The sequence below is a fragment of the Hymenobacter cheonanensis genome (genome assembly GCF_030581075.1).
Taxonomy (GTDB): domain Bacteria; phylum Bacteroidota; class Bacteroidia; order Cytophagales; family Hymenobacteraceae; genus Hymenobacter.
Genome location: NZ_JAUQSW010000004.1, coordinates 54,782 through 170,124 on the forward strand (window position 1 = coordinate 54,782; position 115,343 = coordinate 170,124).

The following is a 115,343-nucleotide window of genomic DNA, read 5'->3' on the forward strand; positions in this document are numbered from 1 at the left end:
CAGCCGTAATTCCAGCCAAAGTACTCGCCCGAAATAACCAGTCCCACGGCAATGGCCCAGAGCTGCCAGGGGCCTAGCGTGGGCGTGAGGGTGGCGGGCGAAGCAGTGGGGGTGTGCATGGGGCCGGGGCGTGGGTAGGCCCTCAAGATAAGCGACTTGAGGCCGCCCGGCACCCGGCGCTAGGCCAGCCGGGGCAGCACGTCGCGGGCGCGGGCCTGCACCTGGTCGCGGTCGTAGGCGGCGGGCAGGGCCCGGGCAGCGGCCTCGGCCACGCGGGTGGCGTGGGCGCGCAGCACCGCCCGGCGAGCCGGCACCCGGGTGCGGCTGGCGGCCGTGTCCAGGGCCGTGAGCAGGCGCAGGTACACGGCCGGGTCGCCCTCGCCGGCGGTCAGAATCTGGTCGAAGGCGGTGTTGACGAGCACCTCAAACGAGGGCTGCCGGGTGATAACGCGCACCGGGCCGCCGTCGTCGGTGCGCAGCGGGTCGGCAAAGCGGCGGCCCGCCAGGCTGGCCACCAGCGCGCCCAGGTAGTCGATGCACATCACGGCCGTGGACGTATCGTTGATGCCCGGCGACAGCGCCTTGAGGGCAATATCGACGAGCTGGCGCACGCCAAAGCCGGCGTCTTGCTCGGTGGTGCGCTGGCGGCCGATGCTGAACTGCGCATTCAGCTCGGTGCACAGCTCGTCGGTGAGCGCGAAGGCCCGGCCGGGCTGGTAAGAAGCCACTGCGGCCAGCGCCGACCCCTGCGCCACGAAGCTGCCCACGCCGCGCTCCATGCGCACCACGCCGCCCAAGCGGCGCGCCAGGGCTAGCAGTCCTTCTTCATCAAGAGTTTGCAGGTAGCCGGTGGCGGCCGCCGGCACGGGCACCCAGGTTAGCTCGGCGGCCTTTTCCAGGAGCGCCTGCTGGGCAGGCTCGGTGGCGGCGGTGCCCAGCTCCTGCGGAAACAGGCGCCGGATGGCCGCCTCCGTTTCGGCGGCCACGCCCCCGATAATTACCCCGGCCTGCATAATGGAGGCAATGTGGTGGATAAAAAACACCAGCACCCCGATGCTCATAATGGCCAGAACCAGCCCGCCCGTCACGGCCAGCGGCGGAATAAAGCCGCCCTCGTCGCCGTCGCGAATGGTGCGCAGCACCAGCAGGCAATACACGAAAATGCTCACGAAGGAGCCCAGCACCAGCTGGTTGACGCGGCTGCTCATAAAATTGCGCAGCACCCGCGACGTGTACTGGCTCGACACCTGCCCCAAGGTACTCAGCGTGAGCGAGAAGCCTAGCGAGGCCACCGTCATCATCGACCCCGCAATAGCCGTGAGCACGCCCCGCGCCCCCGCCGCGCCGGCCCCAAACAGCAGCGGGTAGTCCTTGACCCAGCCGTGGTCGATGCGCATATCCAGCTTCACCAGGCCGTAGGCCAGGCCCATGGCCGCGGCCACCATCAGGGCGGGCACAAACCAGAGGCTGTCGTTGATGTCGCGCCACAGCGTGCGTAGTTTATTCATAGCCTGAGCATACTGCCGGGCTAAGGCCGGGGTTGTGGCGGGCGGTTGGCGCAGGCGCGGCTACCTTGCAGGCAGCCCGGTTATCAGGGGCTGTGCCATGAAAAAAAACCTGCTATTACTCGCCCTGCCGGGGGCCGCGCTGCTGGCTGCCGCTGCCCACCGCCCCGCCGCCCCGGCCGAAACCTACGACCTGGTTATCGACCACGTAAACGTGGTGGATGTGGTGAGCGGCCGCCTGCGGCCCGACCAGTCGGTGGCCGTGGCCGGGGGCAAAATCAAGCGGGTGGGGCCCGCCGCCCAGGCCCACTACCAGGCGCGCCAGAAAATAGACGGCACCGGTCGCTTCCTGCTGCCCGGCCTCTGGGACATGCACGTGCACTTTCGGGGCGGCGACAGCCTGGCGGCGGCCAACAAAAAGAGCCTCACCCTGTACCTGGCCCACGGCATTACCACGGTGCGCGACGCGGGCGGCGACCTCACGCCCACCGTGTACCAGTGGCGCCGCGAGGAAGACGCCGGCACGCTGGCCGGCCCGCGCATCTTCACCTCGGGCCCTAAAATCGATGGCCCCGGCGCCACCTGGCCCGGCTCGCTCGAAGTAACGACGCCCGCCGAGGTAAGCCGCGCGCTCGACTCGCTGCAAAAGCTGCGGGTCGACTACGTGAAGATTTATGACAGCAAAATCTCGGGCGAGGCCTACCTCGAAACCATCAGCCAGGCCGAAAAGCGGGGCCTGAAAACCACCGGCCACATGCCCTACTCCGTGACGCTGGGCGAGGCCGTGACCCGCGGCCTCGACGGCACCGAGCACCTCTACTACGTGTTCAAAGCCTGCTCCGGCAAGGAGGATAGCCTCACGGCGCTGGTACGCAACAGCCTGAATACGAGCAAGCCGCTCGGCCTGTTTGCGATGCTGCCGGCCGTGTACGACACCTATAGCCCGGCGGCGGCCCAGCGCATTTTCCGGCTCATGGCCAGCCACCACACGTCGGCCACGCCCACCCTGGCCATCGGCAAGACCCTAGCCGAGCTGGCCGACAACGACCACGCCCAAGACACCCTGCGCGCCTATATCGACCCCAAAATTCAGCGCACCTACGCCAAGCGGCTGGCCAGCGCCAAGCAGCAGTCGGCCGCCAGCCGCGCCTTCACCCAAAAGCTCGAAGCCAGGTTTATGGCCCTGGTGCCGCAAATGCAGGCGGCCGGCGTGTCCCTGCTGGCCGGTTCCGACAGCGGGGCATTCAACTCCTTCACCTACCCCGGTGCCTCGCTGCACGACGAGTTGGAGCTGCTCGTAAAAGCCGGCCTCACGCCGCCCCAGGCCCTGCGGGCGGCCACCATCAACGGTGCCACCTGGCTAGGGGCGGCGGGCCGCAGCGGCACCATTGCCGAGGGGAAAGATGCTGACCTGCTATTGCTGACGGCAAACCCCCTAGCCGACATTACCAACACCCGCAAAATTGCGGCCGTGGTTTCGCGCGGCAAAGTGTACGCGCGCGCCGACCTGGAGAAGATGCTGGCGGCGATTAAAAACAAGTAAGTCAGTGCGTAGGCAACAAAAAAATGTCATGCTGAGCTTGCCGAAGCATCTTGGTCGCGTCGCTAGGATGGTAATCCAATGGCGCGACCAAGATGCTTCGGCAAGCTCAGCATGACAGTGCTAATAGCGTTTTTTGCACCCTACGCCCGGCCCATCTGGCGCAAAAAGGCCACGTGCGAGGCTACGGCGTAGCGCATTTTGGGGTATTCCTGGTAGGGGAGGTTGAACTCGGCGCAGGTCTCGCGGATAATCTTGCTGAGCTTGGGGTAGTGCACGTGCGAGATTTTCGGAAACAGGTGGTGTTCGACCTGAAAATTGAGCCCGCCCACGAGCCAGCTGATGAGGCGGCTATCGGTGGCAAAGTTGGCGGTGGTGCGCAACTGATGAATGGCCCACTCGTCTTCCATCTTGCGGGTGGTTTCGTGGGGCACCGGGAAGGCCGCCTGCTCCACGGTGTGGGCCAGCTGAAACACGATGCTGAGCGTGAAGCCCGCCACCGCGCCGGCCAGCAAAAAGCCCCCCAGCCAGGCACCAAAGCCCACCATGTACACCGGCAGGGCAATGTAGAGGCCGAGGTTCAGAATTTTAAAACCCCAGAAAATGAGGTGGTCGTTGGTGCTCATCGGCTTGAGGGCCACGCTGCCGATTTTGCGGCTGAAGTACTTCTGATAGTCGGTGAAAAACACCCAGGAAATGTAGAGCAGGCAGTAGAAGAAGCCGAAATACAGGTGCTGAAAGCGGTGGGCGCGGTGGCGCGGCTGGTCGGGCGTCATGCGCATCCAGGGCCGGATGTCGAGGTCGTCGTCGACGCCATCGATGTTGGTGTACATGTGGTGCACGGTGTTGTGCTTGGCATCCCACATGTAGCTGCTGCCCCCGAATACGTTGAGGGTGAATGCGGCCACCTTGTTCAGCCAGCCATAGCGGCTGAAGCTGCCGTGCGCGCCGTCGTGCATCACGTTGAAGCCGATGAGGGCCAGCGTGCCGCCCAGCGCCACGCACTCGGCCAGCGCCCAGGCCGTGGGCGGGGTGAAGAACACCAGGTGCACATACAGGGCAATAAAGGCGCCCACCAGCAGCAGGGCCTTGCCTAGCAGGGCGCCGTTGCCGGTCTGGGCCTTGCCCGTAGTGGCGAAATAGTCGGCCGTGCGGCGCTTGAGTTCGGCGTGGAACGAGCGCGGGGGCGCGAAGCGGGGAAGCATCATGTAAGGAGATGAAAGCCAGCGTAGTGCGCGCAACGAAGCGGGCCGCTGGAGGCGGGGCCGCATCGCCGGTAGGCAACTACAGCGGGCTTCTGCACCTTGCACAAGCCAAAACGGATTTGGGGCTAGCTACGCAACAACCCTGCCGTTGGACTTGGGCCGCCACGTAATCTTCACAAACCTACGCCCCCCCAACGCTACCGCCCGCGCTAACGTGCGCCGCCCGCCCGCAATGCCCGAATGTTGTGCCACCGCCGGCGCGCACCTGGCCCCGCCAGTGGTGCAGGCAGCCACCAGGCCGCGCGCGCCGTACAAGGCCGATACTTTCTTTCACTCTTTCCCTCCCTGCTATGTATCGCTTTGTGATAACGGCCCTGCTCTTTGTTGGGGTTGGGCTAGGCCAAACGGCCGCTGCCCAAACGGCCAGCGACCTGCCCGCCCGCCCGGTACCCTTCACCTTCGTAACCGACCAAGGCAACCTGCTGAGCGCCACCGATGCCAAGAAGCTGGAAGGCGGCCTGCGCAGCTACGCCGAAAAAACCGGCACCCAGGTGGTCGTCGTCACGGTGCCCACGCTGGGCAGCCGCTCGGTGGCCGACTATGGCCGCGCGCTGGGCACCGCCTGGGGCGTGGGCCAGCGCGACAAGAACAACGGCCTCGTGGTGCTCATTGGGGCCAAAGAGCATAAGGTGACCATTCAGCCCGGCTCGGGGCTAGCCAGCACGATTACGCCGGCCGTGGTCAGCCGCGTTATCAACCAGGAAATGACGCCTTCCTTCAAGCAGGGCAATTACTTTGCGGGCCTGCGCAACGGCCTCAATACTTTGATGGTAACGGCCAACCCGAGTTCAGCCCCCAGCAAGCAAGCGGCTGGCGCTGTCTCTACAGCCGGCGCCACCGCCGCCGCTACCAGCGGCGAGCTAACCGACAACCCCGGCCGCACGGCCTCGGCCATGCAGTCGCAGATGGCCGACCCCGCCGGTGCGCAGCAGGATAACGTAGCGGGCGTGCCCGCCGACGCCCCTAGCGGCCCGGGCATGGGTACGCTGCTCATTGGGGCGCTCGTAATCGGGGGGATTCTGTGGTTTGTCATCCGGATGTTCCGCAGCCGGAGCGCGGCCCAAAACGGTGGCTCGCCTAACTTCTACCCCAACCAGGGTGGCAACAACCGGCCGAACCAAAACCCCGGCCAACCCAACTTTTACCCCAACCAGGGCGGCAACCCCGGCCCGGGCTACGGGGGGGGCTACCCCAACCAGGGCGGCAGCACGGGCAGCGGCATGGGCGGCATTCTGGCTACCGGCGCGGCAGCAGCAGCGGGCGCCTACATCGGCAACCGCATGTCGTCGCACGGCGATAACGACTCGGCCCAGCACCTCAGCAACAACACCGATACGTCGAGCCTGGGCGCCGGGGTGGGCGCCGCCGGGGCGGCCGGCACTGGCGCAGCGGGCGACTACTTTGCGGGGCGCGGCGGCAACGATAACGCCACCAACGACAGCCCCGACTACTTCTCGGGCAACGACACGGACAACTCGAACGACTACTTCTCGTCCGATAACTCGTCGTATGACGATACCTCTTCGGGCGACACCGGCGGCGGCGGCTTCGACAGCACCGACGACAATAGCGGCTCGTGGTAGCCTAGTCAGCCTAGTCGCTTCTTAAGCGCACAACAGCCGTCCGGTTTCGGGCGGCTGTTTTTTTGGGCCGGCGCGCAGTGGGTTTGCCCTTTACACTTAGTAGTTTGCGGTTCGCCACCAAGTGGTGCGCTTTCCTCCTAACCTAATCTGCTATGGTAAACAAGCTACTGCTACTGCTGGCCTTATTGCTTGTTACGCTGGGCGCACCAGCGCTGGCGCAGCCCGCCCCAGATAGCCCGGCCCAAGCGCCGCCCGCCTTCAACGTAGAAGCGGCCACCCGGCACTACCTCGATACGCTCACGCCCGCCCAAAAGGCCCAGTCAGATGCCTATTTTGAGGGCGGCTACTGGCTGCAACTCTGGGAGGTGGTGTACGCGCTGGCCGTGGCGGGCGTGTTTCTGGGGCTAGGGCTGGGGCGCCGGCTGCGAGCATTGGTCGAGCGGCTGCCCCGGCGCTGGCTGCGCACCTGGGCCTACGCGGTGCTCTATCTGCTAGCGTCGTTCGTGCTCACCCTGCCGCTCACGGTGTACGAGGGCTACGTGCGCGAGCACAGCTACGGCCTCTCCAACCTCACGTTTGGGGCCTGGGCCGGCGAAACGCTGACGAGCCTGGCGCTGACGGTGGTGTTTGGCAGCCTCACGATTGTGGGGCTGTATGCGGCCATTCGGCGCGGGGGGGCTACCTGGTGGGTGGGGGCCACAGCCATTGCGAGCGTGTTTTTGGTTATCGGGGTGGCGGTGGGGCCAGTGTTTATCAGCCCGCTTTTCAATAAGTACACTGCCTTGCCCGCCGGGCCCGTGCGCGACGGCATTTTGTCGATGGCCCGCGCCAACGGGGTGCCCGCCGACAACGTCTATTATTTCGACGCCTCGAAGCAAAGCAAGCGCATCAGTGCTAACGTGAGCGGCCTGGGCAGCACCATCCGGGTGTCGCTCAATGATAACCTGCTCAAGCGCTGCACGCCTGCCGAGGTGCAGGCCGTAATGGGCCACGAGCTGGGCCATTACGTGCTCAATCACATTGTTAAGATGCTGGTTTTCTTTGTAATATTGCTGGCAATCGGCTTCTGGCTGGTCGACCGGGTAGCTAGCCGCCTGCTGGCCCGCTACGGGCCGCGGTGGGGCATTGCGGGGCTAGCCGACGTGGCCAGCCTGCCGCTGCTGGTGGCGCTGTTTTCGGTAGCTGGCCTGCTGGCCACGCCCCTCACCAACACCATTGTGCGCACCAGCGAGCAGGAAGCCGATATGTTTGGCCTGAATGCCGCCCGCCAGCCCGATGGCTTCGCGGCCATCGCCATGAAGCTCTCCGAATACCGCAAAATCGAGCCCTCGCCCCTCGAAGAAATCATCTTCTTCGACCATCCCAGCGGCCGCACCCGCGTGCAGTCGGCCATGCGCTGGAAAGCCGAGCACCTGGCCGACCACTAGGCCCGCGTGTTGCGGGTTGCCCGCCTTGGCCGCCCGCACTCAGCGCAAACGCAGGGCAGCAATCCCCCCAAAACGATACCCTGGCGAGTCGTTTTGAGGCGGTTGCTGCCCTGCGTTTGCGATGATGGATTGCGGGCGGCGCCGGCTAGCTGCCTAGCGCTTGGGCATGGTAGCGCGTGGCGGCCCCACCTTGATGACGCCGCGCCGGGGGTGGGCCTTGGCGTAGCGGCGGTGGTAGCGCCAGCGCCCCAGAATGCCCATGCGGCGCCAGCGCTTGCGGGCGTCTCCCCGGTGCTTGTAGGAGGCGTAGCGCGGGCGATGGCGGCCGGGGCGCGGGCGCGCTAGCCCGGGGCTGGCATCGGCCACGCTAAGCAGGACGCACAGTAAAAACAGGAAGAGACGAAGCATAAGTGTGGTGAAAAATAGGGCGCATAGCTGCGGTAGCGTTGCTACAACGACTACTGCGGCGCTGGTAATACGCAGGATGTCCGGCCGATGGCTAAAAGCCGAGAGCTATGCCTGCTGCCCGTGGCCAGAATAGCAGAATTTTGAGTAAGTGCTGCCGCCGCTCCGGTGGTAGGCTGCTTGCTTAATAAAGATTTCTCGGAGGCCGGCAGAGCATAAGCAACCTCCTGAGCGTTATGCGCTGCGTTATATCACCGTATCTTCACCCGGCTTTTTAGTAACTGGCTGGCTATGGATATTTCTACACGTTTAACTGCTTTTCTGAAAGTTGGATTATTTCTACTGTTCGTAGCACGCCTGAGCCCCACGCTGGCGCAGAGCCGCTGGGCCCGGCAGGCGGGCGCTGGCACCGGCGTAGAGCAGGTCGAAGACCTGGCCCTGGATGGTAGTGGCAACGCGTATGTCGTTGGCTATTTCGGGGGCGAGGCCCGCTTCGGCACCATTGCCCTGGGTAAGCCGGGGACGGCGATTACGGGCTTTATGGCCAAATACGATGCGCAGGGCAATGTGCTCTGGGCACAGGCCACGCCCGCCACGTACCTCGCGGCTGCTACCGATGCCGCCGGCAATGTCTATGTACTGGGCCGCCTCACGGGGAGCGGCACCTTTGGCAGCAGCACGCTCACATCGCCCGGCAGCCAGGCCATGGTGCTTGTGAAGTACGACCCGCAGGGGCAGGTGCTGTGGGCCCGCCTCGGGGGCAGCCAGCTGGATGCTTATTCCCTGGCGGTCGACGCGGCCGCCAACGTGTACGTAGGGGGCGTGTTGAGCGGCACGGCCAACCTGGGCGGCAGCACCAGCCCGATAGTGAGCGAAAGCGCCGGCAACCTGTTCATAGCCAAGTACAACAGCCAGGGCGACCCGCAGTGGGCGCAGCGCAGCGGCGGCAAAAACGGCACGTGCAGCGTGAGTGCGCTAGGCCTCGATGCGGCCGGCAACCTCTACCTGGGTGGGGGCTACAGCGGCACGATAGTGCTGGGCAGCACTACGCTGGCTAGCCCCGTCAACGCCGGCAACCTGTTTATCGCCCGGTGCAGCAACACGGGCACCTTTGCGTGGGCCCGGAGCGAAGGCGGGTCTTCGTCGGTGGCCGACATTGCCGTCGATGCGCAGGGCAACAGCCTCATTACCGGCATGCTGCAAGGTAGCACGGCCACGTTCGGGGCATCCGTATTTCAGGTGGGCGCGGCCGATGGCTACCTGGTAAAGCACGATGCCGATGGCAATATATTGTGGGCTAGCCAGATAGGCGGCAACAACACTGATTACGGCACCAGCGTGGCCTTCGACCCGGCCGGCAATGCCTACGTGGCGGGCGTATTCAGCTCGGCGCCCACTACCTGGAGCCCCAGCACCCAGCTACAACCCACGAGCGGCCACAAAAACGTATTTGCCGTCAAGTACGACGCCAGGGGCAAGGTGCTGGCCGCCCAGCGCGAGGGCACCTGCGGCAGCGCTTACTACCCCAGCCTGGAAGTAACGCCTGGCCAGGATATCTACCTGGCCGGCACCTTTGCCGAAACGGCGAGTTTCGTTTCTACCCTTTTTTCAAGTAATAACGGGCAGATTTTTGTCGCCCGCCTCGGCGATTTGTCTACGCCTTCCACCCCGGATAGCTTTTCCTGCACGGCGCCGCCAACACCTACGCCCACGCCCACACCGACGCCAATACCAACTCCCACACCGACGCCAACCCCGACACCCACGCCCACACCAACTCCTACACCCACGCCCGCCCCGACTCCTACACCCACGCCGACGCCGACCCCCACGCCTGCCCCGGCGCCCGCGCCAGTCGAGCTATCGGTGCCTAACATCATTACCCCTAATGGCGATGGGCACAATGACCGGCTTAAAATAGCAGGCCTCGCCAACAAGGAATGGGCCATCATCATCTACAATCGCTGGGGGCGGGAGGTCTATCAGTCGTTGGCCTACGAGCAGGACTGGACTGCGGCGGGCCTGCCGGCCGGCACCTACTACTACCGGCTATGGCAGCCCACGAGCGCGCGGGCCTACACGGGTTGGCTTGAGGTAGTGCGCTAGCCCCCGCTACTGCGCGCTGCCGGCCACAGCCAGCGGCGGGGCAGCCACCTCCACATTGGCCGTGCGCGGGAAGGCCAGGAAGTGCGTCACATGCGGTGGCGCGTCGCCCTGGTGAAAGCGGCGCACCTCGGCCTCCACCTGCTGGTCGTCGCGGGTGAAGCGGTGGTGCTGGCGCTCGTGCTCAGCCCAGGTGGCCACGTAAAAAAACTCGGTGATGCGCGCCGGCTGGGCCACATCGGTAAACACGCCGGCGCGCAGCGCCCCGTCGCGCAGGCGCAGGCGCGTGAGCTGCTGCGCCGCCAGCCGGAAGGCCGCGTGGTCGGCGGGGGCCACGTCGTAGTCTATCATCACCACCACGGGGCCATCGTCGGGGTCGATTTCTTCCTCCAGGGCGGGCAGCTGGTCGCTCCAGGGCTCGGCGGGGCTGAAGTCGAGGCCCTCGGGCTGGTGCATGGGGAAGGGCAGGGCGAGCGCCAGGCTGGCCAGCATCCAGCCCGCCGCTATCAGCAGCGCCAGCGGGAGGTTGGCGCGGTCGGCCAGCTCGCCCCACACAATGCTGCCCAGGCTCATACCGGCCTGAAACACCAGCATGTACATGCTCACCACCCGCGCCTGCACCCATTTGGGCACGTGCAGCTGCACGCTCGTGTTAAAGCTCGTCATGGTGATGAGCCAGGCCGTGCCCGACACAAACATGATGGGAAACAGCCAGTACTCGCCCGGCACCAGGGCCAGCGCCAGGTTGGTGCCCACAAACACCAGCGAGCCCAGCAGCACCCGGCGGTTGAGGTTGAGCCGGTGGCCGATGCGGCCAATCAGAAACGCCCCCGACACCGCACCGGCCCCCAGCCACGATAGCATGACGGCGTAGGAGCCCGATTGCAGGTGCAGCCGCCGCGCCACCACCACGCTCAGCAGTGCCCACATGGCGCTGGCCCCAAACGCAAAGGCAAAGCACCGCACCAGCACCGCCACAATGGCCGGCGAGTACTGCACGTAGCGCACGCCGGCCCGCAGCGCCCCCGAAAAGTTTTCGGCCGGGCCGTTGTCGGCGCTCGCCGCGCGCTTCCAGTTATACACCACCAGCCAGGTGCCGATGAAGGATAACCCATTGAGCACAAACACCCAGCCCGGCCGGTAGTAGGCAATGATGAGCCCGCCCAGCGCCGGCCCGATGGCCCGGGCAATGTTGTTGCTCACCCCATTGAGCGTGATGGCAAACGGCAGTACCGGCCGGGGCACCAGCTCGGTCGTCACCGTTTGCCAGATGGGACTATTCAGGGCCGAGCCCATGCCTAGCAAAAACGTGAAGCCCAGCACGTCGATGGCCCGAATGGCGCCCGACAGCGCAAAGGCCCCCAGCCCCAGCGCCACCACCGCCATAAAGCCCTGCGTAAACAGCAGCAGCCGGCGCCGGTCAATAAGGTCGCCGATGGCCCCGGCGGGCATACTCAGCAAGAAGGCCGGCAGGCTGGTGGCCGTTTGCATCAGGGCTACAAGCAGGGCCGAGGTGGTGAGGGTAGTCACGAGCCACACGCCGGCCACGTTTTGCATCCAGGTGCCCACGTTGCTCACGAGCGAGGCAATCCAGATGGCCCGAAACAGGCTGTAGGTAAACGGCGTGCGCAGGCCGGGCCGGGGCTCGGCCGCTGGCAAGGAGGGCGTCGGGGTCATGGAGGGAAAATAAGCCTGCTACCCCTACGCTTTTTGGCCGGGCTAGGGTTGAGGCAGCGCGGGTAGGTTATTTTTCACTGACAAAAAAATAACCTACCCGCACCAGGATGCTGGGCTACTTCACCACCAGCTGGCGCGTGAGCACGCCCTGCGGCGAGTCGAGGCGCAGCACGTAGAGGCCGGTTTGCAGGTTGCTCAGGTCAAGGTCGCGGGTGGGGCTAGCCGGGGTCAGTGCGGGCTGGCAAGCCACTACGCGCCCGGTAAGGTCGAGCACGGTATAGGGCGCCGAAGCCAGCGCGGGCTGGCCGGGCGCACTCAGCCGGAAGCGCCCCGCCGGGCTGGGATTGGGGCTCACGGCCAGCTGGGCCTGGGTGCCGGCATCGGCCCGCGTGGCCAGCATGGGGGCCCCTAGCAGCGAAACGTCGTCGATGAGCAGCACTGAGCCGGCGGCAATCGTAGCCGCCGTGCCCGAGCTAAACTGCATCCGCACCGAGTCGGGCGTGGCGGTGGAAGTGTACGGAATGGTAACCAGCACCTGCTGATAGCCCCCTGTGGTGGGCGGCAGCGACAGCGTGCCGCCACCCAAAATAAGCGGCAGCCCGCCCGCCGGGTCTTTCTTGGTCAGCAAAAGCGTGGCCTCCGCCGCATCCGAAGCCGGGCCGGTCAGCTTGTAATAAAACTGCCACTGCGTGGGCCGCGCCGCATACGGAATACCGCCAATAGGATAGCCACCATACGAAGCCTGGCCGCCCAGCTTCTGGCCCAGCACCAGCAAGCCCTCGAGCACGGTAGCCGTGGTGCCGCTGCCAAAGGCAATGTTGCTGAGCTGCGCGGCATAGGTGCCGCCGTGGGCATCGGTCGATTTGGTAACGGTGCCGGTGTTGAAGGTGTAGCCTGGGTAGTCGGCGGCCAGCACATCGTCCTGCGTCAGCCAATTAGCCGGAGCCTCGGCGGTGCTGCGCGTGGCCCAGGTTTCGAAGGTGCCATTCGGAATGGCCTGCGCGGCGGCCTGGTGGCTAGCCAGCCCCAGCAGCAAAAAGCCGGCAGCGTACACAATCTTTTTCATAAGCTAGACAGTGGAAAAGGAAACGCGCCGGCCCACCCGGGCCGGACACTTACAAGATAGCACCGGCGCCCGCCAATAATGTTTAACTCCTTGAGCAGCTTCATGCTGCCTACACCCACTGGCGCAAGTATTGATACACCTCGGCGTGGTAGAGCAGGCCGCCGTGGTGCTGCTGCCCAAACCTGGCGGTGCGCACCGAAGTGCCGGGCGGCAGCTCCGTTTCATCGCTGAAGAGCTGGCCCCGGCCGCTGGCCGCGCCCACCAGGCCATCGCCAAAATAGTCGCGCAGGGCCTGGGGGCGGCTGGCGCGCAGCCAGTCGCCCACCAGCACGTGGTAGCGCACGCCGGGCAGCAGCGGCACCACGGTGCGCGGCCGGGGCAGGGCCGGGTCGTCGGGCTGCTGCCAGTCCTCATCCACCAGCAAGGCCTGGCCCAGGTCCTTGATGCCGTTGGAGCGCCGGGCGATGGCATTGCTCAGAAAGCGCGTGGGAAACAAGTTGATGCGCCGCAGCAGGCGCTCAACCAGCAGGCCATTCTGCTCCAGATACGAGCCCTCGTGGGGCACCCCTAGCAGAAATACCGCGCGCAGGTGGGCCAGCCAGGGCGCCTGTGGGGCTGGCAGCGAGGAAGTAGAAGACAAATTCTTTTTGGCAGGCCTCTTTTCGCCTTTCATCGCTGCGCTTTCACCGGCGGTAAGCGCGGCGTAGTAGCCCGCCGAGCGAATGAGCAGCCCGCCCATGCTGTGGCCCACCAGCACCAGCTCGCCGATGGCCGCCGGGTGGGCCTCTACCAGCGCGGTGAGCAGCTGGCTGAGGGCGCGGCCATTCTCAGAAATGTGCAGGCCCGAGTTGTAGCGCACGTACAGGCAGCGGCAGCCGGCCTCGGCGGCCAGGCGCGGGCCGTAGCGCGGGGGCCCGGCGGGGTCGTCCTGAAAGCCGGTTTGCCAGATAAGCTCGTCGCCCATGAGCCCGTGCAGAAAGACGACGGTTTTCTGCTGCTGCTCGCTCAGGCGCAGCTCGGCCACCGGCACATCCTGGCCGCCGCGCCGAAAGCTCAGGGCAATGGTGCGCGGGTCGTGGCGCACGGCCAGCTGGTCGCCGAGCACGCCGTTGAGCACCGGCTGAAAAAAATGCTGGTGGGCCCGCCCCGCCTGGTACAGCAGGGTGGCCCCGCGCACGGGCAGCAGCGCCGTGCGGGCCAGGGTAGAAAGCGTGCGACGCAGCATGGGGCTAGGGCAAGTAAGAAGCAGCAGGGAGCAAACAGCAGCGCGCACCCGGCTCGTGCGCCCGGCTCGTCCCGGTGGGCCTAGTGCTCCAACGTGGGCAACCAAAATCTGGTTGGTACGTCCAAAGAGTATTGGCGGCCGGGCCGCATCTTTGTACTAGTAAACTCCCCCGCTTTCCGCATGAACTTCTCTTTCCGCCCCGCCCTGGCCCTGTTGCTGCTGGGCAGCTCCGCTACCTTGCTCACCGCCTGCGACTATACTTCGCTCAGCCCCGGCGACAACCCGCAGTCCCGCGAGGGCTTCAGCAACCCGCCCGGCTACACCAATGCCGATGTAAACCGCGACAGCATCAACTACAAGCAGACCGTGACCAAGCCCATTGGCAAGGGCTCGGCCACCGACATTAAGAACGGCAGCGCGCAGAATAAGCTCGACTCGGCGCCGGGCGGCAACAGCGCCACCTCGCCCCAGAGCGCCAGCGGCAAGATGGCCCCCACCGACCAGGCGCAGCCCAAAGCCACCGGCAGCACCAACGGCAGCGGCAACAGCAACGACGCCAGCGCCAAAAAAGGCAGCATGTAGGCCCGGCCGGCTAGCCACAGGCACTTATAAAAAGTAAAAAAGGCCCGCTGCAAGCACTTGCAGCGGGCCTTTTTGGCGTAGTGCGGGCTAGCCTACAGCGGCTGCGGAAACTGCCCCGGCCGGGCGTAGCCAAAGCGCACCGGCGGCCGCACTTCGTGGTAGCCATCGAGGCCCGAAATGGCCGCTTCGGCCAGGGCTACCAGGTCGAGGGTGCCGTCGGGGCGCAGGGCCTCTTCGCGCAGGTACACGTGCTCGACGGTGCCCACCAGCAGCACGGTGCCGTTGAAAATGGGGTGCTCTTCGCGCAGGCGCAGCCCGATGCTGAGCGGGCTCTCGGCCACGTAGGGCGCCGGGAAGCCATCGCGAAAATCGGCCGTGAAGCCGCAGGCTTCGAACTCCGACACGTCCTCAAAATTGGCCGAGGTATAGTGGGCCTGCGCCACCAGGCCCAGGGGCACGTGGTTGAGGGTGTAGGCGCCGCCGTTGTCCTTGATGTTCTGATAGGTATGGCGCGGCACGGTGGTGGGGCGCGTTACCATGCCCAGCACGGCCGGGTCGGAGCCCAGGTGCAGCACCGAGCTGAAAATAGCGAGGTTGGTGCGCCCATCGGGCGCAGCCGTGCCCACCAGGTTGGCTGGCTTGAAGCCCGGCAGGCCATTCACAAAATTGAGGCGGTATACTTTTTCAAAAGCCGTAATATCGGCGGCAGTAATGTGGCGCATGGAATAAAACAGGGGAGATAGGGGCTAGTGATAGCTGCCAGGGTACTTTTTGAACGTGCTCTGGCGCTAAGGCGGTGCCGGCCCGGGCCGGCACTACCGGCTTATTCATACAAATCGTGCTGGTCGGCCGCCGCCAGCTCTACCAGAAACTGGCTCAGCTCCTGCGTTACAGCGGCCAGGAAGGCGGCGCCCTTGGCGGCCGTGGCGGCAGCCGGGTTGCCCACGCCCGTGTCGGCGCTCACCTGGCTCCACTCGCGCTGGGCCCAGGCCCAGCTGCGCAGCGCCCGGATGCGGAACTGTTTGCTGGCCCCCGCGCCGGCCTCAGCCAGCGGGCGCACCAGCCCGGGGGCCAGGTGCAGCATCATACTCGTTTCCATCTCATCGGCGTGGTCGCCGGGCGCCTCAAAAAACTTGCTGCGGTCGACGATGCGAAACAGGGTGGCGGTGCTGAGAAACACCTGCGGAAACTCGGCTTGCAGCTCGCGCAGCATCTGCCGGAAGTCGTTGCCGCCGTGGCCGTTCAGCACCACCAGCTTCGGGATGCCCTGGCGGGCCAGCACCTGCACCACATCGCGCAGGATGGCTAGCTGCGTGCTGGGGTTCAGGTTCATATCGAGGGTAATGTCGAGCTGCCCGGTATTCACCCCAAACGGGATGGTGGGCAGCACCACCACCTTGGCGCCCTGCGCCCAGGCGAGCCGGGCGGCCTCGGCGGCCACGTAGTCGCACTGGTAGTTGTCGGTGCCGTAGGGCAGGTGGTAATTGTGGGCCTCGGTGGCGCCCCAAGGCAGGATAACGACTTCGAAGGCGGCGTCTTTCACGGCCTGCCAGGTGGTTTCGGCCAGAATGTAAGGACGGGCGGACATGCGATTGAGGGTGGCGGCTAAGGAGTAACGGGTAGGACCAGGGCCTTACTCGGCCAGGGGCTCTGGCGGCGAGGGCACTGCTGCCACATACGTTTTTTGCGGCAGCCGCGCCGCCACCAGGGCAAATAAAACGAAATTTACCGCCATCAGTCCCACAAAAAACCAGTAGTAGCCAGCCCCCTGAAACCGGGCAAAAAAGCCGCCCCGCGCAATGCTGGCGTTCATGATGGCCAAAAAATAATTGCCCCCCGCAATGGTGAGCAGCCACAGCGAAGTAGTAAGGCTCTTAAGGGCCGGGGGCGCGTGGGTGTAGGCATATTCGAGGCCCGTCACGGCCACCAGCAGCGTGCCGCCGGCCACCACAAAGTAGGCCAGCACCTGCCACCACACCGAGGGGCTGGCCCCCGCATCGAGCCGCTGCTGCACCCCGGCAATAATGCACATGGCCAGCGCCACCAGCACCATGCCCACGCCCATGCGCCGCCGCGGCGTGGCCCGGATGCCGCGCCGCGCCAGCGCCGGATAAATGCGGTAGGTAAGCAGCGGGTTGAGCCCGATGCCGAACACAATACCAAGTATTTGCAGCTGCTCGGGCAGCGGCGCGTAGCCGCCGGGCCACAGGTGGCGGTCGAGGTGGGCTGCCTGCAGCACCCACTCCGACTCGCTCTGGTTGTAGAGCGCCCACAGCACCGGAATAAACAGGAAAATGGCGCCCACCCGGCGCAGCGCGGCGCGGCTCTCGCCGGGGCCCAGCGCCTGGCGCAGGCCGGCCAGCAGGCCCGTGGGCGGCACCCGCACGTAGTGCCGCCGCCCTAGCCAGAAGGTGAGCGCCGCCGTGCCCATCAGCAAGCCCGGCACGCCGAAGGCCCAGGCCGCGCCCGCGTAGGCATACAGCTCGGCAATGAGCGCCGTGGACACGGCCGCCCCGGCATCGATGGCCAGCTGAAACCACCCGTAGGCCTTGGGCAGCAGGTGGGCATTGGTCTGGTCGAACTGGTCGCCGAGGTTGGCCGTTACGCTCGATTTGATGCCGCCCATGCCGATGGCAATCACCAGCAGCCCTGCCCGAAAGCCCGCCAGGTCGGTGGTATACAGGGCCAGCAGGGCGTGCCCCAGGCAGTAAAACAGCGATAAGTAGAGGATAACGCGGTATTTGCCCAGCACCCAGTCGGCCAGCAGCGCGCCCACCACGGGCAGCGCGTAGCCCAGCGCCGCGAAGGAATGCACAAAGTCATTGGCCCTAGCCTCGGCCCCCGCCGTAAGCGCCGCGCTGTGGCCGGGGTTGAAAAACTGCGCCACCAGGAACGTGGGTAAAATGGCCCGCATCCCGTAGTAGCTGAAGCGCTCGGCCACCTCGTTGCCAATAATAAACGGAACGGCGCGCGGAAAGCGCGCGGCAGGGCTGGAAAAAGGCATGGGGCTGGCTGGGGCGCGGCACTGGCCGGGCTGCCCGGCCGCTCGCGAGCCGCCAAGGTAGCAGCCGCCGCCCTTATGCGTGTCCTACGCCGCCGCGGCCAGCGGGTCGAGGCACAGGCGGTTGCGCTGCAAATGCAGCACCAGCGTGATGATATACAGCCCGTACAGCAGTTGGTCGCCCACCAGGCTCCATTTTTCGAGCAGGCTGCTGCCAAACACCAGGCTCATTACTACCAGCATGGCCGCCACCAGCGCCGGCCGGGTAAACAGCCCTAGCACCAGCAGCAGCCCAATGCTGCCTTCTACAAAAGGCAGCGCCGTGGCATAGGCGCTCACGAGGGCGGGCGGCAGCGGCGCGGTGGCAAACTCCTTCATAATGCCCGCCCGAAATACGGGTAGCTTCGGAATGCGCACCAGGCCGTGCATCAGAAAGTTGAGGCCGAGCAGCAGGCGGCCCAGCACAAAGGCCAGCTCAAAATTATTGAGTTTCATAAGCCAGCTTTAACGGCAAAACCAGAGCGCCGGCCGAGTCTGACTGCCATTGGCTACCGCGTAGCCAGGCAGCCTGGCCAACGGTGAGCCACCAACTTGCGTCTACCAGGCTAGCCAAGCCCGGCGCGGCGCCCGCGCTTTCTTCCCCACCCATCCATGAAAAACCTTGCTTTAGTTGCTGCCGCTGGCGCGCTGGCCACCTTGCTGGCTACCAGCGCCCGGGCCCAAACTCTTCCGGCTGCCGAGGCCGCTGCGCCGCTTTCAGCAGCCGGGCAGGCGCTGTTTGCCGGCGCGCCGGTGCCGCAACTCGTGGCCCGGCAATTTGCCTTCACCGAAGGGCCGGCCGTGGATAAGCGGGGCAATATTTTCTTCACCGACCAGCCCAACGACAAAATCTGGAAGTATGACACCCAGGGCAAGCTTAGCGTATTTCTGAGCCCGAGCGGGCGGGCCAACGGGCTGTATTTCGACAAAAAAGGCAACCTGCTGGCCTGCGCCGATGCCCAGGGTCAGCTGTGGTCCATAGCCCCTGGCGGCAAGACGAACGTGCTGATTGACAAGGTGAACGGCCAGCAGCTCAACGGCCCCAACGACGTGTGGGCCAGCCCGCTGGGTGGTCTGTTTTTCACCGACCCCTACTACAAGCGCGACTACTGGCCCGCCACGCGCCCGGCGCCCATTGCCGAGTACGTGTACTACCTGGCGCCCGGCGCCGGGCAGCCGGTGGCCGTCGAAACCACCCTCAAAAAGCCCAATGGCCTCATCGGCTCGCCCGATGGCAAGCTGCTGTACGTGGCCGACATCGGGGCCAATAAAACCTTCCGCTACCGCCTCGGGCCCAAGGGCGAGCTGCTTGATAAGCAGCTGTTTGTGGAGCAGGGCTCCGACGGCATGACCCTCGACGAGCAAGGCAACGTGTACCTCACCGGCCGGGGCGTCACCATCTACAGCCCCGCCGGCCAGCGCCTGGCGCACCTCGACGTGCCCGCCGCCTGGACGGCCAACCTCTGCTTTGGCGGCAAAGACATGAAAACGCTGTTTATCACCGCTTCGGAGGCGGTGTTTACGGTGCCCATGCGGGTGCGCGGCATCCGCTAGGGGAACTGCCAAAACGGTCGTCAGGCAGAGCGCAGCGAAGCATCTCGCTCGAATCGTTGGATTACTAACCCTAATGATTCGAGCGAGATGCTTCGCTGCGCTCTGCCTGACGACCGCCGTCTGGTTGGTATGTGGCTAGGGTCTTATTTAACCCCAGCCGCCCAGGCGTCCATTTTCTGTTCCAGCACGGCCAGTGGCATCGAGCCATCCTTCAGCAGCTCATCGTGGAAGTCGCTGAGCCTGAACTTGCTACCGAGCTGCTTTTCGTACTTGGCTCGCAGCTCCCGGATTTTGAGCTGCCCGATTTTATACCCCAGCGCCTGGCCCGGAATGGCCATGTAGCGCTCAATGGCCGAAGTGGCTTCGTCGGGCGTGGTGCTCAGGTTAGCCAGCAGGTAGGCAATGGCCTGCTCGCGGGTCATCTGGCGCGAGTGAAGGCCGGTGTCTACCACCAGGCGCACGGCGCGCAGCATCTCGTCGCCCATGGCGCCCATGCGCTGGTAGGGGTCTTTATAGAGGCCTAGCTCGGGACCCAGGCTTTCGCAATACAGGGCCCAGCCTTCCACGTAGGCGTTCTGGAAGCCGAAGCGACGGAACTTAGGCAGGCTGGTATTTTCCTGGGTGAGCGAAATCTGGTAGTGGTGGCCCGGGATGGCTTCGTGCAAAAACAGCGACTCCATACCCGAGGTGGTGGCGAATTTGGTGGCGTCGGGAATGGGCACGTAGAAAATGCCCGGCCGCGAGCCATCCGGCGAGCCCTGGTTGTACTCGGCCGAGGCCGAGGCTTCGCGGAATTTCTCAGTTTCGCGAATCTCAAACGGCGTTTTGGGCGTGCGTCCGAACATCGTTTTCAGGTTGGGCATTATCCGCTGGTGAATGTCCTCAAACGCGGCTAGCACCTGCTGCGGCGTTTTGAAGGGCCGGAACTTGGGGTCGGTATTCAGGTACTCAAAAAATGCCTTCAGGTCGCCCTTGAAGCCGACCTCGGTCTTAATCTGCTCCATCTGCGCCCGAATACGGGCCACTTCCGACAAGCCAATCCGGTAGATTTCGGCCGGCGTTTTGTCGGTGGTGGTCATGTATTTCACGTCGTAGGCGTAGATGTCCTTGCCGCCCGGCACCGCGTCGATGCCGCTCGTGGCGCGCGCCTTGGGCAGGTACTCCGTCTGCATAAAAGTGCCCAGCTTTTTATACGCGGGCACCAGTTCGGTAAGAATAGCCTGCTTATAAGCGGCCGTCAGGCGGGTTTTGTCAGCCTCCGAAAAGCTCTTCGGGAAATTTGCTATCGGCCCGTAGTACAGGCTCTTAGTGGGGTCCGTCACCACAATATCCTTGGCCGACAGCTGCGGAATCATGCGCACCACCAGGGCGCGCGGCAGCACCACGCCCGCTTTCATGCCGGTGCGGAAGTTAGCGATGGCCGAGTCGGTCCAGGCCGTGAAGCCGTGCACCCGGCCCAGCCAGTTGTCGTAGTCCTGTACCGTTTTAAAAGGCTGAATGCCCTGCCCCGAGCCGTACTGCCCCAGCGTAATGGGCAGGCCATAAAACTGGTTGGCCGGCAGCATCCAGGTGTTGAGCTTCGCTTCGGCTAGCCCCTGGTTCATGGTATAAGCGAAGATGTCGTAGCTCAGCTTATCGTTGGTATCCAGCTTATTGCGGTCAAATTTCTGGAGCCGCGTGAGGTAGCCCTGGTAGAAATTGCGCAGCGTGTCGCGGAAGGCGCGGGTCTGGTTATTCGGCAGCTGGTCGTTGTAGCGGTTATCGCCGTAGGCCGTGGCATCGAGCGGAAACAGCTGCGAGTTTTTCCCCCAGTAGCTGTCAAACAAGGTGTTAAGGTCCTTGTCGCCGCCGGGGCTAGCGGTAGTTTCGGCGCCGGCTTTGTCGGAAGTAGTGCCCGACTGGCAGCCCGCCAGCCACAGAGCCGCCGCCGCTAGGGCCGCGTGCGCAAAGTATTTCATCAGAAAAAAAGGGTGGGGTAGTGGTTTACTAAAGGTAAGTTAAGTTGAAAAACGGTTGTCATGCTGACGAAAGAGGCATCTCGACAGACGGGGTTACGCGCCCCTGGCAAGATGCTTCCTTCGTCAGCATGACAACCGTTTTTGGTGCCTGCTTTATAATGCGTTTTTCAGGCTGGCCTCATACTCATCGAGCTTTTTGAGCGTGCCACTGATGTTTTCCGTCAGCAGCACCACCACCGCGCCGTCGGGCGCCGTGGCCAGCACGTGGTCGATGGCATCCATCTCGTGCTCGATGTAGGTCACGGGCAGCTCGGGCTTATCCAGGCGCAGGCCGCGCGTCATTATCTCTTGCAGAAACTCGGCCGACTTGCCGCGCAAATCACGGTCCTGCCGCAGCACTACCTCATCAAAAATGCGCCCTGCAATGCGCGAGAAGCCTAGCGTATCCTCGTCGCGGCGGTCGCCCAGGCCACTCACCACGCCTATTTTGCGGGTGGCCGGCGTGGCGTTCATGAAGTCGGCAAATTTGCCGATGCCCGCCGTGTTGTGCGCATAGTCCACAATCACCTCGAAGCGCGGGAATTTGTACACGTTCATGCGGCCCGGCGTTTTGGTGGCCGAGGGCACGAAGGTGCGGAACGCCGTCTTAATCGTGTCCTTGTCGAAGCCCGCCAGGTAGCCGGCCAGGGCGGCGGCCAGCGAGTTTTCGATGTTGAACGTGGCCCGCCCGCCAAACGTAACCGGAAACTCGGCCGCCCGGTCGATGCGCAGCTTGTACGAGTTTTTGTAAATCGTAAGGTAGCCTTCCTCGTACACGGCCGCCACGCCGCCGGCCTCCACGTGCTCCTGAATGCGCGGATTCTGCTCATTCATTGAGAAATAGGCCACCTTGCAGTCGAGGTTGCGACCCATCTCGTACACCAGGTCGTCGTCGGCGTTGAGCACGGCCCAGCCCGACTTTTGCACCGTGCGGGGCAGCACGCCCTTCACGGCCGCCATTTCCTCCACGGTATGGATGTCGCGCATACCCAGGTGGTCGGCCGCCACGTTGGTCACCACCGCAATGTCGCAGGTATGAAAGCCCAGGCCCGAGCGCAGCATACCGCCCCGCGCCGTTTCCAGCACCGCGTAGTTCACCGTAGGGTCGCGCAGCACAAACTCGGCGCTTTGGCCGCCGGTGCAGTCGCCTTTCTGTAGCTGAACGCCTTGGATATAAATGCCATCCGTAGTCGTAAAGCCGACCTTATAGCCAATGCTGCTCACCAAATGCGCGATGAGGCGCGTGGTGGTCGTCTTGCCATTGGTGCCCGTGACGGCGATAATCGGAATCCGCGCCGTGGAGCCGGCCGGAAATAGCATGTCAATCACCGGCGCCGCCACGTTGCGCGGCAGGCCGTCGGTGGGGGCAATGTGCATGCGGAAGCCCGGCGCCGCGTTTACCTCAATCACCGCGCCGCGCGTTTCATTCAGCGGAATGGCAATGTCGCTGGTTAGCAGGTCGATGCCGCAGATGTCGAGGCCCACGATGCCCGCCACGCGCTCGGCCAGCAGCAGGTTGTAGGGATGAATGAGGTCGGTTACGTCGGTGGCCGTGCCGCCGGTGCTGATGTTGGCGGTGCTCTTGAGGTACAGCGTTTCGCCAACTGGCAGCACCGAGTCCAGCGTCAGGTCGCGGCCCTTCAGAATGTCCAGTGTGTGCTGGTCGGCCTTGATGGAGGTAAGTACTTTCTCGTGGCCCACGCCCCGGCGCGGGTCGGTATTAACTTCGTCAATTAGCTGTTGGATAGTATGCTGGCCATCGCCTTTCACGGCGGCGGGCGTACGCTTTGCGGCGGCAATGAGCTTGCCGTTCACCACCAGCAGGCGGTAATCGTCGCCCTGCACGAACTGCTCCACAATCACGGCCCGCGAGTACTCCTTGGCCGCCTTGAGGCCCTCCACGGCGTCCTCCCAATTGGTGATGCGGATGGTGGCGCCCTTGCCGTGGTTGCCGTCGAGCGGCTTGGTCACGATGGGAAAGCCTAGCTCCTCAATAGCGTCGCGCAGGCCATCTTCCGAATACACGGTGGTGCCGCGCGGCACCGGCACGCCGCCATCGGCCAGCATGGCCTTGGTGCGGTTCTTATTGCCGGCCACTTCCACGCCCGCGTGCGAGGTGAGGTTGGTGGTGGTGGCCCAGATGCGGCGCTGGTTTACGCCGTAGCCAAGCTGAATTATCGAGCTGTTTTTCAGCTGAATGTACGGGATGTTGCGCGAGGCGGCCTCGGCCACAATGCTCCAGGTGCTGGGCCCGAAAAACTCCTCCTCCCGGATGTCGTGCAGCTCATCGATTATGGGCTTGAGGTTGAAGCTCTCGCCCTTGCACAGCGCCTCTACCAAGTCCACGGCGGCCTCGGCGGCGTAGCGGCCGGCGCGCTCTTCCTGGTAGGCAAACACCACGTATTCAACACCTTCCTCGCGGGCGGGGTAGCTTTTGCCCCAGAAAACGGGCATGCCGGCCTGGCGCTGCAGCTCCAGCGCCACGTGCTGAATGACGTGCCCTAGCGGCTCGCCGTCGGCCAGCTGCTCCTGCGTGAGGGGCGGGTGCTTGGCGAGCTGCTTGCTCGAATGGCGGCCCGGCTCGTGGGGCTGGCCAATGCCGGGCAGCAGGGCCGTGAGGCGCTCGGCAAACCCGTCGAGGGTGTTGCTCCACTCGCCGGCAAACTCCTGTAAATCAACTTTGCATACAATCAGGCGGTAGTGCTTCACCGACCAGTAGCTCGGCCCGCGCATGGTGCGGAGGTCAATAATCTTCATATAGCCAAAACAAGGATAAAGGGCCGGCCCGGCCAGCAGTACGGCAAGGTAGGCAGTACGCCGCTTAATAGGCCCGCGTTGGGCAGGTAAGGCACGAAAAAGCCCCCACCGCTTCAGGAGAAGCAATGGGGGCTTTTGAGGTAACGGGCGGATTCGAACCGCCGTAGGAGGTTTTGCAGACCTCTACCTAGCCGCTCGGTCACGTTACCGGCTTGGGCGGGCAAAGGTACGGAGCGGCGGCGATTTGACCAAGGCCAGCGGCAGTTTTCTGCGCCGGCTGGCTATTGTTTCACGATTTTCAGGTGCTGGCGCTGGCCGTTTACCTCGGCCGTGAGTACGTATACGCCGGGGGCACAGGCGCGTAGCGCAGCGTTCAAGGCGTTGGTAGCGGTGGGTAGCGAGCCGGCGCCGGTTGCCAGTAGGGGCTGGCCTATCGCGTTGGTGAGGCCCAGGGCAACGGGTACGTTCGTGGGTAATCCGCTCAGCGTAACTGTGCCCGTAGTGGGGTTGGGGAACACGTTGAGGCCTAGCGCCGTATCGGCCGACTGGCTGACGTACACCACGGTGCTGTACTGGCTTCGGCCATCGGTATCGACCTGCCGCAGGCGGTAGTAGAAGGCACCGGCGGCCGCCTCATCGCGGAAAGCGTAGCTGTGAGCCAGGCCCGGGCCACCCGCGCAGGCCAGCGCGCCCACGCGCTGAAATTGCCGGCCATCAACTGAGCGCTCCACTTCAAACTGCGCGCAATTGACCTCCGATGCCGTGGCCCAGTCCACAGCTACGGCCGCTGCCGCCGTGCGCTGCGCGCCGAAGCGCACTAGCGTGACGGGCAGCGGGCTAGCCGAACCCACGGCAAACGTGGAGAAGCTGCTCACGCTGGTGGCCGTCACCTGGTAGGGGTCGGTGCCGGTGAGGCCGGCACTAGGCAGCGCCATCCAGGTGCCGGTGCTGGTGTTATCGTTGTGATACACGCTGGCGCTAGCCCGCTGGAAACTGGCATTTTCGGCCGAGGCCGGCCATTGCAGCGTCACATCAACCACGGCGCCGCTGGTGAGGGGCGAGATTTCCCAGGCCCGGTTCACGAAGCGGCTAGCGTTGGCATAGGGCGCGCCGCTGGTACCATGCTCTAGCAAGCTGCTGAAGGTGCGCACCTTAACATCGGCATCAGCCCCTTTATTGCTGAGCAATACGGGCGCGTAGCTGCTGCTGGTGCCCACCGGAAAGCTCACCGCTACGCCGCTGGCCGGCACCGCCCGGCGCACGTAGCCCAGGCCGGCCGGGTCGTCGCGGGTGATGAGGTAGCGGCTGGCATCGGCCCCGGCGATGGTGGCCCCGGCTCCCAGCGTCAGCGCCTGGTTATCTACCACCAAGTGGCCGGTAGTCAGGGCCAGCGTATCGCTCACCGCAATGGGGCTGAGCAGCGTCACATCGGCCGCATTGGCAATGCGCAGGCTGTAAAAAGCCGTATTGCCGATGAGCGATTGCGCGCCGCTGCCATTAAACAATACCTGGCCAGCGCCGCTAAGCGTGCCCTGGTTGTTGAAGTTGCCGGCCACGCGCAGGCTGGTGCCAGGGGCTAGCGTCACGCTGGCACCGGCCTCGATAGTGAGGTCGTGGGCGGCCAGCACACCGCTACCCAGGCTGGGCATGAGGGCCGCGCCGGCGGGCACGAGCACGTCGGTGGTGGCAGTGGGCGTCACGCCGTTTTCCCAGTTGCGGCAGTCGCTAGGGTCGGGGCTGTCGTCGTTGCCGGTCCAAATGGCCACGGTGTTGAGCGGCGCCGTAGCGCTGCGCGTATCTACGGCGGCGGGGGCGGTGTAAGTAGCCTTCACGAAGCAACGCTGGCCGGTATAGGTGGCGCTGGTATTCTGCGCTTTGAGGGCTAGCCAGCCGGTGTTGGCGGGCGTGTAAGTGCCGATGGCCGAAGCCGTGCCGCTGGCCGCGCTCAGGCGGTTGCCGCGCAGGTCATACAGGCCCACGCTGATGCTGTTGGCATTGCCACTAGCCTCCGGGTAAAGCTCGTAGGTGACGGGCTGGCCGGCCTGTACGTAGATTTTGCCCACCAGGCGGCGGTTGGTTGAATAGTCGGGCAGGCGGCCGCCCTGGCCCAGGCTCTGGCAGTTGCGGTCGCCGAGGTCGTCGGCCATCTCCCATTCCTGGCTCGTGGTAGCGGCGCGGGCCGGCGCGTAGGTACTACTGCCCTGGCCCTCTGGGGCCCATACCGAGTAGCCACGCCGGCCGTAGGCGGCCGTGCCGTTGCAGGGCGGCGTGTTCACGTTCACGTAGGCATTGCCATCGTTGCCCCGAAACACCGTTTTCACGTCCGAGCCATTGGCGCCCGAGTAGTCCGTCAGTCGCGTGCCCACCGCAAAATCGGTGCGCACGGTGTTGTTTTGCCAGGTATCGTAGCTGTCGTTGATGCCGATAAGCGCCTTGGTGCTGCGCTCAATCACGAGGTGGTCGGGCGAGGTATAAGGCACTTTATAAGCCCCATCCTTGAAATTGAGGTGCTGATGGCACCAGAGCAGGTTCACCAGGTCGTCGCGCGTGGGGAGGTCGGTGGTAGAGGTCGGCACGTGCGAGTAGCGCTTGCTCGTGCCGCCAATGTTAAACAGGTCCTCGAAGTAGATGTGCGGGTTGCCATCCACGGCAAACGCAATGGCGTAGGCCGCCGACAGGCGCGCGTCAAACGGGTCGATGTGCGCCGCTAGCTCGTCGCCGCTGTTCCAGCCGGTATAATTCCCATTGGCATCAAGCTGCGGCCGGAAAGTGTCGTGGTTATTCACGAAAGGCGCCGTGCGGTGCACGTAGGTGTTGGAGCCGCTGTAATACGCCACCCGCTGCCCCTGCTGCTGCCCCGGAATCTGACCTAGGTCATAACCGCCGTTGCCGCTTACCATGCCATAAATCGCCCCACGCAGGCTAAAGTCGAAAGTGCCCATCAGAAAGTCGGTGCCGCCGTTCTGGCCCTTCATCGTCGTGATGTAGTTATCCATGTCCGACGCACCGCCCACAAACTCGCCCACGTTGAACATCCGCTCGCCCGCGCTCGCCCAGCCCGCGTTGTATTTGAGGTTGTAGCTCAAATCCTGCTGTGTGTTGTAGCTGAAGTGCTTCACCGCATCCCAGCGAAAACCGTCCACGCCGGTTTGCTTCTTCATCCACACCACCCAGCTGCGGGCCTGGTTCTGGCTGTAGCCCTGGCTCTGGGTCGGGTTGTAAGCCCCCGGGTACAACGCTAAGTAGTTGGGGCTGAGCGGACCGTAGCCATCGTTGCCCCCGTCGTTGCCGTAGCAGAAGTCGGGGCCAAAATACGGCGCCGCCATGTCGCCGCTGCTGGTATTATGCCCCAGTTGCGGGTGGAAGTTGGGGTAGTTTTTCGGCCAGCGGCCCTGGCGGGCCGCGTAAGCCGCGCCGTTGTCGCCCACCTCGGGCACCGGCGTGCCAAATGAGCTGTAGCGGAAGGTTTTATAGCCACTATTCGTTTTCAGCGAATAGTCCGGCTCCGGGTCCTGGCCCGCCGAGCCATCTACGGTGCCCGCACCGTCGGTATGGTTCAGCACCACATCCTGAATTACCTCAATGCCATTGGCGTGCAGCACGGCCACCATGCGCAAAAACTCGTCTTTCGAGCCAAAGCGCGTGCGGGCCGACCCTTTCTGGTACTTATCGCCGAGGTCGTACTGGTCGAAGGGCGAATAGCCCACGTCATTGGTGGCGTTCTTGTTCTTGGGCGTGGGCGGAATCCAGACGGCATCCACGCCCATGGCCTTCAGGCGGGGGGCTAGCTCGGCCAGGTAGTCGGCCCACTTAAACGGGTAATTGCCGTTGTAGTAGTCCCACCAAAAGCCTTGCAGCACCACACGCTTCACGGTGGTTTGGGCGCCAGCCGCTAGGCCATTAAGCAGCAGCCCGGCCAGCAATAAACCCGTAGCGTATAATTTCTTCATCAAGTAAACAGGTGGGAGAAAGAGGATTACAAATTTAATTTCCCCACCTAGCCGGTGCAAGTGCCAATAGCTGGCTAGCCCGACAATTTGCTGAAAACGCGCACAAAAAAGCCCCGACCTTGCGGCCGGGGCTTTTTGTTTCAACCTGTGTCTAGCGTTTAGGCAATCTCCGCATTGTCGGGAGCAGCGCCAGCGGCGGGAGCATCCTGACGAGCCTTCAGCTTGTCTTCGCCAGCCTGGCGCTCGGCGCCAGCAAGCTGGTCGCGCAGCGCGCTCAGGGCGTCGAGGTCGCCGAGGGTGTTCTTCTCAGCGGGCTTCTTGAGGTCGCTCAATTTGCCTTCGCCTTGGGTAGCACCGCCAGCGGGGGCCTTCTTGGCAAACTTCGAGTTGGTGGTGCGGTTGCTTTCGTCCTCTTTGTTGTACACCGCGGTGTGCGAGAGCACAATGCGACGGTCATCCTTCGAGAACTCCGTAACGCGGAAGTCCAGCTGCTCGCCGTTTTCGGCGTTCGAGCCATCTTCTTTCACCAAGCCTTTGGGGTAAGCGAAGCCCTCGATGCCGTAGGGCAATTCGAGCACTGCACCACGGTCCGACTTCTCGGTGATGGTAGCCTTGTGCACCGAGCCAGGGGTGAACACCGTCTGGAAGGTATCCCAGGGGTTTTCCTCCAGCTGCTTCACGCCCAGGGCCAGGCGGCGAGCGCTCATGTCCAGTTCCAGCACGACTACGTCGAGCTTGTCGCCAACCTTAACCACCTCTGAGGGGTGCTTAATTTTCTTGGTCCACGACAGGTCCGATACGTGCACGAGGCCATCTACACCTTCTTCCAACTCTACGAACAGGCCGAAGTTGGTCAGGTTGCGCACGGCACCGCTGTGCTTGGTGCCGACAGCAAACTTCTCAGCGAAGTCGCCGCGGGTCCACGGGTCTTCGGTCAGTTGCTTGATGCCCAGGCTCATCTTGCGGTCTTCGCGGTCGAGGGTCAGTACTACTGCCTCTACCGTGTCGCCCTGCTTGATGAAGTCCTGCGGGTTGCGCAGGTGCTGGCTCCAGCTCATTTCCGAAACGTGGATGAGGCCTTCAACGCCCGGTACCACTTCCATAAACGCGCCGTAGTCGGCTACGTTCACGATGCGGCCCTGTACGCGCGAGCCGGGGCCGAGGTCGGCCGGCAGCGAATCCCATGGGTGAGGCGTCAGCTGCTTCAAGCCCAGCGAAATACGCTTCTTGGCTTCGTCGAAGTCCAGCACCACCACGTTGAGTTTCTGGTCGAGCTGCAGTGCTTCGCTCGGGTGAGCGATGCGGCCCCACGAAATATCCGTGATATGCAGCAGACCATCGACACCGCCGAGGTCGATGAACACGCCGAAGTTGGTCATGTTCTTGATGTTGCCTTCCAGAATCTGACCTTTTTCGAGGTTGTTCAGGATGGCTTCGCGCTGCTGCTCGAGGTCCTTCTCGATGAGGACTTTGTGCGAAACAACCACGTTGTCGAAAGCGGCATTGATTTTCACCACTTTCACTTCCATGCGGCGACCAACATAAATGTCAAAGTCGCGGATGGGCTTCACGTCAATCTGCGAGCCGGGGAGGAAGGCCTCTACGCCATCCATCTCCATGATGAGGCCGCCTTTGGTGCGGCGCTTCACCACGCCTTCCAGCACGGTATCATTCTCCAGAGCCGCGTAAATAGCGTTCCAGGCCTGCTTGATTTTAGCTTTCTTACGGCTCAGGATGAGCTGGCCGTTGGCATCCTCCTGGTCTTCGATGAATACGTCAACCTCGTCACCAACCTTCAGGTCGGGCAGGTCACGGAATTCGCTCAGTGGCACGAGGCCATCCGATTTGAAGCCGATGTTCAGGATAACATCGCGGTCGGTGATGCCCACCACGGTGCCTTTAATTACCTCTTCCTCCTGTACGGTGGTGAGGGTGTCGCCGTAAAGCTTTTCCAGCTCGGCGCGCTGCTCGGCGTTGTAGTTACCGCCAAAGCCGCTGGCTCCGACATTGTCCCAGTCGAAATCGTCAACCAATTCTGCCATGTAGTGCGGGTTCCTAAACTACTGAACGCCACCGCCGGAACCCAGGGCGGAGCGCATTTTGGGTTGGTTCCGAAGGCCCTAGCCCCCGACCTGCCGCCTTGACAGGGCCGCAAAGGTACGGAGTATCAGGCAGAAAAACTATTGCTCAGCATGTTTCAACGAAACAGCACCCGCCCTGATTCGGCATTCGCAAACAGGAGCGTGTTGCTGGCAAGTGTTGAGATAAGCGCAATTGCTTTAAAATTTTAATTATTATAATTGTAAATATTTATAAAAATTAATTAATGAGTGTTTAGGAGAAATTTTATTTAGCGGCAATTCGGATACTTTGCTGCCTGACTTCAAATTTCACTTTTAAGTGCTTACATTTCCCGTAAAATTCTCATTTCCCGCTAATGGGAGTTTCTGCTCTGAGTAAATAAAATACTATACTTATATGATACAAACTACTGACTGTTCGACTGCTACGGAGCCGAATCATAAAGATTTCGAGGCTCCACGTGAGCGAATCCCTAGCACGCCACCTGTAATTAATACTGTTCCGAAAAATATTAGCCGACCTCTATGGTCAGTTATGATTCCGGTATATAATTGCATAAATTATTTGCGGGAAACGTTGGAATGCGTTTTGAAGCAGGATGCTGGTCCTGAGCAAATGCAGATTGCGGTTATCGACGACTGTAGCACGGACGGTGATATTGAGGCATTAGTAAGGGAAATAGCAGGAGACAGAATAGAGTACTACCGCCAGTCTGAAAACCAGGGTAGCCTGCGCAATTTTGAAACCTGCCTGAATCGCTCAGTTGGGCATTTAGTGCATTTGCTGCACGGGGATGACCAGATAATGCCCGGCTTTTATGCCGAGATAAACCAGCTTTTCAATAAATTTCCCGAAGCGGGAGCCGCCTTTACGAATATAGCTCATGTGCAAAGCGACGGCAAGCTTATGTATTTGCACAAGAAACTTAGTGCCGACACATGTATTTTGGATGATTTTCTTGTTCAAAATGCCAAGCAGCTGCTTGTGCAGCCACCAGCAATTGTGGTAAAACGTAGTGTTTATGAACAACTTGGTGGGTTTTACGCAGTTCACTATGGCGAGGATAGGGAAATGTGGACCAGAATTTCGGCGCATTTCCCGATTGCTTATTCGCCACGCTACTTCGCAAAATACAGATACTATACGGAAAACAGTATTACAAAACAATCTATTCTAACCGGGCGTAATATATACGACGTTATTAAAATAATTGATATAATGCAGTCGTATTTACCCGCAGAAAAACGCGTAGAAGTAAAGCGGGAATCCAGGTTGGAATACGCTCTGTATTGTGTGGCGCTGGCGGGCTCCCTATATCGCACCAATCGTAGCGCAGCCATAATTCAAGCAAAGGGCGCGCTGCTCATGAGCAATGATATAAGAGTTTACAAGGAGCTTGCTAAATTTCTCCTACGGGGTTTTGGGCGCTATGAAAAAATTAAAACAGCCCTGGTGCGCTTGAGAAGAACTTTTTTACTCAGCCATGAATAAGAATTTTATTTATGGCTGAGTAATTAGTATAGCAAAAATACCTGGCTGCTTCATGAATTAAATTTTGAGCGAGCAAATAAACTGTGTAGGTGAATTAAATATGGCTCACCTTTAAAGCAGAATAAATTAGCGATTTTTTTAACTGAATGGTTATTTTACCAAATCTGGCTGTAGTGACCTATTTATCTTTTGAGTAAAATTTGCTATGTCTTTTGCCCCTGAAATGCCGGTAGTGGCAGTTGTTATACCCTGCTTTAATTATGGGCATTTTCTGGCCCAAGCTATTGACAGCGTATTGCAGCAAACGTATCAGGCAATTGAAATAGTAGTTGTAGACGATGGCTCAACTGATAACACTCAAGAAATAGCAAGGCGTTATCCGCAAGTCAGGTATGTATATCAAAAAAACCAAGGGCTTTCGGCTGCTCGCAATAGGGGCATTGCCCAAAGCACTGGTGAATATCTGGTTTTTTTGGATGCTGATGATTGGCTTCTTCCGGAAGCATTGGCAATTAATGCGGCGCTTCTACAACAGCACCCCGAATGGGCTTTCTGCTATGGTGCGTATGTGGCTGCGCGGGAAAATGGCAAACAGGTAACTATGTTGCCGCCGCCTTCCGACAAGCCTTATTTGGATTTACTCGCTAAAGGCAATTTCATTGCAATGATTGCAACGGTAATGTTTCGGAGGTGGGTAATGACTGATTTCGCCTTCGATACATCTTTGCATACTTGCGAAGATTATGATTTATACTTAAGAATCGCGTATCATCATCCGGTTGGGCAGCATAAGCAGCCGCTGGCCGCTTACCGTATTCATACGGCGGGCATGTCGGCTGCCATCCCTGCTATGCTAGGCGGGGCATTGCAGGTGCTGGGCCGCCAGCGAGCAGCACTGCGAAACCCAGCAGAAAAGGAGGCCTACTACAACGGCGTGCACTTTTGGAAGGCCTATTACAGCGCTGAGCTGCGGGCGGCCCTAGCAGCAAGCAGGTCAATGGCTTATTGGCCCGCCATGTTGTTCTTTGCGAAGTACTCACCCCGGGCTGGCATTGGCTATAATACAGGTATTATGAAAGCTGCCGTAAAAGCAACCCTGAAAAAAATGCTGCCGACGGCGGCAGTCCGTAGCTTACGGCGCCTCAGCCCCCACACGTATTGGGTGCCACCAGTTGGGGAGGTGGAGGGAGGAGATTTTCGTCGCCTCCAGCCTTTCAGCCGGGATTTTGGCTATAGCCGGGGCGGCCCGGTAGACCGCTACTATATCGAGCGCTTTTTGGCTCGTGAGGCGCCTAGCATTCGGGGGCGGGTGCTGGAAATAGGGGACAATGCCTATACTACGCAGTACGGGGCTGCCGGAGGGTACACCAGCGATATTCTGCACATCGATGACACAAATCCGCGGGCCACGTTTGTGGGAGATTTGAGCGCCGCCCCGCAGCTGCCCGATGGTGCGTTTGACTGCATTATCCTTACTCAAACCTTGCACCTCATTTATGATTTTCGCGGGGCCCTGGCTACGTGCTACCGGATTTTGAAGCCCGACGGCACTTTGCTGCTTACTGCCCCGGGCCTGACGCCCATTGACCGCGACGAATGGGGCGCTACCTGGTATTGGTCGTTTACGGATAAAGTGCTTAAGCGGCTTATGGGGGAGTTTTTTGCCGATGCAGAAATTACCGTTGGTTCCTTTGGCAACGTATGGGCGGCAACTGCCTTTCTCTACGGCATGGGGCTTTCCGAAGTAAAGCAGGAAGAGCTGGATTACTACGACCCACAGTTTCAGGTAATTAATACGATTAAGGCCGTGAAGCCCCGCGCGAATGCTTAGGGCGGCTCTGCGGCGCCTGCGTACCTACACGGAGGCCCGGGCGCTGGTACTGATGTATCATCGGGTGGCTGAGCCGGAAACGGATGTGTGGGACCTGGCCGTGAGCCCAGCCAACTTTGAGCAGCAGCTACGGGTGCTACGGCAAACCGGCCTCGTTATTCCGGCCGGGCACCTGGTGGCGCAGCTGGCGCAAAAAAACCTGAAGCGGCGCAGCATCGTCGTCACGTTTGACGATGGGTATTGCGATAACTATCGGGTAGCCAAGCCCTTGCTGGAGCGCTACCAGCTGCCGGCTACCTTCTTCATTCCGACTGGCCATCTGGGGCAGGCCCGGGAGTTTTGGTGGGATGAGCTGGAGGCTATTTTTTTGCTACAGGAGCACCTGCCCAGGCAGTTAGCGGTAAGCATCGACGGGCAGCAGGTGGCAGGCGACTTGCAGGAGGAAGCACACCTTGCCAGCAGCTTGCGGCAGCGCCACCGCCAGTGGCGAGTGGGTACGGGCGCGCCGCCTTCGCGGCGCGCTGCCTTGTTTTACGAAATATGGCGCCGGCTGAAAGTGCTGCCCGACGCCCGGCAGCAGCACCTGCTGCGGCAGCTTAATATCTGGGCCGGCCGGCCGGCCACTGCCCGCCCGGCCTACCAGATGATGTCGGCAGCGCAAGTGAGCGACCTGGGCCGCACGCCGCTGCTCAGTATTGGCGCTCACACGGTTACGCATCCGGCCCTGAGCAGCCAGCCGCTGGCTGTGCAAAGAAATGAGCTGCTGCATAACCGGCAGGCGCTCAGCCAGCTAGCCAGGCCGCTGCCCTTATTAGCCTATCCATACGGCGACTATGCCGCTGAAACCAGCGCCTTGGCGGCGGAGCTGGGGTTTGAGGCGGCATTCACTACCAGCGGCAGCGTGGTAACGGCCCGGTCAGATATGCACCAACTCAGTAGGTTTCAGGTAAATAACTGGGGAAGCAACGAGTTTAGCCAACGTCTGCAACGTTGGTTCAGGCAATAGCTCTTCGCCAGGCCCTGGCGAGCTGGCAAAGTCCGCCAGGGCCTGGCGAAGTTAGCTCGGCAGGGCAAGGGGGTAGCACAGGCTATGCTTGGGGCTTTTTTGCGGGCTCCCATTGCCTTGCCAGCAGGGTGCCCGTAGCCAGCAGGGCCCCCAGGGCCACCCACCGCCAGCGCCGGGTAGCCGGCGCCTCATACGCCCGGCCGCCGGCTAGCCCGGCCGTAACGGCGTTGAGGGCCTTGACCTTGGCGGCAAAGTCGCCGGCCAGCCGCCCCCGGATAACGGTCATTTGCTGCAACACCGCATCCAACTCATCGGGCAGGGCTTCTTCGAGCACGGCGCGCACGCGCTTGGCCACGGTGGGCGACTTGCCGTTGGTGGAGATGGCGACTTTGAGCTGGCCCTTCTGCACCACTGAGGAAAGGTAGAAGTCGCAGAGGTCGGGCGTGTCGGCCACGTTCACGAGCAGGCGCCGGGCGCGGGCGGCGGCCTTGATGCGGCGGTGCAGGGCCGGGTCGTCGGTGGCGGCAAAGACGATATCGGCGGCGTCGAGGTCAGTTTCGAGCCAGCCGCGCTCGATGAGCCGGAGGCGGGAGTGGCTGGCGGCTAGGGCCCGCAGCTCGGGCAGGAACGAAAAGCTGACTACCGTAACGGCCGTTTGGGGGCTGCTGCGCAGGATGGCGGTGAGTTTTTCGAGCCCCACGTTGCCGCCGCCCACGAGCAGCACGCGTAGGTTTTCGAGCTTGAGAAAGGCGGGGAAAAGGGGGTTCTGGTCGGGCATCTTGAGGCGGGAAGTAATACTTCACCAAAGAACGTCATGCAGAGCGCAGCGAAGCATCTCGCTTGTGTGTTTGAATTACCTACCCTAGTAATGCGAGCGAGATGCTTCGCTGCGCTCAGCATGACGTTCTTTCCTTTATTCCCTAGTCAAGAGGAAACGCGCTGAGTTGAAAATGCGGAGCGCGCACCGCTACAAAGAAATCGGCTGGTGCCTCGCAGGTCGGACAATGATAACTGGCTAGCGCCGCGAACAGCGTGCCGGGCGCAATAGCTTGGGCAGCATCACCATACGCAGTATCGTAAACGGTGAAGCAGCGGCGGCACTGGTGCAGGGCCGGCGGTTCGGGCAGGGCGGTAGGAGTGGGGCTAGCCACGTCGCTGGGCGGGGCGGCGGGCAGGCTGGCGGCGGCCTGCTGCTCGTAAAACTGGTCGCAGAGCTGGGTGAGGTACCAGGGTAGGTTTTCGCGACTCACTTTTTTGCGGAAGCTGAGGAAATCCTTGCTGTTAGGGTTGAAATCGCGGGTGTGCAGGATTTCGTACTGCTCGGCGTGCAGGCCGGTTTGGGTGAGGCTGTCGAAATGGCGGCGCACTACGATGGAGCCGAAGAGGCCGGTTTTGGGCTGCGTTTTGATGGCGAAGCAGAGCTGAAACGTGCGCACATCTTCCTCGTTGAAATAGCGCACCAGCTCGTGCTTGAGGGCCAGGCCGTGGGCGCAGTGGTCTTCAACCTGCCAATTGAGTTCGTTGGCGGCGTGGCGCACGTTGATGCGGTGGCGGCGCAGCACAGCATCCCAGGGCGGGCGGTCGGCTAGGGCAATGCCCTTGATGATGAGCGACTTCCAGGGCGTGGTGCAGAGCTGGCCGAGGCGCGTGTGCAGGCACACCTGGCACACGTCTTTGAGAAAAGCTACCGAAAACTGCTCATCGCGCCGGTAGATGCCCAGCCACAGCTTGCTGCCGTAGCGGTTGAAGCCTTCGTAGTAAGGCAGCGTAAAATCGGGCAGGCTGAGCGGCGCGGGAAGGGGCTGCGTGCTAAAGCGTTGGCTGGCGCTCACGAGGCGGTGCAGCAGCGCGCCATCGGCCGCCGGCTGGTCATAAAATTTATCCTTATTCGCAAAAATGGCCCATTCCACGGCCCGGCTCAGGCCCGGAATATCCTCCGAGTACACGAGGCTGGGCCAGCAATACACGGCGTTGGTTTGGGGGAAGCGCAGGGAGAGGTACCAATAATTGGGAACGTCGGAGGTGATGAAGTTGAGGTTGCCGGTGAAGAACGGAATGAACGTCTGGTGCCGGTCGATGAGGTTGATTTTCAGCTGCGGCTGGTAGTCGAAGAGGTCCAGAATGTCGCGGTACACGCCCTCGCGCAGCCAGGCCGTATTGTGAAACACCTCTTCCACCACGTAGGAGCTGCTGATATTGGGGTACTTATCGGCATCGACCTCGCACGCAAGGCCCGCCTGGCCCAGCGTGTGCAGCAGCCCGCGCCGGTACTCAGCGCCCACCTCAAAAAAGAGCTGCTGGCGGTTGCCGAACTGCACCTGCTCGACCTGCGCGCGCTCGGCCGCTTCCAGGATGGTGAGCAAATCGCCGGCCGACACAATGCCGCCGGGCAGGTTTATCTTGACAAGGTGGGTGTTGGACATGAAGTAAACGATTTTTGGCGCAGGGCTAGCTCACCGTTACCAAGCTTTCTTCCAGCAGGCGCTGCACCTCGGGGCGGCACGAGCCGCAGCCGGTGCCCGCGCCGGTGCTGGCGCACAGCTCCTTGAGCGAGTTGCAACCGCCGGCAATGGCCTGGCGCAGGTTGTCGGCGCCCACGCCGTTGCAGCTGCACACCAGCTTGCCGAGCACGGGCGTGGCTGGCCCGCCGCTGCGTAGCAGCTGGAGGCGCTTCTCGCTCAGCTCGGTGCGGTTGGCAATGAGGTCGCGGTATTCCTGAAACTCGTTTTTATCGCCGATGAGGATGGCGCCCACCAGGCGGTCCTGATGGATAATGCATTTCTTGTAGTAGCGCTTGGCCTTGTCGATAAAGACAATTTCTTCGTAATCAGTGCTGTTAGGGCATTCGGGCAGGCCGATGCTGCACAGGTCGAAGCCGTGAATCTTGATGATGTTCATAAACGTGCTGCCGCGGTACTGGCTCGCCACGTCGCCGCTGAGGTAGCGCGCCAGCACGGCCGCCTGCTGCTCGGCGGCCGCCGTGATGCCGTAGAGCACGCCCCTAAACTCGGCAATTTCGCCCAGCGCAAACACGCTCGGGTCGCTGGTTTGCAGGTGGGCATTCACCACTACGCCACGCTGGCAGGCTAGCCCGCTTTCGCGGGCCAGCTCGCTATTAGGCACGGTGCCGATGGCCAGAATAAGGGCGTCGCAGGCGAGGCGGCGGCCGCTTTTGAGGCCCACGCCAGTGAGGCGGGCGCGGCCGTAGTACAGCTCCACCTCGTCGTTGAAGTAAAGGTCGCAGCCCTGGTCCACCATTTCTTCCTGCAAAAGCTGGCTGCCCAGCGCATCGAGCTGCCGGTCGAGAAAGCGCGAAATGCGCTGGATAATGGTGACCCGCGTGCCGGCCTCGCGCAACGAAGCGGCCATTTCGAGGCCTAGCAGGCCGCCGCCCACTATCACCACGTGCGCCTGCCCGGGCAGGTGCTGCCTGAAGCTGTCGGCATCGGCGCGGCTGCGCATGGTGAAGATGCCGGGCAGCGTGGGCACGCCGCGCGGCACCGCCGCCCGGCTGCCGGTGGCCAGGATAAGCACGTCGTAGGCAGTGCGCTGGCCCAGCGAGTCAACCACGTATTTCTCGGCGCGGTTGACCTCCGTCACGTGCACGCCGCGCCGCAGGGCTATGGCGTGGGCCGGCTCCTCGTGGTCCTGCATTTTAATCAGCTGCGCCCAGCTTTGGTGGCCGCTGATGTAGTCGGGCAGCATCACGCGGTTGTAAAACGGCTGGTCTTCCTTGCTGAAAATGGTGATGGTATCGTCTTGATTGACTTCGCGATACGAGCGCACGAAGCCGTGCGCCCCCGCGCCCGCCCCAACGATAACTATGCGCTGCCGGGGCTTGGCATACTTGGCCACCTGCACGGCGCAAAACTTAAAATCGGGCTCCTTGGAAACGGGGTCGAGCGCGCCGGCGGTCACGTTGTTAGCCCGGTTCAAATCGGAGCCTAGCTGCTTGCCCCAGTGCATGGGCAGAAACACCATGCCCGGCCGGATGCCTGCCGAGAGCCGCGCCGCCACGCGCACCTCGCCCCGGCGCGACTGCACCGTTACCAGGTCGCCCTCGGCCACGCCCAGCGCCGCCGCATCGTGCGGGTGCAGCTCTACAAAAGCCTGCGGGCTGTGCTGGTTGAGCTTGCTGACTTTGCCCGTTTTGGTCATCGTGTGCCACTGGTCGCGGATGCGGCCGGTAGTGAGGATGAAGGGAAAATCCTCGTCGGGCGCTTCGCTGCGAAACGCGGCCTGCACCGGGTGAATGACGGCCCGGCGCGAGGGCGTATAAAACTGCCGGTCGGTAAACAATCGGGCCGTATCGGGCACGGGCTGGCTGGCCCGGTAGGGCCACTGCACCGAGCCGCGCTCCTGCAAAATGCGGTAAGTCAGCCCCGAAATATCGAGCGTGGTGCCGGCCGTGAGGCGCGCATGTTCCTCATAGATAGCCGCCGGGCTAGGGTAGTCGAAGCCGCTAAAGCCCATGGCCCGCGCAAAGCGGCAGATAATTTCGGCATCGGGCAAGGCCTCGCCGGGCGCGGCTACCACCTTGGCCAGGTGGCTGATGCGGCGCTCCGAGTTGGTCATGGTGCCTTCCTTTTCGGCCCAGGCGGCGGCGGGCAGGATAACGTCGGCATAAGCCAGCGTTTCGGGCTGGTTGCTGATTTCCTGTACCACCACGAATTTGGCCTTGGCCAGGGCCGCTTCGGCCTGGCGCGCATTGGGCAGGCTGGTGAGCGGGTTGGTGCAGAGTATCCAGATGGCTTTGAGGCGGCCATCGGCCAGGGCCTCAAACATTTCGGTGGCCGTGTAGCCGGGCGTGGCGGCCAGCGGCCCGCTGCCCCAGAACTGCTGCACCTCGGCGCGGTGGGCGGGGCTAGCCAGGTTGCGGTGCGCGGGCAGCAGGTTGCTGAGGCCGCCCACCTCGCGCCCGCCCATGGCATTGGGCTGGCCCGTGAGCGAGAGCGGCCCCGCGCCGGGCCGCCCAATCTGGCCCGTGATGAGGTGCAGATTTAACAGCGCCAGGTTTTTATCAACGCCCACGGCGCTCTGGTTCAGCCCCATCGTCCACATCGAGAGGAAGGCTTTGGCACCGCCGAGGTAGCTGGCAGCCAAGTGGATAGTTGCCTCCGGCACGCCGCACAGCTGGGCCGACTCGGCCAGCGGGCGCGCCAGCACGATGTCGCGGTAAGCTTCGAAGCCCTCGGCGTGCTGCCCGATAAACGCCAGGTCGATATCGCCGTTTTCAATGAGCACCCTGGCCAGGGCTTGCAGCAGCACCACGTCGGTGCCGGGGATGAGCTGCAAATGCACGTCGGCCAGCGCCGTAGAGTCGGTGGCGCGCGGGTCGATAACGATGATTTTGGTGGCCGGGTTTGCGGCCTTGTGGGCCTCCACGCGGCGCCACAAAATGGGGTGGCACCAGGCGGGGTTGGCGCCGGCCACCAGCAGGCAGTCGGCCAGCTCAAGGTCGTCGTAGCACACGGGCACGCTGTCTTCGCCCAGCGCCATTTTGTAGCCCACCACGGCGCTGCTCATGCACAGGCGCGAGTTGGTATCGAGGTTATTGCTGCCAATAAAGCCCTTCATGAGCTTATTGAGCACGTAATACTCCTCGGTAAGGCACTGGCCCGAGGCGTAAAACGCCACCGAATCGGGCCCGTATTGGTCGATGAACGTCTTGAACACCGCCGCCGTGCGCGCCAGGGCCTCGTCCCAGCTCACGCGCTGCAAGGGGTGGTTTTTGCCGTAGCGCATCTGCGGGTGCAGCAGGCGGTCCGAGCGGTCGTTGACGGTGTATTGCAGGTTCAGGCCCTTGCTGCACAGCGCACCTTTATTGACCGGGTAAGCAGGGTTGCCGGTTACCGTTACGTCGCCGTTCTTTTCGGGCTGCACCAGCACCCCGCAGCCTACCCCGCAGTAGCAGCAGATGGATGGCGAGGCGGCGGACGAGGTGGACATAACAGGAAAATTGGTGGTTTATAAGGGAGTTTCCTGACCTGCACAGACAGTAGCGATTTATATTAATCGTCTGTCATGCAGAGCGTAGCGAAGCATCTCGCGTGCTAACGTTAGGGTTGATTAATCCACTGAAGCGAGCGAGATGCTTCGCTGCGCTCTGCATGACAGCCTTTTACCTTTGAGCCCTAGGCCCCGGCCAGGGCTAGCGGCGCTTCGGCCGGCGCCTCGCCCGCTTCTTTCACTACCAGGCGCACCAGCAGCACCAGCGCACCCACGGCCGCCACGCCAAAGCCAATGTAGAGAAACGCCGTGCTGTAGCTGATTTCCTTGGACTTGAAAAGGAAGCCGACCAGCATGGCGCCCAGGTTGCCGCCCGCGCCCACAATGCCGCTCACGCTGCCGATGGCCTGCTTGTTCACAAACGGCACGATGGAGTAGGTGCAGCCGTTGGCCATTTTCAAAAACAGGGCAAACACCAGCATCGATACGATGGCCAGCGTGAGGCTGGGGGCGAGCGAGAAAAACGCAATGCCAATGCCTTCGAGCACCAGAAAGACGCTCAGCAGCACCCACTTGCCCTTGAGGCCGTAGGCCCGGCCGGTGCGGTCGGCCACGATGCCGCCCAGGCCCCTGGCAAAGATGTTCATGAAGCCGAAGATGCCGGCCAGCAGGCCCGCCGCCACCAGCGTGGCGCCAAAGTGGTCGACGAAGTACACGGCGGCCACGTTGTCAATGGTGATTTCAATGCCGAAGCAGGCGCCGTAGGCCAGCGCCAACAGCCAGGTGCGGTAGTCGCGCAGGGCTAGCAGGAAGGTGCCTTTCTTTTTGGTCGTGGCGTCGCGCTGAATGCTGGCGTAGTTGCCGCGCGGGGTGTCTTCGGTATACTTGTAATACAACACGGCCATTATCAAGAGGATAACGCCGGGCACTACCATCGCCAGCCGCCACGAATTGGCTTTGTCCACGTAGCCCAGGCTTACGAAGGCAGCGGCCACCAGCGGCATCACCATGTTGGCAATGCCACCGCCGAGGTTGCCCCAGCCGCCGCCCACGGCGTTGGCCGTGCCCACCACGTTGGGCGCAAACATCATCGAGGTGTGAAACTGCGTGATGACGAACGACGCGCCGATAATGCCGATGGCTAGCCGGAATAATAGGAAAGTTTCATAGCTGTTGCTCAGACCGATAAGCATCACCGGCACGGCGCCCACCGCCAGCAGCAGCGTGTAGGCCAGCCGGGGCCCGATGGTGTCGCAAAGCTTGCCCATGAGCAGGCGCGCCAGGATGGTGGCCGACACCGAGGCAATGACAATATTGCCCACCTGCCCCTTATCGAGGTGCAACTGCTCGCGCACCAGCGGCATGAGCGGCGCAATGCCAAACCACCCAAAAAAGCAGAAGAAAAACGTGAGCCACGTGAGATGAAACGTGCGCATCTGCACACCTTTGGCGGCGAAGATGTTGAGCCGGGTCAGCGGCTGCTGGGCGGTAGTGGTGGCATCCATAAGCAAGTGATTTAGTGCGAAGTAGCGCGGGCTTTTAGTCCGCATGTGAAAAGCGATGCGAACGCGGATTACAAAGTCCGCGCTAGATTAAGCCCAGCCGATATACACAGTATCATTCTCTACCCGAACGGGATACGTCTGAATAGCGCACTCGTCGGCGTTCAGGCACTCGCCGGTGAGCAGCGAAAACGTGCGCTTGTGGTAAGGGCAGGCCACCTTGGGTTCGCAGGCTTCGCCGGTGCTGCCAATCATGCCCCTGGCCAGTATCATCTGCTGCTTGTGGGGGCACAGGTTTTGGGTGGCGTACCACTCGCCGCGCCGGGCAAAGTTGAAGATGGCCACCTGCTCGCCCTCTACCAGGGCACAGGCCCCGCCATCGGCGGGCACGTCGGCGGTCTGGCACACGGGGAGCCAGGTAGCTGCGGTCAGCGTTTCCATAAACGGCTATTTGTTAATTGATTGTATGGGATGGCGCGGGGCTCTGCCCCGCGCCGTCTAGTTGCCGGCCTTTGGCCGGCGCGTCTGCAAGCGTTGTTGGGGCTGGTTTTGCCAGCGTGCCCTGGCGTGCGGGCCAGAGGCCCGCAAATAGTTGGCACAAGGCAGAGCCTCGCGCCATCGGGTCATTGCCGTTCGGGCTAATGGGTTTACCAGGCTTTAGATATCTTTTGCCCGCGCATCTCGGCAAATTCCATGGTGGGGTCTTTCACCTGGGGCGCGTTCACGAAGTGCGTGAACTGCTTGCGCAACTCTGGGTTTTCAACCACTTCCTTCCACTCACAATGGTAGTTTTTGATGAGCAGCGAAATTTCGGCCTCCAGGTCGGCGCAAATGCCGAGGCTGTCGTTGATGACCACGTTGCGGAGGTAGGCCATGCCGCCGTCGAGCTTGTTGAGCCAGGTGGCGGTGCGCATCAGCGGGTCGGCCGTCTTGATGTAGAACATCAGGAAGCGGTCGAGGTACTTGAGTAGGGTTTCTTTATCAAGGTCGGCGGCTAGCAGCTGCGCGTGCTGGGGCTTGGCGCCGCCGTTGCCGCACACGTAGAGGTTCCAGCCTTTTTCGGTAGCGATTACCCCGAAGTCTTTGGCTTGGGCCTCAGCGCATTCGCGCACGCAGCCGCTTACGCCACTTTTCATTTTGTGGGGCGAGCGAATACCCTTGTACCGGTTCTCAATTTCGATGGCAAAGCTCACGCTGTCGTGCAGGCCGTAGCGGCACCAGGTGCTGCCCACGCAGCTTTTCACGGTGCGCAGGCTCTTGCCGTAAGCGTGCCCGCTCTCGAAGCCTTCGGCAATCAGCTCCTCCCAGATATTGGGCAAGTCGCTGACGTGCGCCCCAAACATATCGATGCGCTGGCCCCCCGTAATCTTAGTGTAGAGCTGGTACTTCTCCGCGATGCGGCCGATGGCCATCAGCTGCTGCGGCGACACCTCGCCGCCCGCCATGCGCGGCATCACCGAGTAGCTGCCGCCCTTCTGGATGTTGGCCAGGTAGCGGTCATTGGTATCCTGAATGGTGTTTTGCTTGACAATCAGCTCATTCCACAATCCCGACAGGATGCTGCCCACAGCAGGCTTGCACACCTCGCATCCATCGCCGGTGCCGAAGTGGTCGAGTGCCGCGCCATAAGTGCGAATGTCGTTGATTTTCAGTAGGTCAAATAGCTCTTGGCGCGAGTAGTCGAAGTGCTCGCACAGCACGTTTTTGATGTAGGCGCCCTGCGCCGTGAGCGTGCCGTTGATAAGGTCCTTCACCATGGGTACGCAGCCGCCGCAGCCGGTGCCGGCCTTGTTGCACTTCTTCATGGCGTCCACGCTGGTGGCGCCTAGCCCGGTCACGGCGTCGCAAATCATGCCCTTGGTCACGGCCTCGCACGAGCACACCAAGGCTTCATTGGGCAGGCTCATTACGCCAGCGCCCTCGCTGGCCTCGCCGCCGCGGGCACCCAGAATCAGGTCTTCGGGGTGCGGCGGCAGGGCCAGCTTGTTGTTGACGGTTTGCAGCAGCATGTTGTAGGCCTCCGCATCGCCAATAAGCACGCCGCCAAGCAGATACTTACCGTCGGGGCTGATATTGATGCGCTTATACACCCCGCTGTGCGCGTCCTCGAACACGATGCTGCGGCTGTGCGGCTCCGCAATAAACGGGTCGCCGAAGCTAGCCACGTCTACCCCAATCAGCTTGAGCTTGCTGCTCATGTCGTAGCCGGTGAAGGCGCGGGCGCCTTGTTGCAACTGGCTCACTACCACTTCGGCCATGTCGTAGCCGGGCGCCACGAGGCCGTAAATCATGCCGCCGTGCAGCGCGCACTCGCCGATGGCGAAGATGCTGGGGTCGCTGGTACGCATCTCGTCGTTGACCACGATGCCGCCGCGCATGCCCACTTCCAGGCCGGCTAGCTTGGCTAGCTCGTCGCGCGGCCGGATGCCGGCCGAAATCACCAGCATATCTACTTCCAGAATGGAGCCGTCGCCGAAGTGCAGGGCGTCTATCTTACCCTCACCGCCAATGTGCGAGGTAGCCTTGCTGAGGTGAATTTTCAGCCCTAGCGCCTCCAGCTTGGCTTGCAGCATGGCGCTGCCGGCCGCGTCTATCTGCCTGGGCATGAGGCGCGGGGCAAATTCTACCACGTGGGCGTCGGCCACGCCGAGGTCGAGCAGGGCTTTGGCGGCTTCGAGGCCTAGCAGGCCGCCGCCGAGCACGGCGCCGCTGCGGGCGGTGGCCGCGTAGGCTTTTATCTCGTCGAGGTCCTCGATGGTGCGGTACACCATCACGCCCTGCTTCTCCACGCCCGGCACATCGGGCACGAAGGCCGACGAGCCGGTAGCCAGCACCAGGTAGTCGTAGGGCTGCACGAGGCCGCTGCGGGCGTGCACCGTGCGGCTGGCCCGGTCGATTTCCTGCACGGCATCGCCGAGGTGCAGCACGATGCCATTGTCGTGGTACCACTGCCGGGGGGCCATTAGCAGGTCGTCGGCGGTTTTGCCGCCGAAATACTCGCTCAGGTGCACGCGGTCGTAGGCCACGCGGGGCTCTTCGCCGAATACTACGAGGTTAAAAGCGGTCGACTTGGCGAGGAGCTTCTCGCAAAATTTGTAGCCGACCATGCCGTTGCCGATAACAACGACGGTTGGTTTTCCCTGCGGTGCCATACTAACCAGTGAGGTATAGATAGAAAATGAGTTGGCAAAATCGAGGGGTGGGGAGGGGGAGGAGGATGGGAATTAAAATAAAGATGATTTCACTAAGGCCCTTTATTAAGGGGTGTTGTACATCTTATTCAGCAAACTTAAACAAAAATGACCCTCTATCAAATAGGTAGTTTCAAAAATAAAGGTTAATTTTTCTTAGCAATACCCTAAATTTAACAGGTAGTCCTAGCTGCTCGGTTGCTCATAGCCAACATGGGGCTGTTATTTTGCCAGGCAGCTAGTAGCGTTTCTTTGTTAGCTACTTGGGCTAGCCCTTTGTTGTATCTGCCGTCATGTCCATGACCCGTTTGCCCATTGTTCCCGAACTGTATGTAGTAGGTGCCGGCCCCGGCGACCCCGAGTTGCTGACCCTGAAAGCGCACCGCATTCTGCAAACGGCCGACGTAATTCTCTACGACAACCTAGCCAACCAGGAGCTGCTGGCCCTAGCCCCCACCGCCTGCGAATGCATCTATGTGGGCAAAAAACCCTACGGCGAGTACACGCCCCAAGATGTTATTCACGCACTAATCCGCGAGAAGGCCCTGGCCAAGGGGCGCGTTATTCGCCTGAAGGGCGGCGACCCGTTCATCTTCGGGCGGGGCTTCGAGGAAATGCTGTTTGCCCGCAGCCACGGCATTGCGGCGCACTACGTGCCAGGTATTTCGAGTATGCAGGCCGTTGGCTTTGAAGATATTCCGCTCACGCACCGGCAGGTGAGCGAAGGCATCTGGGTGCTGACGGGTACCAAAAAAGACGGCTCGCTCTCGGCCGATTTGCGGCTAGCCATGCAAAGCAACTCGACGGTGGTTATCTACATGGGCATGAAGAAACTGCCCGAAATCGCCGCCACCTATGTAGCCGAAGGCCGCGGCCACACGCCGGCCGCCGCCGTAATGCACGCTTCGCTGCCGCAGCGCAAAGTGGTGGTAGGCCGTGTGCAAGAGCTACCCCAGCTGGTAGTTGCGGCGGGCATCACGTACCCGGCCATCATCTTTATTGGCGACGTAGTGGGCGTGGGCCGCACGATGGATGAGGGGTAACGCTCTTGGCTAGTTACTGCCCAGCGCCTTTGTTATCAGGGCTAGCGCCTCGGGTGTGAAGGGTAGTTGCAGGGCTAGCGCGTGGCCGCGCTCGGTCATCTTCGGCCAGGTTTTCTGCACTATTTCAAGCACCTTTGCCTCGGGGTGCTGGGCGGCGAAGGGCAGGAAATAATACTCCAAAAACACCAGGCAAATGACGTCTTCCAGCAGCTGCACCTCGGGGTCGTCTTTCAGGCGCAGCTTCTGCACCAGTTCCTGCACACGGGTTATCATTTCGGGCGCGTAGCCAGCCTGGGCCAGCAGCTGGCCGGCTAGCTCGGCGTGGTATTTCTTGAGCGTGTTGCGCCACTGGTGGTAGCCGGGGCGCGTCATGGGAAAATCGGTGCGCGGAATGCTCCAGCGCCGGATGTGCTGGCAGCGGGCGGCTAGCTGCACGGCCTCGGGCGCATTGGGCGCCACGCGGGCCAGGCAGGCGCTCATGCGCTGGGCATACAGCACTTCTTTGGGCACCAGTTCGCCCGCTTCGTTAGGTTCGAGGTTGGGGTCTTCGCTGTTGGCCGCGTCGAACAGGCGGAAGGCTTCGGCTAAGTGGGGGAAGTCAGGCATCATAAAGTGAAATAGCGAAGCGCTGGTGGCAGTACAACAAAAAATAGCTACCGGCCTGCTGGCCCAGAAGTAGAAACCAGGGCTGCCGCGGCCGGCAGCGGCAGCCCATCGCGCAGCAGCGGCCGAATTTTGGCCAGCGGCAAAAATACCCGTACCTCGCCCTGCGCATACGACGCAATTTCGTAGGGCTGGTAGATGAATACAGCCCCGCCGGTGGTCAGATATACGTTGTGCGTCACGGGCATCTGCTTCACAAAGAGCTGCTTATCGAGCGGGTCGGTGGCGGCCAGGCCCACCAGCGGGCGCACGGCCTGGCCTAGCAGCGCGGGCAGCTGCACTGCCGCATCGGGCCGAAAAATATCGGCGTAGCGCAGGCGCTGGCCGGTGCGCAGGTCGTAGCTAGCCCCCGTCGAGCCATACGAGCCGTGCGCGCCCCCGCTAAAATTGTAGTGAAAAAAGGCCAGGCTCAGCAGATTGGTCTGGCGGTAGAGCACGTAGGTATTCGTCTGGTCTTCGTAGCTGAGGCCCGGCGCGTAGGCCCCCATGCCCGCCGTATCGGCCGGGGCGGGTCGGCTATCGGCGGCATCCTCGCGGTATTCCTTGAAAAACTGCTGGCGTTGCTGCTTATACAGGGCCGTGAGGTCTACCGGCGGCAAGCCATCGAGGGTGTCGCCACGCAGGCATAGCAAGATGTTATCCGTCAGGCGCTCGCGCAAACCAGCCTCGCCCCCAATGGGCACCAGTGCCTGCAAGCTGATATGCCCGCGCGGCGATTGCACTTCCTTCGGAAAGGCGGCGGCCGAGTCGGCAAAGTAGCGCACGGCAAACGTGAGCGCGCCGGCCGCCGGCTGCACCAGGCGCAGCCGGGTAGGCTGCCCGCCCACCGTGCCGGCCAGGTCGCCGCGGCCCGGCTGGCGGCGCAGGCGCCAGTACAGGCTGGGCCCATTGGGGTCGATAGCTTTTTCGGGGCTCGTTTCGAACAGCACCACGCTGTCGGGGGCTGCGCTAGGCTGGCCCTGCAGGGTGTAGGGGTGGCCGTCGAGGCCGTAGTAGCTGCCGAAGTGGCCGGTAGCCGTGGCATCAAAGCTGCGCGGGGCCTCCACCAGGTGCAGGGTAATGCTGTCGGCCTGGCCGGGTAGCAGGGCGCGGTACACGTGGTAGGAGGTGCCGGGCGAGCTGGCCACCGGTGGTGGGGGGCTAGCCGCGCCTGTTTTGGTAGTGGCAGTAGTGGCAGGTTGGTTGTTGCAGGCCGCCAGGCCAAGTAATCCCAGCAGCGCGTACAGAGAGCATTTCATGCCGCAAAAGACGGTTAAAAACACTTGTGGTTTGCTAAGGCCAATAAATCTGCTAGTTGAAAGGGATGTACGCTTCGGCTTAATAGCCAGCGCGCTAGCTCTGGTAACATAAAAATTATGTCATTCGTCATCCCTGGCAGTCAGCTTTGCGTAATTCTGAAGAGAATCTTCCCATTCACTCTTCCTTTTCCCTTATGAACCTCATCAAAGCAGGCAGCGATGCCGCCGGTAAGCCCATTGAAATCAATTACGTAGATTATGGCCAGGGCAACCCCGTCGTGCTCATCCACGGCTGGCCGCTCGACCTCCAATCCTGGGAATTTCAACTAGCCGAGCTGCCGCTACACGGCGTGCGCGTGGTGGCCTACGACCGCCGTGGCTTCGGCAAGTCGTCGAAGCCCTGGGATGGCTATGGCTACGACACCCTAGCCGACGACCTGAAGGCCGTGCTTGATGGTCTCGATTTGCAAAACGTGACCCTAGTAGGCTTCTCGATGGGCGGTGGCGAAGTAGCCCGCTACATGAGCCGCCACCAGGGTGCGCGCGTAAGCAAGGTGGTCTTTATCAGCTCCGTAACGCCTTATTTGCTCAAGACAGAGGATAACCCCGACGGCGTAGACAAGTCGACGTTCGACGATATGCTGAAAAACATTGGCAAAGACCGCCCCGACTTTCTGGCCACGTTCGGCAAAGGCTTCTACGGCGTGGGTCCCATCAGCCACCCCGTGAGCCAGGCCACCCTCGACTGGAGCCAGAGCATTGCCCTGCAGGCCACCCCCCGCGCTACCACCGAGTGCGTGAAAGCCTTCAGCGCCACTGACTTCCGTCAGGATTTGAAAGGTATTAAAGTGCCGGCCCTGTTTATCCACGGCGACGCCGACAAAACGGTACCCCTCGACAACAGTGCCAAGCGCGCCGTAGAGCTGGTGCCCGGGGCTCAGCTGGTAGTGTACGAGGGCGAAGCCCACGGCCTCAACGTAACGGCTGCCGACCGCCTTAACCGCGACCTGCTCACGTTTATCAGCGGCCAGCCGGTTTCGGAAGACTATTCCGAAGGTGAGGCCTACCCGGCCGGCGCAGCCGAGGCAACCACTTACTAGCCAGCCTCTGGCATAACAAAAAAGCTCCCTGCCAGCCGGCGAGGAGCTTTTTTGTTGGTGTTGGGTAAAAGAGTGCTAGCCCAGGTAGGCGTGCCAGTTCTGGTCGAGCGTGCCCGCCGACAGCTTGAGGAAGCCGGCCAGGGTTGGCTTTTTGGGCTGAGTGCGCAGCGGCATGTTAGCCTCCGAGGGCGTGCGCTGGCCCTTGGCATGGTTGCAGCGCGAGCAGGCAGCCACAAGGTTGGTCCAGCCCGAGTCGCCGCCGCGCGAGCGGGGCATCACGTGGTCAAGGGTCAGGCTTTTGGTCGAGCCGCAGTACTGGCACTCGTACTGGTCGCGCTTGAAAATATTATGGCGGCTGAGAGCAATGCCCTTGTAAGGCACGCGCACGTAGCGCGCCAGGCGGATGATACTGGGCTTGGGAAACGCCTGCGAGATAGTACGCAGCACGCCCTGGTCCGACTTTGCTACCATTTCCGCCTTATCCAGAAACAACAATACAAACGCCTTTTGCACACTGCATAAGGTGATGGCGGTGTAATCGCCATTGAGTACAAGCACTTTTTGGTCCATATACGAGAGGCGAAAACTAGTTGAGCGCAAGCTACTAGATTTCACCCATATGAACAAAAAATTCCGGCCGAATGATTCCAGCCGAAACGCGGCGCATAACGAAGAAGGGGGCGTGAAAAATTACTGCCAGGTAATTTTTCACGCCCCCTTCTTCTGCCTGCGTACCCTCTAGTCGATGGTATGAAACAGGCGGCCCCAACGCACTTTGTGCGTGGCGTCGCCAAATGGGTCGAGCGAGAGCCAGATAAGCACGGCCTTGCCCACGATATGGTCTTCGGGCACAAAGCCCCAGAAGCGCGAGTCTTCGGAGTTGTGGCGGTTGTCGCCCATCATGAAGTAGTAGTTCTGCTTGATAGTGTAGCTCGTGAGCGGCTTACCATCTTGCAGAATCATGCCGGTGTTGGCGTCCCAAGTTACATTTTTGTTACGCTCGTACTGGCTCACTATTTTGTAGTAAATGCCGGCATTGGCGGGCGAAAGAGCAATGGTCTGACCTTTTTTAGGCACCGGCAGCGGGCCGTAGTTGTCGAGGGTCCAGCCGCGCTTGGTGGCGCTCTGGCCCCCTAGCAGCTGCATGCCGTCGGCGTAATGCAGGTCCACGGCATCGGGGAAGAGCGAGGCGCCCACGGCATCGCTGGCGGGCGTCAACGACACCACGTAGGGCTGGTGGCGGAAGTAGTCGGCCACGCTGGCCGTGCACTCGATGCTATAGCCGAGCTGCCCATCGGCGCCGGTTTCGGCCGAGGGCAGGCCGTCGGGGGTGCGGTAGCTCACCACGCCCTGGTCGTGCAGGGCCTGGCGCACCTCGTCGTTCAGTTCCTTCACCTGCATAAAGTAGCGGGTCTGCGGCTGGCCGGCAATCACGCCCGGCTTGCCGTTGATAAATACCTGCCGGTCCTTAATGGTAAGCGTATCGCCCGCAATGGCAATGCAGCGCTTGATGTAGTTGGTGCGCAGGTCGGCCGGGTACTGCGTTTCGTGCGGCACGTGAAACACCACCACGTCGTTGCGCTTCACCGAGCTAAAGCCCGGCAGGCGGTACGTGGGCAATTGAATAAGGTCGGAGTAGCTCTTGATGCCAAAAACCGGCAGCGTCTGGTGCGTGAGGGGCACCTGCAGGGGCGTTTGGGGGGTAATGGGCCCGTAGTGCAGCTTGCTCACAAACAAGTAGTCGCCTACCAGCAGCGAGTGCTCCATGCTCTCCGACGGGATGACGTAGGCCTCGAACGTGGCCCAGCGAATGAGCGTAGCCGCAATAACTGCAAACAGCAACGAATCGACCCACTCCCGGCCTTTGCCTTTCGGCGGTTTGGGCGGAGCGTTCGGGTCAGTTTTACGAAAGAGCATGAAACAAGAGCGGGAGCGCAAGCTCCCCAAAAGAATAGTTAAGCAAATAAACAACGCCGGCCGGCATTGCAAGAAAGCCATGCCGGCCGGCGTCTTACTCTACAGCCCCAGTAGCTCCTTCATGCCAAACACGCCGTGGCGGCCGGGCAGCCACTCGGCGGCCAGCAGCGCCCCTAGCGCAAAGCCCTCGCGCGAGTGGGCCTCGTGGCGCAGCTCAATGGTGTCGGCGCTCGACACGTAGCGCACCTCGTGGGTGCCCACCACCTCGCCGCGCCGCTCGCTCAGCACCGCCAGCTCGTGCGGAGCCTGGGCAGGCGCGTTGCGCCAGGTGGTTTTGGCCGGGAAATTGGCGATAATGCCTTCGGCGGCCGTGAGGGCCGTGCCGCTCGGCTGGTCTACTTTGTGGATGTGGTGAATCTCGGTCATCTGCACATCGTAGCCGGCTGCAAACTGGTTCATCTTGGCCGCGATGTACTCGTTGAAGTGGAAAAACAGGTTCACGCCCACGCTGTAGTTGGAGGCGTAGAACAGGGCGCCGTTGGTTTCGGCAGCTAGCTGGCTAGCCTCCTCAAAGTGGTGCAGCCAGCCCGTAGAGCCGCACACCACCGGCAGGCCCTGGCGCAGGCAGGCCGCTACATTGCCAAACGCCGCCTCGGGGTGCGTAAACTCGATGGCCACATCGACCTGGCCAGGCGTAAAGTCCTCGATGCGCTGCCCCGAGGTCTGGTGGTCGACGATGCCCGCAATTTCGTGGCCCCGGCTGGCGGCCAGGCCCGCTATCGTCTGGCCCATTTTGCCGTAGCCGATAAGAAGAATTTTCATAGAATTGATTTTCAACTGGCTAGCCCAGCTATCGGGCGTGCAGCGTCAGGGTCAGGCCCGGCGTGAAGGCCGCCTGTCCCGGCACCGGCACCATGGCCGGCTGCCAGTTCAGCGAGAGGTTGTCGCTCACGTCGAAGTCGTGCAGGTGGGCATCCACCACGGCATCCAGAATGGTCAAAGAATACCCTAGCGCGCCAATGAGCACCGCCAAATCGCGGTAGCTGCGGTAGCCGGTGAAGTTGTTATAGATATTGGTGAGCGACGTTTCGCGCCGGGCGTTCGGAAAGTCAGTCTCATTCAGGTAGTCGGCGGGAGTGACAGCAGTAGTTGTCGTTGGGATGTCGCGTATTATATAGTACGCCTTTTTATACTCAATATAACGAGTCTGCTGAAAATATATCCAGTACCCCAGCCCGCCCACCATGCCGTACACAATGGGCAGCTTCCAGTAGCGCTTGTTGTAAATCTGCCCGCCGCTCGGAATCAGCGCCAGAATACCCGCCTTCTCGGGCCGGGTCAGGCGCAGGCCAAAGAGCCGCTCGGTGCGCTTGGCCGAGTCGGCGGCGTGCTGGGCGCGCTTCTCTTTCCTCGTGATTTTGCGCACGGTAGCCGTGTCGGGCCGCGTCATTTGCGGCGCCGCCGGGTTCACATCATACGGGTTGGTAGAGGTCGGCACCTGGGCCAGCGCCGGCCGCGCCCCGGCCAGCAACACCACTACGGCCAGCCGCCAGCCGGGGCTGGCCAGCCCCCGGGCAAGTAAAAGCACGAAGTTTCTCATCAGTAAGCCGCTAGCGCCGACCGGCGCAGAGTAAGTGCGGTACTTACGCAGGTTGCAAAATGTGCAGAATGCGTTGCATATCCTCCACCGAATCGAAGGAAATCTTGATTTCGCCGCGCCCCTGTGGGCTGGGCCGCAGCTGCACCTTCGAGCCGAAGTAGTCGGTGAGCTGGCGCTCGGTGCGGCGCAGCTCGGCCACGGGCACTACAGGCGTGGCCGGGGGGGCAGGGCTAGCGGCGGCCGGGCTGCCCTCGGGGCGGGCGTAGCCATTGCGCACCAGCTCCTCTACGCGGCGCACCGACAGGTCTTCGGCCACAATGCGGCGGTAGAGGTCTACCTGCTGCTGCGGGTCTTCGATGTTGATGAGCGCCCTAGCGTGGCCCATGCCAATCACCGAGTCGCGCAGGCCAATCTGGATGCTGGGCGGCAGCTTCAGCAGGCGCAGGTAGTTGGTCACGGTCGAGCGGTTTTTGCCCACGCGCTCGCCCAGGTCTTCCTGTCGCAGCTGGCATTCGCTCAGCAAGCGCTGGTAGCTGAGGGCGATTTCGATGGCATTCAGGTTTTCGCGCTGAATGTTCTCGATGAGCGCCATTTCCAGCATCTGCTGGTCGTCGGCCTTGCGCACGTAGGCCGGAATGGTGTCCAGGCCGGCCAGCTTGCTGGCTTGCAGGCGGCGCTCGCCCGAGATGAGCTGGTACGAGTTGGTGCCCAGCTGGCGCACCGTTACGGGCTGAATAATGCCCTGAATCTTAATGCTATCGGCCAGCTCGGCCAGGGCTTCCTGGTCGAAGTGCGTGCGCGGCTGGTAGGGGTTGGCCTCAATGTGGCCCACCGGAATCAGGCCCACCGTGCTCACGGGGTTAGGCGTGGCCGTAAGCACGCGCTCGCTGGGCTTGTCGTAGCTGCCCTCAATAAGCGCGTTGAGGCCCCGGCCCAGGCCGCCGATGCGGCGCTTGGCGGCGCCCGCCACGCCGGGGTTGGCGTTGAGGGCAGCCTGGATTTTTTCTTCGTTCTTCTCTGCGGACATCTTGGCTAGGGTCTGGGGGCCGAATGGCCGGCCCGCCCAGAACTTCAAAATTACGGACTAGGGGGCGAAGGGCAAGCTGGGGGCCCAGCGGTCGCAGTTCTATTCGATACTTCTCGTCCAGCCTTCGGGGCTTGTCAGCAGCAATTATCAGCTAGCAGTGCGTGGTCGGCGCGGCTGCCGCTTGGTTGGCGCATTTACACTTACCACTTTATCACCCTTCATCACAATGCGATGGCCGCCGCGGGCGATAGTGCGTAACTGCTCGCCAATATTATCGAGCAACGCGTTGTAGCTAGCTGTTGAGCCCGTGAGAGCCAGCAGTTCTGCTTTAATTTCCGATGGTTCTTCGGCGGTAGTGATGGTCTTTTTCATACGCATAGCACAAGTTAAATGGCTTTTACCAAGCGCACTAAATCGTTATCGGCGATGTGGCTGGTCTTGATAATGCAGCGCTTGTGTGGTTGGATTAAGAACACGCATAGAATCTGATGAAGTTTCCCTTTAAACTCAAACAGCCCCACGTAGCGCAACTGATTCTTGGTACTATACTGAGTTAGCTCTACCCAAATAGTGCTCGGGTCCACGGCAGCTTGCGCAACTTCTTTGAATCCAGCCCCCCGATGCGAGTGGTGGTTTTTACGGTCTTCAAGATGATTGACGTAGGCTGTCTGCCAAAATAATTCAAACCCCCGTCGGCGGTCATTGAGAAAAGGATAAACTTTTTCGTTGGAAGTATAATAAGCAGACATGTAGGCTGTAGAATTTGAGCAGGTATAGACGCAGCTTACAGCTTATCAGTATCCGGCAACTGGCCTTACACCAGCTCATCCTCCGGCGCCTCTTCGGGCCTAGCCTCTACACTATTTTTCTCCACTATTTCGCGGGCCAGGTTGAGGTAGCTCACGGCGCCTTTACTCTCGGCGTCGTGCAGGATGACGGGAATGCCGAAGCTCGGCGACTCGCTCAACTTCACGTTGCGCGGGATGATGGTGTCGAACACGAGCTGCTGGAAATGCAGCTGCACTTCCTCCACCACCTGGTTGCTGAGGCGCAGGCGCACGTCGTACATCGTGAGCAGAATGCCCTCGATTTCGAGGTCAGTATTGAGGCGGCTCTGAATTATCTTAATGGTATTCAAGAGCTTGCCCAGACCTTCGAGGGCGAAGTACTCGCACTGCACCGGAATAATAACCGAGTGCGCCGCCGTGAGGGCGTTCACTGTGATGAGGCCCAGCGAGGGCGAGCAGTCGATGATGATGAAGTCGTACTGGTCGGCCAGGGGGCGCAGGGCCTCCTTCATTTTCTCCTCGCGGTTGGGCAGGTTTATCATCTCCACCTCGGCGCCCACCAGGTCGATGTGCGAGGGCATGAGGTCGAGGTGCGGCAGGATGTTGGTTTGCAAGATGATATCCTGCGGAGCAATGCCATCGACCATGCACTCGTACACGCTGTTTTCGATGTCTTTGGGGTCGAAGCCCACGCCCGAGGTGGCGTTGGCCTGCGGGTCGGCGTCTACTAGCAGGGTGCGGTAGTCCAGGGCCGCCAAGGAGGCGGCCAGGTTGATGGCCGAGGTGGTTTTGCCGACGCCACCTTTCTGGTTGGCTACCGCGATAATTTTGCCCATAACAACAAACGAAATAACTAAGAAACGCGCCGCGGATAGGAAGTAAGTCCGCCGAAGCCGGCGCTGTTTAACTTACAAAATAAGGCTAAAAAAAATGGATTCGCCAAGCGCTGGGCCGCAACCACCCTCATTTGTCCTTGCGAGCGCAACGAAGTGAAGCGCGGTACTCTTTCCTTTGTCGCCTGCATCAAGGGGTTACTAGCCCAGCGGGAAGGGAAGAGTACCGCGCTCCATTTCGTTGCGCTCGCAAGGGCAAAAAAATTACAGCTCCACCGTTTCGCCGATGCGCAGCAGGCGCAGATTTTTGCCAGCGGCTTTAGCCTCGGCCAGGGCCGCCTCGTGGTTGATGGCGATAACGGGGAAGGTATCGTAGTGCATGCCGATGATTTCGGTGGTGCCCACCCAGTCGGCGGCCACCAGGGCATCGGTGAGGCCCATGGTGTAGTTGTCGCCGATGGGCAGCAGGGCCACGTCTACCTTGTGGCGCTCGCCGATGAGCTTAATATCATAGGTCAGGGCCGTATCGCCGGCGAAGTACAGCGTTTTGGCCGAGCCATCATTGGCCTTAACCACGAAACCCATCGCCACACCAGCATACGAGCCGTCGGGAAACGACGAGCTGTGGGCGGCGGCCACGCAATGCACCGTGCCGAAGGGCAGCACGACCTTGCCGCCCAGGTTGGTGCCAATTACCTCAATACCCTTGGCGCCGAAGTAGCCGGCTATCTCGGCGATGGCCACGATTTTGGCGCCCGTGCGCTTGGCAATGGCCTCGGCGTCGGCAATGTGGTCGCCGTGGCCGTGCGAAATCAAAATGTAGTCGGCTTCAATAGCGTTCACATTGATGTCTTTGGCTAGGGGGTTGGGGCTGATGAAGGGGTCGAACAGCACGCGCACGCCGCCGATGGTGGCCAGAAAGCTGGCGTGGCCGAAATAGGTAAGCTGCATAAAACAGAGGGAAAAGGAGCGAAAAAATGGGGCCGGTGCGGCCCCTACCTTTGCAACCGACACCCCAAACCGATGTTTCTACCTACCTCGCGTTTTCGCTGGCTCGCCGGGCTAGCCACCGTAGCCAGCCTGGCGCTGCTGGCCGCCTGCTCGGGCGCCGGCCCCTCGGCGGCCGATGAGCGGCGCGTGTTTCGCTACAACCAGCCCGAGGCGCTCACTTCGCTCGACCCCGCCTTTGCCCGCAACCAGGCTAATAGCTGGGCCGTGGCGCAGCTGTATAACGGCCTGCTAGAGCTGGATTCGACCTTGCAGCCCGCGCCGGCCCTGGCCCGCCGGTACCAGATTTCGCCCGACGGGCTCACGTACACGTTCTGGCTGCGGCGCGGGGCGCGTTTCCAAAACAGCGAAGCCTTTGCCGACAGCAAAGGGCGGGAAGTGCTGGCCAGCGATTTTGTGTACTCCTTTCGACGCTTGCTTGATGCGGGCACGGCCTCGCCGGGCGGCTGGATATTCCGGGGCAAAGTGCTGGAAGACAGCAAAGGCAACATCAGCGATACCTGCTTTGTGGCGGCCAACGACTCGACGCTGCGCATTCACCTCAAGGCGCCGTTTATTCCGTTTCTGAGTTTGCTCACCATGCCCTACACCTACGTGGTGCCGCACGAGGCGGTGGCGAAATATGGCAAGGACTTTCGAGAGCACCCGGTGGGCACCGGGCCGTTTCAATTCAAGGTCTGGGATGAGGGCAACGTGCTACTCTACCACCGCAACCCCGATTACTGGCGCCACGATGCGCAGGGCCGACAACTGCCTTATTTAGATGCAGTTGCCATCAGCTTTATTGCCGACCGCAAGACCGAGTTTCTCACCTTTCTGCAAGGCAAGCTGGATTTTTTGAGTGGTATCCGCGAGGGCTCGCGCGACCTTATTCTGAACCCCGACGGCTCGGTGCGGGCCGATTTTCAGGGGCGCTTCAATTTGCAGAAAGCGCCTTATCTCAACACCGAATACCTGGGCTTTCAGCTCGACTCGGCCAAGCTCACCGGCGAGCAGGCCAGCCAGGGCCGCGCTTTGCGCGATGTGCGCGTGCGCCAGGCGCTGAGCTACGCCATCAACCGGCCCGAGATGCTGGCTTACGTGCTCAACCACGTGGGACGGCCCGGCGAGTCGGGCTTTGTGCCGGCGGCGCTGCCGTCATTTTCGCCCGCTAGGGTGCCCGGCTACACCTATCAGCCCCAAAAGGCGCGGGCGTTGCTCAGGGCCGCTGGCTATGGGGCTGGCCGGCCGCTACAATTGCGCCTGAGCACCGTGGCCGAGCGCAAGGCCGTGGCCGAATACCTCCAGAAAAACTGGGCCGACGTGGGCGTGCAGGTGCAGATTGACGTGAACCAGTCGGCCGCCCAGCAGGAGTTGGTGGATAATGGCCGCGCCGCATTTTTCAGCAAAAGCTGGCTCGGCGACTACCCCGACGCCGAAAACTACCTGGCACTGTTCTACTCACCTAATTTCAGCCCCGCCGGTCCCGATAAAACGCACTATAAATCAGCGGAGTACGACCAGCTCTACACCCAGGCCATTCGGGAGCAGGACGCCGCCCGGCGCACCGCGCTTTACCAGGCAATGGATAGGCTAGTGGTGCGCGACCAGCCGGTGATTTCGCTGTACTACGACGAAATAATTCGCCTCACGCAGCGCAACGTGCGCGGCCTGGCACCCAACCCCATGAACCAGCTGCTGCTGGAGCGGGTGCACAAAGACTAGCCAGCCAGGCTATTCCGTGGGGTTAACGCCCGCCAGCGGGTCGAGACGGCCGTTGAGGTAGTTGATGTAGCCCTGCAGGTTTTCGGGAATATTTTCGGAGGCGTACACCGCGTGCAGGGGCTGGCCGGCCGGATGCACGGTGATGATGCTGGCTGGCAGGTCGGAGGTATTGCCCGCGTAGCGCTCAGCCAAGCCCGCAAAATTGATGCGCTTGGCCTCGGCCAGCAGCGCGGCCACGGTGGCGGGCGGCAGGTTCAGGGTGTGCTTGCCGAGCAGCGGCACAAAGCGCTGGCCATCATACTCTACCCGGCCGTCGGCAAAAATGGTGGCGGTGTAGGCGGGGCAGCGGCCGTAGCAGGGCGTGCGCTGGTACACCAGCACGGGCTCCTGGGTTTTGGGCGCGGCGGCAATGGGGGTCGTTTTGGTCGTCTTGGCTTTGCGGGGCGCCTTGCGCTGTGCGCAAGCGGGCAGGGCTAGCGAAAAGACGAGTAGCCAGAAAAGGTAGCGCATAAGTAAAAGGGACTAGGGGGAAAGGCGACGCAAAAGTGCACCCGCATCCTAAAACGAAAACCGGGCCAGCCCAGGATATAAAAAAAGCGTTCGGCAGTGCCAGGCACCACCGAACGCTTTCCCAGCAACTGCCAATACGGGCTAGGCCTTGCCGGGCGATTTCTTGGCCTGGGCTTCGCGCTCTTGGGCGGTTTTCATGGCTTCGGCCAGGCGGGCCTGGAAGCCGCCGGGCTTCTTGTCCTTGTTTTTTACCTTGTTGGCTTCGAGCTGGGCGCGAATCTTGGTGTCATCCACAAACGAGCGGGTAAGGGCCTGCTGCGCCAGCGTTACGACGTTGGAAACCAGGTAGTACCACGTCAGGCCCGAGGCGAAGCTGTTCAGCACGAAGAAGAAAATCAGCGGCATGAGGTAGCTGTAAAACTTCATCGGGCCCTGCATGGCGGCCGTGTTCATCTGGTTGCTCTGGTAGGTCATGAAGAGCGTCGAGATGGTCATCAGCACCGTAAACAAGCTGATGTGATTGCCCAGATACGGCAGCGTAAAGGGCAGCAGAATCGGGTTGTCGTAGGTGCTCAGGTCGTGGGCCCACAGGAAGGGCTGCTGGCGCAGCTCAATCGCGTTGGGGAAGAACTGGAACATGGCAAACAGAATCGGCAGCGTAAGCAGCGTGGGCACGCAGCCGCTGAGCGGCGACACCCCAAACTGCGAGTACAGCTTCATCGTCTCCTGCTGGGTCTTGGTGGCATCGTCGGGGTACTTGGCCTTAATCTCGTCCAGCTCTGGCTTCAGCACTTTCATGCGGGCCTGGCTCTCGTAAGTCTTATAGGTTAAGGGCCACGTTACGAGCTTGATAAGCACCACGAGCAGCAGAATGATAATCCCGTAGTTGCTGATATATTGTTGAAGGAAGTTGAACGTGGGAATGACGAGAAAACGGTTTACCAATCGAAACGGCCCAAAACCCAAGAATACGTTCTTATCGAAATCCGGGGCTGTGCTCTTAAGCAGATTAAACTGGTTGGGGCCGAAGAAGTAGCGGTAATTGGCACCTTGCGCGCCGGTTACAGCCGCCACAGGAATACTCAATTGAGTACTTAACCCTTTGATGAAGGTTGAATCGGCTAGGTTCACGTTGGCGTTAAACTGACCGTTGGCGAAGGGCTGCGAATCGGCAATGAAACCTGCCACAAAGAAATCGTGCTTGTCGGCAACCCAGGTCAGCGGCTCAGACACCTTGGTTTCCTCGGGTTTCTCACTGGCTTCGGCCAGGTTATCCTGCTTGCCATCGGCCCGGTAGTGGTTGATGGTGGTGTGGTTACGGTTTTGCTTGATGTCTTGCTCGGTCTGGCGCACGTTGTCCACGAAGCTCCAGCTCAGCGGCTGGGTAGTAGCCACCCCGCTGAGCTTGAGGTTATACTTCACCTCGTAGCCCGCCTTGGGCAGCGTGTAGGTCTGGGTCACGGTGCCGCCACCCACCGGGGCGGTAAAGGCCAGCTGCTGGCCGCCGTCGGCCGTGGCCGTGGGCGCATCGGCCCGGAAATTGAGGCTGGCGAAGTCTATCGTTTGGCCGCCCGTAGTGGTCAGCTTGGTATTGTAGCGGGCACTTTGGGCGTCGAACAGGTCGAGCGGCTTGCCGAAGAACGTCTTGTAGTTGTTGAGGCGCGCGGCCACCACGCGGCCGCCCTGGGTCGAGAAATTCAGCGTAAGCTCGGGATTTTTCAGCTCGATGGTGCGCACCGGGCCGGCGGCCGTGTCGGTGGGCAGGGCCTCGGGGGCTAGCGCGGGGGCGGCCCCCACGGGCTTGGTGGCGGCGGCGGTAGTGGTGGTCTGGGGCTTGTTTTGCTCCGGCTCTTTCTTAGGCGAGAAGAAAAACAGGTACACCAGGAGCAAGGCCGAAATTAGAAAAAGGCCAGTCGCTTGATTGCGGTCCATTTACAATAAAAAGAATACGAAGGACAAAGGTACGGCGGGGCGGGGCAGGGGCGCTTAACAAAAAAAGAACGCCAGGCTGAGCTGGCGCCCGCCTGCCGAAGCCGCTCGCTTGCACCGTTGGAGCAGTAACCCTAACGGCGCAAGCGAGTGGCTTCGGCAGGCGGACGCCAGTTGAGCCTGACGTTCTATCGGCGCTTTTACTTCCGCATTACAACCCCTTCTTGCGCTGAATGGCCGCCTTGATAAAGCGCACAAACAGCGGGTGCGGCGTTTCCACGGTGCTCTTCAGCTCGGGGTGAAACTGGCCGGCTACAAACCAGGGGTGCACGGTTTTGGGCAACTCGATAACTTCTACCAGCCCGGTTTCGGGGTTGGTGCCCGAGAGGTGCAGGCCCGCATCCTCAAACTGCTGCGCGTAGGCGCCATTGAACTCGTAGCGGTGGCGGTGGCGCTCGCTGATGGTATTGCGGCCGTAGGCCTTGGCCGCGCGCGAGCCGCGCTTAAGCTCGCAGGTGTAGGCGCCCAGGCGCATGGTGCCGCCCTTCTGGGTGATATCCTTCTGGTCGGCCATGAGGGCGATAACCGGGTCGGGCGTGAGCGGGTCCATCTCCGTCGAGCTGGCCTGCGGCAGGCCTAGCACGTTGCGCGCATACTCTACCACGGCTACCTGCATACCCAGGCAAATGCCGAAAAACGGAATGCTATTCTCGCGCACGTAGCGCACGGCAGCCACCTTGCCCTCGAAGCCGCGCTCGCCAAAGCCGGGGGCTACCAGCACGGCATCCACGCCTTCGAGCTGCTGCACGGCGTTTTCGGGCGTCAGGAACTCGCTCTGAATGGTGCGCACCCGCACCTTGCACTCGTTGGTAGCGCCGGCGTGGATAAACGCCTCAATAATAGATTTATACGCATCGGGTAGCTCCACGTATTTGCCCACCAGGGCAATGGTTACTTCCTCGGTCGGGTTCTTGAGGCGGCCCAGAAACTCCTTCCATTCCTCCAAGTCGGGGGTGTGGCCGCCGTTCAGGCGCAGCTTGCTGATAACGCGCGCATCCAATTCCTCTTTCAGCATGAGCAGTGGCACCGAGTAAATGGTATCGGCGTCGAGGCTCTCGATAACGGAGTTGATTTTAACGTTGCAAAACAGCGCAATCTTGCGGCGCATCTCCGGCGGAATCGGGTGCTCGGAGCGGCACACCAGAATATCGGGCTGCAAACCGGCTTCGCGCAAATCGCGCACCGAGTGCTGGGTAGGCTTGGTCTTCAATTCGCCGGCCGCCGCCAGGTAGGGCAGCAGCGTGAGGTGAATGACGAGCGAGTCGTGGGGCGGCAGCTCCCAGCGCAGCTGGCGCACGGCCTCCACAAAAGGCAGGCTCTCGATGTCGCCGATGCAGCCCCCGATTTCGGTTATCACCACATCAAACTCGCCGCCCTGGCCTAGCAGCAGCATGCGGCGCTTTATCTCGTCGGTGATGTGGGGCACTACCTGCACCGTTTTACCCAGGAAAGCGCCTTCGCGCTCGCGCCGAATCACGGTGTCGTAGATGCGGCCGGTGGTTACGTTGTTGGCCTGCGAGGTGGGCGTGTTCAGGAAGCGCTCGTAGTGGCCCAGGTCGAGGTCGGTTTCGGCGCCGTCGTCGGTTACATAGCATTCGCCGTGCTCGTAAGGGTTGAGCGTGCCGGGGTCGATGTTGATGTAGGGGTCGAACTTCTGGATGGTGACCCGAAAGCCTCTGGCTTGCAGAAGCTTAGCCAGGGAGGCGGAAATAATTCCTTTTCCGAGTGAGGAGGTGACGCCGCCGGTGACGAAGATATACTTCGCGGCCGACGCTGCGGGGGAGGGGGTGGAGCGTTCAGGCATGACGGGGGACAAAGTTACGGCGTGGGAAGGCGGCAGCGGGCGCCCGCTGGTTAAACTAGGCTGGCGGCCCGGCGCTGCGCCCCGCTACCCAAGACAGCAAGGCCGGTGTAATTTGCTGGCATGAACCCTCCTGCCTTGCCCCTGGTTTCGGTCGTCGTCTCGTTTCTGAACACAGAACAATTTCTGGTCGAAACAATTGAGAGCGTGCTTCAGCAGGAATATCCTGCCTGGGAGCTGGTGCTGATAGACGATGGCTCGACCGACGGCAGCACGGCCATCTCAAAGCGCTACGCTGCGCAGCACCCCGGCCGCATCCGCTACTACGAGCACGCGGGCCACCAAAACCTGGGCTCCAGCGCCAGCCGCAATGTAGGCGTGCACCACAGCGCCGGGGAGCTGATTGCCCTGCTCGATGCCGACGATGTCTGGCTGCCAACTTACCTGGCAGCGCAAGTAGCGCTGTTACAAGAAAATAAGCCGGCCGCGATGGTACTGGAGGCAACCCTTTATTGGTACAGCTGGGCTAGTCCCGCACGGCCGGATGAAATTATTGCTGTGGGGGCGCCAGCGGGGCAGCTGTACCAGCCCCCGGCCCTGTCGGCCCTGCTTTACCCGCTAGGGCCGGGGGCTGCTCCCTGCACCTGCGGGCTGGTGGTAACCCGGCAGGCCTACCTGGCAGTAGGCGGCTTCGAAGCCTCGTTTCGTGCGTTGTATGAGGACCAGGCTTTCCTGGCCAAAATGTACCTGCACCACGCCGTGTACGTGAGTGCGGCCTGCCACAACAAGTACCGGCAGCGGGCGGGCTCCATTATGCACACCATCCAGGGCGAAGCGCACTACCACCAGGTGCGGCGGCAGTTTCTGGAATGGCTTAAAAGCTACCTGCGGGCCACAGGCTACGTGCAGGTGGGGGCCGGGCAGCTGGTAAGTAGGGCGCTGCGCCCTTATCAGTACCCGCGCCTGTGGCGCTTGGCGGCCAAAGCCCGGGCGCTACCCGGCCGCTTGCGGCGGCTACCCGGGCGGCTGTGGCAGCGGCTGGCGGCCAGGTAGGGTAGGGGCCCCGCGCGCTTCTTTTTGAAAAGCGAGGCAAGAAAATTGCCGGGCAGCCAGTTGTTCGGCTTGGCGCGGCAGCGGGGCCGGTGGTACGATAAATTAAGCTGGGTTTATGAAGAAAGTACGTATCTATTGGCTGGTTTGGCTGGCATGGCTGGCGGGTGGGGCGCCGGTAGCGGCGTCTGCGCAAGCGCTGCTGGCCAAAGACCTGAAAAAGGATTTTGGGGCCGTTGGCGATGGTAGAACCAACGATGAGGCCGCGTTTGCCAAAGCGGCCGATTTTTTCAACAAGCGCGCCCAAACGCCGGCCGGCGCCGCGCCGGCCGTGCTGGCCATCCCGAAGGGCGTGTACCTGGTGGGCCGCCAAAACCCGCTCGGCAACGACGGCATCGAGGTGCTGAAGCTGGTGGGCTGCCGCAATCTTACCATTCAGGGGGCCGACAGCGCCAGCACCGAGATTCGCTACGCCAGCGGCCTGCGCTACGGGGCCTTCGACCCGGCCGCCCAAAAGCCTTTTGAGGCGCCCAGCGCCTTTTTTGTAGACCGCAAGTATGCGGCCATCGTGGGTACGTGCCTGGTGCTGCAAAACTGTGAGAACGTGACGGTAGCGGGCCTGGCCATCAACGGCAGCGTGGGCCAGGCCGTGGTGGGCGGGCACTGGGGCGACACCGGCATTCAGCTCAACTACGACGGCATTTTCGTGGCCGAATCGCGCCGCATCACGCTGCGCGGGCTGGCGCTGCACCACTTCGGCCGCGACGGCATTCAGGTGCTCAACCACTTGGCCAAGAGCCTCGACGATGCCCAGGCCGACAACATTGTGCTCGAAAACCTGACCTGCAACTACAACGGCCGCCAGGGGCTGTCCGTTACGGGCGCGAGCGGCCTGCGGGCCACCAATTGCAGCTTCAGCCACACCGGCCGGGTCGTGATTCCGGCCCTGGGCAAGGCGCTGTTCTCGAACCCCGGCGCGGGCGTAGACCTGGAGCCCGAGAATGGCTTCGTCAAAAACGTGCGCCTCGACAATTGCCGCCTCGTCGATAATGCCGGCCAGGCCCTGGTATCGGACCGGCCGGCCGGCACCCACCCCGAAACCACCAAAAACATCGTGGTAGCCAACAGCCTGCTGTGGGGCACCACCAACTGGTCGGCCTGGGTTACGCAGCCCGATTTTTTGTTCAGCAACTGCCGCATCTACGGGGCCTTTGTGCACGGCTGCCGCGCCACCAGGCCTGGCGAGGCCACGCGCTTTGTGGGCTGCACCTTCGAGGACCGGCCCTACCACGGCCAGGCGGCCTACGGCCCGTTTACGATGCACTCCGACGGTGCGGCGCGCTACATGAGCTTCACCGACTGCCGGTTTTTGGGCACCAACAGCTACCTCATCTGGGCCATCGTGAGCAAGCCCGCCGATGGCGGAAACCCCGATACGGCGAGCTTTTTTCACCTGCGGCGGTGCACGTTTCTCTACGATTATGCCAGGCCCACGCAGGGCTCTTACGACAACCTGCAGGGCGCCGTATTCACGGGCACCACTACCTTCCGCGACGGGCCGCACCGCACCAGTATGCACCATACCAACGTGACCCTGGGCAACGGCGCAGCCTCGGGCTCTACGGTGGTGCGGGCGCCGGGCAGCCTCCGGCTGCTGGCTACCAACTGCTTCTACACCGTGGTGGCGGGCCTTGATATTGGCCGCAGTCCGGCGCACAAGCGCGACTCGGCCAGCGTGGTGCTTGGCCCCGGCAATGGCATGGTCATCAATGATTTGGGCTGGACGGTGACCGAACTATACATTGGGCCCACCTCCCGGCTGGTCATCAAAAAAGGGGCTTCGCTGGAAGTGCGGGCCCATACCAAAGTCACCATTGCCGGCCAGCTGCTTGTAGAGGATGGGGCCTATTTCTACGTTGACCCCGCCACGCCCGTCACTATGGTGGGCCGGGGCCAGCTGCGGCTGGCTCCCAAAGCCATCAGAGGCCGGCGCCCGGGCTAGCCCGCCGGCCGCACGGGCAGCCGTTTTTTGCTGCAATTATCCAATAAGAAAGCGCAGAAAGTCGGCGACATAAAAATATTTTATGCCAAGGACTAAGGGGGAAGGTGCTTAGCGGTGTAGTATTGAGTAGCCGGACCACAAACGTTTGCGGTTCGGATGCTCCTTTTCCACCTCCTTTTCCCACCCCTTATGCCCAATTTTATTGGCCGCGCCGCCGTGCGCGTGCTGGCGCAGCGCCTGCTGGCCAGCCTTACCCTCCTAGTTGCCTGCTTCGGCTGGCAAGTATCTTTTGCCCAGAGCTTTCTGCAAGCCAGCGGCCCCAAGATAGTGAACGCCAGCAGCCAGGAGGTTATCCTGAAAGGCGTGAACCTCGGCGGCTGGCAGGTGCAGGAAGGCTACATGATGAAGCCCGGCTACAGCGGCACCCAGGGCTCCATCAAGCAATACCTCTACAGCCAGGGCCAGAGCGACGGCCAGGTAGAGAGCTTTTACCAGCAGTGGCGCGACAATTTCTTCACGAAAGCCGACATCGACTATCTTAAGGACAAGGGCTTTAACTGCGTGCGGCTGCCCTTGCACTATGAGTTGTTTCTGACGGCTAGCCAGCGCGCCGTACGCACCGGCGTGAGCAAGGGCAGCACGAGCTACGGCGACTACCTCAACTCGCTGCGTAGCTGGTATACTAACAATCAGCTCTTTACCGACCCTACGCAGCAGGAAGGCGTGCGCCTCATCGACGAGGTGCTGAGCTGGTGCGGCGCCAACGGCATGTACGTGGTGCTTGACCTGCACGCCGCGCCCGGCGCCCAGGGCAGCGATACCAACATCTCGGATGCCCTAGTTAGCGGCGGCAACGACTTCTGGAACAACCAGATAAACCAGGACATTGCCGTGCGCCTCTGGAGCACGCTTTCGAACCGCTACAAGGGCGACCCGCGCGTGGCCATGTACGACGTGCTCAATGAGCCCAACAACATCCCCAACACGTCGTCGCAGAATGGCAACCAGCGCCTGCACGATGTGATGCAGCGCTTCATCAACACCATTCGGGGCAATAGCGACAACCACCTTATCCTGCTGGAAGGCAACGGGTTTGGCAACGACTACAACTGGATGGAGAAGCGCACCTTCACCAACACGGCCAACCTCGTGTACAACTCGCACCGCTACAGCGGCAGCGGCTACGAGATTGACAACAACCCCAACTCGGTAGACGGCAACAACCCCAACAGCCTGCGCCTCATCGGCAACCTCACGCGCTTCCGCTCCGACAACAACGTGCCCATTTGGGTAGGCGAAACCGGCGAAAACTCGGCCCAGTGGATGCAGGATGCCGCCAATGGCCTCAACAGCGTGGGCATCGGCTACTGCCACTGGACTTACAAGCGCTTCGAAAACGGCGCCAACGCCGCGCTTTTCCACATCAACCCGCCGTATCTGGTCGATGGCGCCGGCAACATCCCGGCCGTGCTGCAAAACATCAAGTTTGCCAACTGCGTCTCGAACGCCGGCACGCTCAATGCCGTGGCGCCCAACCCCGGCGGTGCGGTACGCAATACCCGCGCGCCCATCGGCAGCCTCATCACGCTGCGCGCCGTGAGCAACAACGCCTACCTCTCGGGCGAAAACGGTGCCCAGGCCGTGACCTGCACCCGCACCGCCGCTGGCACCTGGGAGCAGTTTGCGGTAGTTGATGCCGGCAACGGCAAGGTAGCGCTGCGCAGCCAGGGGAAGTACGTGTCGTGCGAAAATGGCACCCAGGCCATCACCTGCAACCGCACCAGCTTCGGCTGGTGGGAAACCTTCGACTGGATTGTGAACGCCGACGGCACCATCAGCCTGGGCGGCTACAACGGCCGCTACATTTCCAGCGAAAACGGCCAGCAAGCCGTGACCTGCAACCGCATGACCATCTCGGGCTGGGAAGCCTTCCGCTACACCGTGGTGGGCACCGCCCGCCTGGCCGCCCCGCTAGCCACCGCTGGCAAGGCCGAGCTGACTATTTATCCTAACCCGGTAGTAGGCCTGCTCACCTACTCGCTGCCTGCCGGCACGCAGGCCCACACCCTCACCGTGGCCGATGCCACCGGCCGCACTGTGCTTACGCGCAGCTACGGCGACACGGGCGCGCAAAACGTGTTCGACGCCTCGGGCCTGGCTAGCGGCCTCTACGTGGTGCGCCTCACGGGGGCCGATTTCACCCAGGCGTTTAAAGTGACGAAGGAGTAGCAACATCGCCCTGAAAACAGCCCGTCATGCTGAGCTTGTCGAAGCAGCTCGCCCGAGTCGTTAGGAAGTACCCTAGCGGCGCAGGTAAGCTGCTTTGACAAGCTCAGCATGACGGGCTGTTTTGTTATATACTATACATAAATGTTGATTTTGGCTGACTTTCTCACACTAGCAAGCTTAGGAAATCCTGCTGCCCATTGAGGTACTCAAACCCGAAGCCCTCGGCGGCCATGCGGGCCATAATGCCGGCCTCGTCGCCGCGCTGGCGCACTTCTACCCCGATGAAAACGGGCCCTTTTTCCTTGTTATTTTTCTTGATGTATTGAAACTGAATGATGTCCTCGCCCTCGGCCAGCACGTTGTTCACGAAGCGGCGCAGCGCCCCCGGCGCCTGGTTGAAGCGCACCATAAAGTAGTGCTTGAGGCCCTGGTGGCGCTGGGCGCGCTCCTTGATGTCCTCCATGCGCGTGATGTCGTTGTTGGAGCCGCTTACTACGCATACCACCGTTTTGCCCCGTATCTGGTCGGCGTAGGCGTGCAGGGCTGAGATGGCCAGGGTGCCGGCGGGCTCCAGCACCATGCCTTCCTCGTTGTACATCTTCAGCAGGTCTTCGCACACCTGGCCCTCGGGCACGAGGTGCACCTCATCGAGCAGCGCCTGGCAAATGTCGAACGTAAGCTCGCCGGGGCACTTCACGGCCGCGCCGTCCACGAAGGTGTCGAGGCTAGCCAGCGCCTGCCGCTGGCCGGCCGCCAGGGCATCGTGCATGCTGGGTGCCCCTAGCGGCTGCACGCCAATGAGCCTGGTGTGCGGGCTCAGCTGCCGAAACACGCTGGCCAGCCCCGAGGCCAGCCCGCCCCCGCCGATGGGCATAAAGCAAAAATCAATCGGCGTGTGGTGCGCCTCTTTCAGGATTTCCAGCCCCACCGTGGCCTGGCCTTCCACAATCGCCAAATCATCAAACGGGTGCACGAACGTGCTGCCGCGCTCGTCGCAAAACGCCTGCGCCGCGTGGTAGCAGTCGTCGAAGGTGCGGCCCGTGAGGTGCACTCTCACCCTGTTTTTGCCGAACAGGCGCACCTTGTCCACCTTCTGGGCGGGCGTTTGGGCGGGCATGAAAATGTCGCCCTGCAAGCCCAGCAATTGGCAGGCGTAGGCCACGCCCTGGGCGTGGTTGCCGGCGCTGGCGCACACAATCTGGCGGCTGGGCACGGTAGTGGGCAGCGCGGCAATCTTGTTGTAAGCCCCCCGGATTTTATAGGAGCGCACCACCTGCAAATCTTCCCGCTTGAGCAGAATGGTGGCGTCGTAGCTGCGCGAAAGCCCCAGATTCAGCACCAGGGGTGTCTTGGTAATCACGCCTTTGAGGCGGCGGGCGGCGGCCTCCACGTTTTCCAGGGTAACGGCGGTGGCCGCCGGGGCTAGCAGGTCGGGCATGGGGATTCGGGGATAATTGGTACAGCTACAAACCACCTGTCATTGCGAGGAGGAACGACGAAGCAATCGCACCAGAACGGCTACCCCAATACGAGGCGAGCGCTACTGTTCTGATGCGATTGCTTCGTCGTTCCTCCTCGCAATGACAGGCGTTGAGGTTACGCTTCTACATTCTCGCTGCTGCGCGAGCGCAGCTCGCGCACGGTGGCGCCGGTCTGCCACAGCTCCGACTCGCGCACTTCTTTCAGCTCGGCTTCCAGCTCGGCGCGGTAGTTGGGGGTGCTGCCGCGTTCGATGGTGCGGCGGGCTTCCTCGCCGCTAGCCACGCTGTCGTAGAGGTCGTTGAGCACGGGCAGGGTGGCGTCGCGGAACTTGCCTTTCCAGTCGAGTGCGCCGCGCTGGGCCGTTACCGAGCAGTTGCCAAACATCCAGTCCATGCCGTTTTCGCCCACTAGGGGCACGAGGCTCTGGGTCAGCTCTTCCACCGTTTCGTTGAAAGCCTCGGAGGGCGAGTGGCCGCGCTGGCGCAGCACCTGGTACTGGGCCTCGATGATGCCGGCCAGCGCGCCCATCAGCACGCCGCGCTCGCCGGTGAGGTCGGAGTATACTTCCTTCTTAAAATCAGTCTCGAACAGGTAGCCCGAGCCCACGCCGATGCCCATGGCAATGGCCTTTTCCCAGGCCTTGCCGCTAGCATCCTGGTACACGGCGAAGGAAGAATTCAAGCCGCCGCCGGCCACAAACAAGCGGCGCAGGCTGGTGCCGCTGCCCTTGGGAGCCACCAAAATCACGTCGATATCCTTGGCCGGGATGATATTGGTTTGCTCATTAAATGTGATGCCGAAGCCGTGCGAGAAATACAGCGTTTTGCCCGGCGTGAGGTACTTCTGGAGCGTGGGCCACAGCGCAATCTGGCCCGCGTCGCTCAGCAGGTTGCAGATGATGGTGCCCTTATCGGCAGCTTCCTCAATGCTGAAAAGCGACTCGCCCGGTACCCAGCCATCCTTCAGGGCGCGGTCCCACGAGGGCGTGCCCTCGCGCTGGCCCACAATGACATGGAAGCCGTTGTCGCGCATGTTCAGCGCCTGGCCGGGGCCCTGCACGCCGTAGCCGATTACGGCAATGGTGTCATTTTTCAGGAAATCAAGCGCCTTTTGGAGCGGAAATTCGTCGCGGGTAATTACGGTTTCGGGTACGCCGCCAAAGTTGATGGTTGCCATTGGTTGGGAAGGTTAGCCCCACCCCCCGGCCCCCTCCCCTGCGGGGGAGGGGGAGCCTAACGGGAGCAAGGAAGTGGTTAAAAGAGGTTTATTAAGATTCTTAGCTAAAAGGCTGTCTTGCTTCCCTCCCCGGCAGGGGAGGGGTTGGAGGTGGGGCTGTTACATGGTAAATACCTGCTCGCGGTCGTTCAAAAACTCGTTTTCGGCCACTTCCTCGCCCGGCTCGCGGCGCTCAAACTCCTGGAGCTTGTGGTGGAAGCCATCGCTGGCCTTGATGATGGCAATGCGCGCCGACCGCACAAACTCAATGAGCCCGTAAGGCTGCAAAGCCTTGATTAAGTTGTCGGTTTCTTCGCGGTGGCCGGTAGTCTCAAACACCGTGTAGTCCTTGCGAATCACGACGGCCCTAGCCCCGTTTTCGCGTAGCAAGCGCTCCACGAGCACTTTCTCGGCAATGATGTCGGTGGGCACTTTATAGAGTGCCATCTCCTGCCAAATCACGTCTTCGTTAGGGTTGAAGTACACTTTGAGCACCTCCACCTGCTTTTCGATTTGCTTGGCGAGCTTTTCCACCACCTCCTCCGTTTCCACAATCACGATGTTGAAGCGGTGAATGCCCTCAATCTCCGAAGGCGACACGTTGAGGCTTTCGATATTGATTTTGCGGCGCGAAAAAATGATGGCAATGCGGTTGAGCAAACCCACCTGGTTTTCGGTGTACGCGGTGATGTTGTATTCCTGGCGGTCGGCGGGTTCGGGACTCATAATCAATAAGTTTAAATCAGTCGTCATGCTAAGCACAGCATGACGACCTTATTCAGTATCCTGCCAGATAATTACCGCAGCCGGATTTCCGCCACGCTGCACCCCTGCGGTACCATCGGGAAGATGTTGTTTTCCTTCGTCACCATCACTTCGAGCAGGAAAGAGCCAGGATGCGCCAGCATCTTTTCGAGCGCTGGACGTAGCGCGTCACGCGCGTCCACGCGCTGGCCCGCAATGCGGTAGCCAGCCGCTACGGCCACAAAATCAGGACTTTGGATATCCACAAACGAGTAGCGGCGCTGGTGAAACAGCTCCTGCCACTGCCGCACCATGCCCAAAAACTGGTTGTTGAGGATGATGATTTTCACGTCCACGCCCGTCTGCATTATCGTGCCCAGCTCCTGGATGGTCATCTGGAAGCCGCCGTCGCCAATCACGGCCACTACCGGCCGGTGCGGCGCGCCAAACTTGGCCCCAATGGCGGCCGGCAGCGCGAAGCCCATCGTGCCCAGCCCGCCGCTCGTAACGTGGCTGCGCGACTGGTTTTGCCGCGCGTAGCGGCAGGCCACCATCTGGTGCTGCCCCACGTCGGACACGATAACGGCCTCACCGCCCGTAATTTCATTGAGCTGCTGCATCACCTCGCCCATCGTCAGTTCCTCCGACGTCGGAAACAGCTCTTCCCGAATCACGGCGTCCACTTCCTGCGCCGCGTAGTCGTTGAAGCGGGCTAGCCAGGCTTCGTGCTGCCGGGGCTCAACCAGGGCCGTGAGCAAGGGCAGGGTTTCCTTGCAGTCGCCCCACACCGGCACGGTGGTTTTCACGTTCTTGCCAATCTCGGTGGGGTCAATGTCGAGGTGCACCACCTGGGCCTGCTTGGCATACTTGTCGAGGCGGCCGGTCACGCGGTCGTCGAAGCGCATCCCGATGGCAATCAGCACATCGCACTCGTTGGTGAGCACGTTGGGGCCGTAGTTGCCGTGCATGCCCAGCATGCCCACATTCAGCGGGTGGCCGGTGGCTAGGGCCCCCACCCCCAGGATGGTCCAGGCCGCCGGGATGCCGCTTTTCTCCACAAATTCCTGAAACTCACGCTCAGCCTTGCCCAGCACCACGCCCTGGCCCCAGAGGATAAACGGCCGCTGGGCGCTATTAATCAGCGCCGCCGCCTGCTCGATATACTCCTTGCGCACCACCGGCGCGGGCCGGTAGCTGCGAATGTGCGTGCACGGCGCGTACTCCGGCGCGTCGAAGGTCTGCATCTGCGCATTCTTGGTGATGTCGACCAACACCGGGCCCGGCCGGCCGCTGCGCGCAATGTAAAACGCCTTGGCCAGGGCTTCGGGAATTTCTTCGGCCCTCGTTACCTGGTAGTTCCACTTCGTGACGGGCGTCGTGATGTTGATGATATCCGTTTCCTGAAACGCATCGGTGCCCAGCAAATGCGCGAACACCTGCCCCGTGATGCACACCAGCGGCGTGCTGTCGATGAGCGCATCGGCTAGGCCCGTCACAAGGTTGGTTGCGCCCGGCCCGCTCGTGGCCAGCGCCACGCCCACCCGGCCCGAGCTGCGCGCGTAGCCCTGCGCCGCATGAATGCCGCCCTGCTCGTGGCGCACCAGCACGTGGTTGAGCTGCTCTCTGAAGTCGTAGAGCGCGTCGTAAATCGGAATGATGGCCCCGCCGGGATACCCAAAAATCGTGTCCACGCCCTCAGCCACCAGGGCTTGCAGCGTAGCTACTGCGCCCGTGGTGGGGGCGAGGGTAGGGGCGGCGGGGGCGGTAGCGGCTTGATTCTGGTACATAATTGCTTGTAGGTTAGGCAGTTGTGAAACGTCCTGGTCGGCTGGCCCGCTAGTGCGTCAAGTGGGCGCTTGCCGTTGGCACCGCCTGCTCGTCTTCTTCCAATAGGTCGGTGATGCAGCCGTGGCTGGCGTCGCTCACGGTGCGGATGTACTTGAGCAGCACGCCCTGGCGCACCGGCAGCGGCGGGCGGCGCCAGGCGGCGCGGCGGTCGGCCAGCTCGGCATCGGTCAGCTGCACATCAATGGTGTTGGTGGCGGCGTCGAGGATAATCCAGTCGTCGTTCTGCACCAGGGCTAGCCCGCCGCCGTCGTAAGCCTCGGGGCAAATGTGGCCGATTACGAAGCCGTGCGTGCCCCCCGAAAAGCGGCCGTCCGTTATCAAGGCCACTTTATCGCCCAGGCCCGCGCCCATGATGGCCGAGGTAGGCTTCAGCATTTCGGGCATGCCCGGCCCGCCCTTCGGCCCTACGTAGCGAATCACCACCACCTGCCCGGCCTTGATTTTGTGGTCGATAATGCCCTGGTTCAGCTCCTCTTCCGAGTTGAAAACGATGGCTGGGCCCTCAAACCGCAAGCCTTCCTTGCCACTGATTTTGGCCACGCTGCCCTTGGTAGCGAGGTTGCCATACAGCATCTGAATGTGCCCGTCGGCCTTGATGGGGTTACTGAGCGGGCGCAGCAAGTCCTGCCCGGGGCCTAGCGGCTGCACCTCGGCCAGGTTCTCGGCCAGCGTGCGGCCGGTCACGGTCATCAGGTCGCCGTTCAGCAGGCCGTGGTCGAGCAGCGTGCGCTGCACGGCGGGCACGCCGCCGAGCTTCGACAAATCCTCCATCAGGTACTTGCCGCTGGGCTTGAGGTCGGCCAGCACCGGCACGCGGTTGCTCACGGCCTGAAAATCCTCCATGGTGAGGTGCACGCCGGCCGCGTGGGCAATGGCAATGAGGTGCAGCACGGCATTGGTCGAGCCGCCGAGCACCGTTACCACCACCATCGCGTTTTCAAAGGCCGCGCGGGTCATGATGTCGCGCGGCTTCAAATCAAGCTCCAGTAAGCGGCGCAGATACCCGCCGGTATCGAGGCACTCCTGCATTTTGGCCGCGCTCTCGGCCGGCAGCGACGACGACGCGGGCACGCTCATGCCCAGCGTTTCGATGGCCGCCGCCAGGGTATTGGCCGTGTACATGCCGCCGCACGCGCCCGGCCCCGGGCAGGCATTATGAATAATGCCCTGGTAATCCTCCTCCGAAATCTGCCCGTTAACCTTTTTACCATAAGCCTCGAAGCACGATACAATGTTGAGCTTCTGCCCCTTAAATTCGCCGCCCCGAATGCTGCCGCCATACACCATCAGAGAGGGCCGGTTGAGCCGCGCCATGGCGATGAGCGCGCCGGGCATGTTCTTGTCGCAGCCCACCACGGTGGCCAGGGCATCGTAGTAGTGCGCACCCGCCATGGCCTCAATCGAATCGGCAATTATCTCCCTAGAAACCAGTGAGTAGCGCATACCCGCGTTGCCGTTGGTGATGCCGTCGCTCACGCCGATGGTGTTGAAGCGGAGCCCTACCAGGCCCTGGGCGGCCACGCCGCGCTTCACCTCGTTGGCTAGCCCATCCAGGTGCATGTTGCAGGTGTTGCCCTCGAAGCCCGTGGAGCAGATGCCCACGAACGGCTTGCGCAAATCCGCATCCGACAGGCCCGCGCCAATAAGCATGGCTTGCGAGGCCGGCAAGCTGTCGTCCTGGGTATAGATGCGACTGAATTTATTGAGAGTCATAGTGTTAAGGCGGCGAAGAAAAACGAATTGGTCCTAAAAAAACCTTCCTGAGCCGCGGGCCAGGAAGGTTATCTTAAGGGTAAGAAGTACCTGCTAGCCCGCGAGGGTAGGAATAATGACCACAGAAATGACTAGCAGGAAAGGACGCATGGCTTGAGAATTGAAATCGTTTGTCATGCTGACGAAGGAAGCATCTCGCTTGGTGCAGTAACCTCGTGCGCTAGCGACGAAGCGAGCGAGATGCTTCCTTCGTCAGCATGACAAGCAAGTATTTATAGGCGAGTTACTTAAATAATCGTGCTCACGCCCACTGCAATGTTGTGCGCGTTCCACTGCTGCTCGTTCGAGTCGGCAATCCAAAAAGCCACGTAGCTGCCCACCTGCTCGGTAGTGTAGGGCGCAGTAGGATTTAGCTCCGGCGTCAAGATGTTGTTGGTCAAGGCTTCATCTACCGCTTCGCGTACCAATTCCGCTTCGGCCGGCAGGCCCACGTGGTCAAGCAGCATGGCGGCCGAAAGAATGGCCGCCAGCGGATTGGCAATACCCTTGCCCTTGGCCTGCGGATAAGAGCCGTGGATGGGCTCGAATACCGCCACCGCCGCGCCCACCGAAGCCGAGGGCAGCAGGCCCATCGAGCCGGCAATGACCGAGGCTTCGTCCGAAATAATGTCGCCGAACATGTTCTCGGTCAGCACCACGTCGAACTGCTTGGGGTTGGTGATAATCTGCATCGCGGCGTTGTCCACGAACAGGTAATCGACCGTCACCTCGGGGTACTGCGGCGCGATTTCGCGCACTACTTCGCGCCACAAGCGCGAGGTTTCCAATACGTTAGCTTTATCAACCAGCGTGAGGTGCTGGCGGCGCCCGGCGGCCGACTGAAACGCCAAGTGCGCAATGCGCTCAATCTCGGGCCGTGAATACGTGCAATTATCGTAAGCCGTGCCATCAGCCGTGCGACCTTTCTCACCGAAGTAGATACCGCCCGTCAGTTCCCGGAAAATCACCAGGTCGGTGCCCTCAATACGGTCCGATTTCAGCGGCGAGTGCTTCAGCAAGGCTTTGTAGGCCGTAACCGGCCGGATGTTGGCAAACAGCCCTAGCTCCTTGCGCATGCGCAGCAGGCCCTGCTCGGGCCGCACCTTGGCGCTGGGGTCGTTGTCGTACTTCGGGTCGCCGATAGCCCCGAACAGCACCGCGTCGGAGGCGCGGCAGGCGGCCAGGGTTTCGTCGGGCAGCGGGTTGCCGGTGGCGTCGATGGCGCAGGCGCCCACCAGGTGCGAAGTAAACTCGAAGCGGTGGCCGAAGCGCTCGGCTACGGCGTCGAGCACTTTCACGGCCTGCCGACAGACTTCCGGCCCGATGCCATCGCCGGGCAGCAAGGCTATTTTCTTGGTTACCATGTCCATGCGCGTTGTTTTTCAAAGGCCTCAATGGCCGATTTTTGATTTACTAAAAAGTCAATGTCGTCGTAGCCGTTAATCAGGCACTCCTTTTTGTAGCCGTCGATGGCGAAGCTGAACGTCTCGCCCCAGGCCGGCACCGCTAGGGTCTGCGAAGGCAAATCGACCACCAGTTCCAGCTGCGGGTTCTCCTCGATGGCGGCCAGCAGGCGGGCTAGCACCTCATCACTCACTTGCAGGGGCAACAGGCCGGTATTCAAGGCATTACCCCGGAAAATATCGGCGAAGTAGCTGGAAATAACCGTCCGAAAACCGGCATCATACAGCGCCCAGGCGGCGTGCTCGCGGCTGCTGCCGCAGCCAAAGTTTTTGCCCGCCACCAGGATGGTGCCGGTGTAGCGCGGGTCGTTCAGCACGAAGTCGGCTTTGGGCGAGCCATCGGCGTTGTAGCGCCAGTCGCAAAACAGGTTTTCGCCGAAGCCCTCGCGGGTGGTCGCTTTCAGAAACCGGGCCGGAATAATCTGGTCAGTATCAATGTTTTCCAGCGGCAGCGGGCGGCCGGTGGTGTGCAGGGTTTGAAATTTTTCCATTAGTTCAAATACTGCGTAATGTCTACGATGCGGCCCTGCACGGCCGTAATGGCGGCCACCAGCGGGCTAGCCAGCAGCGTGCGCGAGCCAGGGCCCTGGCGGCCTTCGAAGTTGCGGTTGGAGGTAGCCACGCAATACTTGCCGGCCGGAATCTTATCCTCGTTCATGGCCAGGCAGGCACTGCAACCGGGCTCGCGCAGCTCGAAGCCGGCGGCAGCAAAAATCTTGTCGATGCCCTCGGCAATAGCTTGCTGCTCAACTTGTTTGGAGCCGGGCACGATGAAGGCGGCCACGTGCTCAGCCTTCTGCTTGCCCTGCACGTAGGCGGCCACGGCGCGCAGGTCCTCGATGCGCGAATTGGTGCAGCTGCCGATAAATACGTAGTCAATCTGCTTGCCGAGCAGCGACTCGCCGCGCTCGAAGCCCATGTATTTCAGCGACTTATCGAAGCTCTCGGCTTCGCTGGCGGGTACTTCGCTCGGCACGTGGCCGGTGAGGGCGATGCCCATGCCAGGGTTGGTGCCGTAGGTAATCATGGGCGTAATGTCGGCCGCCTGGTAGGTGTACTCGGTTTCAAACGTGGCGTCGTCGTCCGAATACAGCGTTTGCCAGTAGGCCACGGCGTCGTTCCAAGCCGCGCCCTTAGGCGCAAAGGGCCGGCCCTCCACGTAGGCAAACGTGGTGGCATCGGGGGCGATGAGGCCGCCGCGCGCGCCCATCTCGATGCTCATGTTGCAGATGGTCATGCGGCCTTCCATGCTGAGGCCGCGCACGGCGCTACCCGCGTACTCCACGAAATGGCCGGTGGCCCCGCCTGTGCCGAGCTGCGCGATAATGTAGAGAATCAAGTCTTTAGCCGTGACGCCCGGCCGCAGCTCGCCTTCTACCGAGATGCGCATGCGCTTGGGCCGGCTCAGCAGCAGGCACTGCGAGGCCATCACCTGCGCCACCTGGCTGGTGCCGATGCCGAAGGCCACCGCGCCAAATGCGCCGTGGGTGCTGGTGTGGCTGTCGCCGCACACCATCGTCAGGCCCGGCTGGGTCAACCCCAGCTCCGGCCCGATGATGTGCACAATACCCTGGCGCGGGTGGCCTAGCCCGTACAATTCAATCCCGTATTTCTGGCAGTTTTCGGTCAGCTTTTCTACTTGCAGGCGCGAGAGCGGCTCCCGGATGGGCTGGTCTTGGTGCAAGGTCGGCACGTTGTGGTCGGCCGTGGCCAGAATCTGGCTGGGGCGGAATAGCGGCAGGTTGCGCGCGGAAATCTCGTCAAATGCCTGGGGGCTAGTGACTTCGTGAATGAGGTGGCGGTCGATGTACACCACGTCGAGCCCCTCGATGGAGCGAACGACGTGGGCATCCCAGATTTTATCGAATAGCGTGCGGGACATGGGGTAGGAATAGGATAACGTAATTTTTAAAACGTCAGACCAATAAGTCTGTCATGCTGAACGCAGTGAAGCATCTTGGTCGCTTCTGCCGTACCGTTCAATAATGCGGTAGAGATGCTTCACTGCGTTCAGCATGACAGCTGTATTTGGTTATGCTCTTTAGTTAAGACAATAAAAAGAATAAGGAAACGAAGCAACAGGGGGAAATTTTGGTCGTGTTAAGGGTGTGAAAGAATGGCGTTTATGGGGTTTTAACCCGACCCCCTGATTTCCCTGCTCCCACCCACTGGCAGCGCCTGCCACCCCGTTTCCTTAGCCTTTTCAGCCGATGGCTACTATTTTTTCTTGCTCGATGAGGATATGTAAGTCGTTATCAAATACTTCGCGTTGGCGGTCAGCCATTTGCAGGAAGCTGGCGTAGGCCGTGTTCAAGGCCGGGCGCTCCAAGTCGTAGCCCAGCTTTTGGAGGCGGTAGGCGAGGGCCGCGCGGCCCGAGCGAGCCGTGAGCACAATGCTCGAATCGGCTACGCCAACTTCTTTAGGGTCAATAATTTCGTAGGTTTCGCGGCACTTTATCACGCCATCCTGGTGGATGCCGCTGCTGTGCGCAAAGGCGTTGGCGCCCACAATGGCTTTATTGGCCTGCACGGGCATGCTCATGAGGTGCGAAACCATGGCCGACGTCTCGGCCAGCAGGCGCGTATTTACGCCCGTAGTAAGCTTGAGGTCAGCGTGTTGGCGCAGAATCATGACAACTTCTTCCAGGGCCGTGTTGCCGGCGCGCTCGCCCACGCCGTTGATGGTGCACTCAATCTGGCGTGCGCCGTTGCTGACGCCCGCGATGGAGTTGGCCGTGGCTAGCCCCAGGTCGTTGTGGCAGTGCGTCGAGAGGATGGCCCGGTCAATACCTTTCACGTTCTCGTACAGGTACTTAATCTTGGCGCCGTACTCGTGGGGCAGACAGTAGCCGGTAGTGTCGGGGATGTTGAGCACCGTAGCGCCGGCCGCAATGGCGGCCTCGCACACCCTAGCCAGAAACTCATTGTCGGTGCGGCCGGCGTCTTCGGCGTAAAACTCCACGTCCTCCACGAAGCTCTTGGCGAGCTTCACGGCGGCGATGGCACGCGTCACTACGTCCTCGCGGGTGGTGCGCAGCTTCTGCTGCACGTGCAGGTCGGAGGTGCCGATGCCGGTGTGGATGCGCGGCCGGCGCGCCGAGCGCAGCGCCTCGGCGGCCACCCGAATGTCGTTTTCGACGGCGCGGGTGAGGCCGCACACGGTGGCTTCCTGGGTTTGGGCGGCAATGGCGGCCACGGCGGCAAAATCGCCGGGGCTCGATACCGGGAAGCCGGCCTCAATCACATCTACCCCTAGCGCTTCGAGCTGGCGGGCAATAACGAGTTTCTCCTGCTGGTTTAGCTTGCAGCCCGGCACCTGTTCGCCGTCGCGGAGCGTGGTATCGAAAATCTGAATTTTTTGCGTCGCCATAGAAGTAAAAGCCCGCCAGTGCGGGGTCAGCTTTGTTATTGCATTGCAAGTACTAGTACTTTTCAAGCTATCGAAAACATTTTTCCGTGGTTTCTACTATTTCCAAGCCGATTGTTTTTTGGGATAAGCAACTGAAAATTAGTATTTTATAGTTTAGTATTATACAATGCCTAACAAGAGCAGCGACCCGGTTTTTCAACTCATAAAATCCCTGACGCAGTCAGAAAAGCGCCATTTTCGGCTCTTCACTAACCGGCAGGGCGCTACCGAGGGCCTGAAATTCCTGCAGCTTTTCGATGCCTTCGACGCCCAGGAAAGCCTCGACGAGGAGCGCGTGCTAGCCCAGGTGCCGGCCCTCAAGCGCGCCCAGCTCGCCAACCTCAAGGCCAATCTTTATAAGCAGCTGCTGGCCAGCCTGCGCCTCTACCACGCCGGCCAAAACCTCGATATCCAGCTGCACGAGCAGCTCGACTATGCCCGCGTGCTCTACAATAAGGGCTTCTACCAGCAGGCACTGCGTATGCTGGCCCGCGTGAAGCTGGCCGCCCAACAGGCCGAGCTGCCGCACGTGGCCCTGCTAGCCATTGATTTTGAGAAGCTTATCGAGTCGCAATACATCACGCGCAGCTTGCAGGGCCGAGCCGAGTCGCTGGCGGCCGAGGCTACGGCTACGGCCGCGCACCTGGCGCAGCAGCACGCCTTGTCCAACGCCTCGCTGCGGCTGTATGGATTGTATCTGCAAGCCGGTCATGCGCGCAATCAGGCTGACCACGAGCGATTTACGCAGTATTTTCGGGCGCACTTGCCGGCTCAGCTAGGGCGGGGCAGCGGCTTTTGGGAGAAGCTTTACTTTTACCAGGCGCACGTGTGGTATCACACGATTAATCAGGATTTTCGGGCGTGCTACCGCTACGCTCAAAAGTGGGTCGACCTGTTTGAGCGGCAGCCCGATTTGAAGGAAAGCCAGACGATGCTCTACATCAAGGGACTGCACAACCTACTGGCGGCGCTATTTAATATGCAGTACTACAGCAAGTTCAGCGAGGTGCTGCAACGGCTGGAAGACTTTGGAGCCAACCAGACGCGCCGGGCCACGCCCAACACCGAAATTCTGCTGTTTCAGTACATCTGGACCAACCGCATCAACGCCTGCTTCCTGGAGGCGCGCTTCACAGAGGGCGTCGAGATTATCCCGGAATTGCTGGAGCAACTCGGGCAATACAAAGCGCAGCTCGACCTGCACCGCACTCTGGTGTTCTACTATAAAATTGCCTGTCTGTATTTTGGTAGTGGGCAGTATAAGCAGGCTATCAAGTACTTAAACCGAATTATCGACCACAAGGACCTCAGCCTGCGCGAAGATTTGCAGTGCTTTGCGCGCATCCTCAACCTGGTGGCGCACTACGAGGCCGGCGAAGATGCCGAGCTGGAGCACCAGGTGCGCTCGGTGTACCACTTCCTGGCCAAGATGAACGACCAGCAGCCGATGCAGGTAGCGGTATTCCGGTTTTTGCGGCGGGTGGGCCACATTGAGCCCAGCCAGCTGCGTGACGAATTTAAAGCACTGAAAAACAAGCTGGAAGAAATTGCGGCCCAGCCCTTCGACCGCCGGCCCTTCCTCTACTTCGACATCATTTCGTGGCTCGAAAGCAAGATTTCGGGCCGCTCGGTGCAGGAGGTGATGCAGCAGAAGTTTCTGACGATGAAATAGGGGCTAGTGCGTTTGCATCCAGGCAAAGAAATCGCGGGCCACGCGGTCCCAATTCCACTTTTTGTGGTCGATTTCGCCGTTGGTGAAGCCGAAAAAATTGTGTTCCAGCCCGGGGTAGGCGCGGAAAGTGAGGTTGGTTTTGCCGGCCCGTATCATTTCCAGGCGCATGTAGTCTTCAAGCAGCGCCGAGCGGTCGCGGGTGCCGTAGCCCACAAAAACGGGGATGTTGCTGTGCAGAAAATCGTTGAGCGGCGTTTGGGGAGACGACAGCGAGGACACTAGCAAATGCGTGTCGCCCAGGCAATTGTTTTCCTTTGGGCTAGCCACTACCTGCTGCCAGAAGGTGAAATTGTTCTCCGCGCCCACCGAATCAGCGTCCTGCCGATTGCCGGAAATAACGGTGAGCATCCGGCCCAGCGGGCTGCCACTGAGGTACACCACGCGGCGCAGCGGCCCGGGGTGCCGGGCTAGCCGCGCCACCACGTTGCTGCCCTCCGAGTGGCCCATTGCCGTAATATCGTCAGCCTGCACCCAGGGCTGGCGGGTGAGGTAGCGCAGCACGGCCGCATCGCGGGCCACGTAATATTCGAGGTAATTGCGCTGGCAGTAGGCTAGCGGGGCCTGGCCGGTTTTGGGGTCGAGGTAGGCGTAATTGGGCGTCAGGGCCTTGGTGTGGGCGATGACGGGAATGCCGGGCTTGCTGATTTCCACGAAGTGGTAGCGCGCCAGCAGCGTGTCCAGCTCAAAGGGCAGCATGGGGAAGGCGCCCTTGTCATCGTACATGATGACGGGCTGCGGCGTAGAGCCCTGCACGAACAGAAACACCGGCTTGCGCTTCAACTCTTCGCCTTTTTTGGAAAGCACGATGATGTTCACCGTGTCGCGCTGGTAGCGCATGGTGAGGTGGCGGTAGCCAAAATCGGCGGGCGTTTTGGGCTGGGCGCGGGCGGCCAGGGGGCCCGCCAACAGCAAGAGCAACAGGGAGAACAGGCGCAAGAAAGAGGCAGGCAAAGCGGTGAAACCAGTGAATACAGGCCAACGACTGCCGCATTCGTGCTTAAGTTGCGCCCGTGCCTACTCTGCGTATTTCTCTTGCTACTTTTTCGGGGCCGCGCTGCGTAGCGCTGCTGGCGCCGGCGGTGCTTTCGCTCACCACGGCCTGCGGGCAAACGACTACGCCGGCCCTGCCGCCGGCCATCGTCACCGATTCGGCCACCGGCAAAACCGACATGCCCTGGCTGCGCCAGCAGCTCGACAGCTCCATTACGCTGCGCCGCCAGCAGGTGGGCGTGGCCCTGGCCGATGCAACTACCGGCCAGTCACTGTTCAGCTACAACGAGGGCAAGTACTTCACCCCGGCCAGCACCATGAAGCTGCTGAGTTTGTACACCGGCCTCACGCTGCTGCCCGACTCGCTGCCCAGCCTGCGCTACTTCTCGCGCGGCGACACGCTGTACTTCCAGGGCACCGGCGACCCTACTTTTTTGCACGGCGACGTACCCTCGCGCCGCGCCTATGCCTTCCTGGCCGGCCGGCCCGAGAAGGTGCTGGCTTACTGCGATATCGCTACCGTGCCGGCCTACGGCCCGGGCTGGACCTGGGACGATTTTGGCTACTATTTTCAGCCCGAGCGCACGGCGTTTCCGGTGTATGGCAACACGGTGCGCTTTTATGCGGCGGCGCCGCAGGCGGTGCGCACGGGGCCGGGCGCGGCGGTGCGCGTGCTGCCGCAGCGGGTGCGGGTGGCGCCGCGCCAGTTTGCGCCCCTCACCGAGCGGGCTAGCCCCGATTTCCGCCTCTCGCCCGACCAAGACGACGAGATGCACGTGTACCGCGCCCAGGCCGACAACCACTTCACTTTCGTGCCCGGCCCCAAAAAGTGGATTGACGAGGTGCCCTACCGCACCAGCCGCCCGCTGCTGCTGCGCCTGCTCGGCGATACGCTGCGCCGGGCCATTGTGGGCGCGCAGTGGCGCCCGCACCCTAGCCGCGACAGCCTGCGCACGCTGCGCGGCCTGCGCGCCGACTCGCTCTACCGCCGCATGCTGCGCGTGAGCGACAATTTCCTGGCCGAGCAGCTTTTGCTAATGACCAGCACCCGCGTGGGCTACCGCGACTCGCTGAGCAGCGCGCGCGCCATTCGGTACATGCTTCAGCATGAGCTTAAGAACCTGCCCGACCGGCCCGATTGGGTCGATGGTTCGGGCTTGTCGCGGCTGAATCTGCTCACGCCGCGCACGCTTACGGCGGTGCTGGTGCGGCTGCACCAGCAGGTGCCCGAGGCGCGCCTGCTGAGTTTGCTGGCCGCCGGCGGGGGCCAGGGCACGCTACGCAAACGCTATTTTGAGCCCGGCCCGCCCAAGGTGACGTGGTTTTGGGGCAAGACCGGCACGCTCACCCACACTTGCAACCTGGCGGGCTACGTGCGCTGCAAAAGTGGCCGCTTGGTGGCGGTCACATTCTTCAACAACAGCATTCCCGGCGACGACCAGGCCACGCGCAATGCCATGCAGCGCTTGCTAGGGGAGGTGCGGGCGCGGCTTTAAGGTGGAGGTTAACTGAAGGTGCCCAAGCTGCCGGGCCGCCGGAATTTGTTGGACGAAACCTGGCAAACGCTTACACAGAATTAGGCGGGGTTGAACGATTGAGCGGCTTACGGCCGGGGTCAGCGGGGGAAATTTGTAGTGTTCTACTACCTCAGCCCTTCGCCATTCGCCCTGTTATGCTACTCTCTACTAACACCCTACTTAAGAAACTGTCGAGCCAAACGCTATTTGCTGCTTTGCTAGGCCTGCCTTTGCTCAGCAGTGCCCAAACCATTAGCAGCTTCACGCCCAGCACCGGCCCTGCTGGTACGTCGGTCCTCATCACGGGCACGAGCCTCACCGGTACCAAATCGGTAATGCTCAACGGGCAGTCGCTCAAGATTACGGCCAATGCGCTGGGTTCGGTTACCGTAACTATTCCGGTAGCCGCCAGCACCGGCAAGCTGGTGCTGACCACCGCTAGCGGCGTTGCCGTGTCGGGCACGCAGTTTGGCGTGACGCGCAGCACCTCGGGCGTCACCTTTCCGCAACAAACTACAAAGGGGAGTAGCTTCAACACTATTAAAGTAACGGCGGCTTCCAACTCGGCGGTGACCGGCACTTATGGCGCGGTGTTTTATTCAACCCCGACCATCGCTGACCTCACCAACACTGGCCGCACCGACCTGCTGATTGGCAACGCCAACGGCAACGTAGAATACTGGAAGCAAACCAATGTTAACGGCACGGTATTCAGCAAGGTTAGCAATTTGCAGCTAGGCACGGGCGGCGACATTCGGGTGGCCAACTTTGCCAAGCCCACGGTAGCCGACATCGATGGCAACGGCCTGCTCGATATGCTGGTCGGCACCGGCGACGACCGGCACATTGCCCGCTTCGAGCAAACGGCGGCCGGCGCCATCACCTTCACGGCCAAAGGCAACATTCAGGTGCCTAGCGGCACGACCACGGCTGACCTGCTGACGGGCGCGCAGTTTCCGCGCCCGGCCGTGACGGACCTCGACGGCGACGGCCGCCTCGATTTGCTGATTGGCGACTACTCGGGCCTGCTGAAGCGCTACGAGGCCACGGCCGTAAACTCGACCACCTTCGTGGCTGATGCGGGTAACATTCAGGCCGATGGCGCCAACATCAAGGCCGATGGTACTGCCGCTAACGGCACGGCCAAGCCCCTGATTTTTGACATGGACGGCAACGGCCTGCTCGACATGGTGATGGGCAGCCAGCTAGGGGCCATCACCCGCTACGAGCAGAGCGCCCGCTATGCTACCACGTTCACCAGCAAAGGCAACCTGACTACCAACGGCACCACGGCCATCAACATGGGCACCACCGGCAATAACGAAGGCGGCTTTGCGGCGCCCATCATCACCGATATCGACAACGACGGCAAGCTCGATATGCTGATTGGGGACCAGAACGGCACCGTTTACCTCTACACCCAGGCCCAGCAAACGGCCCTCACCGCGTCGCCGCTGCCCGTTACGCTCACCAGCTTCACGGCCCAAAACGCCAGCGCCGGCACCCTGCTGAGCTGGGCTACCGCCACCGAAACCAACAGCGCCAGCTTCGAGGTGCAGCGCTCGCTCGACGGGGCTAGCTTCGCCACCGTGGGCACCCTGGCCGGCGCCGGCTCCAGCGTTACCCCGCGTAGCTACCAGTACCTCGATGCCACCGCCCCGGCCGGCACCAGCTACTACCGCCTGCGCCAGGTAGACCTGGACGGCACCGTGGCCTACTCGGCCGTGGCCGTGCTGGCCCGCCCCGCCACCGGCAGCGCCGCTTCGGCCAAGGCTCTGGCCTTCCCCGTGCCCTTCACCGACGCCCTGAGTGTGGCCCTGCCCGGCACCGACGTGCCGCAGGCCGCCACCGTAGCCCTGCTCACCCTCGACGGCCGCACCGTGTATAGCCGCAGGCTGGCCCTGAGCGCCACGCCCCAGGCCCTGGCCGAGCTGCCCACGCTGGCCCCCGGCCTCTACCTGCTGCGCACCACCACGGCTGCCGGCACCACCACCCAGCGCATCAGCCGCAATTAGGTGGCTAGGGTAAGGTGCTGTTAAACAGCAAAGTATTAAACAGCTCACTTGCTTCGCCTAATGAAGCAGGCGAGCTGTTTTGCGTAGGGCCGTTTGTTAATTCATGAGTACCTGGCGCCGGACCTCACCCCCGGCCCCTCTCCTTGGGTAGAGGGGAGCCGACCGCTCATGCACGCGCTCACTAACAATTATTTTCGCCAGGCTCCCCTCTCCCGTAGGGGAGGGGCCGGGGGTGGGGCCCGGCGCCAGGGCAGGCCCGCGTTCACCCAAGAAATAGCCTCGCTAGCCCGCCCGCTAGCCCACCTGCCGCAGCGAAGCCGCCACCTGGTACGTCACGCCCAGCGGCTCCAGCGCGGCGAAGTGGCCGGTGCCGCAGGCAATTTTCAGGGCTTCTTTGCCGCGCAGGCTCTCGGGGTCGATGGGCGTGGCCTGGCCGGCCGAGCCCTTGGTTTCGACCACAAAGTAGATGCGGCGCTCGCCGCGCAGCACAATGGCCCAGTCGGGCCGGTAGTGCCCGAGCGGCGTCGGAATGAGAAAGCCGCGCGGCAGCTTAAAGTAGAACTCGACCTGCTCGGCCGCGTCGCAGCTCGCGGCAAAGCTGCGCTCGGTAGCACTATCCACGGGCACGCAGTCGTAGAGGGTGCGGCCGGGGTTTTGCACCGGGTAAAGGTTGTGGGTGTACTGCGCCACTTCCTCGTCCTCAAAAAGGCGCATCTCATACGTTTGGCCCCCTAGCTGCTCGTAGGTGATGCCTGCCACCTGCAGGCGGTGCAGCGTGCGCCGAATGGCCGCCACCACGTGGTCGAGAAACTCCTGCGGATTAATCAACAGCTCATCATGTCGACCTGACTGACTCATAATCTGAAAGATAGTGGCCCGCGTCAGTTCCACGCGGCTCTGGATGTAGCCGTACACGTCGGGCACGGCAAAGGCCGGCGCGTACACCGTGTGCTGGTCTTCGGCCGCCAGCTGCCCGCCGATGCCGGCTGCCGAATAAGCCAGGCGAGCCTTGCTGGCGCGCAGCTGGGGCGGGCGCGTGGGCGGCGTCTGGTGCGGGTCGTGTAGGGCGGCCACGGCCCCGGCAATCAGCTCGGCGGTGCTGAAAGCCACGCGGTAGCGCGTGCGGTGCCGGATGCGCTCCCAGATGGCGAAGAAAGCGGGGTAGTTTTCGGGCGTCAGTTCCTTGTCCTGGGGCCGTCGCGGGGTGCGGCGGGTGGCCGCGTCGCGGGTGCGGCCCGCAAACTCCACGCCCGTTTCGGCCTGCAGCTCGCGCTGCAGGGCCGCCGAAAAGTCCTGGTAGCTCTCGTTGGCAATGACGGTGAGCACGTTCAGGCCCTTATCGAAGATGCGCCGGCCGCCGGCATCCACGGCCAGGCGCAGGCCGCGGCCTATTTCCTGGCGCTTCTTCACCTCGCTACGCGTTTCGCTCAGGGTGCAGATTTGAAACACGTTGGGGTTGTCCCAGCCCTCGCGCAGGGCCGAGTGCGAGAAGATGAACTGCAGCGGCTCGGCGGGGTCGAGCAGGCGCTCTTTGTCGCGCAGTATCAGGGCGTAGGTATCGCGGTCGAGGGCCGTGTCGCCGCGCGTGTCCTTGCCGGCGGGGCTAGCCTTGTCCTGCGAAAAATAGCCGTCGTGCACTTGGTCGGCGGCAAAGGGCAGCAGCCCCGCGTACTCGGGCCGCGCCGCGTAGGCGCAGTAAATCTCGGCAAACCACTCGGCAAAGCGGCCCGGCTGCGGCTGCTTGGTGTTGGGGTCGTAGCGCCGGTAGTTGGCCACGCGGTCCACAAAAATGAGCGACAACACTTTAATGCCGCGCGGCTTGAGCTGGCGCACCTTCTCGAAGTGCCACTTGATGGTGCGCTCCAGCTGGTAGCGCAGCACGGCCTCGGTAAGGCCGCCGACCTCTTGGCCCACCCGCACGCGCAGGCCCGAGGCAAAGGTTACGCTGCCTTCCTCCTGGTTCAGCTCATTCACAAGGAAGCCGTTGCGGTAAATGTCGCGTCCCTTGCTGAGGGCGAATAAGTCGCTGCCCAGGCGCACGGTCACTTCTTTTTGCCGCACGCCGCCCTTTTCGTTGCAGAAGATGGCTAGCCGGGCGGTGAGCGCCCTGGCGGTCTTATGCACGGCCTTCACCCGCACAAAGGCCGCATTGTAGTTGCCATCGGTCGTAATGCCGTCAACCTCAATCTGTTTTACCAGGCCCAGGTCGTAGGCCTGCACCGGGTTGAGCGAGTACACCAGGTTGTAGAAGTGGCGGTGGGTGGCCGAGTAGCGCAGCGTGGCCAGGGGGTGCAGCTCGGCCAGGGCGGCCTTGCGGGCGTCGGTTTCCAGGTTTTGGGGCTCATCCACGATAACGATGGGCCTGGTGGCTTGCAGGTACTCGATAGGCCGCACGCCCGTTTCGCGGGGCCGGTTGATGAGGTTCGAGTCCTTGGCAAAGGCGTCGATGTTGATGACCAGAATATGCAGCGCGTCGCTCAGGGCGAAGGTGCGCAGCGCCGCCGGCCGGCCGCTGTGGTACACCGTGTGCTGCACCGGCGGGTAGCCAAAGTGCGCCTGAAAGTGCGCGTGGGTGATGGCCAGCGACTTGCACACGCCCTCCCGAATAGCCACGCTGGGCACCACAACCACAAATTTGCGGAAGCCATACGTGCGGTGCAGCTCATAAATAGTGCGCAAGTACACGTAGGTTTTGCCGGTGCCGGTTTCCATCTCCACCGTCAGGTTGAGGGGCAGGCTAGCGGCGTCGGTAGTGCCCGCCGCCGTCTGAAATGCGCACGGCACCAGCGCCTCTGATGGCGGCAGGCCCTGCCCGGCCTGCACCTGCCGAACATTGGCCAGCAGCTGGGCGTCGGCCAGCACCAGCCGGTTGGCAATGCCGGTTTCGGCGTAGGCCAGCGAGCCGGGGGCGGCCGGGCCCACGGCTATCTCAAGTGGCGCGGGGCCTAGCGGCTGGCCCGCAAAAACGTCTACTACGGCCCGCACGGCCGCTTTCTGGTAGTCCTGCTCGGCGTCAAACTGAAGCTGCATGGCGGGCTAAATCAACTGTAAAACCACTCCCGCATCGGCCAGCTGCAGGCGGGCATTGCTCACCTGCTCGTCGGGGTTTTCGCCCGCGAAGGCTTGCCCCGGCACCACCAGCCGCTGCGGCCGGGCGGCTACGGCGGCGGCTACTATCGCCTCATTGAGCCCCGCCAGGACTAGCCACAGTTGGCCACCCGCGGCCGCGTGTACGGCCAGGCCGCCCCACTCGTGTCGCGCCACGGCCGCCGACAGCGGCCCCCCATCGAGGCTACCCGCCAGCCTCAGCAGCAGTTCGGTAAGCAGCGTGGCCTCGTCGCGGTCGCCGTGCAGCGGCGTCTGAAACAGGTCGAGCTGGGCTAGCAAATCGGGCGCGGCCGCTACCTCAGGCTGCCAGGCGCGGAAGTTGGAGGCCGCCAGCCGGTAGGCCCGAAAGCCCAGGTCGGGCGGCGGGCCGCTGGCCGGGGGCACTTGCCCGGCCCTGGCCGCCGCCAGCTGCGCCCCGGCCCGGGTGAGACGGGCGCGGGTGATGTCCGCGATGGTGCGGTAGCCCGCCTGGGCGGCCTCCGACTTGTCGGCCACCGGCTCGGCCAGCTGCACCAGCAGGTAGCGCCGCCGCCCACCATCCTGGGCGTTGAGGTCGAGCACGGCGTGGCCAGTGCTGCCGCTGCCGGCAAAAAAGTCGATAATCAGGTCGTCGTCTTTCGTTACGAAGGCCAGCAGGCTGGCCAGCAGCTTTTCATCCTTCGGAAACCGGAAAATATCGCGGCCCAGCAGGTTGTTCAGGCGCTTGGAGGCGGCCCGGCCGTCGTTGTAGATGAGGCTGCGCAGCTGGTCCTTGGCCTGGGCAAGGCGCTTTTTGGGCTTAAGAATGGTCGTTTCATCCTCGCCAAAAAGGATGTCGCCGGCGGCCATCAGCTTTTTCATAGTAGCCTCGGGGTAGCGGTAGCCTTTTTCGGGCACCTTGCAGGCGCGGCCAGTGCGCGGGTGCGGCACGTCGTACACGTAGCCGCCAAACTTGGGGTTAGCAGCGTCGGCATCGTGAAAGACGCCTTGGTCGTCCACGTTGTCGTAGTGCTCGGCGCCGCGCAGGTCGGCGCGGTTTTCCTTCAGCCAGCGCCGTAAGTCAGCTTGGATGGTCGCTACGTCGGGGCCGTGCAGCTTGCGCAGCTTTTGGTACTGCTTCTCAATAAGCTGCGCCTTCTTTGACTCGGTAAACCAGTCGGGCTGCAGCTCCTTATTCTTGGCGTACACCAGCAGGTACTCGTGCTCTTTCGATACCTGATTGGGGTTGTTATCAGTAGCCGTTTCGAGCACGATTTCAGCGATAAAGTTCTCTTCGCCAAATATTTCGTTCAGCACCAGGCGCAGGTTGTGCACCTCGTGGTCGTCGATGGAAATAAACAGTACCCCATCTTCGCGCAGCAGGTTGCGGCCCAGGTACAGGCGCGGCCACAGCATACTGAGCCAGGCCGAGTGGTACTGGCCATTGTCGCGGGTGTTTTTGTGCCACAGGTCCTGGTGGTTGAGCAGGCCCCCGGCATCGCGCTGGCCGGTGCGCTGCTCGTAGGCCGCGCGCCGCTCGGCGTAGCTGTCGGCGTACACAAACGAGTCGGAGCCCGTGTTGTAGGGCGGGTCGAGGTACAGCACTTTGGCCTGGCCGAAGTAGCCGCGCTGCAGCACGCGCAGCACTTCCAGGTTTTCGCCCTCCACAAAAACGTGCCGGGTGGTAGCCCAGTCTACGCTGGCTGCCGGGTCGGGCACGAGGGTGGCGGTAGGGGGCTGCTGCACCGCGCGGCGGGCCTGGGCCTTGCCGGCCCACTGCAGCTCGTAGCGCTCGGGGGCGGCGGGGGCTAGCGCGTCTTCGGCTGCCAAAAGGGCCCGCAGGCGCTCAAAATCGACCTTGCCTTCGCTTAGCGCTTCCGGAAAAAACTGGCGCAGGTTATCAACAGCCCCGGCGGCAGGGCTAAAACTACGGCTAGGCATAGCGATGAAGCAGAGAATAAAAATTCGTTACAAATATGATTCAAATAGATTGAAAAATGCATCAAAAATGTAAAAAAACTAATACGAATTTCGTAAACCCTTAGCCGCAAATTTGCTTTTCTTCCTTCGAGAGTAGCGTAGCGATGCAGCACCGTGGTGAATTAGTGGCGGCCGTGGTGGCCAAAAGCGGCGTGAAGCTGAGTCAGCTGCACCGGGCGCTGGGCATCAGCCGGCCCACGCTGTACCGCCGCTTTGAGGACCCGAACCTGGATTTTGATTTCATCAAGCGCGTGGGCCAGCTCATTTACCACGACTTTGCCGAGGACTTCCGCGAGCTGGCCGCGCCCGGGCTGACCCTGGCCGCCGAGCCGGCCGCCGGCTACCACCTCGACTCGCTCGACGACTGCAAAAACAAGCTGCTACACGTGTATGCGCTCTATACCGACCTGCAGGAAAAATACAACGCCCTGCTAAGCGAGCGCGGGCAGTAGCGGGGCCAAATGGGGTGGCTCGCCCGCCGCCGGATAGATGGGCTTCCAGGCCGCCGGAACTGCTAAGCCGGGGTTATAGATAGGAGCCAGCATGACTTCCTACACCGGGCAAAGAAGCGTTTGCACTACTCCGGTAGGCTATTCATGCCGTCAGCCCGCGCGGCGACAGCCCTGGGCAGAATAAAAATGGGTGCTAAAAAAGACTCCTAAGGCCTTGCCAAAACCCATTGCCAGAAATAGATGGCGCAGCCGGTAGCCCGGCCGCATTGGCATCGAAACCTGCGTGCTGGAAGGTGGCTTGCAGTAATTGTTGAAAATCGGCTAGGCTCTTGGGTAGTAAAGTAGGGTTGGTGAGGGTGGCGGCCCACTTATGGTGAAGGAGTGACGAGAGATGGCCGGCGGGCTGGCCGTGTCGCCACCCTAGCCACGCGTCGGCCACGCGGGTATCGGTAAAAAGAGGAGCCAAATTGCCCGCCAGCAGCCAGCGCAGGCGGCCGAGGTCAGTATTGTCGGCAGCGCACTCAGCGGCTAGGGCTTCTAATGTTTGCTGCCGCACTGCGGGGGAAAAAGTGGGGTGCTTCAGCAAATGCAGCAGGTCAAACAAGTCCTTGAAGCGGGGCCGCACCAGTGTTTGGTGCAGTTTCCAGGCTATTTGCAGCGCTAGCGGGGTCGAGTAAGGCACGAGAAACGGCTCCCCGCGCATCGGTTGGTACCATAGGGGCTCGCTAGGTACCCCAAGGGGCAGGTTGAAGGAAATATCCAGTGAAAAGCGGTCGAACTCCTGCCCATCAACCCAGCAAACCAGGTCGGTATTGGTAGTAGGAAAGTCATCGGCCATGGCATAGTCTAGTATCCGCCAGAAGGCATTTTCTCGGAAGCTGCGGAAGCGCACGCTATCGCTGGCTACCAATTCAGTGGCCGCGGTAGCCCAGGCGGTGAAAACGCGCTCAGCCTCTTCAGCGCTTGCCAGGGGGGGCAGGTACACCCAATCGAGGTCTTGCGGGGTGCGCAGGGTAGGGTCTGCGAAATACTGACGGGTTACGTAGCTACCCTTCAGCATGAAAGGTAGCCCTAGCTCGCCGGCGCGGCGAATAAAAGCCTCGTAGGCAAGTAGCTTGAGGGTTTCCTGTTCAAATAGTGGCATAAAAAACGACGATTAGCGCGTGAGCCATCCCGCATCCAATGCGCGGTTGCTGTCATACAGGCAGCATTCTGATTCCTGTTTCAGCAATGGCCACCGGGAGTGCAAGGCAGCTGCTAGGCTTGCCACGCGGGCCCGGAAAGTAGCCACCGACCCACACTCGCGCAGCGTAACAAACCGGGTTGCCGACTCGCCGCGCAAAGCATTGGCCGATAGATGCGCCTGATGGGTTTCGCAAATTGCAAGCAAGGCATCTGGTTGGTGATAAGGCACTTTGCCGTGCCATTCGAAATAAGGGGTAGCGCTGGCTAGGGCCAGGTGTGCGTGGTCGGCCGATGTTTCCAGCTTGGTGCGGGTTACCGGCAGGTGGCAGGTGCGTAGGTACTCCGCATCGGCCGCTGCGATGGCGAGCGCGGCGGTGAGGTCAGGTGCCTGTATTACTTTGCTCAGCATGGGCTGGGTGCAGCAGGCCCCCCGGGCCAGTTCAATAACCAGCGGCTTGGCTTGCAACTGCTTGCAGGCGGCTAGAAAGCGGGCTAGCCTGGCCGCTGACAAGGCATGGGTTGTTAAATGAATTTCGAACGGGTACATAGCAGTAGTAAAACTACGTGGCCGCCCGCAACGCTCCTTCTACCTTTGCGGCCCACCCACCCCTGCTACCGGAGCTTCTATGAACATCCCCCGCCTGCGCCAGCTGCGCCGCGATAAAACGCTTTTTACCCTGGCCATGAACACCATCCGGCTGCACCTGGAGGAGGAAGACCGGCTGGCCCAGCAGCCGCAATTGCGCGAGGCCCCCGACGCCGACCTGCACCTTATTCAGCACAGCATCGACCAGTGGGCGCACCTGGCCACGGGCTACCTCATGCAAAAGTTTAAGTGCCCGATGCCCCTGGCCATGCAGCTGCTGGGCGAGCTGCAGAACGATTTGAAAATGAGCGTTTCGGTGCAGGAGCTGCGGCAGGTGCCCTTTACGAGGGCGCTGGCCCAGCCGCGCGGGCCCATGGCTGGCGAGCAGCCCGCCGTGGCCGAAGCAACAGCAGAAGCTGCCCCGCTCAGCGAGCCGGCGCAATAAGCGTGTAGCCCTTAGTGCATAGCCCGAATATCTTTGGCCATGAAGAATGCCTTGCTGGCCAGCCTGCCGCTGGCCGCCGCCACCATCGCCTGCCAGCCGCCCAGCGAACCCGCTACCACAGCGGCCGGGCCGGCCGGTAGCACTGCTGCTAGCCCGGCTACGTTGCCCAAAGCCGAGCTGCCCGACTCGGCGCAGCTTATAAAGGCTTTTGTACCAGCAGGCTACCGGGTACAGTACACCGTGGCCGGCGACCTGAACCGCGACGCCTGGCCCGACCGGGTAGTAGTGCTCGATACCGCTGCCCAGCTCACCGACGCGACCCCCGAAGCCGTGGCCGACCGCATTACGTGGTTTAATCGGCCGCTTTTGCTGCTGCTGGGCGAGCCCGGCGGCGCCCGCTACCGCCTGGCCGCCCGCAACGACAGCGTGGTAGACCGCCGCGGCGCCGGCCCCACCGGCAGCGAGGACACCTTCCGGCGCGTGGCCCTCAAAAAAGGCTATTTCTCGGTAGAAGGCGCGGGCGGCAGCAGCCTGCGGTGGTACAAGGTCACGACCTTTCGCTATGACCCGGCCGATAAGCACTGGTACCTGCACCGCATCGGCCAGGACAACACGCACCTCGACGGCGACGATGCCGTGGAGCACGAGGTAACCACGCCCCGCGACTTCGGCCGGGTGCGGTTTGAGGACTATGCGGGCGCTCAGTAGGGCTGGCCTAGTACAGCACCCGAAACTTGATGGTGTGCTCGACCTCGCGTAGAGCCTGAATCACGTCCTGGTCGTACTGGCGGTCGATGTCGGTGATTACGTAGCCAATCAACTCATTGGTTTTCAAGTACTGACCTAGAATGTTGACGTGGTGCTGGGCCAGCACACTGTTGATTTTGGCCAGCACGCCGGGCACGTTGGCGTGGATGTGGATGAGGCGGTGCGCCTGCTGCGTGGGCAGCTGAATGTTGGGGAAATTGACGCTCTGCTGCGTGTTGCCCGAGTTGATGTACTCCATGATGCGCTCGGGCACAAACTCGGCAATGTTACGCTGGGCCTCGGCCGTGCTGCCGCCGATGTGCGGCGTGAGCAGCACGTTGGACAGGCCGCGCAGTTCGCTCTCGAAGCGCTCGCTGTTGGTCTTAGGCTCGTAGGGAAACACGTCGATGGCCGCGCCGCCGAGGTGGCCGCTGCGCAGGGCGTCGGCCAGGGCCGGCACATCTACCACGTGCCCCCGGGCGTTGTTGATGAACAGCGCGCCGGGCTTCATGAGGGCAAATTCTTTCGCGCCGAAGAAGTCCTGGTTTTCGGGGCGGCCGTCGATGTGCAGCGTCACAATGTCGGCCTGGGGCAGCAGCTCCTCCAGGCTCCTGGCCTTCACAGCGTTGCCGAGCTGGAGCTTCTCAGCCATGTCGTAGTAAATGACTTTCAGGCCCACGGCCTCGGCCACTACCGAGAGCTGCGCCCCGATGTTGCCGTAGCCAATGATACCCAGCGTTTTGCCCCGAATCTCGAACGAGCCGCTGGCCGATTTATCCCACTCGCCCTGGTGCATCTTGGGGTTCTTTTCCGGGATGCGGCGGGCTAGCACAATCAGCTCGGCCAGGGTCAGCTCCACCACCGAGCGCGTGTTGCTGAACGGCGCGTTGAACACGGCTACGCCCCGGCGCATGGCCTCGGCCAGGTCAATCTGGTTGGTGCCGATGCAAAAGGCGCCGATGCTAATGAGGCGGTTGGCGGCGGCCAGCACCTTGGCCGTGACCTGCGTTTTGGACCGGATGCCCAGGATGCTCACGCCCTCAATGCGGGCAATCAGCTCGTCCTCATCGAGGGCGCCCTTCACCTGCTCTACCTGGTAGCCTTCCTGGCGGAAAAGCTCGGCGGCGCGGGCGTCGGGGTTTTCGAGCAGCAGGACTTTGATGCGGTTCTTGGGGTAGCTCAGGGTCATGGGTAATTTCAGCTGGTAGAGAAACTCGTCGAAAGTGGGCAGCACCTCGTCGGCGTGGGCCACCACGCTGGGGCGGCTCACATTTTCGGTATAGGCGTAGAAGCGGTGGGCTAGCCCGGCCTCGCGAATCTGGTAGTCGGTGTAGCCATCGCCGAGCACGTACACCGGCCCGTCGAGGTCGAGCAGCACGAGCTGGCGAATCTTGCCGCCGTCGCGGCTTAGCACATTGCTAGGGTCGCAGCCCGTGATGTTGCCCTCGGCATCGAAGGTGAAGGTATTGGCCAGCACGTGGCTGGCCGGAATGCCGAATTCAGCCACCACCGGCTCGATAAATTCGCGGAAGCCGCTGCTCACCACGTAGATGCGGTCGGCAAAGCGCCGAAAGAAGTCGCCGTTGCGCCGGATGCTGGCGCTCACCTTCGTTTGCAGGTGCGCCACCAGCGGGGCCAGGTGCCGCCGGTTGGCCCCTAGCAGCGCCAGCCGCTGGCTCAACGATTCCTGAAAGCCGATTTCGCCGGCCATACCACGGTCGGTGAGGGCCTTGATTTGGCCCACGCGCGCGGCGCGGTCGGGCTGCCCGGCCAGGGCAATATCGGCCAGCTCATCAAGGCCTTCAACCTGCGTGAACGTGGAGTCGAAGTCGAAAACGAGGTAGGGCAGGAGCGGGGCAGCGTCGGGCATGGAGTACAATGGTTACATAACCGTTACATAAGAAAACGGCAAATGCAGCAAATGAGGGTGGTTTTAAGGGCTGTCAGTTACATAACGGTTACATAAGAATCAGCTTAGTACTGGCACGTATCGAGTATGCTTCTTCGACTTATTATCTGGGTCATATGGCTTAATCAATCCGGCCTGCAAGGTATCCGCAATGATGCGGGAAGCCATTGGATAATTTTTTTCCGCGATTCCCATTCGGTCTCGGAAAGATTGATTAGACATTGTTTCGCCATTGGCTGCTTTCAAGCAAGCATGTTGATAGCAGGCACGTACCTTATCGCGGGGACTCATATCACGCAGGGGGCGAGGTCCATAAAGCACTGCCTGGGTGAAATTATCGCCTTTGATAAAGTCTGGGGCTGGCAAAAAATGTTTTTCACACTCCTCCACAATTCGGTCAATGCCGCTACCTCGTCGCTCGCAAAAACCCATTAAATGCATCGTGGCCGCAATAGCTTCGTTACGACTAACTGGCACATGATTAAGGAATTGCAAAACGTTTATTAGTGGAATGCCTGGATTTGTGACTTCGATACGATTATCAAAAATCTCAATCATAGGTGAAGACCCAGGCGTGTCAAAGTCTTGATGAATAAGAGCATTAGCAAGTAGCTCCCGAATAGCTTTTGGTGGATAATCCGCCACCTGTATGCGATGTACAGCCCCAATTTCCTCGTGGGCGGGTAGCCTTTCATTCAGCCAGTTAAGTGCCGCTTCAAAGCCAAGGGCATAGCCCCGGTGACCAGTTTGCTCCTGCTTGGCACCCGTACGGCCAGTGCCTTCGTAAAAAATAACGCGCAGCCGCTTGTATTCTAGTCTTTCAAACTGTCGAAGGTCGCGGGCGAATAGGACTGCGCCCAGATTCGTGATGTGAAGCAGCCCGTTTTCACGCACAATCACTTTGTCTATTACAAAGCGGGCAATAATATCCTGGGCGCTACCCGGCTTAGGATGGTTAAATAACTGATAGTACCCTTCCCAATCCAATAAGCTTAGTACGTGCGATGGGCTGGCATCGGAAAAGGCGATACCTCGTTCAAAGATTGGTTGCGGTCGGCCTTGCCGCTCGATACGCTGCCGCTCATCTATATTGAGTGGCCCGATACTAGCGCCATCCCGCCCATAGTAGTGGCCTTTCCAAGTGGTAGGTTGACCGCCAATAGCTGGTGGAATTTCGAACAAGACAAGGCGCTTGCCTTCCTGCATTATCTCATAGATACCTCGAAAAGTAAGGCGGTTGGACGTGTGGTCGGCAATCTCCTTATGCAGGTTTTGTAGTTTGGCCGCATCAGTTCGAAAAGCTGTGCCGACTACTTGTTGCGCGTCATTAATACCAAAAGCCAGCCAAGCTTCTGTTGCCTCTTTGAGGTTAGCTTCATTGCTCAACGCACTAAAATATTTGCCTAGCTTGTCAGAATCAAAGTTGTCATTGGCCTCCTTAAACTCGACTAATTCCGACTCTCCTGGCATAGCCAGTAGTTTGCGCAATATCTCAGTCAGGTCGTAGGATGTCATTCTAAGCAATTAATTGAGAGAATCAAAGGTAGCAGCCATCATGGCTGATAAAGTAAAGACCCAAAAGCGACAGCAGCTTTTGGGTCTTTACTTTATCGGTTAATTTGCTTACCTAGCCTATCTTGTTATCGCGACTTTGCCTCACGCCAGCTAAACTCGGGCTCGTAGCCCAGCATCCGCCGCGCTTTTTCAATCGAAAGCAGGGTTTCGTGCTCGCCCAACTCTTTTTTCACGGGCACATTTGGCAGGTAGTTTTTCATCAGCTCGGCCGACGACTTTGACATCACGGTGTCGGCGTTGGCAATGATGAAGGGGTGCATGCCGGTGGCCTCCCACTCGATAGCCTTGCGGATGGCCTGGGCACCGTCGCGGGCGTCGATGTAGGCCCACATATTCCACTTGCGCTCCTCAGGGTCGTCGTCGTAGGCCGGGAATTTGGCGTAGTCGGCAGGCTCCATCACATTGCTGAAACGCAGGCCCACGAGCTTCAGGTCGGGCGTTTGGAGCACGAACTGGCGGGCCATGTCCTCCATCAGCACCTTGGCCAGGGCGTAGGCACTTTTGGCGCGCAGCGGGTAGTCTTCGTCCACGGGCGCGTAGGGCTCGCCGCCCTCGAAGGGTTCGCCAAGCGTGGTTTCGCTGCTAGCCCAAATAACGTTGTGGATGCCCAGCCGGCGCGCGGCCTCAAACACGTTGTAGGTGCCCATGATGTTGTTTTGAAACAAATGGGCATCGGGATACTGGCGCGGGGTAGGAAAGGCCGCCAGGTGCACCACAGCATCGAAAGCCTGGTTGCCCACGCCGGCGTGAATTTCCTTGCCCACGGAGGACAGTGCATCGAGCGTCTGGCCGAAGTCGCTCAGGTCCGTAATCATGCTCGGAATGCCTTTCTCGGGCGCCACGGTGTCGATTACAAACACGTCGTAGCCGTGGGCCAGCAGGTCTTGCACGCACACCTTGCCGAGCTTGCCGGTGCCGCCGGTCACGGCCACGCGCTTTTTGGCGGTAGTTTTTTGTTGGGGGGAAGTCATGGGAAAAGAAGAAAAAGAAGGGCTGGCGCGGCCTGCCGGCCTAGCCCGGCAAGCTGCGCTTGGAGCTAATACGGCGCGGTGGGCGCGGCCGCCGTGTAGTATTCCGGCATTGTGGGGCTAGCCCGGCGGTAGGGGCCGGGGGTGGCGGGGCGTAACTTTGTGAGTCTTCACTAGTTCGGCTTTGTATGAAACCACTGCTCCTCGCCGCTACCGCATTGCTGCTCACGGCCGCCGCCCCGGCCACCACCACGGTTGCGCCGCGCAGTCGCATTTTTCATTTGCTGTGCCGGGCCACGGTGCCGGTGCCCGCCGCCGGTACTAAAACCCTGGAGCTGTGGATGCCCGTGCCGCACGCCGACAAAAGCCAGGACATCCAGGACCTCAAAATTGAGGCTAGCGCGCCTTACACCCTGGCCACCGACCAGTACGGCAACCAGATGCTGCACATCAAGCCGGCGGCCGTGCCCACGGCGCCGCTCGTGGTCACGCTCACGGCGCTCGTTACGCGGCGCGAGCACCTCAACCTGCGCGCCACCGACGACCACGCGCCCGTCGAAACCGAGGCCCGCGACCCCAACCTCAGCCGCTGGCTAGCCCCCGACCGCCTGGTGCCGCTCGATTTCAAAATCAAGGCCCAGGCCCAGGAAGTGGTGGATAAGGCCGGCGCCAAAACCGACCTGCAAAAGGCCCGCGCCATCTACGAGCACGTGGTGAGCACCGTAACCTACGACAAAACCGGCCAGGGCTGGGGCCGCGGCGACATTTACTACGCCTGCGATGCGCGGCGCGGCAATTGTACTGATTTTCACGCAATTGTAATTGGCTACTGCCGGGCGCTGGGTATTCCGGCGCGTTTTAGCATTGGGCTGCCGTTGCCCGTGGGGCACGGCCAGGGCGAGATTAAAGGCTACCACTGCTGGGCCGAATTCTTCACCAAGCAAACCGGCTGGGTGCCCGTCGATGCCTCGGAGGCCGCCAAAAACCCCGATAAGCGCAACTACTTCTTCGGCGCCCACGACGAAAACCGCGTCGAGTTCACCCGCGGCCGCGACCTGACCCTGGTGCCCAAGCAGGCCGGCCCGCCGCTCAACTACTTCGTGTACCCTTATGCCGAGGCCGACGGCAAGCCGGTGGAAGACGTGGCCCGCACCTACACGTTTGAGGACCTGGTGGGCGGGAAGTAGTCATTTGGCCGTCGATTGTATCTGACGAAACGGCCGCCATGCTGAGCTTGCCGAAGCATCTCTACCGCTTTCTCCAACGGTGCGGTAGAGATGCTTCGGCAAGCTCAGCATGACGGCCGTTTTGCTATTGGGTTCATTTAGTAGTAAGTATGTTAATTGACCAGCGCCGCAAACATTCGGCTCGCCGGGTGGTCTTAAAAAAGGCGCCGCCCCACCAAGCTGCGGCGCCTTTTCTCCTTACCCTTTCCACAGATGAACATTGGAATTATCGGCGCCGGCCACATCGGCAGCGCCCTGGCAGTGCGGCTCGTAAGCCTCGGCCACTCGGTAAAAATCGCCAACTCGCGCGGCCCCGAAACGCTGGGCGACGTGGCCCAAAAAACCGGCGCTACGCCCGTTACGGCCAAGGAAGCTGCCCAGCACGGCGACCTCATCGTGGTCACCATTCCGCTGATTAACATCCCTGACCTGCCCAAAGACCTGTTCGACGGCGTGCCCGCCAGCGTGCCGGTCATCGACACCAGCAACTACTACCCGCTGCTGCGCGATGGCCACCTGCGCGAGCTTGAAACCGGCACCCTCACCGAGAGCGAGTGGGTGCAGCAGCACCTGGGCCGCCCCGTGGTAAAGGTGTTCAACAACATCTACGCCGACCACCTGCAAAACAAGGGCCTGCCCGTAGGCGCGCCCGGCCGCATTGCCCTGCCCGTGGCCGGCGACGACGAAGCCGCCAAGCGCAAGGTGATGGACCTGGTTGAAGAACTCGGCTTCGATGCTGTGGACGACGGTAGCCTGCACGAGTCGTGGCGCCAGCAGCCCGGCACGCCCTCCTACGGTGCCGACTGGCCCGAAAACAAGCTGCGCGAGCACCTGCGCAGCCTCGGCCACGAGCGCACCGAGGAGCAGCACAAGGAGTTTCTGGCCAAGCACGCCGAAACTGAGAAGCAGATGGCCGCCCAGGGCATCAAGCTGAAATAAGGGCTAGCCCCCGCTCGCCCTGATAAAACCAACCAGCCAGAAAAAAGAGACGGCGCTGCCAGTGGCAGCGCCGTCTCTTTTTTGAGTAGGATGAAGCGCGAGGGCCTAGCCCTGTAGCTCGGCTACATCGGCCGGGCTCAGCTGCACATCCATGGCCTTGGTCAGCTCCTGCACCTGCGCTACGCTGGTGCCGCTGGCAATGGGCGCCGTGATGCCGGGCGCCTGCATAAGCCACGCCAGGGCCACCTGCGCCTGCGAAATGCCGTGGCGGTCGGCCACCGTATCGAGGGCTTTCAGAATTCTGAAGCCCTTGTCATTCAAGTACTTTTTACCAATGCCGGCGCCGCGCTGACTTTTCTTCAGGTCGTCCTCGCTGCGGTATTTGCCGGTGAGGAAGCCCGCCGCTAGCCCGAAATACGGAATCACGCCGATGCCGCTGGCCTGCACAATGGCCAGGTCGTCTTTCTCAAAAGCCTCGCGGTCGTAGAGGTTGTACTCGGGCTGCAGGCTTTCGTAGCGCGGTAGGCCGTTTTTAGCTGCATCGAGGGCCGCTTGCAGGCGCGCGGGCTTGAAGTTGCTGGCCCCGATGGCGCGCACCTTGCCTTCCTTGATAAGCTCGGCGTAGGCTTCGAGCGGCTCGGTTACGGGCAGGCTTTCGTCGTCTTGGTGGCTCTGGTAGAGGTCGATGTAGTCGGTTTGGAGGCGCTTGAGTGAGGCCTCCACGGCCTGCTTGATGTAGGCTTTCGAGAGGCCTTTTTTGTCGGGCGCCAGCTCCATGCCCACTTTGGTGAAGATGAGCACATCGTCGCGGCGGCCACGCTGGGCCAGCCACTTGCCGATTACGGTTTCGGACTGCCCGCCGCCCTCGTGGCCGGGCACCCAGCGCGAGTACACGTCGGCCGTGTCGATGGCGTTGCCGCCGCCCGCCACAAAGGCGTCGAGCACGGCGAAGGAAGTTGGTTCGTCGGCCGTCCAGCCAAATACGTTGCCGCCCAGCACCAGCGGGGCAAGGTGCAGGCTCGAGTGGCCTAGTTCACGATGAGTTGCCATTTTTGTGGAAATAAGGAAGTGAAAGGCCGCGGCAGCGCGGGCGTTGCTGCGGCCTTTGCGTTGTATAACCCCAAAAAAGCGGGCAGGTTGCCGGCTTATCAGTTCGGCATCGCTCAATCCTCATTCCTCGTTCAACACCAGCAGCAGGCCTTGCAGCTCCTGGTTGAGCAGGCGCACGGCCGATTGCAGCTCGTTCAGCATGCTGGCCCGCACCGTAAGCTGGTCGGCCGAGTACTGGCCGCCGGGGCCAAACAGCAAGGCAGACAGCTCCTTACCCTCCTTCGAATTGGGTTTGGCGAGCTGGCCATAGTGCTGCCAGCGCTGGCGGGTGTTGTGGGCAATGCTCGTTTGGCCGCTATTGCTGAAAGCCGGGTTCGTGAGCAAATACCACACGCTGGGCGGAAATACCTCGGAGGCGGGCTTCTCGGCCCACACGTCGGCCAGCAGGTTGCGCCGGTGGGTAAACTCGGCGGTGTGCCCGTTTTGGCGCAGCGTAAGCAACCCCAGCCCCGCCGCCAGCAGCCCACCCCCAATGCCGAAGGCGTACTGGCCGCCCTGGTTGCCGATGACAGTAGTGCCGATGCCGCTGGCCGCCCCCACCGTAATGGAAAGCACGTTGAGGCGCTGGGTGCGGCGGTCGTCCTGGTTTTTGAGGTAGCCGGCCACCTGGTCGGCGCGCTCGCCCTCGCAGTCGAGTTCGGCGGCGAGGCTGGCCACGGTGCTGCTCACCAGGGCTATTTGGGCCGCTAGCAGCTGGCGCTGGCGCAGCACGGCCAGCTCGGTGGCGGGGCTGGGCTGCTGCCTGGCCGCGGCCTGCAAGCCCAGCAGCGTTTGCAACGCGGGCAAAATACCCACTGCATTGGCCGTGAGCAAGGTGCGGCGCGGGTAGCGGGCCAGCAGCGCGGGCGTGAGCGCGGCCTCAAAATCGGCCCTGGGCGCAAAGGACGGGTTGTAGCGGTAGGGCAGGGGCGGGTCGCAGTAGCCGGCGGCCACGGCCACGCGGCTGGGCGGGCGGGTGGCGCAGCCCGCCAGGGCCAGCAAGCCGGCGAGCAGGTAGCGTTTGAGCATAGGCTAGGCCTCGTAAAACTCCAGCGGCAAGCCGTCGGGGTCACTGAAAAAAGTGAAGCGCCGGCCCGTCAGCTCATCCACCCGCAGGGGTTCGCAGGCCACGCCGAGGCTAGCCAGGTGCCGGGTGGCCGCCGCCACATCGGCCACGGCAAAGGCCAGGTGGCGCAGGCCGGTGGCCTCGGGGTGGCTGAGGCGCGGCGGCGGGCTGGGGAAGGAGAACAGCTCAACCAGGTACTGGCCGTTCAGGGCCAGGTCGAGCTTGTAGGAGTCACGCTCGGCGCGGTAGGTTTCGGCCAGTATTTCGAGGCCTAGCACCTCGGTGTAGAACTGCTTCGACGCGGCGTAATCGGTGCAGATAATGGCGAGGTGATGCACCCCCAGCAGAGAAAGACCCATACCGCGAAAGTAGGGCGGACTTGCAGTCCGCGAGTTTTGCACACTTGCCCCCGCGGGCTAAGTTCGCGCCACATCGCGCTACTCCGTTACCCAGCGGGTTTTGTCTTGCACGGGGCCGCGCTTGCCGGCCGAGCCGGGCGTGCGCACGTAGCCCAGGTTGAAGAAGCCCAGCAGCTTATCCGCCGGCCCGAGGCCAAAAAACGCCTTGGCCTCCTCGGTGTACGTAACGCCGCCGCTGCTCCAGAAGCCGCCCAGCCCGTAGGCGTGGGCCGAGAGGGCCAGGTTTTGCACGGCGCAGGCCACGGCTTCCACGTCTTCGATTTCGGGCAGGTCGTCGGAGCGCTTCATGCCGATGGCGATGATGTGCGAGCACTGAGGCGGCAGGGCCAGTAGCTTCTCGTGCTTGGCGGGGTTGAACTTGAAGCCGGCCGTTTGCTGGTATAAATCGGCCTGAAACCGGGCTAGCCGCTGCAAGCCCGCGCCGCTGAACACTACGAAGCGCCACGGCTCGGTGCGCTTGTGGCTAGGGGCCCAGTTGGCGTTTTCGAGCAGCTGCCAGATGATGGCATCGGGAATGGTTTTGCCGGGCTCAAACTGCGGCACAAACACGCTGCGCCGGGTACGGATGAGGTCGTTGACCTGCTGCGGGTCGAGGGAGGGAGTCATGCGAAAAGAAAGGAAAAAGCGGCACAAGCCTGGTAGCGCGCTGGCAAAAGTCAGCACGGCCTTGGCGCGCGCTAGAGCATAACCGCCCGGTGCTCGAAATGCCCCTATAAAAACCTCCAAACGCCCGGCTAGGGCCTGAGGATGGCCGCAATTCGGCCCGCCGACGCTACCCCAAACTAGCTGCAACTACCGGGCGCGCAGGTCGTCTTTCGGCCCGGCCGAAGTTTCAAGTGCCCGGCCTGGCCGCTTCACCCAAACTGCTGGGCCGACTGCTACTTTTGGCGCTGCTCTTTCTGCTTTAGCTTTTTTCATGAAAAAACTTCCCTTTGCCACGCTGCTCGGCGGCGCGGCACTGCTGCTAGCCGGCGCCGCCCAGGCGCAGCCCAGCGCCCCCCAGCCCACCGGCCCGCTGCCGCCCTACAACGCCCGGGCGCTTTTCAACCCCGATTACCTCAACCAGGTGGGGCCGGCCACGCGCACGGCCGGCGGCCAACCCGCCGCCAGCTACTGGCAAAACGCGGCCGACTACCAGATTGCGGCCAGCCTCGACGACAAGGCGGCCCGCGTGACGTCTAACGTCACCATCACCTACACCAACAATAGCCCCGATGCGCTGCCTTTCGTGTGGGTGCAGCTCGACCAGAACCTGTTTCGGGCCGACTCGCGCGGGGCGGCGGCCACGCCGCTAGCGGGCAGCCGCTTCGGCAACGGGGCGCGCGGCTTTCTGGGTGGCGACTCGCTGCAGACCGTCAACATTGAGCTGCACGGCAAGAAAATGAAGGCCAATTACCGCGTGAGCGACACGCGGATGCAGATTATCTTGCCCGAGGCCATGAAGCCGCACGGCGACAAGCTCAAAATCAGCATCGCCTACGCCTTCAACATCCCGGAGTATGGCGCTGACCGGCTAGGCCGCCTCAAGACCCAGAACGGCGAAATATTTGAGGTAGCACAGTGGTACCCGCGCATGGCCGTGTACGACGACATCGAGGGCTGGAACACGCTGCCTTACATGTCGGCCGAGTTTTACCTCGAATACGGCAACTTCGACTACACTATCAATGTGCCCGCCAATTTCATCGTGGGCGGCTCGGGCGAGCTGGTGAACGGCGCGGAAGTGCTCACGGCCGCCCAGCAGCGCCGGCTAACCCAGGCGGCGGGCTCCGACAAAACCGTGATTGTGCGCGGCCCCGACGAGGTGACGCAGGCCGGCTCGCGCCCGAGTGGCAAAAACGGCCGCCTCACCTGGCACTTCCGGTGCCAGCAGGCGCGCGACGTGGCCTGGGCCGCGTCGCCGGCTTTCGTGTGGGATGCCGCCAAGATGAACCTGCCTAGTGGCCGCAAGTCGCTGGCCATGTCGCTCTACCCGGTAGAGGCCGCCCAGGATACGGCCTGGAACCGCAGCACGGAGTACGTGAAGAAGAGCATCGAATTCAACTCCAAACAGTGGTACGAGTACACCTACCCGGTGGCCACCAACGTGGCCGGCGTGGTGGGCGGCATGGAGTACCCGGGCATCGTGTTTTGCGGCGCCAAGTCAACCAAAGGCCGCCTGTGGGGCGTCACCGACCACGAGTTTGGCCACAACTGGTTTCCGATGATTGTGGGCTCGAACGAGCGCAAGTACCCGTGGATGGACGAGGGCTTCAATACCTTCATCAACTTCTTGTCTACCAAGGATTTCAACGGCGGCGAGTACAAGCAGCTGGCCGATGTGGAGGGCCGCACCACGCCCGGCATCGTGCGCGCCCTGCAAGACCCCAACATGGATACGCCCTACACCGTGCCCGACGTGACGCAGGCCCGCAACCTGGGCTTCGCGGCGTACAGCAAAACGGGCTTTGGCCTGTATTTGCTGCGCCAGGAAATACTAGGCCCCGAGCGCTTCGACTACGCCTTCCGCAGCTACATCCGGCGCTGGGCGTTTAAGCACCCCACGCCGCGCGACTTTTTCCGCACCATGAACAATGTGGCCGGCGAAGACCTGACGTGGTTTTACCACGAGTGGTTTTTCGAAAACTGGCAGCTCGACCAGGCCGTGACCTCGGTGGCCTACGTGAACCAGGACCCTGGCAAGGGCTCGCTCATTACCATCGAAAACAAGGGCCAGATGGCCATGCCCGTGACGGCCGAGCTAACCGAAGCCGGCGGCAAGAAAACCACCGTGCACCTGCCCGTCGAAATCTGGCAGCGCGGCGGCACCTGGACGTTCCGGGCCAATACCACCGCCCCGCTCACGCTGGTGGTGCTTAACCCCACCAACCTGCTGCCCGACGCCAACCGCTTCAACAATACCTGGCGGGCTATGAAGCTGCCGGAGTAAAAGCAGTTTTTGTGTCGCCCAAAAGGCCTTTCACGCTAGCGGGAAAGGCCTTTTTGGTTTTTGCGAATGCCCACTAGCGTGCTGAATACCCTTTATTGCTGCAAAGCGCAACCCTCGCCGGGGATGCAACCAACCACTAAGCCTGGGCCTCTACTAAAGAGCTGCCTTTCATTTCACTAGCTACCTTCGGCTATGCACTACCGCTACGTTTCTTTACTGGCCACGGGCTTGCTGGCCCTGGCCGCTGGCTGCCAAAAAGCCGACGAAGCCCCCGGCTGCGGCACCCTCGCCACCGTGCGCAACCTCACCGGCCTTGATGGCTGCGGCTACGTGCTGCAGCTGGATACTGGCAAGCGCCTGGAGCCGCACGGCAGCCTCTGGCAGGGCTTTGGCAAGCACGACGGCGACCGCGTGACCATCAGCTACGAGTCGGAGCCCGGGGCCAGTATCTGCATGGTGGGCGAGGGGGTAAAGCTGACCTGCATTCAGGCGCGGTAGTGCGGCGGCTAGTAGGTGTTTGCAGGGCGGGCTAGCCTCATCCTGCGGCGCGGCGAGCGGGGCTGCTTATTATTACGGCCCCGACCCACCCCGCTTCCCGTACATGAAAATGCTGGCCGTATTTCTGAAAGCTGCCTGGGCCTGCCTTAGCCAGCGTGGTTTTTTACTGAGTAGCCGTCGAGTCAGCTGGCGTTTTTTGCTGCTGTGTGGCCTGCCGGGCCTAGTGAGTGCGCAGCCGCGCCCCGCCCCGAAAAGCACCGGCCGGGCGGCCCCGCCGGCCGCTACCTGGCTGGCGGATAATGGCAACGGCACCTTCACCAACCCGCTGTTTTACGACGAGTTTTCGGACCCCGATTTGATTCGGGTCGGCAATGACTTTTACCTCACCGGTACTACCATGCACGCCATGCCCGGGCTGCCGGTGCTGCACTCCAAGGACCTCGTCAACTGGGAATTTTTAAGCTACGCTGCGGAGAAGCTGGACTTTGGCCCCGCCTACCGGCTCGAAGAAGGCCAGAACATTTACGGCCGGGGCATTTGGGCGCCGAGCTTTCGCTACGCGCGGGGCAAATACCACATTTTCAGCAATGTAAACGGCCAAAAAACCCAGCTCTACACCGCCACCAGCCCGGCCGGCCCCTGGACGCACACCGAGCTGAAAAAGTCGTTTCACGACCTGTCGGTGCTCTTCGATGACGATGGCAAGGTCTACGTAATCTGGGGCTACAACGAGGTGCGCATGGCCGAGCTTACCGACGACCTCACCGATACCAGGCCCGGCACCGAGCGCGTGCTGTTTGCCAAGGGCAGCGGCCTGGGCGAGGGCTCGCACTTCTATAAAATCGACGGCAAGTACGTCATTACCAGCACCAACTACGACCCCGTGGGCTACATGGCCTGCGCCAGGGCCAGCCAGGTGGGCGGCCCCTACGAGGTGGCCATCATCAGCGCCGACGAAACGCTGGGCGTGGGCAAGGGCTACCAGCTGCGCGGCAGCAAAGACGAGCCGTTTGCGCTCGCGCCCCCTAGCCCCGACTACGTGGGCGCCAATACTTTACACCAGGGCGGCTTGGTGCAAACGCCCACCGGCGAGTGGTGGGGCTTTTCGATGATGGACCACAACTCGGTGGGCCGCCTGCTGTGCCTGTCGCCCGTGACGTGGGCTAGCGGCTGGCCCTACTTCGGCCTGCCCGGCAACCTCAAGCGCTCGCCCCAAACCTGGGTGAAGCCCAACGTGGGCCCGGCCGGTGCGGCCAGCCCGCCGAGGGCGCCTTTCCAGCGGGGCGATGAGTTCGGCGGGCCAGTTCTGAACCCGCTCTGGCAGTGGAACCACGCGCCCGACGATGCGCACTGGTCCTTGCGCGAGCGCCGGGGCTACCTGCGCCTGCACGCCCAGCCCGCCGCCGACTTCTGGCAGGCACGCAACTCGCTCACGCAGCGCGCCATCGGCCCCGAATCGACGCCCACCACCGTGCTCGACCTGGCGGGCCTGCGCCCCGGCGACGTGGCCGGGCTGGCCCTGCTCAACTACCCCTACGCCTGGCTAGGGGTGGCCCGCACCGCCCAGGGCCTGGAGGTGCAGCAGCTCGACCAGCGCACCGGCCGCACGGTACGCGAGCCGCTCACGGCCAAACAAATATGGCTGCGGGCGCACTGCAACTTCGACACCGAGCAGGCGCAGTTTGAGCTGAGCACCGACGGCCGCGGCTTTCGCCCGGTGGGCGAGCCCGTGACGATGGTATTCCAGCTGCGCACCTTCCAGGGCGTGCGCTATGCCCTCTTTGCCTACAACACGCTGGGGGCGGCGGGCGGCTACGCCGACTTCGACCGCTTTACCGTGGACCAGCCCCGCGCTAGGGGCCTGAGCCGGCCCATTCCGGTGGGCCAGACCATCCGGCTCACCAGCCTGGCCGATAGCACGGTGCTCGTGAACTGGCGCGGCTTTGTGCGCCCCGTGCCCCAAAATAGCCCGTTGGCGCAGGGCGCGGCCAGTTACTTCCGGGTGCTCGACCGCGGCCGGGGGCGCGTCGCCCTGGAGTCGGCGGGCGGCGAAGAATCGGGCGGCGGGCTCGTGATGGTGCAAAACCTGGCCGGCATGGGCGAGGTGCGCATTGGGCCGGGCGGCAGCGCCGAAGCCACCACCTTTCAGTGGGAAGACATGCTGCGTGGCGACCTCATGCTGCTGTCGTTAAGCAACCATCGCTACCTGCTAGCCCCGCCCCGCGCCGGCAGCCTGTGCGCCGCCGATGCCCCCGGCGCCAGCCCCACGCGCCGCGAGGGCGCCTGCTTTCGCTGGCAGGTGGTGACGGGAAAATGAGCGCCGCCCTTAGGCGTGCAACAGCGGCAACGCCGCTGCCCCGGCCTCATTCGCCGAAGGCTAGTAGGGCACTACCAGGCTGCCGGCGCAGGCTGACAGCCTGACCAATGCCGCGACAATCATTTTGAACAGCAACGGCTACCAAGAAGCAGCTGGAGTTGGCCCCGCACCAGCGAGGTTGATTCCCGCTGCTTCCAAAGCAGCCTGAACGAGGTGGCGTGCCCTAGTCGCGGGTGCGCAGCACGCGCCAGCCGTGAGCCGGTACGGTGCGTGCCTTGGCCTGCGCCAGTGTGCACTGCTCGCCGCTGAACACGTCGAACAAGCCTTTTTGCGGAGGCACCAGCGCCTTTTGGCCCGGCAGCACCAGGGGCTCGGCAGTGGCGTTGATAAGCACGATGATAGCTGAGCCATTTTTCTCGCGCACAAATCCATACAGGCCATCCGGCCCACTCAGGCGCTGAAACTGGCTGGCGGGGTCGCCGTTGCGCAGGGCCGGGTGGCGCTTTTTGAGCTGCAACAGCTTGGTGTAGAACTCTTGTAGTGGCAGTTCGGCCCAGTCTATCGTATCGCGCTCGAAGAAGGCCAGCCGGCGGTTCAGGCCCGCTTCCTGGCCCGAATACAGCATGGGCATGCCCGGCAGCAGCGCCGTGAGCACGGCAAACGGCAGGGCCAGCGCGCCCAGGCGCTCGTACTCAGTGCCATCCCAACTGTTCACGTCGTGGTTGCTGGTGAAGTGCATGAGGTAGGTAGTAGGCGGGTACTTTTCGCGCTCGGCGGCCAGGTACGTGTCGATGTCGGCCAGGCTAGCCTTGCCCTCAGCAATGTGGTCGAGCAGGTAGTGCAAGCGCAGGCCGAAGCTCATGTCGAAGGCCCGCTCTAGCAGCTGCGTTTCGGAGTTAAACTCCTCCCACGTCAGGCCGCCCGAGGGATACAGCTCATCCCATTCGGCCAGCATAAAGATGGGCTTTATCGCCTCCAGCGCGGGCCGGGCCTCGTCCCAAAAATCGGTGGGTACCAGGCCGGCTACGTCGCAGCGGTAGCCGTCGAGGTCGGCCTCGCGCACCCAGTAAGCCAGTGCCTCAAGCATATAGGTGCGCATTGCGCGGTTGGTGTAGTCGAGGGCCACCACGTCGGTCCAGTCGGCCACGGGCGGCACGAGCTGGCCCTGGGCATCGTGCTGATACCAGTCGGGGTGCTGGGTAATGAGGGCGTTGTCGCGGCTCGTGTGGTTAGCTACCCAATCCAGTATTACCTTGAGGCCCAAGGCGTGGGCCGTTTGCACAAGGTGCTGCAAATCGGCCAGGGTGCCAAACTCTTCGTTCACCCCGAAGTAGTCCTGCACCGCGTAGGGTGACCCTAGCGAGCCCTTGCGCCCCACGGCCCCGATGGGGTGAATCGGCATCAGCCACACGATAACGACGCCCATCCTGGCCAGCCGCGGCAGGTGCGCCTCAAAGGCCCGGAAAGTGCCCTCGGGCGTGTAGTTGCGCACATTTACTTCGTAGATGGTGGCGTTGGCGGCCCACTCGGGGTGGCGCACGGTGAAGCGGGAGGCTAGCGGATGGTTGGTCATAAAGCAGTAGCGCGAACGTGGTAGTTCGCGTCTTGAACGGCTTTTAACCGCTCACGGACGCGAACTGCAACTGAAAGTCAGCGTAGCTAAAGTTTGCGCTACGGCCTACGGTTTCTTGGTGCTGAGCACGCGCCAGCCGTGGGCGGGCACCGTTACCTGCGCATCCGTCACCGGCGAGCCTACATCGGCGAAGGCATCGGTCACGGTTTCGGCGGGGTGGGTAAGGGTTTGGGGCTGGGTGCCGAGGTTGATGGCCACCCAGGTTTTAGCCTGGCCATCGCCGCTAGCCCGCTCAAACACGAAGCAGTCGGCCGGGGCCGGCAAGATGGTAAACTTGGCGCAGGCGTCGCCGTTGCGCAGGGCCGGGCTGCTTTGCTTGAGGTGCAGCAGCGCGGCGTAAAAGGCATTGAGCGGGTAGCCGTTCCACTGAATGGTATCCTTGTCGAAAAAGCGCAGCTTCTTGGTCGAGGCCGCTTCCTGGCCGCTGTAAACCAGCGGGATGCCGGGCACCAGGGCCGTGAGCACGGCCAGCGCCTGGGCATTGGCCCCTAGCCGCACGCCCTCGGGGTTGTCCCAGCTATTGACATCGTGCGAGGAGGTGAAATTCATCAGGTACACGCCGGCCGGGTACATCTTGCGCTCGGCAGCGAAGTAGCCGGGCAGCGCCGCCACCGGCCGCTTGCCCTGCGCCACGCTGTCGAGGAGGTAGTGCAGCTTGAGGGCGTAGGTGGCGTCGAAGGCCTTTTCGAGCAGGTGCGTGTGGGGCGTGAAGGTACCCTTGGGCAGAAAGGGCGGGTCGTGCAGCTCGTCCCACTCGGCAAGCATAAATACGGGCTTTATTTTCTCCAAAGTAGCCCGCGTGTTATCCCAAAAATCGGTGGGCACCAGCCCGGCCACGTCGCAGCGGAAGCCGTCGAAGCCCACGTCTTTCACCCAGTAGGCCATGCTCTCGGTCATGTACTGGCGCAGGCCGGGCTTCGAGTAATCGAGGTCGATGACATCCTGCCAGTCGGCCACGGGCGGCACAAAGTTGCCTTTGGCATCGTGCGTAAACCAGTCGGGGTGCTGCTTGCTCAGGTTGCTGTCCCAGCTCGTGTGGTTGGCCACCCAGTCGAGGATAACGTGCATTCCGAGCTTGTGCGCCTCGCCTATAAGGTGCTGCAAATCAGCCAGGCTGCCAAACTCCGCGTTCACGCTCCGGTAGTCGCGCAGCGAGTACTGGCTGCCCAGCCTGCCTTTGCGCTTCACCTCGCCGATGGGCTGCACCGGCATCAGCCACAGGATGCCGACACCCATCTTTTGCAGGCGCGGCAAGTGCTTCTCGAAGGCCTTAAACGTGCCCTCGGGCGTGTACTGGCGCACATTTACCTGGTAGAGGCTGGCATTGGTAGCCCAGGCCGGGTGCTGAATGGTGAACGGCGCAGGCGGCCGGCAATTGGCCGGAATGGCAACATCGGCCTGGGTAGTTGGGGTGGGCGAGCAGGCGGCTAGCCCCAATAGTCCCAGGCTGGCCAGTATAGCGCGCCCCAGCTGATGAATGAAGGGAGGAAGCATACCGCAAGGTAACAAGCCCACCGGGTTAAGCAACGGTGCAAAAGACCTGTATATTGACGCGCTGAAATGCCGGTTAGCTGGCGCGGAAATGTGCAAACAGGTGCGGGCCGGCATCAGGTTGAATAAGTGGTTAATTTTCTCCATTAACTCAGTTCTATGAAGCTACCCGTTTACGCTTTATTCAGCATAGCCATGCTAGTGGCCGGGCTAGCCGCCTGCTCTGCCGACCAGCCCAGCCAAACCATCCAGGCTCCTGCACCACTGGCTAAGACTACAGCGGCCGAGCCGGCACCGGCCGCAGTGGCACCTTCCAAACGGCCGGCGCAGTTGCCCACGCCCTACCACCCGACCCTGGCGGCCCGCCCGCCTGCACGCTGGGTGCGGCGCCCGGCTGCACCCGTGCAAAGCACCGCCTTGCGTGCAGCTACGGCCGATATCGACGTTGTGGCCGAGAATTCCTATCCGCCCCTACCACCGGAAGAACCGGCTGGCTTGGCTGCCGACAATGACCTGCCCGCCTTCTGCGCCCAGGCCGCGCCACAGGCGCAGGAATTTGTGGTGCGCCCGGGGCGCGATACGGTGCTGCTGGGCCGGCAAGGCACGCGGCTGGTGCTACCCGGCCGGGCCTTCGACGTGCCCGCCAACAGCGGCCCCATTACGCTGACTGTGCGGGAGTTTTACAGCACCGCCGACATTGTGCTGGCCGGGCTAGGCACCCGCGCGGGCCTCGACGTGCTCGAAACCGGCGGCATGCTGCACCTCTACGCCGCCGCCAACGGCCAAACCGTGCACCTGCGCCCCGGAATGCAGCTGCTCGTGCAGCTGCCCACCCGCCAGCCGCTGCCGGGCATGAACCTCTACGAAGGCGTGAGCGCCGACCCTGGCCACGCACCCGACTGGCAGCTGGCCGGCACCGGCACCCCGGCCCCCCGCCTCAACGCGGCCAACCCCACTGCCGACCGCGCCGAGCTAGGCAAGTGGGTGAAACTGCATCCTCCCAAAAGCCCGCGCTGGCCCTATTTCGAGAAGAGTAAGCAGCTGCTTAAGGAATATGCCCACCAGCTGCCCAATTCGAAAGCCGACCAGGCCCGTCTGCGCCGCAAGCGCACCGTGAGCAAGGAGGAGCAGCGCCTGCTGAAAGACCTGAGCCAGGAAAACCACACGCCCATCCGCCACGCTATTATGATTGATGTAGAAGTAGATAGCGCCGGCATGCTTCAAAAATCGGAATTGGTAATGGGCGACTCGGTGCTGGGCGCCAGGGTGCTGGCATTTGTGCGGCAGCTGCCTACGCAGCGGGCGGCCAGCTTTATCAGCGCCCTGCCGCATGGCAAGCGCACGGCTAGCCGTGCGCGGGGCGTGTTTTCGGTGCTGTATGCCCGCTCGGGCCGGCAGCTGGTAGGCTTCAACTGGCTGATAATGGACAAGCAGTTGCAGGAAGAGCTAGCCCGCGATATCCAGCGCCGCCGCGCCGTATTTGCCAAGCAGTTCAACAATGCCAGCACCCCGCTCGCCATCGACAGTGGGCTTTACTACGAACTGGCCGCCGGCGGCCTGGGTTGGATAAACTGTGACCGCCTGCTCGACCCCGGCCCGCGCATTCTCTACACCGTGGCCACGCCCGACCCCGCCACGGTCGTGTCGCTGGTGTTCAAGGGCCAGCGCAGCATCCTGGCCAGCTCGCGTACTGAGGGCAGCGCGGCAGTTTTTGAGCAAGTGCCAGATGGCCAGGCCGCCACGGTGGTAGCCCTGCGCCGCGAAAAGGGCATTACGTACCTAGCCACCAGCGGCGTAAGCCTCAGCGCCACGGTGCAGCCCGCGCTGAGCTTTCACCCCGTCACGCTGGAGCAGTTGCGTACGGAGCTAGCCCAGTTATAACACCATCAGGCCCTGCTTGGGGGCCGCCCGACCGGGTTTGGCGCTTCGTACCACACGCAGGCCGTGCCGTTTTCTACAAATTCATTGCCCGGTGCCAGCCCAATCTTCTCTAAAATGCGCCGCGAGCCGGCGTTCTGCACGTCGGCGTAGGCGCAGATGCGCGGCAGCTTCAGCACGTCGAAACCATAGGCTAGCCACGCCTGCGCGGCCTCGTAGCCGTAGCCCTGGCCCCAGTAGCGCGGCAGGAAACGGTAGCCCAGGTCGTAGAAATTGCGCTGGCCGTTTATTGGGCCAGCCACCAGCTTCAGCCCGGCCCAGCCCATAAAGGCGCCGGTGGCGCGCAGCAGCACTGCCCAGCGCCCAATGTCGTGGGCCGTATACTGCGCCCGGATGTATTCGATGGTAGCCAGGCTGTCGGGGGGGCTAGCCGCCTGCGGGCCGCCAATGCCGCCCAGGTAGCGGCGCACGGCCGGGTCGCTATCCAGCGCAAACATGCCGGGCGCATCGGCCGCTTCGAGCGGGCGCAGCAGCAGGTGTTCAGTAGTGAAAGGGAGCATAGGGTGAGGGAGGGCTAGCCCGTCTGGGGGCGCGGCAAAGTACACAAAAACGGCCTGCGCGGCCACTTGGGGCAGTGGTTTTGCGTATGGGCTGGCGTACCAACCTGCTCCTTATGGCCGACGCTTCTTTTCGCCGCCGCTTGTGGCTGCCGGCCGGGCTGGCCTGGGGCGTATTCGGCAGCATGGCGGCGCTGGTGGCGCGCTTCGGCCAGGCCCCCTTCGACGACCCGCTGCTGCTGGCGCTGCACCGCCACGCCACCCCGGCGCTCGATGGGCTAGCCATCTTTTTCACCATCGTGGGCAATACCGGGCCCATGCTAGCGGCCGGCGTGCTCACCACCGCCGCGCTGGCCCGGGCCGGCCGGCGGCGCGCCGCCTGGCTGTTTGCGGCCGGGGTGGGTGGCTCGATGCTGCTCACGCAGGCCATCAAATTCTTCGTGACGCGGCCCCGGCCGGCGCTGTGGGTCAGCATCCGGCCCGAGCACACGTTCAGCTTTCCCAGCGGCCACGCCATGGACACGGCCGCGCTGGCCACGGCGCTCTTTTTTGTGCTGCCGCGCCACCACCGCCTGTGGGCGCTGGCGCCGCTGTTTGCGCTGGCAGTGGGCGCGGCGCGCATGTACCTGGGCGTGCACTACCCCAGCGATGTGCTGGCCGGCTGGAGCAGCGCCGTGGGCTGGGTGCTGCTGGTGCAGCTGGCAGCCGGCCCGGCCGAGCCCGAGCTGGGCTAGCCCGGCCGGTTACAGCGTTACGCCGAACTTGGCCCCGGTTTTCTCTAAATCCTGCACCACAGCGTCGAGCAGCGGAATGCCCTCGATAAGCCGGTGCGCGGCCATCGCCCGCTCGGGGTCGCCGGGGATGAGGACGTGCTGGCCCGCCACGGCTTTGGCCTCGCGAAAAGTGGTTATCCACTTGTCCATATGCTGTTTAAACTCGTCGGCCGGCCGGAAGGCATCCACGCGCATGGCCCCGAAAAAGTGCCCTAGCC

88 protein-coding genes and 1 tRNA gene (2 of these 89 running past the window's edge) are annotated in these 115,343 nt (G+C 62.1%); 28 read left to right on the forward strand and 61 right to left on the reverse strand.

The features are described from left to right. Positions 1 to 119, reverse strand: partial view of an ethanolamine permease gene (gene eat / locus Q5H89_RS09105; protein ID WP_305018990.1) — the 5' portion only. 1,189 nt of this gene lie to the left of the window's left edge; 119 of the gene's 1,308 nt are visible here — the first part of the coding sequence; it begins with the start codon at positions 117 to 119; the stop codon falls past the left edge of the window. 60 nt (positions 120 to 179) lie between these two features. After that, entirely contained in the window at positions 180 to 1,508 is a 1,329-nt protein-coding gene (locus tag Q5H89_RS09110; RefSeq protein WP_305018991.1) for a DUF2254 domain-containing protein, read from the reverse strand. A 97-nt stretch (positions 1,509 to 1,605) separates the two neighbouring features. On the opposite strand from Q5H89_RS09110, the gene Q5H89_RS09115 reads away from it, so the two are divergent. Beyond that, complete coding sequence (locus tag Q5H89_RS09115; RefSeq protein WP_305018992.1) at positions 1,606 to 3,048, forward strand: amidohydrolase family protein; 1,443 nt, start codon at positions 1,606 to 1,608, stop codon at positions 3,046 to 3,048. A gap of 140 nt (positions 3,049 to 3,188) precedes the next feature. Here Q5H89_RS09115 and Q5H89_RS09120 read toward each other — a convergent pair whose 3' ends face one another. Then, complete coding sequence (locus Q5H89_RS09120) at positions 3,189 to 4,250, reverse strand: fatty acid desaturase family protein (RefSeq protein WP_369810649.1); 1,062 nt, start codon at positions 4,248 to 4,250, stop codon at positions 3,189 to 3,191. Between the two features lie 350 nt (positions 4,251 to 4,600). Here Q5H89_RS09120 and Q5H89_RS09125 point away from each other — a divergent pair, with 350 nt between their 5' ends. Next, entirely contained in the window at positions 4,601 to 5,893 is a 1,293-nt protein-coding gene (locus Q5H89_RS09125; protein WP_305018994.1) for a TPM domain-containing protein, read from the forward strand. 152 nt (positions 5,894 to 6,045) lie between these two features. Then, positions 6,046 to 7,320 (forward strand): M48 family metallopeptidase, encoded by a 1,275-nt coding sequence (locus tag Q5H89_RS09130; RefSeq protein WP_305018995.1) that lies wholly within the window; start codon positions 6,046 to 6,048, stop codon positions 7,318 to 7,320. Between the two features lie 153 nt (positions 7,321 to 7,473). Here the strand turns inward: Q5H89_RS09130 and Q5H89_RS09135 are convergent, their stop codons facing one another. Next, positions 7,474 to 7,728 carry a hypothetical protein gene (locus Q5H89_RS09135; protein WP_305018996.1) on the reverse strand — a complete coding sequence of 85 codons (255 nt, stop codon included), beginning with the start codon at positions 7,726 to 7,728 and terminating at the stop codon, positions 7,474 to 7,476. Positions 7,729 to 8,016: 288 nt separating this feature from the next. On the opposite strand from Q5H89_RS09135, the gene Q5H89_RS09140 reads away from it, so the two are divergent. Next, positions 8,017 to 9,831: an SBBP repeat-containing protein gene (locus tag Q5H89_RS09140; protein ID WP_305018997.1), complete on the forward strand. Its 1,815-nt coding sequence runs from the start codon at positions 8,017 to 8,019 to the stop codon at positions 9,829 to 9,831. 6 nt (positions 9,832 to 9,837) lie between these two features. Here Q5H89_RS09140 and Q5H89_RS09145 read toward each other — a convergent pair whose 3' ends face one another. The 3 genes from Q5H89_RS09145 to Q5H89_RS09155 all read right to left on the reverse strand — a co-directional run bounded on the left by Q5H89_RS09145 (position 9,838) and on the right by Q5H89_RS09155 (position 13,796). Further along, the gene (locus Q5H89_RS09145; RefSeq protein ID WP_305018998.1) at positions 9,838 to 11,505 is read right to left on the reverse strand and encodes an MFS transporter; all 1,668 of its coding nucleotides are present in this window, start codon (positions 11,503 to 11,505) and stop codon (positions 9,838 to 9,840) included. 115 nt (positions 11,506 to 11,620) lie between these two features. Continuing rightward, positions 11,621 to 12,571, reverse strand: coding sequence for a T9SS type A sorting domain-containing protein (locus Q5H89_RS09150; RefSeq protein WP_305018999.1), 951 nt, complete (start codon positions 12,569 to 12,571; stop codon positions 11,621 to 11,623). Positions 12,572 to 12,680: 109 nt separating this feature from the next. Further along, positions 12,681 to 13,796, reverse strand: coding sequence for an esterase/lipase family protein (locus tag Q5H89_RS09155; protein WP_305019000.1), 1,116 nt, complete (start codon positions 13,794 to 13,796; stop codon positions 12,681 to 12,683). A 180-nt stretch (positions 13,797 to 13,976) separates the two neighbouring features. Here Q5H89_RS09155 and Q5H89_RS09160 point away from each other — a divergent pair, with 180 nt between their 5' ends. Then, positions 13,977 to 14,378, forward strand: a complete 402-nt coding sequence (locus Q5H89_RS09160; RefSeq protein WP_305019001.1) for a hypothetical protein — start codon at positions 13,977 to 13,979, stop codon at positions 14,376 to 14,378. A gap of 92 nt (positions 14,379 to 14,470) precedes the next feature. On the opposite strand, the gene Q5H89_RS09165 is transcribed toward Q5H89_RS09160, so the two are convergent. The 4 genes from Q5H89_RS09165 to Q5H89_RS09180 all read right to left on the reverse strand — a co-directional run bounded on the left by Q5H89_RS09165 (position 14,471) and on the right by Q5H89_RS09180 (position 17,874). Then, a complete protein-coding gene (locus Q5H89_RS09165) occupies positions 14,471 to 15,100 on the reverse strand; it encodes a flavin reductase family protein (protein ID WP_305019002.1) in 630 nt (209 codons plus the stop codon). Between the two features lie 101 nt (positions 15,101 to 15,201). Next, positions 15,202 to 15,966 (reverse strand): creatininase family protein, encoded by a 765-nt coding sequence (locus Q5H89_RS09170; RefSeq protein WP_305019003.1) that lies wholly within the window; start codon positions 15,964 to 15,966, stop codon positions 15,202 to 15,204. 45 nt (positions 15,967 to 16,011) lie between these two features. Further along, complete coding sequence (locus Q5H89_RS09175) at positions 16,012 to 17,382, reverse strand: POT family MFS transporter (protein ID WP_305019004.1); 1,371 nt, start codon at positions 17,380 to 17,382, stop codon at positions 16,012 to 16,014. Between the two features lie 84 nt (positions 17,383 to 17,466). Further along, a complete protein-coding gene (locus Q5H89_RS09180) occupies positions 17,467 to 17,874 on the reverse strand; it encodes a DoxX family protein (RefSeq protein WP_305019005.1) in 408 nt (135 codons plus the stop codon). Positions 17,875 to 18,030: 156 nt separating this feature from the next. Here Q5H89_RS09180 and Q5H89_RS09185 point away from each other — a divergent pair, with 156 nt between their 5' ends. Continuing rightward, positions 18,031 to 18,972 carry an SMP-30/gluconolactonase/LRE family protein gene (locus Q5H89_RS09185; protein WP_305019006.1) on the forward strand — a complete coding sequence of 314 codons (942 nt, stop codon included), beginning with the start codon at positions 18,031 to 18,033 and terminating at the stop codon, positions 18,970 to 18,972. Positions 18,973 to 19,115: 143 nt separating this feature from the next. Here Q5H89_RS09185 and Q5H89_RS09190 read toward each other — a convergent pair whose 3' ends face one another. The 5 genes from Q5H89_RS09190 to rpsA all read right to left on the reverse strand — a co-directional run bounded on the left by Q5H89_RS09190 (position 19,116) and on the right by rpsA (position 29,718). Beyond that, positions 19,116 to 20,930, reverse strand: a complete 1,815-nt coding sequence (locus tag Q5H89_RS09190; RefSeq protein ID WP_305019007.1) for a DUF885 domain-containing protein — start codon at positions 20,928 to 20,930, stop codon at positions 19,116 to 19,118. 153 nt (positions 20,931 to 21,083) lie between these two features. After that, entirely contained in the window at positions 21,084 to 23,726 is a 2,643-nt protein-coding gene (cphA, locus tag Q5H89_RS09195) for a cyanophycin synthetase (RefSeq protein ID WP_305019008.1), read from the reverse strand. Positions 23,727 to 23,864: 138 nt separating this feature from the next. Next, positions 23,865 to 23,935 (reverse strand) — tRNA-Cys (locus Q5H89_RS09200). Between the two features lie 72 nt (positions 23,936 to 24,007). Continuing rightward, on the reverse strand, positions 24,008 to 27,676 hold the full coding sequence (locus Q5H89_RS09205; RefSeq protein ID WP_305019009.1) for an alpha-amylase family glycosyl hydrolase: 3,669 nt from the start codon (positions 27,674 to 27,676) through the stop codon (positions 24,008 to 24,010). Positions 27,677 to 27,834: 158 nt separating this feature from the next. After that, a complete protein-coding gene (rpsA, locus tag Q5H89_RS09210; RefSeq protein WP_305019010.1) occupies positions 27,835 to 29,718 on the reverse strand; it encodes a 30S ribosomal protein S1 in 1,884 nt (627 codons plus the stop codon). 436 nt (positions 29,719 to 30,154) lie between these two features. Here rpsA and Q5H89_RS09215 point away from each other — a divergent pair, with 436 nt between their 5' ends. The 3 genes from Q5H89_RS09215 (at position 30,155) to Q5H89_RS09225 (ending at position 34,086) form a co-directional block, all read left to right on the forward strand. Then, positions 30,155 to 31,249 carry a glycosyltransferase family 2 protein gene (locus tag Q5H89_RS09215; protein WP_305019011.1) on the forward strand — a complete coding sequence of 365 codons (1,095 nt, stop codon included), beginning with the start codon at positions 30,155 to 30,157 and terminating at the stop codon, positions 31,247 to 31,249. A gap of 205 nt (positions 31,250 to 31,454) precedes the next feature. Continuing rightward, positions 31,455 to 33,080, forward strand: a complete 1,626-nt coding sequence (locus tag Q5H89_RS09220) for a glycosyltransferase (RefSeq protein ID WP_305019012.1) — start codon at positions 31,455 to 31,457, stop codon at positions 33,078 to 33,080. Continuing rightward, positions 33,073 to 34,086: a polysaccharide deacetylase family protein gene (locus Q5H89_RS09225; RefSeq protein ID WP_305019013.1), complete on the forward strand. Its 1,014-nt coding sequence runs from the start codon at positions 33,073 to 33,075 to the stop codon at positions 34,084 to 34,086. The genes Q5H89_RS09220 and Q5H89_RS09225 overlap by 8 nt, the downstream gene beginning before the upstream one ends. A gap of 82 nt (positions 34,087 to 34,168) precedes the next feature. On the opposite strand, the gene Q5H89_RS09230 is transcribed toward Q5H89_RS09225, so the two are convergent. The 6 genes from Q5H89_RS09230 to nirB all read right to left on the reverse strand — a co-directional run bounded on the left by Q5H89_RS09230 (position 34,169) and on the right by nirB (position 44,689). Continuing rightward, on the reverse strand, positions 34,169 to 34,864 hold the full coding sequence (locus tag Q5H89_RS09230; protein WP_369810650.1) for a precorrin-2 dehydrogenase/sirohydrochlorin ferrochelatase family protein: 696 nt from the start codon (positions 34,862 to 34,864) through the stop codon (positions 34,169 to 34,171). A 142-nt stretch (positions 34,865 to 35,006) separates the two neighbouring features. Continuing rightward, positions 35,007 to 36,509, reverse strand: coding sequence for a rubredoxin (locus Q5H89_RS09235; protein ID WP_305019014.1), 1,503 nt, complete (start codon positions 36,507 to 36,509; stop codon positions 35,007 to 35,009). 25 nt (positions 36,510 to 36,534) lie between these two features. After that, complete coding sequence (locus tag Q5H89_RS09240; protein ID WP_305019015.1) at positions 36,535 to 40,035, reverse strand: nitrate reductase; 3,501 nt, start codon at positions 40,033 to 40,035, stop codon at positions 36,535 to 36,537. A 185-nt stretch (positions 40,036 to 40,220) separates the two neighbouring features. Continuing rightward, positions 40,221 to 41,540 carry an MFS transporter gene (locus Q5H89_RS09245; protein ID WP_305019016.1) on the reverse strand — a complete coding sequence of 440 codons (1,320 nt, stop codon included), beginning with the start codon at positions 41,538 to 41,540 and terminating at the stop codon, positions 40,221 to 40,223. Between the two features lie 87 nt (positions 41,541 to 41,627). After that, positions 41,628 to 41,978, reverse strand: a complete 351-nt coding sequence (nirD, locus tag Q5H89_RS09250; protein WP_305019017.1) for a nitrite reductase small subunit NirD — start codon at positions 41,976 to 41,978, stop codon at positions 41,628 to 41,630. Between the two features lie 206 nt (positions 41,979 to 42,184). Then, positions 42,185 to 44,689 (reverse strand): nitrite reductase large subunit NirB, encoded by a 2,505-nt coding sequence (gene nirB / locus Q5H89_RS09255; RefSeq protein WP_305019018.1) that lies wholly within the window; start codon positions 44,687 to 44,689, stop codon positions 42,185 to 42,187. Positions 44,690 to 45,021: 332 nt separating this feature from the next. Between nirB and cobA the strand changes: the two genes are divergently transcribed. Then, positions 45,022 to 45,771 carry a uroporphyrinogen-III C-methyltransferase gene (gene cobA / locus Q5H89_RS09260; RefSeq protein ID WP_305019019.1) on the forward strand — a complete coding sequence of 250 codons (750 nt, stop codon included), beginning with the start codon at positions 45,022 to 45,024 and terminating at the stop codon, positions 45,769 to 45,771. 9 nt (positions 45,772 to 45,780) lie between these two features. Here cobA and Q5H89_RS09265 read toward each other — a convergent pair whose 3' ends face one another. Both Q5H89_RS09265 and Q5H89_RS09270 read right to left on the reverse strand, forming a co-directional pair. After that, positions 45,781 to 46,377: a DUF4202 domain-containing protein gene (locus Q5H89_RS09265; RefSeq protein WP_305019020.1), complete on the reverse strand. Its 597-nt coding sequence runs from the start codon at positions 46,375 to 46,377 to the stop codon at positions 45,781 to 45,783. Positions 46,378 to 46,424: 47 nt separating this feature from the next. Continuing rightward, positions 46,425 to 47,672 (reverse strand): DUF3298 and DUF4163 domain-containing protein, encoded by a 1,248-nt coding sequence (locus tag Q5H89_RS09270; RefSeq protein WP_305019021.1) that lies wholly within the window; start codon positions 47,670 to 47,672, stop codon positions 46,425 to 46,427. A 194-nt stretch (positions 47,673 to 47,866) separates the two neighbouring features. On the opposite strand from Q5H89_RS09270, the gene Q5H89_RS09275 reads away from it, so the two are divergent. Then, on the forward strand, positions 47,867 to 48,772 hold the full coding sequence (locus Q5H89_RS09275) for an alpha/beta fold hydrolase (RefSeq protein ID WP_305019022.1): 906 nt from the start codon (positions 47,867 to 47,869) through the stop codon (positions 48,770 to 48,772). A 75-nt stretch (positions 48,773 to 48,847) separates the two neighbouring features. Here Q5H89_RS09275 and Q5H89_RS09280 read toward each other — a convergent pair whose 3' ends face one another. The 9 genes from Q5H89_RS09280 to Q5H89_RS09320 all read right to left on the reverse strand — a co-directional run bounded on the left by Q5H89_RS09280 (position 48,848) and on the right by Q5H89_RS09320 (position 55,888). Next, on the reverse strand, positions 48,848 to 49,342 hold the full coding sequence (locus tag Q5H89_RS09280) for an HNH endonuclease (RefSeq protein WP_305019023.1): 495 nt from the start codon (positions 49,340 to 49,342) through the stop codon (positions 48,848 to 48,850). A 168-nt stretch (positions 49,343 to 49,510) separates the two neighbouring features. Beyond that, positions 49,511 to 50,689, reverse strand: coding sequence for a signal peptidase I (gene lepB, locus Q5H89_RS09285; RefSeq protein WP_305019024.1), 1,179 nt, complete (start codon positions 50,687 to 50,689; stop codon positions 49,511 to 49,513). Between the two features lie 99 nt (positions 50,690 to 50,788). Then, positions 50,789 to 51,511, reverse strand: coding sequence for a 4-hydroxy-tetrahydrodipicolinate reductase (dapB, locus tag Q5H89_RS09290; RefSeq protein WP_305019025.1), 723 nt, complete (start codon positions 51,509 to 51,511; stop codon positions 50,789 to 50,791). Between the two features lie 28 nt (positions 51,512 to 51,539). Beyond that, the gene (locus Q5H89_RS09295) at positions 51,540 to 52,289 is read right to left on the reverse strand and encodes a DUF5683 domain-containing protein (RefSeq protein WP_305019026.1); all 750 of its coding nucleotides are present in this window, start codon (positions 52,287 to 52,289) and stop codon (positions 51,540 to 51,542) included. A gap of 43 nt (positions 52,290 to 52,332) precedes the next feature. Beyond that, on the reverse strand, positions 52,333 to 53,316 hold the full coding sequence (locus tag Q5H89_RS09300; RefSeq protein WP_305019027.1) for a ParB/RepB/Spo0J family partition protein: 984 nt from the start codon (positions 53,314 to 53,316) through the stop codon (positions 52,333 to 52,335). A 147-nt stretch (positions 53,317 to 53,463) separates the two neighbouring features. Then, a complete protein-coding gene (locus Q5H89_RS09305) occupies positions 53,464 to 53,688 on the reverse strand; it encodes a hypothetical protein (protein WP_305019028.1) in 225 nt (74 codons plus the stop codon). Between the two features lie 14 nt (positions 53,689 to 53,702). Continuing rightward, entirely contained in the window at positions 53,703 to 54,065 is a 363-nt protein-coding gene (locus Q5H89_RS09310; RefSeq protein WP_305019029.1) for a hypothetical protein, read from the reverse strand. A gap of 65 nt (positions 54,066 to 54,130) precedes the next feature. Continuing rightward, positions 54,131 to 54,940, reverse strand: coding sequence for a ParA family protein (locus Q5H89_RS09315; RefSeq protein WP_305019030.1), 810 nt, complete (start codon positions 54,938 to 54,940; stop codon positions 54,131 to 54,133). A 261-nt stretch (positions 54,941 to 55,201) separates the two neighbouring features. After that, positions 55,202 to 55,888: a metal-dependent hydrolase gene (locus Q5H89_RS09320; RefSeq protein WP_305019031.1), complete on the reverse strand. Its 687-nt coding sequence runs from the start codon at positions 55,886 to 55,888 to the stop codon at positions 55,202 to 55,204. A 72-nt stretch (positions 55,889 to 55,960) separates the two neighbouring features. On the opposite strand from Q5H89_RS09320, the gene Q5H89_RS09325 reads away from it, so the two are divergent. Then, entirely contained in the window at positions 55,961 to 57,649 is a 1,689-nt protein-coding gene (locus Q5H89_RS09325) for an ABC transporter substrate-binding protein (protein ID WP_305019032.1), read from the forward strand. Positions 57,650 to 57,658: 9 nt separating this feature from the next. On the opposite strand, the gene Q5H89_RS09330 is transcribed toward Q5H89_RS09325, so the two are convergent. The 3 genes from Q5H89_RS09330 to Q5H89_RS09340 all read right to left on the reverse strand — a co-directional run bounded on the left by Q5H89_RS09330 (position 57,659) and on the right by Q5H89_RS09340 (position 61,952). Beyond that, positions 57,659 to 58,159: a DUF6438 domain-containing protein gene (locus Q5H89_RS09330; RefSeq protein ID WP_305019033.1), complete on the reverse strand. Its 501-nt coding sequence runs from the start codon at positions 58,157 to 58,159 to the stop codon at positions 57,659 to 57,661. 141 nt (positions 58,160 to 58,300) lie between these two features. After that, positions 58,301 to 60,091, reverse strand: coding sequence for a membrane protein insertase YidC (yidC, locus tag Q5H89_RS09335; protein WP_305019034.1), 1,791 nt, complete (start codon positions 60,089 to 60,091; stop codon positions 58,301 to 58,303). 208 nt (positions 60,092 to 60,299) lie between these two features. Beyond that, positions 60,300 to 61,952, reverse strand: coding sequence for a CTP synthase (locus tag Q5H89_RS09340; protein ID WP_305019035.1), 1,653 nt, complete (start codon positions 61,950 to 61,952; stop codon positions 60,300 to 60,302). A 120-nt stretch (positions 61,953 to 62,072) separates the two neighbouring features. On the opposite strand from Q5H89_RS09340, the gene Q5H89_RS09345 reads away from it, so the two are divergent. From Q5H89_RS09345 to Q5H89_RS09355, 3 genes are all read left to right on the forward strand, one after another. Next, positions 62,073 to 63,002: a glycosyltransferase family A protein gene (locus tag Q5H89_RS09345; RefSeq protein WP_305019036.1), complete on the forward strand. Its 930-nt coding sequence runs from the start codon at positions 62,073 to 62,075 to the stop codon at positions 63,000 to 63,002. Positions 63,003 to 63,117: 115 nt separating this feature from the next. Beyond that, entirely contained in the window at positions 63,118 to 65,001 is a 1,884-nt protein-coding gene (locus tag Q5H89_RS09350; RefSeq protein WP_305019037.1) for a right-handed parallel beta-helix repeat-containing protein, read from the forward strand. A 189-nt stretch (positions 65,002 to 65,190) separates the two neighbouring features. Further along, positions 65,191 to 67,230 carry a cellulase family glycosylhydrolase gene (locus Q5H89_RS09355; RefSeq protein WP_305019038.1) on the forward strand — a complete coding sequence of 680 codons (2,040 nt, stop codon included), beginning with the start codon at positions 65,191 to 65,193 and terminating at the stop codon, positions 67,228 to 67,230. A 163-nt stretch (positions 67,231 to 67,393) separates the two neighbouring features. Here Q5H89_RS09355 and ilvA read toward each other — a convergent pair whose 3' ends face one another. The 9 genes from ilvA to Q5H89_RS09400 form a co-directional block, all read right to left on the reverse strand. Beyond that, positions 67,394 to 68,668 carry a threonine ammonia-lyase IlvA gene (gene ilvA, locus Q5H89_RS09360; protein WP_305019039.1) on the reverse strand — a complete coding sequence of 425 codons (1,275 nt, stop codon included), beginning with the start codon at positions 68,666 to 68,668 and terminating at the stop codon, positions 67,394 to 67,396. 158 nt (positions 68,669 to 68,826) lie between these two features. Further along, on the reverse strand, positions 68,827 to 69,888 hold the full coding sequence (gene ilvC, locus Q5H89_RS09365) for a ketol-acid reductoisomerase (RefSeq protein ID WP_305019040.1): 1,062 nt from the start codon (positions 69,886 to 69,888) through the stop codon (positions 68,827 to 68,829). Positions 69,889 to 70,047: 159 nt separating this feature from the next. Further along, positions 70,048 to 70,653, reverse strand: a complete 606-nt coding sequence (gene ilvN / locus Q5H89_RS09370; RefSeq protein ID WP_305019041.1) for an acetolactate synthase small subunit — start codon at positions 70,651 to 70,653, stop codon at positions 70,048 to 70,050. Between the two features lie 71 nt (positions 70,654 to 70,724). Then, positions 70,725 to 72,458 (reverse strand): biosynthetic-type acetolactate synthase large subunit, encoded by a 1,734-nt coding sequence (gene ilvB, locus Q5H89_RS09375; protein ID WP_305019042.1) that lies wholly within the window; start codon positions 72,456 to 72,458, stop codon positions 70,725 to 70,727. Positions 72,459 to 72,507: 49 nt separating this feature from the next. Next, positions 72,508 to 74,232 carry a dihydroxy-acid dehydratase gene (ilvD, locus tag Q5H89_RS09380; RefSeq protein ID WP_305019043.1) on the reverse strand — a complete coding sequence of 575 codons (1,725 nt, stop codon included), beginning with the start codon at positions 74,230 to 74,232 and terminating at the stop codon, positions 72,508 to 72,510. 287 nt (positions 74,233 to 74,519) lie between these two features. Continuing rightward, positions 74,520 to 75,641 carry a 3-isopropylmalate dehydrogenase gene (gene leuB, locus Q5H89_RS09385; protein WP_305019044.1) on the reverse strand — a complete coding sequence of 374 codons (1,122 nt, stop codon included), beginning with the start codon at positions 75,639 to 75,641 and terminating at the stop codon, positions 74,520 to 74,522. After that, positions 75,629 to 76,225: a 3-isopropylmalate dehydratase small subunit gene (gene leuD, locus Q5H89_RS09390; RefSeq protein WP_305019045.1), complete on the reverse strand. Its 597-nt coding sequence runs from the start codon at positions 76,223 to 76,225 to the stop codon at positions 75,629 to 75,631. The genes leuB and leuD overlap by 13 nt, the downstream gene beginning before the upstream one ends. Next, positions 76,225 to 77,616: a 3-isopropylmalate dehydratase large subunit gene (gene leuC / locus Q5H89_RS09395; RefSeq protein WP_305019046.1), complete on the reverse strand. Its 1,392-nt coding sequence runs from the start codon at positions 77,614 to 77,616 to the stop codon at positions 76,225 to 76,227. Before leuC ends, leuD begins: the two co-directional genes overlap by 1 nt. Before the next feature lie 321 nt (positions 77,617 to 77,937). Next, the gene (locus Q5H89_RS09400; protein ID WP_305019047.1) at positions 77,938 to 79,104 is read right to left on the reverse strand and encodes a 2-isopropylmalate synthase; all 1,167 of its coding nucleotides are present in this window, start codon (positions 79,102 to 79,104) and stop codon (positions 77,938 to 77,940) included. A gap of 166 nt (positions 79,105 to 79,270) precedes the next feature. Between Q5H89_RS09400 and Q5H89_RS09405 the strand changes: the two genes are divergently transcribed. Further along, positions 79,271 to 80,815 carry a hypothetical protein gene (locus tag Q5H89_RS09405; RefSeq protein WP_305019048.1) on the forward strand — a complete coding sequence of 515 codons (1,545 nt, stop codon included), beginning with the start codon at positions 79,271 to 79,273 and terminating at the stop codon, positions 80,813 to 80,815. A 3-nt stretch (positions 80,816 to 80,818) separates the two neighbouring features. Here the strand turns inward: Q5H89_RS09405 and Q5H89_RS09410 are convergent, their stop codons facing one another. Next, the gene (locus tag Q5H89_RS09410) at positions 80,819 to 81,826 is read right to left on the reverse strand and encodes an alpha/beta hydrolase family protein (protein ID WP_305019049.1); all 1,008 of its coding nucleotides are present in this window, start codon (positions 81,824 to 81,826) and stop codon (positions 80,819 to 80,821) included. A 59-nt stretch (positions 81,827 to 81,885) separates the two neighbouring features. On the opposite strand from Q5H89_RS09410, the gene Q5H89_RS09415 reads away from it, so the two are divergent. Beyond that, positions 81,886 to 83,361: a D-alanyl-D-alanine carboxypeptidase gene (locus tag Q5H89_RS09415; RefSeq protein ID WP_305019050.1), complete on the forward strand. Its 1,476-nt coding sequence runs from the start codon at positions 81,886 to 81,888 to the stop codon at positions 83,359 to 83,361. Between the two features lie 176 nt (positions 83,362 to 83,537). Next, positions 83,538 to 85,397 carry an FG-GAP-like repeat-containing protein gene (locus Q5H89_RS09420; RefSeq protein ID WP_305019051.1) on the forward strand — a complete coding sequence of 620 codons (1,860 nt, stop codon included), beginning with the start codon at positions 83,538 to 83,540 and terminating at the stop codon, positions 85,395 to 85,397. Positions 85,398 to 85,691: 294 nt separating this feature from the next. On the opposite strand, the gene Q5H89_RS09425 is transcribed toward Q5H89_RS09420, so the two are convergent. Continuing rightward, positions 85,692 to 88,427 (reverse strand): restriction endonuclease, encoded by a 2,736-nt coding sequence (locus Q5H89_RS09425; protein WP_305019052.1) that lies wholly within the window; start codon positions 88,425 to 88,427, stop codon positions 85,692 to 85,694. Between the two features lie 6 nt (positions 88,428 to 88,433). Continuing rightward, positions 88,434 to 90,404, reverse strand: a complete 1,971-nt coding sequence (locus Q5H89_RS09430) for a site-specific DNA-methyltransferase (RefSeq protein WP_305019053.1) — start codon at positions 90,402 to 90,404, stop codon at positions 88,434 to 88,436. 143 nt (positions 90,405 to 90,547) lie between these two features. On the opposite strand from Q5H89_RS09430, the gene Q5H89_RS09435 reads away from it, so the two are divergent. Then, a complete protein-coding gene (locus Q5H89_RS09435) occupies positions 90,548 to 90,895 on the forward strand; it encodes a hypothetical protein (RefSeq protein ID WP_305019054.1) in 348 nt (115 codons plus the stop codon). A 193-nt stretch (positions 90,896 to 91,088) separates the two neighbouring features. Here the strand turns inward: Q5H89_RS09435 and Q5H89_RS09440 are convergent, their stop codons facing one another. Next, on the reverse strand, positions 91,089 to 92,039 hold the full coding sequence (locus Q5H89_RS09440) for a nucleotidyl transferase AbiEii/AbiGii toxin family protein (protein WP_305019055.1): 951 nt from the start codon (positions 92,037 to 92,039) through the stop codon (positions 91,089 to 91,091). A gap of 12 nt (positions 92,040 to 92,051) precedes the next feature. Next, positions 92,052 to 92,627 (reverse strand): hypothetical protein, encoded by a 576-nt coding sequence (locus Q5H89_RS09445; protein ID WP_305019056.1) that lies wholly within the window; start codon positions 92,625 to 92,627, stop codon positions 92,052 to 92,054. Positions 92,628 to 92,706: 79 nt separating this feature from the next. On the opposite strand from Q5H89_RS09445, the gene Q5H89_RS09450 reads away from it, so the two are divergent. Both Q5H89_RS09450 and Q5H89_RS09455 read left to right on the forward strand, forming a co-directional pair. Then, positions 92,707 to 93,111 carry a hypothetical protein gene (locus tag Q5H89_RS09450; RefSeq protein WP_305019057.1) on the forward strand — a complete coding sequence of 135 codons (405 nt, stop codon included), beginning with the start codon at positions 92,707 to 92,709 and terminating at the stop codon, positions 93,109 to 93,111. Between the two features lie 39 nt (positions 93,112 to 93,150). After that, entirely contained in the window at positions 93,151 to 93,819 is a 669-nt protein-coding gene (locus Q5H89_RS09455; RefSeq protein WP_305019058.1) for a hypothetical protein, read from the forward strand. Between the two features lie 7 nt (positions 93,820 to 93,826). Here Q5H89_RS09455 and serA read toward each other — a convergent pair whose 3' ends face one another. From serA to Q5H89_RS09470, 3 genes are all read right to left on the reverse strand, one after another. After that, a complete protein-coding gene (gene serA / locus Q5H89_RS09460) occupies positions 93,827 to 95,728 on the reverse strand; it encodes a phosphoglycerate dehydrogenase (RefSeq protein ID WP_305019059.1) in 1,902 nt (633 codons plus the stop codon). 99 nt (positions 95,729 to 95,827) lie between these two features. Further along, on the reverse strand, positions 95,828 to 97,282 hold the full coding sequence (locus Q5H89_RS09465; RefSeq protein WP_305019060.1) for an ATP-binding protein: 1,455 nt from the start codon (positions 97,280 to 97,282) through the stop codon (positions 95,828 to 95,830). 125 nt (positions 97,283 to 97,407) lie between these two features. Beyond that, the gene (locus Q5H89_RS09470; RefSeq protein WP_305019061.1) at positions 97,408 to 98,313 is read right to left on the reverse strand and encodes an NAD-dependent epimerase/dehydratase family protein; all 906 of its coding nucleotides are present in this window, start codon (positions 98,311 to 98,313) and stop codon (positions 97,408 to 97,410) included. Positions 98,314 to 98,498: 185 nt separating this feature from the next. Between Q5H89_RS09470 and Q5H89_RS09475 the strand changes: the two genes are divergently transcribed. Together Q5H89_RS09475 and Q5H89_RS09480 are read left to right on the forward strand one after the other, a co-directional pair. Further along, complete coding sequence (locus tag Q5H89_RS09475; RefSeq protein WP_305019062.1) at positions 98,499 to 99,497, forward strand: transglutaminase-like domain-containing protein; 999 nt, start codon at positions 98,499 to 98,501, stop codon at positions 99,495 to 99,497. 252 nt (positions 99,498 to 99,749) lie between these two features. Next, positions 99,750 to 100,475, forward strand: a complete 726-nt coding sequence (locus Q5H89_RS09480; RefSeq protein WP_305019063.1) for an NADPH-dependent F420 reductase — start codon at positions 99,750 to 99,752, stop codon at positions 100,473 to 100,475. A gap of 105 nt (positions 100,476 to 100,580) precedes the next feature. On the opposite strand, the gene Q5H89_RS09485 is transcribed toward Q5H89_RS09480, so the two are convergent. The 4 genes from Q5H89_RS09485 to Q5H89_RS09500 form a co-directional block, all read right to left on the reverse strand. Further along, positions 100,581 to 101,525 carry an aldo/keto reductase gene (locus Q5H89_RS09485; protein WP_305019064.1) on the reverse strand — a complete coding sequence of 315 codons (945 nt, stop codon included), beginning with the start codon at positions 101,523 to 101,525 and terminating at the stop codon, positions 100,581 to 100,583. 120 nt (positions 101,526 to 101,645) lie between these two features. Then, entirely contained in the window at positions 101,646 to 102,593 is a 948-nt protein-coding gene (locus Q5H89_RS09490) for a hypothetical protein (protein WP_305019065.1), read from the reverse strand. 3 nt (positions 102,594 to 102,596) lie between these two features. Continuing rightward, positions 102,597 to 102,989 carry an SMU1112c/YaeR family gloxylase I-like metalloprotein gene (gloA2, locus tag Q5H89_RS09495; protein ID WP_305019066.1) on the reverse strand — a complete coding sequence of 131 codons (393 nt, stop codon included), beginning with the start codon at positions 102,987 to 102,989 and terminating at the stop codon, positions 102,597 to 102,599. Positions 102,990 to 103,067: 78 nt separating this feature from the next. Further along, positions 103,068 to 103,655, reverse strand: a complete 588-nt coding sequence (locus Q5H89_RS09500) for a nitroreductase family protein (RefSeq protein WP_305019067.1) — start codon at positions 103,653 to 103,655, stop codon at positions 103,068 to 103,070. A 310-nt stretch (positions 103,656 to 103,965) separates the two neighbouring features. Here Q5H89_RS09500 and Q5H89_RS09505 point away from each other — a divergent pair, with 310 nt between their 5' ends. The 3 genes from Q5H89_RS09505 to Q5H89_RS09515 all read left to right on the forward strand — a co-directional run bounded on the left by Q5H89_RS09505 (position 103,966) and on the right by Q5H89_RS09515 (position 108,793). Then, a complete protein-coding gene (locus Q5H89_RS09505) occupies positions 103,966 to 105,978 on the forward strand; it encodes a M1 family metallopeptidase (protein WP_305019068.1) in 2,013 nt (670 codons plus the stop codon). A gap of 192 nt (positions 105,979 to 106,170) precedes the next feature. After that, the gene (locus Q5H89_RS09510; protein WP_305019069.1) at positions 106,171 to 106,476 is read left to right on the forward strand and encodes a hypothetical protein; all 306 of its coding nucleotides are present in this window, start codon (positions 106,171 to 106,173) and stop codon (positions 106,474 to 106,476) included. Positions 106,477 to 106,579: 103 nt separating this feature from the next. Further along, positions 106,580 to 108,793 carry a glycoside hydrolase family 43 protein gene (locus Q5H89_RS09515; RefSeq protein ID WP_305019070.1) on the forward strand — a complete coding sequence of 738 codons (2,214 nt, stop codon included), beginning with the start codon at positions 106,580 to 106,582 and terminating at the stop codon, positions 108,791 to 108,793. A gap of 223 nt (positions 108,794 to 109,016) precedes the next feature. Here Q5H89_RS09515 and Q5H89_RS09520 read toward each other — a convergent pair whose 3' ends face one another. Together Q5H89_RS09520 and Q5H89_RS09525 are read right to left on the reverse strand one after the other, a co-directional pair. Then, positions 109,017 to 110,366, reverse strand: a complete 1,350-nt coding sequence (locus Q5H89_RS09520) for an alpha-amylase family glycosyl hydrolase (RefSeq protein WP_305019071.1) — start codon at positions 110,364 to 110,366, stop codon at positions 109,017 to 109,019. A gap of 105 nt (positions 110,367 to 110,471) precedes the next feature. After that, on the reverse strand, positions 110,472 to 111,920 hold the full coding sequence (locus Q5H89_RS09525) for an alpha-amylase family glycosyl hydrolase (RefSeq protein WP_305019072.1): 1,449 nt from the start codon (positions 111,918 to 111,920) through the stop codon (positions 110,472 to 110,474). A 156-nt stretch (positions 111,921 to 112,076) separates the two neighbouring features. Between Q5H89_RS09525 and Q5H89_RS09530 the strand changes: the two genes are divergently transcribed. Then, the gene (locus Q5H89_RS09530) at positions 112,077 to 113,798 is read left to right on the forward strand and encodes a hypothetical protein (RefSeq protein WP_305019073.1); all 1,722 of its coding nucleotides are present in this window, start codon (positions 112,077 to 112,079) and stop codon (positions 113,796 to 113,798) included. 5 nt (positions 113,799 to 113,803) lie between these two features. Here Q5H89_RS09530 and Q5H89_RS09535 read toward each other — a convergent pair whose 3' ends face one another. After that, positions 113,804 to 114,355 carry a GNAT family N-acetyltransferase gene (locus Q5H89_RS09535; protein ID WP_305019074.1) on the reverse strand — a complete coding sequence of 184 codons (552 nt, stop codon included), beginning with the start codon at positions 114,353 to 114,355 and terminating at the stop codon, positions 113,804 to 113,806. A 113-nt stretch (positions 114,356 to 114,468) separates the two neighbouring features. Here Q5H89_RS09535 and Q5H89_RS09540 point away from each other — a divergent pair, with 113 nt between their 5' ends. Further along, the gene (locus tag Q5H89_RS09540; protein ID WP_305019075.1) at positions 114,469 to 115,086 is read left to right on the forward strand and encodes a phosphatase PAP2 family protein; all 618 of its coding nucleotides are present in this window, start codon (positions 114,469 to 114,471) and stop codon (positions 115,084 to 115,086) included. 9 nt (positions 115,087 to 115,095) lie between these two features. Here the strand turns inward: Q5H89_RS09540 and Q5H89_RS09545 are convergent, their stop codons facing one another. Continuing rightward, positions 115,096 to 115,343 carry the 3' portion of an Ldh family oxidoreductase gene (locus Q5H89_RS09545; protein ID WP_305019076.1) on the reverse strand. It continues 817 nt past the right edge of the window, so only the last 248 of its 1,065 coding nucleotides appear in the window; the start codon falls outside the window, past its right edge; its stop codon occupies positions 115,096 to 115,098.

Coding starts and splice junctions, on each gene's coding strand:
- Q5H89_RS09110 (WP_305018991.1), bottom strand. CDS start 1,508: ATGAATAAACTACGCACGCTGTGGCGCGACATCAACGACAGCCTCTGG.
- Q5H89_RS09115 (WP_305018992.1), top strand. CDS start 1,606: ATGAAAAAAAACCTGCTATTACTCGCCCTGCCGGGGGCCGCGCTGCTG.
- Q5H89_RS09120 (WP_369810649.1), bottom strand. CDS start 4,250: ATGCTTCCCCGCTTCGCGCCCCCGCGCTCGTTCCACGCCGAACTCAAG.
- Q5H89_RS09125 (WP_305018994.1), top strand. CDS start 4,601: ATGTATCGCTTTGTGATAACGGCCCTGCTCTTTGTTGGGGTTGGGCTA.
- Q5H89_RS09130 (WP_305018995.1), top strand. CDS start 6,046: ATGGTAAACAAGCTACTGCTACTGCTGGCCTTATTGCTTGTTACGCTG.
- Q5H89_RS09135 (WP_305018996.1), bottom strand. CDS start 7,728: ATGCTTCGTCTCTTCCTGTTTTTACTGTGCGTCCTGCTTAGCGTGGCC.
- Q5H89_RS09140 (WP_305018997.1), top strand. CDS start 8,017: ATGGATATTTCTACACGTTTAACTGCTTTTCTGAAAGTTGGATTATTT.
- Q5H89_RS09145 (WP_305018998.1), bottom strand. CDS start 11,505: ATGACCCCGACGCCCTCCTTGCCAGCGGCCGAGCCCCGGCCCGGCCTG.
- Q5H89_RS09150 (WP_305018999.1), bottom strand. CDS start 12,571: ATGAAAAAGATTGTGTACGCTGCCGGCTTTTTGCTGCTGGGGCTGGCT.
- Q5H89_RS09155 (WP_305019000.1), bottom strand. CDS start 13,796: ATGCTGCGTCGCACGCTTTCTACCCTGGCCCGCACGGCGCTGCTGCCC.
- Q5H89_RS09160 (WP_305019001.1), top strand. CDS start 13,977: ATGAACTTCTCTTTCCGCCCCGCCCTGGCCCTGTTGCTGCTGGGCAGC.
- Q5H89_RS09165 (WP_305019002.1), bottom strand. CDS start 15,100: ATGCGCCACATTACTGCCGCCGATATTACGGCTTTTGAAAAAGTATAC.
- Q5H89_RS09170 (WP_305019003.1), bottom strand. CDS start 15,966: ATGTCCGCCCGTCCTTACATTCTGGCCGAAACCACCTGGCAGGCCGTG.
- Q5H89_RS09175 (WP_305019004.1), bottom strand. CDS start 17,382: ATGCCTTTTTCCAGCCCTGCCGCGCGCTTTCCGCGCGCCGTTCCGTTT.
- Q5H89_RS09180 (WP_305019005.1), bottom strand. CDS start 17,874: ATGAAACTCAATAATTTTGAGCTGGCCTTTGTGCTGGGCCGCCTGCTG.
- Q5H89_RS09185 (WP_305019006.1), top strand. CDS start 18,031: ATGAAAAACCTTGCTTTAGTTGCTGCCGCTGGCGCGCTGGCCACCTTG.
- Q5H89_RS09190 (WP_305019007.1), bottom strand. CDS start 20,930: ATGAAATACTTTGCGCACGCGGCCCTAGCGGCGGCGGCTCTGTGGCTG.
- cphA (WP_305019008.1), bottom strand. CDS start 23,726: ATGAAGATTATTGACCTCCGCACCATGCGCGGGCCGAGCTACTGGTCG.
- Q5H89_RS09205 (WP_305019009.1), bottom strand. CDS start 27,676: ATGAAGAAATTATACGCTACGGGTTTATTGCTGGCCGGGCTGCTGCTT.
- rpsA (WP_305019010.1), bottom strand. CDS start 29,718: ATGGCAGAATTGGTTGACGATTTCGACTGGGACAATGTCGGAGCCAGC.
- Q5H89_RS09215 (WP_305019011.1), top strand. CDS start 30,155: ATGATACAAACTACTGACTGTTCGACTGCTACGGAGCCGAATCATAAA.
- Q5H89_RS09220 (WP_305019012.1), top strand. CDS start 31,455: ATGTCTTTTGCCCCTGAAATGCCGGTAGTGGCAGTTGTTATACCCTGC.
- Q5H89_RS09225 (WP_305019013.1), top strand. CDS start 33,073: ATGCTTAGGGCGGCTCTGCGGCGCCTGCGTACCTACACGGAGGCCCGG.
- Q5H89_RS09230 (WP_369810650.1), bottom strand. CDS start 34,864: ATGCCCGACCAGAACCCCCTTTTCCCCGCCTTTCTCAAGCTCGAAAAC.
- Q5H89_RS09235 (WP_305019014.1), bottom strand. CDS start 36,509: ATGTCCAACACCCACCTTGTCAAGATAAACCTGCCCGGCGGCATTGTG.
- Q5H89_RS09240 (WP_305019015.1), bottom strand. CDS start 40,035: ATGTCCACCTCGTCCGCCGCCTCGCCATCCATCTGCTGCTACTGCGGG.
- Q5H89_RS09245 (WP_305019016.1), bottom strand. CDS start 41,540: ATGGATGCCACCACTACCGCCCAGCAGCCGCTGACCCGGCTCAACATC.
- nirD (WP_305019017.1), bottom strand. CDS start 41,978: ATGGAAACGCTGACCGCAGCTACCTGGCTCCCCGTGTGCCAGACCGCC.
- nirB (WP_305019018.1), bottom strand. CDS start 44,689: ATGGCACCGCAGGGAAAACCAACCGTCGTTGTTATCGGCAACGGCATG.
- cobA (WP_305019019.1), top strand. CDS start 45,022: ATGTCCATGACCCGTTTGCCCATTGTTCCCGAACTGTATGTAGTAGGT.
- Q5H89_RS09265 (WP_305019020.1), bottom strand. CDS start 46,377: ATGCCTGACTTCCCCCACTTAGCCGAAGCCTTCCGCCTGTTCGACGCG.
- Q5H89_RS09270 (WP_305019021.1), bottom strand. CDS start 47,672: ATGAAATGCTCTCTGTACGCGCTGCTGGGATTACTTGGCCTGGCGGCC.
- Q5H89_RS09275 (WP_305019022.1), top strand. CDS start 47,867: ATGAACCTCATCAAAGCAGGCAGCGATGCCGCCGGTAAGCCCATTGAA.
- Q5H89_RS09280 (WP_305019023.1), bottom strand. CDS start 49,342: ATGGACCAAAAAGTGCTTGTACTCAATGGCGATTACACCGCCATCACC.
- lepB (WP_305019024.1), bottom strand. CDS start 50,689: ATGCTCTTTCGTAAAACTGACCCGAACGCTCCGCCCAAACCGCCGAAA.
- dapB (WP_305019025.1), bottom strand. CDS start 51,511: ATGAAAATTCTTCTTATCGGCTACGGCAAAATGGGCCAGACGATAGCG.
- Q5H89_RS09295 (WP_305019026.1), bottom strand. CDS start 52,289: ATGAGAAACTTCGTGCTTTTACTTGCCCGGGGGCTGGCCAGCCCCGGC.
- Q5H89_RS09300 (WP_305019027.1), bottom strand. CDS start 53,316: ATGTCCGCAGAGAAGAACGAAGAAAAAATCCAGGCTGCCCTCAACGCC.
- Q5H89_RS09305 (WP_305019028.1), bottom strand. CDS start 53,688: ATGAAAAAGACCATCACTACCGCCGAAGAACCATCGGAAATTAAAGCA.
- Q5H89_RS09310 (WP_305019029.1), bottom strand. CDS start 54,065: ATGTCTGCTTATTATACTTCCAACGAAAAAGTTTATCCTTTTCTCAAT.
- Q5H89_RS09315 (WP_305019030.1), bottom strand. CDS start 54,940: ATGGGCAAAATTATCGCGGTAGCCAACCAGAAAGGTGGCGTCGGCAAA.
- Q5H89_RS09320 (WP_305019031.1), bottom strand. CDS start 55,888: ATGCAGCTTACCTATTTCGGCCACGCCAGCTTTCTGGCCACCATCGGC.
- Q5H89_RS09325 (WP_305019032.1), top strand. CDS start 55,961: ATGTTTCTACCTACCTCGCGTTTTCGCTGGCTCGCCGGGCTAGCCACC.
- Q5H89_RS09330 (WP_305019033.1), bottom strand. CDS start 58,159: ATGCGCTACCTTTTCTGGCTACTCGTCTTTTCGCTAGCCCTGCCCGCT.
- yidC (WP_305019034.1), bottom strand. CDS start 60,091: ATGGACCGCAATCAAGCGACTGGCCTTTTTCTAATTTCGGCCTTGCTC.
- Q5H89_RS09340 (WP_305019035.1), bottom strand. CDS start 61,952: ATGCCTGAACGCTCCACCCCCTCCCCCGCAGCGTCGGCCGCGAAGTAT.
- Q5H89_RS09345 (WP_305019036.1), top strand. CDS start 62,073: ATGAACCCTCCTGCCTTGCCCCTGGTTTCGGTCGTCGTCTCGTTTCTG.
- Q5H89_RS09350 (WP_305019037.1), top strand. CDS start 63,118: ATGAAGAAAGTACGTATCTATTGGCTGGTTTGGCTGGCATGGCTGGCG.
- Q5H89_RS09355 (WP_305019038.1), top strand. CDS start 65,191: ATGCCCAATTTTATTGGCCGCGCCGCCGTGCGCGTGCTGGCGCAGCGC.
- ilvA (WP_305019039.1), bottom strand. CDS start 68,668: ATGCCCGACCTGCTAGCCCCGGCGGCCACCGCCGTTACCCTGGAAAAC.
- ilvC (WP_305019040.1), bottom strand. CDS start 69,888: ATGGCAACCATCAACTTTGGCGGCGTACCCGAAACCGTAATTACCCGC.
- ilvN (WP_305019041.1), bottom strand. CDS start 70,653: ATGAGTCCCGAACCCGCCGACCGCCAGGAATACAACATCACCGCGTAC.
- ilvB (WP_305019042.1), bottom strand. CDS start 72,458: ATGTACCAGAATCAAGCCGCTACCGCCCCCGCCGCCCCTACCCTCGCC.
- ilvD (WP_305019043.1), bottom strand. CDS start 74,232: ATGACTCTCAATAAATTCAGTCGCATCTATACCCAGGACGACAGCTTG.
- leuB (WP_305019044.1), bottom strand. CDS start 75,641: ATGGACATGGTAACCAAGAAAATAGCCTTGCTGCCCGGCGATGGCATC.
- leuD (WP_305019045.1), bottom strand. CDS start 76,225: ATGGAAAAATTTCAAACCCTGCACACCACCGGCCGCCCGCTGCCGCTG.
- leuC (WP_305019046.1), bottom strand. CDS start 77,616: ATGTCCCGCACGCTATTCGATAAAATCTGGGATGCCCACGTCGTTCGC.
- Q5H89_RS09400 (WP_305019047.1), bottom strand. CDS start 79,104: ATGGCGACGCAAAAAATTCAGATTTTCGATACCACGCTCCGCGACGGC.
- Q5H89_RS09405 (WP_305019048.1), top strand. CDS start 79,271: ATGCCTAACAAGAGCAGCGACCCGGTTTTTCAACTCATAAAATCCCTG.
- Q5H89_RS09420 (WP_305019051.1), top strand. CDS start 83,538: ATGCTACTCTCTACTAACACCCTACTTAAGAAACTGTCGAGCCAAACG.
- Q5H89_RS09425 (WP_305019052.1), bottom strand. CDS start 88,427: ATGCAGCTTCAGTTTGACGCCGAGCAGGACTACCAGAAAGCGGCCGTG.
- Q5H89_RS09430 (WP_305019053.1), bottom strand. CDS start 90,404: ATGCCTAGCCGTAGTTTTAGCCCTGCCGCCGGGGCTGTTGATAACCTG.
- Q5H89_RS09435 (WP_305019054.1), top strand. CDS start 90,548: ATGCAGCACCGTGGTGAATTAGTGGCGGCCGTGGTGGCCAAAAGCGGC.
- Q5H89_RS09440 (WP_305019055.1), bottom strand. CDS start 92,039: ATGCCACTATTTGAACAGGAAACCCTCAAGCTACTTGCCTACGAGGCT.
- Q5H89_RS09445 (WP_305019056.1), bottom strand. CDS start 92,627: ATGTACCCGTTCGAAATTCATTTAACAACCCATGCCTTGTCAGCGGCC.
- Q5H89_RS09450 (WP_305019057.1), top strand. CDS start 92,707: ATGAACATCCCCCGCCTGCGCCAGCTGCGCCGCGATAAAACGCTTTTT.
- Q5H89_RS09455 (WP_305019058.1), top strand. CDS start 93,151: ATGAAGAATGCCTTGCTGGCCAGCCTGCCGCTGGCCGCCGCCACCATC.
- serA (WP_305019059.1), bottom strand. CDS start 95,728: ATGCCCGACGCTGCCCCGCTCCTGCCCTACCTCGTTTTCGACTTCGAC.
- Q5H89_RS09465 (WP_305019060.1), bottom strand. CDS start 97,282: ATGACATCCTACGACCTGACTGAGATATTGCGCAAACTACTGGCTATG.
- Q5H89_RS09470 (WP_305019061.1), bottom strand. CDS start 98,313: ATGACTTCCCCCCAACAAAAAACTACCGCCAAAAAGCGCGTGGCCGTG.
- Q5H89_RS09475 (WP_305019062.1), top strand. CDS start 98,499: ATGAAACCACTGCTCCTCGCCGCTACCGCATTGCTGCTCACGGCCGCC.
- Q5H89_RS09480 (WP_305019063.1), top strand. CDS start 99,750: ATGAACATTGGAATTATCGGCGCCGGCCACATCGGCAGCGCCCTGGCA.
- Q5H89_RS09485 (WP_305019064.1), bottom strand. CDS start 101,525: ATGGCAACTCATCGTGAACTAGGCCACTCGAGCCTGCACCTTGCCCCG.
- Q5H89_RS09490 (WP_305019065.1), bottom strand. CDS start 102,593: ATGCTCAAACGCTACCTGCTCGCCGGCTTGCTGGCCCTGGCGGGCTGC.
- gloA2 (WP_305019066.1), bottom strand. CDS start 102,989: ATGGGTCTTTCTCTGCTGGGGGTGCATCACCTCGCCATTATCTGCACC.
- Q5H89_RS09500 (WP_305019067.1), bottom strand. CDS start 103,655: ATGACTCCCTCCCTCGACCCGCAGCAGGTCAACGACCTCATCCGTACC.
- Q5H89_RS09505 (WP_305019068.1), top strand. CDS start 103,966: ATGAAAAAACTTCCCTTTGCCACGCTGCTCGGCGGCGCGGCACTGCTG.
- Q5H89_RS09510 (WP_305019069.1), top strand. CDS start 106,171: ATGCACTACCGCTACGTTTCTTTACTGGCCACGGGCTTGCTGGCCCTG.
- Q5H89_RS09515 (WP_305019070.1), top strand. CDS start 106,580: ATGAAAATGCTGGCCGTATTTCTGAAAGCTGCCTGGGCCTGCCTTAGC.
- Q5H89_RS09520 (WP_305019071.1), bottom strand. CDS start 110,366: ATGACCAACCATCCGCTAGCCTCCCGCTTCACCGTGCGCCACCCCGAG.
- Q5H89_RS09525 (WP_305019072.1), bottom strand. CDS start 111,920: ATGCTTCCTCCCTTCATTCATCAGCTGGGGCGCGCTATACTGGCCAGC.
- Q5H89_RS09530 (WP_305019073.1), top strand. CDS start 112,077: ATGAAGCTACCCGTTTACGCTTTATTCAGCATAGCCATGCTAGTGGCC.
- Q5H89_RS09535 (WP_305019074.1), bottom strand. CDS start 114,355: ATGCTCCCTTTCACTACTGAACACCTGCTGCTGCGCCCGCTCGAAGCG.
- Q5H89_RS09540 (WP_305019075.1), top strand. CDS start 114,469: ATGGCCGACGCTTCTTTTCGCCGCCGCTTGTGGCTGCCGGCCGGGCTG.